Origin of the sequence: Pseudoxanthomonas fibrivorans, from assembly GCF_041464125.1 — a bacterium.
GTDB lineage: Bacteria > Pseudomonadota > Gammaproteobacteria > Xanthomonadales > Xanthomonadaceae > Pseudoxanthomonas.
Genome location: NZ_JBGNUG010000001.1, coordinates 2,399,338 through 2,512,291 on the forward strand (window position 1 = coordinate 2,399,338; position 112,954 = coordinate 2,512,291).

Sequence of the window (112,954 nt, forward strand, 5' to 3'; positions counted from 1 at the left end):
CGGATCGGTCGATGCGGGGCGGCTTCCGGTCCACCAGGACACGGCCAGCGCCACGGCGAGCTGGGCCAGCAGCCCGGGCAACAGGCCGGCCGGCCCGCCGAGGCCGGCCAGCACACCGAGCACGATGCCGACGGCGCCCGCCGCCAGCGCGAACCGGCGCGAACGGGCCAGCGCCTCACCCATCGTCGCGCACCGCCGCCGGGACGCCCGGCGGGAACTGCACGTGGAAGCCCTGCGCGGCCAGGTTCGCGCGGACCACGTCCGGATCGGACTGGGCCAGGCGGCGCTCCGGGGTCAGGGCGACCTCCAGCACGAAGGCGAGCTCGCCCAGCTGTGCGCGCACCGGACCGGGCACCCGCGCGAAATCGTCGCGGGCGGCGAGGAACACGTAGGTGTCGGCTTTGCGTCGGCTCTTGTAGACGTAGGCTTGCATGCGCGCGCGCCGCGCCCTGCCAGTGTGTGGGGAACCGGGGGATTGTGTCGGAAATGGGGCAGGCGCGGAAGCGCGAAGCCCCGCCGCGCGGCCGCGCGACGTTCATGTTCCTCGACACCGGGCGCACGCGGGGCTGTGGCTATACTCGCCGGCCATCCCGCCTGCGCGTCCCGTTTGCACCACGCCCCGCCACCGCCACGCGCCACGCCGCTCGCCGTCACCGCCCATACCGCGACCACCGCGCTCGGCGCCGGCCTGCATGCGCAGCGCCAGGCCCTGCGTGAAGGACGCAGCGGCCTGCGGCGCAACGACTTCGGCCCGGCACCGCGGCTGGACTGCTGGATCGGCCGGATCGACGGGCTCGAGCAGTCGCCGTTGCCGGCATCGCTCGGCGACTGGGAATCGCGCAACCACCGGCTGGCGTGGCGCGCCCTCCACCAGGACGGGTTCCTCGACGCCGCCACCGGCGCGGTCGCGCGCCATGGCGCGGACCGGGTGGCGGTGCTGATGGGCACCTCGACCTCGAGCATCGGCGAGACCGAGGCGGCCTACGCGCAGCAACAGGATGGCCGCATCCCCGAGGCGCTGGCCCGGCTGCTGGTCCACACCCCGCACGCGCTCGGCGATTTCGTCGCGCTCGCCACCGGTGCGCGCGGCCCGTGCATGACCGTGGCCACCGCCTGCTCGTCCAGCGCCAAGGTCTTCGCCCTGGCCGCGCGCATGCTGCAGGCGGGGATCGCGGACGCGGCCATCGTCGGCGGCGTGGATACGCTGTGCGGCAGCGTGCTCTACGGCTTCAACTCGCTGCAGCTGGTCTCGCCGGAGCCGTGCCGGCCGTTCGACGCGGCCCGGCGCGGCCTGTCGCTCGGCGAGGCCGGCGGTTTCGCCCTGCTGGAGCGGGAGCCGGCGGACGCGCCGCGCGCGTGGCTGCAGGGGTATGGCGAATCGAGCGACGCGCACCACATGTCCGCGCCGCACCCGCAGGGCCTCGGTGCGCGAAGGGCGATGGCCGACGCACTGGCCCGGGCCGGGCTCGACGCGTCCGCGATCGGCTACCTGAACCTGCATGGCACCGCCACGCCGGCCAACGACACGGTCGAGGCGCAGGCGGTGGCGGCGATGTTCCCCGACACCCTGCATGCCAGTTCGACCAAGGGCTGGACCGGCCATACCCTCGGCGCGGCCGGGATCGTCGAGTCGGTGGTCGCGCTGCTCGCCCTGGAAGACGGGCTGCTTCCCGGCACGCTCAACAGCCATGCGCCCGACCCCGCCTGCGGGCCCCAGCTGCGCTTCGAGACGGTGCAGCGCCCGGTCCGGTACGCGATGAACAACGCGTTCGGCTTCGGCGGCAACAACTGCTCGCTGGTGTTCGGCCGCGCATGACCGCGCCCGCGCTCGCCGCGTCGATCGAAGGCGTCGGCCTGTGGACGCCGCATGCGCCGTCGTGGGAGGCCTATCGCGCACTGCTCGAGGGCCGCCCGGTCGACGCCGCGTCGCGGCCGGCACCGGCGCTGCTGCCGGCCAACGAACGCCGCCGCGCCCCGGACACGGTGCTGGTCGCGCTGGAAGCGGCGCAGGCCGCCTGCGCCGATGCCGGCCGCGACCCTTCCACGCTGCCGTCGGTCTTCGTCTCCACCTACGGCGACCTGGCGATCACCGAGAACCTGTGCCAGACCCTGGCCACCGCCCCGCTGGACCTGTCGCCCACGCGCTTCCACAACTCGGTGCACAACGCCGCCGCCGGCTACTGGACCATCGGCACCGGCGCGATGGCACCGGCCACCGCGATCAGCGCCGGCTTCGCGATGGGCCTGCTCGAGGCGATGGCCCAGCTCGCCTGCGGCGCGGGAGCGGTATTGCTGGTGGGCTACGACGGCAGTGCGCCGGGCCTGTTGCGCCAGGTGGCGCCGACCGAAGGACTGCTCGGCGGGGCGCTGGTGCTGGCGACGCCCATGCCCGGCCGTCCTCGGATGTCGCTCTCGCTGGTCGACGGCGATGCGCCGCCGGCGCCGCACGGGGTCGCCGCTGGCAATGCGATGGCGCCGATGCTCGCGCTGTTCGAGGCACTCGCCCGCGGCGGCGGCGTCGCGCAGCTGCCGGCCGGGCCCGGCCAGGTCCTGCGCGTGGAGCTGGGCCGTGGCTGAGCCGCAGATGCGCACCGGCGAGGTGGCGGTGGTCATCCCCGCCCTGAACGAGGCACTGCGGATTGCCGACGTGGTCCGGCAGACCCTGCGGCATTGCGCGTGGGTGATCGTCGTGGACGACGGCTCCGAGGACGGCACCGGCGAATGCCTGGCCGGCCTGCCGGTGACCGTGCTGCGGCACCCGCAGCGTCGCGGCAAGGGTGCGGCGTTGCGCACCGGCTTCGCCGAGGCGCTCGCGCGCGGCGCGCGCGGCGTGCTGACCATCGACGGCGACGGCCAGCACGACCCGGCCGACCTGCCGCGCCTGCTGGACGCCGCCGCGCGCCACCCGCGCAGCATCGTGATCGGCGCGCGCATGCGCCATCGCGCGGCGGCACCGCCGCACCGGCGCATGGCCAACGCGTTCGGCGACTGGGGCGTGGCCTGGGCCGCCGGCCACCGCATCGCCGACACCCAGAGCGGGCAACGCTACTATCCGGCCAGCGTGATCGCGCTGCAGGACGTGCCGGGCGAGGATTTCGTGTTCGAGGCGCAGCTGCTGATCTCGGCCGCGCGGCGCCTGGACGTGCGCTGCGTGTCGGTCCCGGTGGAGACGCGCTACCGCGGCTGCGACGGCGGGCCGTTGCGGCGCAGCCATTTCCGGCCGCTGCGCGACCTGTACCGGATCACCTCGCACGTGGTCGGCCAGGTGCTGGCGCACGGCGACGTGTGGAGCGAGTACCGGCGCGTGCGCGCCCAGGCGCCGCGGCTGGACCCCGGGACCGGCCCGGTCGACGCCGCGCGCTAGGCTGCTCCCACCACCGCATCCTGTCCCTGGGGAGGGACCCTCGCATGACCGGGCTGTTGCTGCTGCAGATCGCCGTGATCCTCGTCGCCGCGCGCCTGTGCGGCCTGCTGCTGGCGCGGCTGGGCCAGCCGCCGGTGATCGGCGAGATGGCCGCGGGCGTGCTGCTCGGCCCGATCGTGTTCGGCGCGGCCCTGCCCGGCGTGCACGCCGCGCTGTTCCCCGCCGGCTCGACCGCGCCGCTGGAAGGCCTGGCGACGATCGGGATCGTGCTCTTCATGTTCGTCATCGGCGCCGAGCTGCGCGCCCCGGACGGCGCGCGCGCGCAGGTGCTCGCGGCCACCCGCGTCGCCAGCCTGTCGGCACTGTTGCCGTTCGCCCTCGCCCTGCTGGTCGCGCCGCTGCTGCACGTTACGCTGGCCCCGGCCGGGGTCGGCTTCTGGCCGTTCGCGCTGTACCTGGCCGTGGCGCTGTCGGTGACCGCGTTCCCGGTGCTGGCGCGGATCCTCAAGGACCGCCACCTGCAGCAGACGCCGATCGGCCGCCTGGCGCTGTCGGCGGCCGCGCTGCTGGACGTGGCCGCCTGGATCGTCCTCGCGCTGCTGGTCGCGCTCACCGGCGACGGCGGCTGGACCACCCTGGTGCGCACCCTGTCCGGGCTGGCGCTGCTGCTGGTGCTGGTCTACGCCGGCCTGCGGCCGCTCTACGCCTGGCTGCTGCACCGCCACGCCAGCGACGGCAGGCCGTCGGGCACGGTACTGGCGATGCTGATGGTCGGCCTGTTCGCCTGCGCCGCCGCCACCGAATGGCTGCACCTGCACGCGGTGTTCGGCGCCTTCCTGTTCGGTACCTGCCTGCCGCGCGACGACCGCCTGGTCCACACCCTGGTCGAGCGCATCGAGCACATCGCGCTGGTGCTGCTGATGCCGGTGTTCTTCGCCCTGGCCGGCATGGGCACCACCGCCGACGCGTTCACCGCCGCCGGGCTCGGGGCGTTCCTGCTGATCCTGCTGGTGGCGGTGGCCGGCAAGCTGCTCGGCGGCGGCCTCGGCGCGAAGCTGTCCGGGTACGGCACCCGCGACAGCCTGGCGGTGGGCTCGCTGATGAACGCGCGCGGCATGATCGAGCTGATCGTGATGAAGGTCGGGCTCGATGCCGGCCTGATCGGGCCGCCGATGTTCACCCTGCTGCTGTTGCTGGCGATGGCCACCACGCTGATGACCGGGCCGCTGCTGGGCCTGTTCGGCCACCGGCTGCCGCGTCCGGCGCCGCAACGCGACCCCGGCGGCTGAGCCGGATCAGGCCATGCCGCCGTTGATCCCGATCACCTGGCCGTTGATGTAGCCGGCCGCGTCCGAGCAGAGGAAGGCGACCAGCGCGGCCACCTCTTCCGGCCGGCCGGCGCGTGCCGCCGGGACCAGCTGCTTCACCGCGTCGGGCGGGAACTGCGCGGCGGCCATCGCGCCCTCGATCACCCCGGGCGCGACCACGTTGACCGTGATGCCGCGGCTGGCCATCTCGCGGGCCAGCGATTTCGAGGCGCCATGCAGCCCGGCCTTGGCCGCGGCGTAGTTGGCCTGGCCGCGGTTGCCGAGCACCGCGGCGACCGATGACACGCTGACGATCCGGCCCCAGCGCGCGCGCGCCATCGGCAGCAGCAGCGGGCGGGTGACGTGGAAGAAGCCGTTGAGCGAGACGTCGATGACGCGCTGCCACTGCGCGTCGCCCATCCCGGCCATCGGCGCGTCGTCGTGCACGCCGGCGTTGTTGACCAGCACGTCGATGCGCCCGGCCTCGAGCAGCGATGCCAGCGCCGCGGCCACCGCCGCCGGATCGGCGACGTCGAAGGCCACGGCCGACGCGCGCCCGCCCCGCGCCCTGACCGCGGCGGCGAGCGCTTCGGCGCGCTCGCGGTTGCCGTGCGCATGCACGACCACGTCCATGCCGGCGTCCGCCAGGGCGTGGCAGATCGCGCCACCGATGTCGCCGCTGCCGCCGGTGACCAGGGCGCGGCGGGAAGTCGTCTGCGAGGGATCCATCGCGCGATTGTGCCAGTCAGCCGGGCAGCTCGGCGCCGAGCACCGCGGCCGCGCGGCCGCGGGCCAGCAGGCGGCCGCCGTGGTGGATGCGGAACGCGTACTGCTGGCTGGCGGCGGACGCGGCGACCAGTTCGGCCTCGCCTTCCAGCGCGCCATCGAGGTCGTCGATGCGCGCGACCGCCAGCTCGACGTCGCGCAAGGCCACCAGCACGCCCGCCGGGGCACGCCCCCCCTGCCCGGCCGCGAGCAGGCCGCCGTGCACCGCCATCGCCTGCGCGCCGTATTCGCAGAGCGCGAGCGCATGCAGGCGCCCGCGTGCGCGCAGCGGGTGCGCGGGATCGCCCTGGTTGCCGGCGCGCAGGCGGATGCGCTGGTCGTCCCAGGCGACGACCTGGTCCCACAGGCACATCGCGCCCTGGTGCGGCACCAGGGCGAGGATGCCGGCGCGATCGAGCACCGGGGCGCTCATCGCGCGTGCTCCACGGCCGGGGCACGCGCGACCAGCAGGGCCAGCGCGAAGTTGAACAGCACGCCGAGCGCCACGGTGCCGCCGATCGCGCGCAGCACCGGGATCGAGGACAGCGCGAGCAGGCTGAACACCAGCAGCGTGGTCAGGCTGCACACGATCACCGCGTGCAGGGTGCGCAGCTGTTCGTCGCGGTCGTCGCCGGCGTGGTCGAAGAACAGCGCGTAGTCCAGGCCCAGGCCGGCGGCCAGGATCAGCGACACCAGGTGGAACAGGTTCAGTTCGACCCCCAGCCCCCGCAGCACGGCCAGGATCAGCAGGGTCGACAGCGCCATCGGCGCCAGCACGCGCAGCACCCGGCGCGGCGCGCGCAGGGCGATCCAGACCGTCCCGGCCAGCAGCAGCGCGGCCACGCCCAGCGCGGCCAGCAGGCGCACCCGCCACTGCGCGACCAGCGATTCGGAGGCCTGCTTCAGGTCGAGCAGCCGCGCACCGGTGGGCGCAACGGCGGCGGCCAGCGCTTCCGGATCGTGCAGTCCGCCCAGCGACACCAGCGCGGTCGCGTGTCCATCGCCCTGCAGCAGCAGGCCCGACACCGCCAGTTCCAGCGGCGTGCCGGCGAGATCGCCGGGCTGCAGCGGCGCGGCGGTGCGCGCGCTGGCCACGTCCGCGACGAACGGCGCGAACGCGTCGGCGCGGAACGGCAGGTCCTCGAGCGCCGCGTCCAGAGCGGCCTGCAGCTCCGGCGCGTCGGGCAGCGCGGCCTGGCGCGCGCGCTGGGTGGCGGCGCTGGGCAGGTAGCGCGCCGCGAGGTCGTACCCGTCGAGCACGCCGCGGGCGCGCGCCTGTTCGAGCACCGGGGCCAGCCGCTCCGAGGCCTCCAGCGCGCCCTGCGCGTCGCCGGCCTGCAGGGCCAGCATGTAGCGCACGTCGGGCGCGCCGAGTTCGGCGCGCAACTGCGCGTCGCGCTGCAGGTCGGCCGGTGGCACCGGGGTCAGGCGCGAAAGGTCGTTCTGCCAGAACGCCCCGGGGGCGAACGCCACGACCGCCGCCGCCAGCACCGCCACCGCGCCCAGCGCCACGCGCGGGCGCGGCAGCCGCGCCACGCCGCGCCACAACCGCGCCAGCCGCGGCGAGCGCGCCGGGTCGCGGCGCGCCGGCGTCACCAGCCGCGGCAGCAGCCAGCGCGTGGAGGCCGCGGCCACGCCGAGCCCGGCGATGGTGAACACCGCCAGCTGCTTGAGCCCCTCCACCCCGGAGAACAGGAACGTCGCATAGGCGATACAGGTCGAGGCGACCCCGGTCACCAGGGTCGGCCACAGCGCGCGCACGCTGGCGCGCGGCGACTCGCCCGGGCGCAGGTGGCTGAAGAAGTGGATCGGATAGTCCTGGGCCACGCCAATCAGGGTGAAGCCGAAGGCGATCGTGATCCCGTGCACGCCGTCGAACAGCAGCGCGACCGCGCCCAGTCCGGCCAGCCCGCCGCTGGCCAGCGGCAACGCGCCCAGCAGCGGCATGCTCCAGCGCCGGTACGCCAGCCCGAGCAGCAGCAGCAGGCCGATCGTGTCGGCGGTGCCGATCCAGCGCATCTCCGCTTCGGTACGGTCGCGGATCGCGACGGCGAAGGCGCCGGGGCCGGAGATTTCCAGGCGCGCGGCGACGCTGTCCGGCGCCTGCTCCGTAGTGGCCGCGAACGCGGAGCGGATCGCCGCGACCGCCGCCTGCTGGCCGGCACTGTCGAATCCGGGCGCATGGGTCTGCACCAGCAGCAGCGCCTGCGCGCCGGCGCGGTCGAACCACGCGCCGTGCAGGCGCTGCGGCGCCTCGGCCGGCTGCCAGCGCTCGACCAGACGCAGCGTCTCCAGGGTGGGATCGGACGGCAGCAGCGGCTCGACCAGGTCGGCCGCCGGCGATCCGAGGTCCTGCACGCGCTGTTCGAGCTCTCCGCGCAGGAACTCCGCATCCAGCGGCTGCGAGTCGAGCGTCGGCGACAGCAGGTAGCGGTACGGGCGCAGGTGCGCGGGGACCGCGTCGATCCCGCCGCTGTCGCCGTTGGACGCCAGGGCGATCTCCGGCCGCACCGCCAGCGCCGCGCGCAACGCCTGCGAGCGCGAAGCCAGTGCCTGCGGTTCGGCCCCCGACAGGGCCAGCAGCAGCACCCGCGAGCCGGGCCCTTCACCGAGTTCGTCGACCAGCAGCACCTGCGCCGGCGTGCGCGGGGTGGGCAGGAACCGGCGCAGGTCCTCCTCCACGCGCAGGCCGCGCCCCAGCAGCCAGCCGGCCACGGCCAGCACCGCCAGCCAGGCCAGCAGCAGGGCGATGCGCGCGCCTGCGCGCAGCGCGTCGTTCATCGGGCCGGGCCGCCGTCGCCGTGGCACAGCGCCGCCAGCGCCGCTGGATCGTCGATGCCCGCGGCCGCGGCCGCGGCGCCGGCCATCAGCGTGCGCTGCGGCGCGCCCTTGGCCGGGTGGCTCTCGACGCAGCGCAGCTCGACGCCACGTCCGTGCAGGTCGATGCGCTGCAGGCCGGCGGCCAGCCGCGGGTCGCGCGGGACCAGCTGCAGCCGCCACTGTTCGCGCGCGCCGCTGGCCTCGACCCGGTAGGTCCTGCGCAGCAGCTCGCGGTCGCCGGCCAGCAGCGCGCCGAAACCGGCCTGGATCGCGGCCAGCTCCGGCACCTGCTGCAGCGCGATCCGGCGTGGCGCGCGACCGGCGCGCTCGACCACCGCCTCGCCCGCCTTCAGGGTGGTGGTCTCGGCATAGGGCGCCACCACCTGCCGCACCAGGCGGCCATCGACCTCGCGCCGGTACTCGCCCTGCAGCCGCAGCGGCTGTTTCAGCATCGGCGAATCGCGCAGTTCGACGAACACCGTGCGGCTCGGCGCCGGGCGCGCCACCGCCTGCAGCACCCAGTCCGCGTCGAAGGCGGCGGGTTCAGGCGCCGCGGCGCAGGGCAGCGCGGCCGCGCACAGCAGGATGGCCAGGCGCGGGATCCGGGGAAACTTCATCGACGCTGTCGCTCCAGAAATCGTAGAAATTGAACCAGTTGAACGGTGCGCGGCGGGCGTGGTGCTCGAGCCGCACTGCATAGTCCGCCACCCGCTCCTGCAGCCAGCGCACGCGCGCGCCGCGCGGCGGCGGCGGCGCGGCCGCCGGATCCAGGAACGGCTCGAAATGCAGGTCGTAGCGGTTGCCGCCGGCGTACAGGCCGAAGCACAGCAGCACCGGCGCGTGCAGCGCGGCCGCCAGCCGCCACGGGGTCAGCGGGAAGCGCGCCGGCTGGCCGAGGAACGGCACCGAGGCGGTGTCCTCGTGCAGCTGGGCGCGGTCGACCAGCAGGGCGACCAGCGCACCTGATTCGAGCGCATGCTGGATCTCCAGGGCGATCGCCGCACCCGGCTGGCTGCCGTCGATCACGCCCTGCGCCAGCGTGGGGTCCAGCGCGTCGAACAGTTCGGTGAGGACCGGGTTCTGGGTGCGGTCGAGCACGATCCGCACCTGCAGGCCCGGCCGTTGCCGCGACAGCACGCGCAGCGCGTCGAAGCTGCCCAGGTGCGAGCCGAACAGCAGCGCGCCCTGGCCGCGTTCGACCAGCGCCGCAAGCGGCGCGAGCCCGTGCACGCGGATGTCGAAACGCCAGGTTTCCCCGCCCAGCAGGAACAGCCGGTCGAGGATGGTCGAGGCGAAGCGGTGGATGTGGCGCGCGGCGGACCACGGCCCGGCGGGCCGCCCGCGCACCCGCTCCAGCCACGCCTGCGAGGCGCGGCGCTCCGGCCCGCGCATGCACAGGAAATAGAGCGTGATCGGGTACAGGCACAGCCGCGCCAGCCAGCGTCCTCCATGGCGGGCGATGGCGACGATCAGCGCGATCGATCCGCGCGTGCCGCCTTCGGGCCGGTGCTTCCAGGCGGCCGGCGCCGGCTGCTCAGCCATCGGCCACCACCTCGCCGCGGGCCAACACGCCGGCGTCGCCATGCACCTCGAAGCGCCAGCGCGGCGCGGCGCCTTCGAACACCACGCGCGCCGGCTGCTCCGGCAGCAGCGGTCGCAGGAACTTCACCTGCGGCACCCGCAGCGCGCGGGCGGGGCCGTGGACGGCTTCGATCGCCTCCAGCACCCGCTCCAGCAGGACCACGCCGGGCACCAGCGGGCGGCCCGGGAAGTGCCCGGCCAGGCAGGGATGGTCGCGTGGGATCGAAAACCGCATCGGGCAAGGATATCGGGACGGCCGCCGCGATGGCGTCACCGGCGCCTGGTCAGCCCAGCAGGTCGCGCCAGAACGCCGGACCCAGCGCGGCCATGCGGCGCGCGAAATCCACGCCGTTGCGGTAGGGCCGCTGCGGGAAATGGCGTTTGCGGTACTGGAACTCGGCCAGCATGAAGCCGCCGACCAGGCCGTAGTTGAGCAGGTTGGCGAACCAGGACCAGGCCGCGTGCGACACCGCCACCGGCGGCGCGACGCCGAAGGCGTGCAGCACCCCGCCCGGCACCGCGCACAGCGCCAGGGCCGCGTTGGCCAGCGCCAGGAACAGCAGCAGCCCGGCCCAGGCCGCGGTCAGCCGGCGGGCGTAGGCCAGCAGCGCCGGCGGGGTCGACCAGCCGGCCTGCGCGTACAGCGCCGCCACGATCCGGGTCACCAGCGGCACGCGGCCGCCGAGCAGGCTGCGCGCGAACCACCAGGCCAGCCATGCCGTGAACAGCACCGGCGGCAGCAGCAGCAGCAGGTCCAGCCAGGTCGAGCCGACCCACCACGACAGCGGCGCCAGCAGCAGCACCAGCAGCCCCAGCGCCCACCAGCGCCGGCGCAGCAGCGGCCCGGCCAGCATCAGCAGCACCAGGTCGGCCAGGGCCAGCGCGGACCAGGCACCGCCGCGGGTGCCGGCCATGTGCGCCAGGAAGGGATAAGCCACGCCCAGGGCCAGCTGGACCGGCAGGGTCGCCGCGTCGGCCAGGCCGTGCCGCGGCGGGGCGGGCCCGGCCGGGGCGGGTCCGGCCGGGCCGGATCCGGCCATCGGCTCAGCCCGCGCGGTGCGACTGCACGTGCGCCGACAGCGCGCGCAGCGAGGCGAAGATGCGGCGGTTGTCCTCGCCTTCCGAACGCAGCTGCACGCCGTAGCGCTTGCCCACCGCCAGCGACAGCTCGAGCGCGTCGATCGAGTCCAGGCCCAGGCCCTCGTTGAACAGCGGCGCGTCCGGGTCGATCGCGTGCGGATCCACGCCCTCCAGGTTCAGGCTCTCCACCAGGAGTTCGGCCAGTTCGCGTTCGGCGTCGGTCTGCTGCGACATCATTCGGTTCCGGGACTGCGCAAGGCCGGCCACGATCCGGCATCGGCCGGCCCGGCGCAAGTCCGCGGCGCCGTGAACCCGGCCGCGGCGGCCCGGGCTATCATTCCTGACCCGTCCGCCCTTCCCGGCCAGCTCCCGCATGACACGCACCGATCCGCCGAATCCCGCGCACGCGCCCGACGCGCAGCAGGAGGCGGACATGGCGGGCGGAACGGCCGGGGCCCCCGTCCCGGTGGACGTACTGGTGATCGGCGGCGGACCCGCCGGCACCACCGCCGCGACCTTCCTGGCCCGCCGCGGCTGGCAGGTCACCCTGCTGGAAAAGGACGTCCATCCGCGCTTCCACATCGGCGAGTCGCTGCTGCCGATGAACCTGCCGATCCTCGAGCGGCTCGGCGTGCTCGAGCAGGTCAAGGCGATCGGCGTGCACAAGCCCGGCGCCGACTTCCCGATGCGCGGCGACCGCGACAGCATCAACGTGTTCCGCTTCGACCGGGCGCTGGACCCCAAGTTCGGCTACGCCTACCAGGTGAAGCGCGCCGAGTTCGACCAGCTGCTGTTCGACAACGCGCTGGCCAACGGCGTGGACGCGCGCCAGCAGGTCAAGGTCGAGCGCGTGGAGTTCGGGACGGATGGCCGGCCCGGCCTGGTGCATGCACGCGACGCCGGCGGCCAGGCGCTGGCCTTCCGGCCGCGCTACCTGGTCGACGCCAGCGGCCGCGACACCTTCCTCGGCAGCAAGCTCAAGCTCAAGCGGAAGAACCCGGCGCACCAGTCGGCGGCGATCTTCAGCCACTTCCGCGGCGTGACCCGCCGCCCGGGCGAGGAGGCGGGCAACATCACCGTCGAGCGCTTCGCCCACGGCTGGATGTGGCTGATCCCGCTGACCGGGGACGTGATGAGCGTCGGCGCGGTGTGCTTCCCCGAGTACCTCAAGACCCGCGCCGGCGACAACGAGTCGTTCCTGATGCAGACCCTGCGCGACACCCCGTCGGTGTGGGCGCGCATGGGCAACGCCGAGCGGATCGCGCCGGTGCACGCCACCGGCAACTACTCCTACACCTGCACGCGCATGCACGGCCCGGGCTGGGTGATGGCCGGCGACGCGTTCGCCTTCATCGACCCGGTGTTCTCCTCCGGCGTGTACCTGGGCATGAACGGCGGCGAGCAGGCCGCCAAGACCGTCGACGCGATCCTGCGCGACCCCTCGCGCGAGGCCGCCGAGCAGCGGGCGATGGACCGGCGCCTGCGCCGCGGGCTGCGCTACTTCTCCTGGTTCATCTACCGCTTCACCACGCCGGTGATGGAGGCGCTGTTCGCCGGGCCGCGCAACGTGCTGCAGCTCGAGCAGGCGGTGATCTCGATGCTGGCCGGCGACGTGTTCGACAACAAGGCCGTGCGCTGGCGGCTGCGGGTGTTCCGGCTGGTGTACGCGATGACCGCGCTGCAGCTGGCGCCGCAGGCGCTGCGTGGCTGGCTGCGGCGCAGGCGCCAGGTCGGCGAGCGCTTCAGCGGCGACACGCTGCAGGGCGGCAACCCGTGAGCCGGCCGCAGCCGTTCCCGGCGCGCACCGGACCGGCGGCCGCGCCGGGCCTGGCGTTCGCCTACGCCCCGGCCGAGACCCTGGCCCGCCAGCTGGCCGACGACCGCGTGCTCGCGGCCTTCGGCTTCGGCGACGCGGCGCCGGCCAGCGACGACCCGCGCTGGCTGCGCGTGCCGCTGGCGCCGCTGGGCGACGGCCCGCCACTGATCGAGGTGTGGCGCGGCGAGGGACGGGTCGAGCGCGGCCGCGACGGCGACGTGGCGTGGGCCAGCGATGGCCAGCTGCTGTTCGCGGCGCTCGAGGTGGACGAAGCCGCGTCCGGGATCGAGGCCGCCGCCGAACGCGCCTACGCGCGCATGGCCGCCTTCATGGCCGGCTGCGACACGCCGCACCTGCTGCGCATCTGGAACTACATGGATGCGATCACCCTCGGCGAGGGCGACGAGGAACGCTACCGGCGCTTCTGCGTCGGCCGCGTGGCCGGCATGGGCGGCCTGGAGGCCACCCGCCTGCCGGCGGCCACCGCGATCGGCAGCACCGACGGCCGCCGCCGGCTGCAGGTGTACTGGCTGGCTTCGCGCGAGCCGGGCACGCCGGTGGAGAACCCGCGCCAGGTCAGCGCCTACCGCTACCCGCGCCAGTACGGGCCGCAGGCACCGAGCTTCGCCCGGGCGATGCTGCCGCCGGCCGCCGGCGCGATGCCGCTGCTGCTGTCGGGCACCGCCGCGATCGTCGGCCACGCGTCGCAGCACTCCGATTCGGTGCATGCGCAGCTGGACGAGACGCTGGCCAACATCGACAGCGTGATCGCGACCGCCCGCCGCCATGCGCCGCAGCTGCCGGCCTCGCCGGGCGCCGGCAGCCTGCTCAAGGTCTACGTGCGCGACCGCGGCGATGCGCCGGCCGTCGCCGCGCACCTGTCCGAACGCCTCGATCCCGCGGTGCCGCGCCTGCTGCTGCACGCGCAGGTCTGCCGCCGCGAACTGCGGGTGGAGATCGACGGCGTGCACGGCCCCGCTGCCGGCTGATTCCGCGACCACCGGATGCGCGCCCAAGCGGCGCATCGTGTCGCCGGCAACGGTTGCGCCGCCGCTCCCGCGCCCTGCCATACTGCCGCGCCGCCGGCAGCCCGCGCCGCGCCGTCCGCCATCCGGATACGAGGGGTTCCGATGCAGTGCCTGCGCCTCGCCTTGCTGCTGTCCGTCGCCGTTGCCGGCGTGCCCGCACCGGCACGCGCGGCCGCCTCTCCCGACCCGACCGACCGTGCGGCCGGCGTCGCCCGGATCGACCGCGCGCGCATCGACCAGGCGCTGCGCGGCTTCGTCGAGTCCGGCCAGGTGGTCGGGGTGTCCGCGCTGGTCTACCAGGACGGACGCGAAGCCTACGCCGGCGCGTTCGGCCTGGCCGACCGCGAAGCCGGCCGGCCGATGGCGCGCGACACGCTGGCACGGATCTACTCGATGACCAAGCCGGTCACCGGCGTGGCCCTCATGCAGCTGTACGAGCGGGGGAAATTCCAGCTCGACGATCCGGTCTCCCGCTACCTGCCCGAGTTCGCCGGCGTGCGTGTGTACGCCGGCACGGACGCGCACGGCCAGCCGCTGCTGAAGGCGCCGGCGCGCCCGATCAGCATCCGTGACCTGATGCGCCACACCGCCGGCCTCGTCGACGGCGATGCCGCGGCCGGGCCGGTCGGCGCGCTCTACCGCCAGGCCGATCCCGAGGATTACGACAACACCCTGGCCGAGCAGTCGCGGCGCATCGCCAGCGTGCCGCTGCTCTACCAGCCCGGCACGCGCTGGGTGTATTCGCCGGCGGTGGAGATCCAGGCGCGGCTGGTCGAAGTGCTGTCCGGGAAATCCTTCGAGGACTACCTGGCCCAGCACGTGCTCGGCCCGCTGAAGATGCGCGACACGCGCTACCGGGTGGCCGACGGCGAGCGCGACCGCGTGGCCGCGCTGTACCGGCGCAGCGACGACGGGGTGATGACCCGCGACGACCACGAGGCCTGGAAGCTCAACGGCCGCGCCGCGGCGATGACCCCGGGCAGCTGGGGCCTGGTGTCCAGCCTGGACGACTACATGCGCTTCGCGCGGATGCTGCTCGAGGGCGGGGAACTGGAGGGCGTGCGCATCCTGCAGCCGGCCACCATCCGGCTGATGGCCAGCGACGCGCTGCCCGCGGACACCACCGACCGCTCGTGGCTGCCGGGCAAGGGCCAGGTCGGCTTCGGCATCGACTTCGCGGTGCGCACCGCGCCGCCGTCGCGCCGCGACGAGGCCTCCGGCGAAGTCGGCGAGTTCTTCTGGGACGGCGCGGCCAACACCCTGTTCTGGGTCGACCCGACCAACCGGATCGCGGCGGTGCTGTTCGCGCAGTGGCTGCCGTTCGGCAAGGTGCCGCTGCACAAGGCCTTCCGCGACGCGGTCTACCACGACGACACCAGCGCGGCCGCGCCGCGCGACTGAGCGGTCAGTTCGACGCGGCGCAGCCGGGGTCCTTGCGCCGCAGCGGGTTCCAGCGCGACCCCTCGTCCTTGCAGGCCGGCTTCGGCGCCGGCGCCAGCGCGGCCTCGCGCCTGGCGGCCGCCGCGCGCGCCTCGGCCAGCCGCTGCGCCTGCAGTTTCTGCACCGCCGCGCGGATCTGCGGCAGCACGGCCAGCGCGGCTTTCTCGCCCTCCAGGATCGCCTGGTTGCGGCGGGTGAAGTCGGCCGAGCCGTACTCGAGCACGTCCGGGCGGATGACCACGTCGGCCCGCGCCAGCTCCTGCTCGCCCAGGCGCTGGCCCATGATCGCGATCGACTGGTTGACAATGCCGAGCATGCCGTCCGGGCGCCGGCCGCTGGCCTTGCTGGAAATGTCCACGGCGATGACGAAGTCGGCGCCGAGCTGGCGCGCCGCATCCACCGGCACCGGGCTGACCACGCCGCCGTCCACGTACTGGTAGCTGCCGATGGTCACCGGCTCGAACACGCCCGGCACGCTGCTCGACGCGCGCACCGCCTGGCCGGTGTTGCCGCGCACGAACACGGTCCGCTCGCCGGTTTCCAGCCGGGTGGCGACCGCGGCGAACGGCTTGCGCATGCGTTCGATCGGCTTGTTGTCCACGCTCTGGTTGACGTAGTCCTGCAGCTTCAGGCCCTGCACCAGCCCGCCGGAGAACAGACGCACGTCGCGGATGCTGGCCTCGTCCAGCGCCACCGCGCGCTCCTGCAGCTTGAACGGGTCCATGCCGCTGGCGTAGAGCGCGCCGACCACGCTGCCGGCGCTGGTGCCGGCGACCACGTCGGGCCTGAAACCGTTGGCTTCCAGCATCTTGATCACGCCGATGTGGGCGAAGCCCTTGGCCGCGCCGCCGCCCAGGGCCAGGCCGATGCGTACCGGCGGGACGACCGGATCCACCCGCGCCGGCGGCGGGACCACCGGCGCCGGCGGCGGCGCCTCGGAGCGGGTTCCGCCGCAGGCGGCGAGCAGGCCGGCGACGGCCAGGCCCACCAGGGCCGGAACGGCGCGACGCGGAAACGGGGCGGGACGGGGTCGGGTATCCAAGGTGCGCTGCGGGCGGGACGCCGCTGCGTGCGGCGGCGTGATTCTAGGCGGGCCCGCCGCCGGCTTCCGGCATGGCGCATGAATGCGGCGGTCCGTCGCTGTCCAGCAGGGCGAGCAGCAGGTCCCGGCGCAGCTTGCCGGTTTCGTTGCGTGGCAGTTGCGCCAGCAGGCGGACCCGCCTCGGCAGGAACACCGGGTCCACGCAGCCGCGCAGCGCGGTGACTACCGCCTCCGGCGAGAGGCCGGGCGCGACCGCCAGCGCGGCGATCCGGCCGACGCCGCCGGCGCGCTCGGGTTCCAGCTGCACGACCACCGCGTCCTCCACCCCGGGCACCGCCAGCAGTCGCCGGGTCAGGTCGCCGAGCGAGGCGCGCTTGCCGGCGATCTCCAGCAGGTCGGCCTGGCGCCCGCACAGGCGGAAGCGCCCGTCGGCATCGAGTTCGACCAGGTCGGCGAGCGCGACCGGCGCCGGCAGGTGCGGGGCGTGGACCAGGGTGCCGTCCGGCTGGGGGGCCAGGCGCACGCCGGGCAACAGCGTCCACGATGCCTCGCGCGCGGTGCGGCGGCGCGCGAACACGCAGGTCTCGGTGGAACCGAACACTTCGCGCACCTCGGTGCCGAAACGGTCCTCGGCCTCGGCCGCCAGCGCCTGCGGCAGCGGCGCGGTGGCCGAAACGATGCCGGCCAGCGGCGGCAGCGCGACGCCCGACTGCAGCAGCGCGCGCAGGTGGACCGGGGTGGTCACCAGCACGCGCGCGCCGGACGCCTGTTCCAGCGCGCGCGCCACGTCGGCCGGCAGCAGCGGCCGGCCGGCATGCACCGCGGCACCGCCGAGCAGCGGCAGCAGCACCGACAGCTCCATGCCATACATGTGCTGCGGCGGCACCGTCGCCACGACCTGCGGCTGCGAGGCACCCCACAGGTCGCGCAGGGCGGCCAGGTTCTGCGCCGTGCTAGTGGCGAACGACGCCCAGGTCTTGGCGTGGGCCTGCGGCCGGCCGGTGCTTCCGGAGGTGTAGCCGATCGCGGCCAGGTCGGCTGCGGCCACGCCTGCCTCGGCGAGCTCCGATGCGACGGGGTGGAACCGCGCGAGGTCGCCGGACAGTTCGAGCCGGTAGGCGCCGCCGGAACCATGGGCCTGGAGGATCTCGGCGACCGTCCCCGGCGCGCCGGAGGGCGGCAGCAGCGCGACTTGCCCGCGCAGGGCGGCCGCGCAGAATCCGAGCAGGAAGCGGTGGCGGTCCTCGGCCAGGTGGACCACGTGCCGGGCCTGCGGCAGGGCCGCCGCCAGGCGGCGCGCCTGCCCGAGGAACTCGCCCAGGGTCACCGCCCCGTCGTCGCCACCGAACACCAGCAGGCGGTCGGGATCGCCGACAGCCAGCGGCATCCGCCCCGGTGCCGCGGGATGGGTGTGTACGACGGCCGACATCCGGTGCTGTCCGCTCCTGCGGCAAGCCCCGTGCCTGCCCTGCAATGCGGGCAGCATGGCGGCCGCGGCGCGGGCAGGCAAGCCGGCGCGCGCCCGGGTGCGCCATGACCTTCCACAGTGGCCGCCCCGGACCGGGCTGCTACCCTCACCGGCTTCGCACTCCGCCTCCGCCAGACATGACCCGATCGCTGCTGCGCGCCCTGCCCCTGCTCCTGCTGCCCCTGCCCTTGCTGGCCGCCGCCCAGGCGCCCTCGCCCGCCGCGGCTGCGGCGATGACCCTCGAACAGGCGATGGCCGATCCGGACTGGATCGGGCCGCCGGTCGAGCGCGCGTGGTGGAGCTGGGACAGCCGCGAGGCGCAGCTGCTGCTGCGGCGCGAGGGGTCCAGCATCCGCGACACCTGGCGCCAGCCGGTGGCCGGCGGGGCCCTGCACAAGGTCGGCGACGGCGAGCGCGGCGGCCTGGACGCGCCCAACCCGGCGTACGACGCGCAGCGGCGGCGGATGGCGTTCATCCGCAACGGCGACGTGTTCCTGCGCGACCTCTCCAGCGGCGCGCTGACGCAACTGACCCGCAGCGCCGCCGCCGAGTCGCAGCCGCGCTTCGCCGCCGACGGCGGCGTGACCTGGCGCGACGGCAACGACTGGTTCAAGTGGAACGCCGGTACCGGCACCATCCAGGTGGCCTCGCTCAAGGCGGAGAAGGATCCGGCCGCGCCGCCCAAGGCCGATGCGCTGCGCGAGCAGCAGCTGCGCACCCTCGACACGCTGCGCCAGGACAAGGAACGGCGCGACGCGCAGCGCGCGCAGGAGGACGCCTGGCGCAAGGCCGACCCGACCCGCGCACCGGCGCCGGCCTTCCTCGGCGACGAGGTCGAGATCGTCGACAGCAGCCTGTCGCCCGATGCGCGGCACCTGCTGGTGGTGACCCGGAAGAAGGGCGCCGACGCCGGCCGCGAAGGCAAGATGCCGACCTACGTCACCGAGTCCGGCTACGAGGAATTCGAGGACGTGCGCACCCGCGTCGGCCGCAACGATCCTCTGCCGCACGCGCTGTGGCTGGTCGATGCGCGCGACGGCAGCGTGCGCGGGCTCGCGCTCGACGCCCTGCCCGGCATCGCCACCGACCCGCTGGCGGCGATGCGGCGCGCGGCCGGCAAGGAGCCGCTGAAGGGCCACCGCGGCGTGCAGGTGACCACCAGCGGCGACAACGGCGACGGGCCGCGGATCCAGTGGAGCGGCGACGGCCGCAACGCCGCGGTGATGCTGCGCGCGATCGACAACAAGGACCGTTGGATCGCCAGCGTCGACCTCGACGGCGCGCGGCTGCAGCCGCGCCACCGGCTCACCGATCCGGCCTGGATCAACTGGAACTTCAACGACTTCGGCTGGCTGCCCGACAACCGCACGCTGTGGCTGCTGTCGGAGGAGTCGGGTTACTCGCACCTCTACACCCAGGCCGGCGACGAACGCCCGCGCCAGCGCACCTCCGGTGCGTGGGAAGCATCCTCGCCCGTGCCCACCCCCGATGGCTTCCTGTTCGTCTGCAACCGCCAGCGCCCGGGCGACTACGAGGTCTGCGCGCTGGACCTGGCCAGTGGCGCGGTGAAGGAGATCACCGCACTCGACGGCATCGAGGATTTCAGCCTGTCGCCCGACGGCCGCCAGGTGCTGGTGCGCTATTCGGGCAGCTACCTGCCGCCGCAGCTGGCGGTGGTGCCGTCAGCCGGCGGCGAGGCGCGCGTGCTGACCGACACCCGCAGCGCCGCGTTCAAGGCGCGCACCTGGATCCAGCCGCAGTACGTGCAGGTGCCGTCGAAGCACGGCGCCGGCGTGGTCTGGGGCAAGTTCTACGGACCGGAGGCCTACGAGCCGGGCCGCAAGTACCCGGTGGTGATGTTCGTGCACGGCGCCGGCTACCTGCAGAACGTCTCGGCGCGCTACCCGAACTACTTCCGCGAACAGATGTTCCACCAGCTGCTGGTCGAACGCGGCTACGTCGTGCTGGACCTGGATTACCGCGGCAGCGAGGGCTACGGCCGCGACTGGCGCACCGCGATCTACCGGCAGATGGGCCATCCGGAGCTGGAGGACTACCTGGACGGCCTGGACTGGGTCGTGGCCCACCACCAGGGCGACCGCGACCGCGCCGGCATCTACGGCGGCAGCTACGGCGGCTTCATGACCTTCATGGCGCTGTTCCGCTCGCCGGGCACGTTCAAGGCCGGCGCCGCGCTGCGCCCGGTGGTGGACTGGACCCAGTACAACCACGAGTACACCTCCAACATCCTCAACACGCCCGAGCTGGACCCGGAGGCGTACAGGAAGTCGTCGCCGATCGAATACGCGCAGGGCCTGCAGGACGAGCTGCTGATCGCCCACGGCATGATCGACGACAACGTGTTCTTCCGCGATTCGGTGGTGCTGACCCAGCGCCTGATCGAACTGCGCAAGGACGACTGGGAGATCGCGCCGTACCCGCTGGAGCGCCACGGCTTCACCCGCGCCGACTCCTGGCTGGACGAGTACAAGCGCATCCTCAAGCTGTTCGAGCGCACCCTCAGGTGAGCGCGCCCCTCGGCGACGGCGGCGACGCGGCCGGGCCCATCCGCACCGTCGCCGCGGTGATCGCCGGCGGCGACGGCCGCGTGCTGCTGGTGCGCAAGCGCGGGTCGTCCACCTTCATCCAGCCCGGCGGCAAGCGCGAGCCGGGCGAGGACGCGCTGGCCACGCTGGCGCGCGAGCTGGACGAGGAGCTGGGCGTGCGCCTGCTCCCCGGCAGCGCGCGGCGGCTGGGCGAGTTCGAGGATGCGGCGGTCAACGAACCCGGTCGCCGGGTCCGCGCCGAGGCCTTCGTGGTCGAGGTGGAGGGCGAGCCGCGGCCGGGCGCGGAGATCGCCGAGACGGCCTGGGTGGTCCCGCGCCCCCCCTACCCGGTCCCGGTCGCTCCGCTCAGCGCCGGCCATATCCTGCCGGCCCTCATGGCCGTGGCTGGCCACTCCGGGGCCGGTTCACTGCCGGTACTGGCCCCCGCACAATGGCCGCCCATCCCGCCGGGCCGCGCATGAACACCCCTCCCGCCCTTCCCGCGACAGGCTTCGTCACCGTGCTGGCACGGATCTCGCTCGTGCTGGCCGCGATCGGCCTGGCCTGGGCGCTGGCACAGATGGCCGGCGCCCTGCTGCTCTCCGACGATGCCGTCGCCTACCTCGCCGCCCGGCCGGAGGTACCGGCGTCCGTGCTCTGGCTGCTGGAGCACCGCCACGCCCTGTCCCTCGCCGTGCTGGTGCTCTCGGCGCTGTTCCTGGCGGTGTCGTGGGGACTGCTGCGGCGCCGGGAGTGGGCCCGGGTGGCGTTCGTGGCCCTGCTGCTGGCCAGTGCGGCCGCCAATTTCGGCGGCGTCGCGCTGGTCGGGCCGTTCTTCGACGGCCTCGTCGGCATGTATCCGCCCGAATTCCTCGACACCCCCGAAGGCCGCCAGTTCGCGGCGCAGATGCGCTTCAACCGCCTTTCGATGCTGGTCACCAGCGTGGCCGGGGCGGTGGTGTTCGCCGGGTTGCACGGCTGGCTGGCATGGAAGCTCGGCACCGCAGCGGTGCGCGCGGAATTCGGCGCCCGTCGCGGCGCGGGTTGATCGCGATCAAGGGCGGCCCGGGCACGCCGGCTAGAATGCCGGCATGGACCCGAACTTCGATGCCGTACGGCACTACCTGACCGACCTGCAGGACCGCATCTGCGCCGCGATCGAGGGCGTCGACGGCCAGGCCCGCTTCATCGAAGACGCCTGGGTCCGCGCACCGGAGACCGATGGCGCCCATTCAGGCGGCGGGCGCACCCGGGTGCTGCGCGAGGGCGCGGTGTTCGAGCAGGCCGGCATCGGCTTCTCCGATGTCTCCGGCAGCCGCCTGCCGCCTTCCGCCAGCGCCGCCCGGCCGGAGCTGGCCGGCGCATCCTGGCGCGCGACCGGCGTATCGCTGGTGTTCCACCCGCGCAATCCCTACCTGCCCACCACCCATGCCAACGTCCGCCACTTCCGCGCCGAGCGCGATGGCGAAACGGTGGCCTGGTGGTTCGGCGGCGGCTTCGACCTCACCCCGTTCTACCCGTTCGACGAAGACGTCATCCATTGGCACCGCACCGCCCGCGCGCTGTGCGAGCCCTACGGCGCCGACCGCTACGCCGCCCACAAGCGCTGGTGCGACGAATACTTCTTCCTGCGCCACCGCAACGAGACCCGCGGCGTCGGGGGACTGTTCTTCGACGACCTGCATGGCGACTTCACCCGCGACTTCGGCTACCTGCGCGCGGTCGGCGACGGTTTCCTCGCCGCCTACCTGCCGATCGTGGAACGGCGCAAGGACACGCCGTACGGCGAACGCGAGCGCGAGTTCCAGCAGTACCGCCGGGGCCGCTACGTCGAGTTCAACCTGGTCTACGACCGCGGCACCCTGTTCGGCCTGCAGAGCGGCGGCCGCACCGAATCCATCCTGATGAGCCTGCCGCCGCGGGTGCGCTGGGAGTACGGCTGGCAACCCGAACCCGGCAGCGCCGAGGCGCGCCTGCAGGACTACCTGGTTCCGCGCGACTGGCTGGCCTGACCCGGCCGGCGACGCCCTCGCCCTTGTAACGCCGGCCCCGCATTCAGCAAGTGGGCGCGGGCGCTTCGCCCGATGGCACCCGGCCAAATAAAAAGCCCCGCCGACCAGGGGGAGGTCGACGGGGCTGGGAACGGAGACTTGGGGAGGAGCCCCGTTCCGGGTAGATCTGCTCCAGGGGAAGGGAGAGATCCGCGACAGGCGTTGCACCTGTCGAGGGCTATAACACCATCCCGTACATTGATGGTTCGTGAAGAATCCGGTTAAGAAAATGCTGGATTTAGGACGGATTCATTCCGTTCGCATGGAACGCGATGTAACAAAGCGCACGACGGCGCGCGACCCGGCGGAAGTTGCTGATTCCAGACGTTTCCGGATCAGTGCGCCTCGTCCCAGTTGCCACCGGTTCCGCTGTCGACCACCAATGGGACGCTCAGTTGCGCCGCCGATGCCATCAGGCGGCCGGCTTCCTCCACCAGGGTGGGCACGAAGGCCTCGTCGGCCTCGAACACCAGTTCGTCGTGCACCTGCAGGATCATCATCGCCGGGCTTTCGCCGGTAGCGGTGCGCAACCCGGACAGCCAGCCGTCCACGGCGATCATCGCGCGCTTGATGATGTCCGCCGCCGTGCCCTGCATCGGCGCGTTGATCGCCGCGCGCTCGGCGCCGGCACGCTGGGCCTGGTTGCCGGCGTGGATGTACTCCAGATAGAGGCGCCGGCCGAACACCGTCTCGACGAAGCCCTGGCCGCGGGCCTGTTCGCGGGTGCGCTCCATGTAGTCGCGCACGCCCGGGTAGCGGCTGAAGTAGAGCGCGATGTAGTCCTGGGCCTCGCCGCGACCGATGCCGAGCTGGCGGGCCAGGCCGAACGCGCTCATCCCGTACATCAGGCCGAAGTTGATCGCCTTGGCGGCGCGACGCTCGTTGGCGGTGACTTCGTCGAGCGGACGGCCGAACACCTCGGCCGCCGTCGCGCGGTGCACGTCGGCGCCTGATTCGAACGCGCGCACCAGGCCCGGGTCCTGCGACAGGTGGGCCATGATCCGCAGTTCGATCTGCGAGTAGTCGCATGCCACCAGCCTGCGCCCGGGCGGCGCGACGAAGGCGCGGCGGATGCGGCGGCCGTCCTCCGTGCGGATCGGGATGTTCTGCAGGTTCGGGTCGGAGGACGACAGCCGCCCGGTGGCGGCGCCGGCCTGGTGGTAGCTGGTATGCACCCGGCCGGTGTCCGGGTTGACCATCTCCGGCAGCTTGTCGGTGTAGGTGCTGCGCAGCTTGGCCAGGCCGCGGTAGTCGAGGATCACCCGCGGCAGCTCGTGCTGGTCGGCGATCGCCTCCAGCGCCTCCTCGTTGGTGGACGGCTGGCCCTTGGGCGTCTTCACCAGCGCCGGCAGCTTGAGCTCCTCGAACAGCAACGCGCACAGCTGCTTGGGCGAGTCCAGGTTGAACGGCCGGCCGGCCAGCTCGGTCGCGCGCTGCTGCGCGGCCAGCATGCGCCGCGACAGGTCCGCGCTCTGCCGGCGCAGTTCGTCCACGTCGACCCTGACGCCGTTGGCCTCGATCCGTTCGAGCACCTGCACCAGCGGCATTTCGATGTCGCGGTACACGCGATCCAGCGCGGGCTCGGCGGCCAGGCGCGGCGACAGGACGCGGTGCAGGCGCAAGGTGATGTCCGCATCCTCGGCCGCATAGCGGGTGGCGTCCTCGAGCGAGCACTGCGAGAACGGGATCTGCTTGGCGCCCTTGCCGCACACGTCCTCGTACTTGACCGTCTCGTACCCGAGGTGGCGCCGCGCCTGGCTGTCCATGTCGTGGCGCGCGTTGCCCGAATCGAGCACGAAGCTCTCCAGCAGGGTGTCGTCGGCGTATCCCGCCAGTTCCACTCCATGCCGGCGCAGCACGTGCAGGTCGTACTTGCCGTGCTGGCCGAGCTTGCGCACGGCCGGGTCCGCCAGCAGCGGACGCAGCAGGTCCAGCGCGACCGTGCGGTCGAGCTGTTCGGGAACCCCCGGGTAGGCGTGGCCCAGCGGCACGTAGGCGGCCTGCCCGGGCACCGCGGCGAAACTCACGCCGACCAGGCTGGCGCGCATCGGATCGAGGCTGTCGGTCTCGGTGTCGAAGGCGAACTGGCCGGCCTGGCGCAGGTCGGCGATCCAGGCCTGCAGGCGTTCGATGGTCGTCACCGTCTCGTAGGTGCCGGGCGCCGCCAGTGCCGGGTCCAGGCCCGCGGCGGCAGTGGCCGCCGGCGCGGCGAAGCCGCCGTTGCGGGCGCGGCCGGGTTCCTTCTCGGCGACGGGCAGCGACGGGCCGCCGCCGATGGCGCCGCCTTCCAGCTCCTTCAACGCCTGGTTGAAGCCGTAACGCGCGTACAGCGCCCGCAGCGCGTCGACCTGCGGCTCGCGCAGGCGCAGCGACGCCGGGGCCTGTTCGAGCGCCACGTCGGTGCGGATCGTGACCAGTTCGCGGTTCAGCGGCAGCCGCCCGAGCGCGGCACGCAGGTTGTCGCCGATCTTGCCCTTGACCTGCGCCGCGTTGGCGATGACGCCATCGAGGCTGCCGTATTCGGCCAGCCACTTGGCCGCGGTCTTCGGGCCGCACTTCTCCACGCCCGGCACGTTGTCGATGGCGTCGCCCATCAGCGCCAGCAGGTCGACGATCTGGCCGGCGTGGACCCCGAACTTGTCCATCACCGCCACGTCCGAATCCATCCGGCTGCCGCTCATCGTGTTGACCAGCGCGATCGAACCGGCGCCCGGCCCGGGCGCGCGCACCAGCTGGGCGAAGTCCTTGTCGCCGGTGGAGATGGTGACCTCCATGCCGTCGCCGGCGCCCTGCACGGCCAGCGTGCCGATCACGTCGTCGGCTTCCACGCCGTCGATGCGCAGGATGTCGATGCCCAGCGCGTGCACGATCTCGCACATCGGCTGCACCTGCGCGCGCAGGTCGTCGGGCATCGGCGGGCGGTTGGCCTTGTAGGCCGGATACAGGTCGTCGCGGAAGGTCTTGCCCGGCGCGTCGACGACGAAGGCGATGTAGTCGGGACGTTCCTTCAGCGTCGCGCGCAGCATGTTGACCACGCCGAACATCGCGCCGGTCGGCTCGCCCGCGGTGTTCGTCAGCGGCGGCAGCGCATGGAAGGCGCGATAGAGGTAGCTGGATCCGTCGATCAGGACTAGGCGTGTCATGCGGCCATTCTACTGGCCGGCCGGCGCACCCGCCGGCCGGCCGGCGGGGCGGCGCACGCGCCGCCTGCACGCGGGGCTGACGCATAATGCGTGCCTGCCCCGAGGAGACGCCGCCATGCGCAAGCCGCCTGTCACCGCCCCGCTGCTGGCCTCGCTGCTCGTCGCCGCCGGCCTCTCCGGCTGCGCCAGCGGCGGGGCGCCGGTCGACGTCAGCGGCGCCGACGTCGCCGTCCGCGACCTCGGCAACGGCGATACGCTCGAGGAGTACCGCGTGGCCGGCCAGCTGCGCATGGTCAAGATCACGCCCGCGCGCGGCGCGCCCTACTACCTGTACGACCGCGACGGCGACGGCGCGCTCGACCGCGACCAGGCCGACGACCTCCCGCAGACCTACTGGAAGCTGTTCTCGTGGTGAGTGCGGCCCCCGTCGACATCCGCCCGGCGGTCGACGCGGCGGCGCTGCGGGCGGCGTGGCCGGTGGTATCGCAGCTGCGCCCGCACCTGGACGCGGATGCGTTCGTGGCCCAGGCGCTGCGCCAGCAGGCCGAGGGCTGGCACGCGACCGTGCTCCATGCCGGGGGCGTCCCGCGCGCCTTCGCCGGCTGGCGACTGCAGGAAATGCTCGCCCACGGACGGTTCATGTACGTGGACGACCTGGTCACCGACGCGGCGGCGCGCAGCGGCGGCCATGGGCGGATGCTGCTGGACTGGCTGAAGGACGAGGCGCGACGCCAGGGCTGCACTAGCCTGCAACTCGACTCGGGCACCCAGCGCATCGACGCACACGCGTTCTACCTGCGCGAGCGGCTGCGGATCGTGTCGTTCCACTTCACGGCCGACCTCGGCGCCTGAACCGCTGAATCCCGCCGGCGTGCGTGCCGGCGCGGCGTGATTGCACGACAATGGCCCACCGCACGGATGCCGGTCCGTGCCATGGACAGGATTTCCACGATGTTGCGCTGGTTCGAAACCCGGCTGGACCCGTATCCGGCCGCCCCCGCCACCCAACCGCCGCGCTCGCTGTACGCGTTCTGCCGCCACTACACCCGCGGCACCGAACCCTGGCTGGTGCTGATGGCGCTGCTGACCACGGCCATCGCGGTGACCGAGGTGGCGCTGTACGCGTTCACAGGCTCGATCGTCGACCGGCTCTCCAGCCACACCCCGGCCACCTTCCTGCAGGAAGAGGGCTGGAACTTCGTGCTGATGGGCCTGGTGGTGCTGGTGGTGATGCCGGCGCTGAACCTGCTCAGCGCGATGGTCATCCACCAGACCCTGCTCGGCAACTTCCCGATGCGGATCCGCTGGCGGGTGCACCGCTACCTGCTGCGGCAGTCGATGGGCTACTTCCAGGACGAGTTCGCCGGGCGCATCGCCACCAAGCTGATGCAGACCTCGCTGGCGGTGCGCGAGACGGTGATCAAGCTGCTGGACGTGGGCAACTACGTCATCGTCTATTTCGGCGGCGCGCTGATCGTGGCGGCCTCGGCCGACTGGCGGCTGATGCTGCCGTTCGCGGCGTGGCTGGTGGCCTACGCCATCCTGCTGCGCTATGCCATCCCGCGCCTGAACAAGGTCGCCCAGGAACAGGCCGACGCGCGCTCGACCATGACCGGGCGGATCGTCGACAGCTACACCAACATCGCCACGGTCAAGCTGTTCTCGCATTCGCACCGCGAGGAGGACTACGCGCGCGAGTCGATGGGCGAGTTCCTCGGCACCGTGCACCGGCAGATGCGCCTGGCCACGATCGTCAACGTCAGCAACGACACCCTGAACATGCTGCTGCTGTTCGCGGTGGCGGCCACCGGCATCACCCTGTGGATGGACGACGCGGTGAGCGTCGGCGCGATCGCGGTGGCGATCGCCTTCGTGCTGCGGCTGATGGGCATGTCGCAGTGGATCATGTGGGAGATGTCGGCGCTGTTCGAGAACATCGGCACGGTGCAGGACGGGATCAACTCGATCGCACTGCCGGCCACCGTCGACGACGCGCCGGACGCGAAGGACATCGGCGTGGTCCGCGGGGACATCCGGTTCGACCACGTGACCTTCCACTACGGCAAGCAGGGCGGCGTGATCGAGGGCCTGGACCTGCACGTGCGCCCCGGCGAGAAGGTCGGCCTGGTCGGCCGCTCCGGCGCCGGCAAGTCCACCCTGGTCAACCTGCTGCTGCGCTTCTACGACCGCGAGGGCGGTGCGATCCGGATCGACGGCACCGATATCGCCACGGTCACCCAGGATTCGCTGCGCGCCTCGATCGGCGTGGTCACCCAGGACACCTCGCTGCTGCACCGCTCCGTCCGCGACAACATCCTGTACGGACGGCCCGACGCCAGCGAGGCCGAACTGGTCGACGCTGCGCGCCAGGCCAATGCCGACGGCTTCATCCAGGAGCTGGTCGACGCCAAGGGCCGGCGCGGCTACGACGCCCAGGTCGGCGAGCGCGGGGTGAAGCTGTCCGGCGGCCAGCGCCAGCGCATCGCCATCGCCCGCGTGCTGCTGAAGAACGCGCCGATCCTGGTGCTGGACGAGGCCACCTCGGCGCTGGACTCGGAAGTGGAAGCGGTGATCCAGGAGAACCTGTACCGGCTGATGCAGGGCAAGACGGTGATCGCGATCGCCCACCGCCTGTCCACCATCGCGGCGATGGACCGGCTCGTGGTGATGGACCAGGGCCGGATCGTCGAGCAGGGCACGCACGAGCAGCTGCTTGCCCATGGCGGCCTGTATGCGCAGCTGTGGCAACGCCAGTCCGGCGGCTTCCTGGAGCTGGAGGCGGAGGCCGAGGCCTCCGACTGAGCCGGCTCATCGCGGCGACGGCAGCTCCCGTCGCCGCTGCGCGCGCCCCAGCGCCAGCCCGGTGCCCGCCCAGGCCAGCGCGATGCCCGCACCGATGAACATCGCCAGCGACGGGTGTTCGCCCAGCAGGTCGAGCAGCCGCTTGACCCATCCGCTGAGCGCATCGCCACCGCGGTAGACCACGGTGTCGATGAAGTTCTTGGCCTTGTACTTCTGTTCGGCCGGCACGACGGTGTAGAGCATCTCGCGGCCCGGGCGCACGAAGGCGTACTCGCCGGCGCGGCGCGCGACCATCACCACGACGAACACCGCGAACACCGGCGCCAGCGCCAGCCACAGGAAGCCGGCCGCCATCACCAGCGGCACGCCGACCAGCAGCACGCCCACGCCCAGCCTCTGCGCGATGCGGCCGGTGACGAACAGCTGGGTGAGGATCGCCAGCGCCTGGACCACGGTGTCGATCAGGCCGAAGACCTGGGTCTGCCGTTCGCGGTCGGGGAACAGTTCGGCGACGAAGCGCGCCTGTTCGAAGTAGAGGAACGTGGTCACGGTGGCCAGCAACACCACGAACAGGGCGATGCCGAGCAGGAACGGCGAGCGGAACACGGCGGTGGCACCGGCGAACGGATTGCCGCCAAGCGGCTGCCGGCGCTGCACCGGCGCCTGGTCGCCCTCGAACGGATGCCGGTCGCGCCAGCGATGCAGCCACAGCGCCATCGCCGAGCTGGCGGCGATGAACAGCGACGAGAGCACGAGCAGGCCGCCGTGGCCCAGCGCCACCACCAGCAGCGTCGCCAGCAACGGCCCGAGCAGGCCGCCGGCGCTGGCACCGGCGGCGATCAGCGCGAACAGGCGCCGGGCCTCGGCGCTGGCGAACACGTCGGCCAGCACGCTCCAGGCCAGCGAGATCAGCAGCAGGTTGATCACCGAGACCCAGATGTAGAACGCCCGCCCCGCCCAGACGTTTTCCGGTTGCACGGCCAGGCTCGCGGCGAAGCCGAGCAGGCTGGCCACCACCAGCCCGAACACCCAGGGCACGATCGTCCGGCGCGGCACCTTCGAGGCGATCCAGCCGTACAGCGGCAGCACCGCCAGGGTCACGACGAAGGTACCGGTGAACAGCCATTGCAGGTTGTCCACGCCGCCGGCCACGCCCATGGTCTCGCGCACCGGCCGCAGCATGAAGTAGCCCGTGAACAGCAGGAAGAACATCGCCAGGCCGGCGGCGACCGCCGGCGCTTCGTGCGGGCGCACGCCGAACAGGCGCGACAGCCACGGCGTGGCGGGGGGCGTTGTGCTCATCCGGCGGGCCTCAGGCGGTGAACTTCGCCACCAGTTCCTGCTGCCGGGCCTGGCTCAGCAGCGGCCCGCGGCCGGCCTTGAGCTGGTCGAGCTGGCGCTCGGGCTTGCCGGTCGCCGGGATCACCACCGTCACCGCCGGGTGGCTGATCGCGAACTTCAGGAACATCTGCGCCCACGACGTCACCCCGGCCTCGGCCGCCCATGCGGGCAACGGCACGTCCTTGACCCTGGCGAACAGCTTGCCGTCGTCGAACGCGCGGTTGACGATCACCGCCACGCCCCTGTCCTGCGCCAGCGGCAGCACCGTCTTCGCCGCGCCGGTCGAGTTGACCGAGTAGTGGATCTGGATGAAGTCCAGCTTCTCGCCGCGCAGGATGCGCTCGAGTTCCGGCAGGCCGGCATCGGTGTAGTGGGTGACGCCCACGTACTTCGTCCTGCCCTGCGCCTTGAGCTCGCGCGCATAGGCCAGCTGGCGCTGCCAGTCGCGCAGGTTGTGGACCTGCAGCAGCTCGACCTTGTCGGTGCGCAGCCGGCGCAACGAGTCGGCCCATTGCGCCTCGGCGGCCTCGCGGCTGTCGGCGGCGATCTTGGTGGCGATGAACGCCTGCTTGCGCCAGCCGCCGTCGGCGAGCAGGCGGCCGACGACCTCGTCGGAACGGCCGTAGTTGGGCGACGTGTCGATCAGCCGGCCGCCGCCCTCGAAGAAGGCCTTCACCACCTGCTGCAGCTGCGCGTACTCGGGCGAGTCGAGGGCGACGTCGTAGCTGCCGGAGGTGCCGGCGCCGATCACCGGCAGCTTCTCGCCGCTCGAGGGAATCACCCGGGTCAGCATCGGGCCGGCCGCGGGCGTGGCGGCGAACAGGCGGGCCGGGCCGGCCATCGCGGCGAAGCCGGCGACGGCGGACGTGGCGAGCGCGGAATCGAGGAAACGGCGGCGCGAAGGCGAGTGCATGGCGTGACTCCCTGGCTGGCGGCGTGGTGTGGCCGGAAGCCCGATCCTAGCGCCCCGCCGCCTGCCCGCATGTGCACATCGGCACGGGCCGGGCGGCGGGCCCTCGCCGGCGGCGGCGACGGCCGGCCTGGGCGCGCGTGGTATCCTGCGCATCCCTCCTTGGGGAGTAGCCTGCTCGCGCTTCCTGCGCGCAGCGCCCTCGTCAACATACTCGGCCCGTTGCGGCCGTGGCGTGGGCAACCCGTGGTCCGGACGCGTCGCCGTCCGCGCCACCGGACTGGCGAGACCAACGGCCTGCCGGCGCGTCCGTGGTTGGACGCCGGCCGGCCGTGTCCGCCTTCCAGCCCGGGATGTTCCATGAACCTGCTTTCGATGCTGCTGATCGGCGTGGCGATGTCGACCGACGCCTTCGCCGCCGCGGTCGGCAAGGGCGCGGCGATGCAGCGCCCGCGTTTCCCCCAGGCGCTGCGCGCCGGCCTGATCTTCGGCGCGATCGAGGCCGTCACCCCCGTCATCGGCTGGCTGCTCGGCCACGCGGCCTCGCGCTACATCAGCGCATGGGACCACTGGATCGCGTTCGGCCTGCTCGGGCTGCTCGGCCTGCACATGATCTGGAACGGGCTCAAGCCGGAGGACGGCGATGCGGACGCGAGCCGCCACCACGGCTTCTGGAGCCTGGCCGCCACCGGGCTGGGCACCAGCATCGACGCGATGGCGGTCGGGGTGAGCCTGGCCTTCCTGGACGCGCCGATCGCGCTGGTCGCCGCGGTGATCGGCCTGTGCACCCTGGCCATGGTCACCACCGGCATCATGCTGGGTCGCGTGCTCGGCGCCCTGGCCGGCAAGCGCGCGGAGATCGTCGGCGGCGTGATCATGATCGTGATCGGCAGCGTGATCCTGCACGAGCACCTGATCGGCGCGGCCTGACCGCGGGCGTTCAGCGCACGACCAGCACCGGCACGCCGCAGTTCGCCAACACCGCCTGGGCCTGGCTGCCGAGCAGCACCCGCCCCAGGCCGCGGCGGCCATGCGAGGCCATCACCACCAGGCCCGCGCCGTGCTCGGCCGCGGCCTTCACGATCGCATCGGAGGGGAAGCCGTCGGGCACGTGCACGGTGCGGCAGGCGACGCCGAGGTCCGCTGCCCGCGCCGCCGCGTCCGCGAGGATCCGCTGTGCCGAGTCGGCGCAGCCCTCACGGTAGTCGCGATGCATGTCCGGGTCCGCGGACAGCGCCAGCGCGTCGTCGAACGCCGGCATCCACGGCTCGGTCACCGTGACCACGACCGCGGGAACCTGCAGCGCTGCGGCCAGCTCGAGCCCGTGCCGCAAGCCCTTGCCCGCGAGCTCCGAGCCGTCGGTGGCGATGAGGATGCTCGTGTACATGCGCGGCTCCGGCCATGGGACACCCGCATTGCACACCCGCCGCCGCCCGCAGGCAACCTGGATCGCCGCGGGCGGCCGCTTTCCGGCCCATGCGGGCCGTCGTCAGAGCGGCTGCAGGTTGGCGAAGGCCAACACCAGCCATTTGCTGCCGGCGTCGTCGAAGTTGACCTGCACGCGCGCATGCGCGCCACTGCCCTCGTAGTCGGTGACCACGCCGCGGCCGAAGCTGGCATGCATCACGCCCTGGCCGAGCTTGAGCGACGGCGTCTCCAGCACCGGATGGGCGACGCGCGGCGCGGCGGCCATCGGCCGGGCCACCTGGACGCGCGGACGGACCTCGTTGAGCAGGTGCCCGGGGATCTCGCGCAGGAAGCGCGAGGGCATGCCGTACATGTCCATGCCGTGGATGCGCCGGCTCTCGGCGTAGGTCATCACCAGCTTCTGCCGCGCGCGGGTGATGCCGACGTAGGCCAGCCGCCGCTCCTCCTCCAGCCGCCCGCTTTCCTCCAGCGACTTGCTGCTCGGGAACACGCCCTCCTCCACGCCGGCCAGGAACACCAGCGGAAACTCCAGGCCCTTGGCCGAGTGCAGCGTCATCAACTGGACGCCGTCCTCGTCGGCCTGGGCCTGGCCTTCGCCGGCCTCCAGCGCCGCATAGGACAGGAACGCGACCAGCTCGCTCATGCTCTCCTGGTCGTCGTCGAGCTCGGCGCGCGAGAAGCGCGAGGCGACCGAGACCAGTTCGTCCAGGTTCTCCAGCCGGGACTCGGCATCGAGCTGGCCGCGCGCCTCGCTGGCCCAGTGCTCGCGCAGGCCCGACCGCCCCAGCACGTGGTCCACGCGGTCCTTCAGCGCCAGGTCGGTGGTCTCCGCGTCCAGCGCCTCGACCAGGTTGAGGAACCCGGCCACGGCATTGCGCGCGCGCGCGGCCAGCGCATTCTCGGACACCAGCGCGGTGGCCGCCTGCCACAGCGAGACCGCCGAGTCGCGCGCGCGGCGGCGCACTTCGTCCAGGGTGCGGTCGCCGATCCCGCGTGCCGGCGTGTTCACGGTGCGCTCGAACGCGGCGTCGTCGGCCCGGTTGGCGACCAGGCGCAGGTAGGCCAGGGTGTCCTTGATCTCGGCGCGCTCGAAGAAACGCATGCCGCCGTACACGCGGTACGGCACCTGCTCGGCCAGCAGCACCTCTTCCAGCGCGCGCGATTGCGCGTTGCTGCGGTAGAGCACGGCCGCCTCGCGCCAGCTGCCACCATCGCGCACCCACTGGCGGATGCGCTCGACCACGAAGCGGGCCTCGTCCATCTCGTTGTAGGCCGCGTACACGTCCACCGGCTCGCCCTCGCCGCTGTCGGTCCACAGCTGCTTGCCGATGCGGTCGGGGTTGTGCGAGATCACCGCGTTGGCGGCGTTGAGGATGTTGGCGCTGGAGCGGTAGTTCTGCTCCAGGCGGATGGTCTTCGCCCCGGGGAAGTCGCGCAGGAACTGCTGCACGTTCTCGACCTTGGCCCCGCGCCAGCCGTAGATGGCCTGGTCGTCGTCGCCGACCACGAACACCCGCCCCGAGTCGCCGGCCAGCACGCGCACGAACGCGTACTGGATCGCGTTGGTGTCCTGGAACTCGTCGATCAGCAGGTCGCGGAAGCGGGCGCGGTAGTGGCCGAGCAGCGCCGGGTTGTCGCGCAGCAGCTCGTGGGCACGCAGCAGCAGCTCGGCGAAGTCGACCAGGCCGGCGCGGTCGCAGCGCTCCTGGTAGAGCTCGTAGGCGCGGCGCATCGATTCGGCCCACGGGTCGTTCACCGCCTGGATGTGCTGCGGGCGCCGGCCCTCGTCCTTCTGCGCGTTGATCCACCAGGCGATCTGCCGTGGCGGGAAACGGCCCTCGTCCAGTTCCAGCTGCTGGACCACGCGCTTGACCAGGCGCAGCTGGTCGTCGCTGTCCAGCACCTGGAAGGACTCGGGCAGGCGCGCCTCGCTCCAGTGCAGGCGCAGCAGGCGGTGGGCGATGCCGTGGAAGGTGCCGATCCACATGCCGCGCGCGCCATGCCGCAGCTGCGCGTCGGCGCGCGCGCGCATCTCCCCGGCGGCCTTGTTGGTGAAGGTGACCGCGAGGATCCCGTGCGCCGGCACGCCCTGGACCTCGTTGAGCCAGGCGATGCGGTGGGTCAGGACCCGGGTCTTGCCCGACCCGGCGCCGGCCAGGACCAGGTAATGGCCCGGCGGGGCGGAGACGGCTTCGCGCTGGGCGGGATTGAGGTCGTCGAGCAGGTGGGAGACATCCATCCCGCCATTTTACGCGGTGGCGCGGGCGCTTCCCTGAAGCCGACGACCCCATGGGGCGTCCGACCCGGCCGGGCGCGGCTCCGCGGGCGCTTCCCTGCGGAGCCGATCCGGGATCAGTGGTGCGCTTCGTGCTCGCGCTTGGCGCTGACGTTGGCCATCAGCTTGTCGGTCCAGGCAATACCGATAGCCGAGAGGATGAACACGCAGTGGATGATGGTCTGCCAGAGCACGCCGTCGGTGGTCAGCGTGCTGCAGCGGGTCGCGCCGATGTTGGCCGCAGCGGATGCCAGCAACTCCGGCGGGCAGAAGGGCAGGCCGTTCAGGGTGCCCGCGGCAATGAAGGTCTTGAGCAGGTGGATCGAGGAGATGCCGATGATCGCCATTGCCAGCTTGACCTTGAGTACCGAGGCGTTCACGTGGCTCAACCACTCGGGCTGGTCCGGATGGCCTTCCAGGCGCAGGCGCGAGACGAAGGTTTCATAGCCGCCGACGATCACCATGACCAGCAGGTTGGAGATCATCACCACGTCGATCAGCCCCAGTACGATCAGCATGATCTGCTGCTCGCCCAGTCCCACGGCCTCGTGGATCAGGTGCCACAGCTCCTTGCCGAACAGGAACACGTACACGCCCTGGGCCAGGATGAGGCCCAGGTACAGCGGCAGCTGCAGCCAGCGCGAGGCGAAGATCAGAGTGGACAGCGGGCTCAGGCGCGGCGCGCCGGTGGTCGGCTGGGTCATGGAATGGTGCGTTGCAGGAGGGAGGCCGCAGCGTAGCGGCCGCGGCCACGGCTGCCAAGCGCGGCCGGCTTACACTCGCAGGCCCGCCTGAAGGATGCGCGTCATGATCGACCTGTACTACTGGCCGACCCCGAACGGCCACAAGATCACCCTGTTCCTCGAGGAATCCGGGCTGCCCTACACGATCAAGCCGGTGAACATCGGCAAGGGCGACCAGTTCCAGCCGGACTTCCTGGCGTTCTCGCCGAACAACAAGATGCCGGCGATCATCGACCATGCCCCCAACGACCTGGGCGAGCCGATCAGCGTGTTCGAGTCCGGCGCGATCCTGGTCTACCTGGCCAACAAGACCGGCCGCTTCTTCGGCGGAGACGTGCGGCAGAAGGTCGAGGTCAACCAGTGGCTGATGTGGCAGATGGCCGGACTGGGGCCGATGACCGGACAGTACGGGCACTTCAACGTCTACGCGCCGGAAAAGATCGACTATGCGATCGACCGCTACACGCGCGAGGTGCAGCGCCTGCTCGGCGTGCTCGACCGCCGCCTGGCCGGCCGCGCGTTCATCGCCGGCGACGAGTACACCATCGCGGACATGGCCGCCTATCCGTGGATCAACCCCTACGCCAAGGCGCCGCTGGACCTGGAGCCCTACCCGGAACTGCGCCGCTGGCAGGCCGCCATCGCCGCGCGGCCGGCCACGCAGCGTGCCTATGCGCTGACCGCCCAGGTCAATCCGGACGCGGGCAAGCCGTTGACGGACGAGGAACGCAAGCAGCTGTTCGGTCGCTGACGGCGATCCGTCCCACGACCCGGGAGGCCGGGCTGCGGGGCGTGGGCGCCAACGAAAGCACCGGCCGCATGGCCGGTGCCCTTGAACCGGCGATGGCGTGCCGGTTCATGCGCCACGCGAAGCGCGCGGCGGCGGCGCGGCTCACACCGCCTGCAGCACAGCCTCGGGTACCGGTGCGGGCGCGTAGCTGCGCATGTAGTCCATGTGCATCGGCATCTGTCGCACCGTGTCGAGCACGTTGCCGCGGACATCGCCCAGGAACCGGGTCAGGTCCTCGCGGCTCATCACGTCGGCGGTCGGGTGGTAGCGCTTCGGCTGGATGCCCTGCCCCAGCATCACCTGGACCCAGGAGTTCACGCCGAACAGTTCGCCCGGCACGTGGTAGACCTCGCCGGTCTCGCGGAACAGCTCGATCCGGTGCCGCAGCGTATCGGGGATCTTCATCTCCGCGATCTCCTGCCAGTACGGCGAATCGCGCCGGTCGCTGACGTGGTAGTGCATCACCACGAAGTCGCGCACGTGCTGCAGCTCCTCGTTCAGGCGCGCGTTGTACTCGTCGACCGCCGGCTGGGTGATCACCTGCGGGAACGTCTGCAGCAGGCGAACGATGCCGCGCTGGATCAGGTGGATCGTGGTCGATTCCAGCGGCTCGATGAAGCTGCCGGCCAGGCCCAACGCCACGCAGTTCTTCGCCCAGCACTGCGCGCGCTGGCCCGGCCTGAAGCGCACCGGCCAGGGCTGCTTGATCACCTCGCCCTCGATGCTGCCCAGGAACTCCGCGCGGGCTTCGTCATCGCTCATGTGCCGGCTGGAATAGACGATGCCGTTGCCGACGCGGTGCTGCAGCGGGATCCGCCACTGCCAGCCGGACTTGCCGGCGATGGCGCGCGTGTAGGGCACCGCGTCGCGCACGGCCGTGGTCTGGGTGGCCAGCGCGCTGTCGTTGAACAGCCAGTGCGACCAGTCGGTGAAGCCCACCCCCAGGGCCTTGCCGATCAGCAGCGCGCGGAAGCCGGTGCAGTCGATGAACAGGTCGCCCTCGATCACCTCGCCGCGTTCGAGCTTGAGCGAGGCGATGCAGCCGTCGGCATCGGTGGCGACGTCCACGATCTTGCCTTCGACCCGCTTGCAGCCATGCCGCTCGCTGAAGCCGCGCAGGTAGCGCGCGTACAACGCCGCGTCCATGTGGTAGGCGTAGTTGACGTGGTAGCGCGGCAGGTGCGAGAAACGGTCCTGAAGCGCGGCCTGCAGCTCGATGCAATAGTCGCTGTACCCGCTGGCGATGCCTTCCTTGCGCCCGCGCAGCCAGAAGTTCTGGAAGCCCGCCGACCAGTGGTCCTTGCCGCTGATGCCGAAGGAATGGATGTAGCGGTGGTTCACGTCCTTCCAGTTCTCGAAGGAGATGCCCAGCTTGACCGTGCCCTGCACCGCGGCCATGTACTCCTGCTCCTTGATGTCGAGCAGGCGGTGGAAGGTGACCAGGGTCGGGATCGTCGCCTCGCCGACGCCGACGGTGCCGATCTCCTCCGATTCCACCAAGGTGATGTCGAGCGTCTTGCCGAGGACCTTGGACAGGGCGGCGGCGGCCATCCAGCCGGCGGTGCCGCCGCCGGCGATGACGACGCGCTTGACGGGACGGGGCGTGATCACGGATTCGGAATCGGTCATGTCGTGGATACTCAACGGTCCAGGCGCCTGAGCAGCAGCGCCCTGAGGTGGCGCACGCGGGCCTCGTCCATCGGGGCGAGCGCCCGGCGCGCGGGTTCGGGAATGTGGCCGGCGGCCTCGGCCTCGTCGTAATCGAACACGTAGTGCGCGAACACGTCCTTCCAGATCGCGCGCTCGACCGGCGGCAGGTCGCGCACGCTCATGATCGCCAGCATCAGCGCGTTCATCGGCGTGTCCATCCACGCCGGGGACTGCCGCCACCAGTAGTTGACCAGTACGTTGAAGGCTTCCAGCCCCTCCATGTGGTGCCACCACATGCTCGGGATCAGCACGGCATCGCCCGGCTCGAGCACCGCGCCGCGCGCATGGCGCAGGGCTTCGGCGAACTTCGGGAAACGGGCGTGGTCCGGCGCGTGGAAGTCGACCAGGCTGACCGCCTGCCCGGCGGGCGTATGGTCGAGCGGCCCGATGTAGAGGTTCTCCAGCTGCGACGGCGGGAACAGCGTCACCCGCCGGCGTCCGGCGACCACGCACGCCAGGTTGTCCGGCACGTCCTGGTGGGCGGGGATGCGGCTGCGGTTGCCGATCCAGATGCTGGCCAGCGGATCTCGGCCACCCAGGTCGATGGCGTTCTCGCCGCGGAAGCCCGGCAGGAACGTGTCGACCGTGGTCGAGGCAACGTAGATCGATGGCGGCGCCGGATCGTCCAGGTACTTGCGCAACGTGTCCAGCGCGACCGCCAAGGGGATCTTCTCGCGGCGGAAGTTGAAGCCGTCGATGTCCTCGTCGTAGAACACGCGGCCGGCCGCCTCCGGCGGGGCCACGGTGGCCACGACCGGCATGCCGCCGTGGTCGAAACGCTTCAGGTAGGCGATCGCGGCCGGCACGGACCGACGCGCGGCCTGGACCATCGGCCATCGTCCGACCAGGTCCCGCAGCACCAGCGGCTCGGGCGAGCGCAGCACTTCGTCCGGCAGCGCATCCGGCGCCAGGCCGGCGATCTCGCGGATGGGCTCAGCGACCGGCAGCACGGCGGCGGTTCATGCGCTCGATCAGGTCGCGGAAGCGCGACAGCGAGGCCAGCACCATGAAGATGGGCAGCAGGTGGCCTTCTCGGGACAACTGTTCGAGCGCGGCGCCGTCCAGGGCCTGGAGCCGTCGTTCGTCGATGGTGTGGAAGCCGGCCAGGCGGTTGTCGGAACCGTCGTCCAGGCGGATGTCCAGGACGAACGATTCGAGCAGCTGGTGCGACTGCAGCGCCTCGACGAACGCAGGGGTCGCGAGGACGCCGTCGTGCAGGGCGAGCAGCACCGAACGGATGCGCTCGAGGTACCCGGTGCCGCCGCCATGGTCGTGGAACAGCGCTTCGCCACGTCCGCTGCGGACGCGCGGATGGTCCAGGTCGATGTGGACGAGGCGTTCTTCGCCCGAGACGCCTATCAGGAAGGGCTGCCGCTGGACCGAAAGGGGCACGTAGCCGGCGTCCCAGCGGTCGCCCTGCAGGAACAGGTTCTCGTCCTGCCGCAGGCCGAGCAGGGCCAGCGGCTGGAAGCCGCCCGCGGCATCTCGGTGGAACACGATCGGGTAGTGCGCCTGCAGGTCGCGGAACTCCGCCGGGAACGTGAGGGCGACCATGACGTCGTCGCCGAGCGCCGCGCCATGCCCGGCCTCGACGTGCAGGCCGCGGTGGTCGGCATTGTTCAACAGGACGTGCTGGCTCATCGGCTCACGTGTCGTCGGGACGCAGGGCGCCGCGTCCTGCGGCATCGTGCCCGATCCATGGGCCCGAAGAAAGCCGGGCCCGTGTGTGCGGGCCCGTGGAATGGAGGGCTGCCGGCGGCAGCCCTCCCGACCGCGCGACCTGGGAGGCATCGCGCGGCCCTGACGCCGGAGAGGAGGCGTCAGAAGCGGTAGCGCACGCCGAACATGTAGCGCGGACCGGTCTGGGTGGCGAAGCGCACCATGTTCTCGTGGCGGGCGTGGATGCGCTGGGTCTCGTCGGTGAGGTTGATGCCTTCCAGGCTCAGCGTCAGGTTCTCCATGACCTCGTAGCTGACGATCGCATCGACCTGCCCATAGGCTTCCGTCCAGTTCGGGTTCGGCGGAGTGCCGCCGCCGCCGATGCCGTTGAGGAACTCGTCGCGCCAGTTGTACGCCACGCGCACCTGCCAGGCGTTCTTGTCGTAGAACGCCACCAGGTTGGCCGAGTCGCTCAGGCCGACCATCGGGTACTGCGTGCCGAGGTCGCTGTTGTCGAAGGTCAGGCCGGAGTCCACCTTGGTGTAGTTCGCGGCCAGGCCGAAGCCGGACTCGCCGAACACGTGCTGGACGTTGACCTCGAAGCCGTCGAGGTGGTCGGACCGCTGGTTGGCCGGGGTGGTGATGTCGAACCCGGCGATCGGGTCGCCCGGCTGGCCGACGATCGTGCCGGTCCGCTCGCCGGCCGCGTTGGTCCCGGTCATGGTGACGCCCGGCTGGCCGTTGAAGGTGTCGAAGATGTAGTTGCGGATGCAGACCATGTCGCCCGCCGAGCAGCCGGCGCCGGTGGGGCCGCCGTTGGCGAGCGCGGCGTTCCAGTACGCGCCGCCCACCGGCGTGTGCAGGTCGAATGGCGTCTCGCGCACGATCGTGTCGCTGATGAAGTTCTTGATGTTCTTGCGGAAGTAGCCGATCGAGGCATAGCTCGATTCGCCGTAGTACCACTCCAGCGACAGGTCGAAGTTGCGCGAGAGCAGCGGCTCCAGCGCCGGATTGCCGCTGCTGCCGTCGCCGCCGTCGACGCGGACGATGTTGGCCAGCCGCTGCCCGCCCTGGATCTGCTGCCAGCCCGGGCGGCCGATGGTCTCGCTGTAACTGGCGCGGGCCACCACCTCGTCGGTCACGTGCAGCGCCAGGTCCAGGTTCGGAAGGAAGTAGTCGTACTCGCCCTCCAGTTCGGTGAAGCCCTGGCCCGGCTCGTACGTCACGTACATCTCGTTGGCCGAGTCCCAGGAGATGCCATTGGCGATGCGCACCAGCGCCGACGAATCGACGTCGGTCTGCTCGTAGCGCACGCCGGCCGCCACGTCCAGCGGCATCGACCAGTCGAAGCTGGTCGTCCACTGCACGTACGCACTCTTGGACTTCTCGGTGGTGCGCAGGTCGTCGGTGAACTGGGTCGGCATCTCATAGCAGCTGGCGCAGCCGGAAGCCGCGATGGCCGCCTGGCGCAGGCGCTCGAAGTCGAACACCAGGAAGCCGTCGGTCCAGTCGATGTTGCCCGGCTTGCCGAAGCTGTCGAAGTAGCGCGACATGTTGTCCGGGGTGAAGATGCTGTCGTCGTAGTCGGCCGGCGTGCCCACGCCACCCCACGTATCGCGCTGCATCACCGCCGCGGCGGTGCGGTTGTTGACCTCGGTGGCGGCGATGCCGAAATCCAGCCCGGAGTAGTCGCCGAACTTGAAGCGTCCGTCGGCCTGGAACTGCTCCACTTCGGACTTGTTGTAGCTGTTCTGGAAGACCGAGCCGGTGACCAGCGCGGCGGAGGCCGGCGGCGACGCCATGCCCGGCGGCAGGACCACGTTGATGATCGGGATCTCGCCGCTGTAGTCGACGGTGGTGTTGCCGCGCACGTAGGCGGCCATGCCCAGCACGCCGGCCGAGCCGAGGTGGCTGTCGGGACGCGATTCGGCGCTGGAGTTGTGGTAATCGAAGGACAGGCTGAGCGCGTCGTTGACCTCCCACTCGACGTTGAAGCCGAGCGAGTCGCCGCTGTTCTTGGTCGCCAGCTGCATGCCGCCCATCGACAGGTCGGCGTTGTTGTATTCCTCTTCGTAGATGATCGGCGCGGCGACCGGGCCGTCGGTCCAGGAGCTGTCGCCGGCGGTCTGGCTGAACCACACCGACAGTTCGCTGCGCTGCTGCTGGACCTTGTTCTCCATGTACGCGTAGTCCAGCGTCGCGGTGACGCTGTCGTTCGGCGCCCACTGCATGGTCAGCTGGCCGTTGGTGCGCTGCCGTTGCACGCCGTTGACGCTGTAGGCGGTGTTCTGCGGACGGGCATAGACGTCGTCCGGGCCGGGACGGTTGGTGATCCGGTCCGAGTAGCCCTGGCCCGGCTGCGGCAGTGCGTTCCAGCTGTTGGAGTCACCGGGGAAGGTGATCCAGCCGTCCGCGACGCTGGCCTGGCTGTAGCCGGACTCGCGCTCCTGGTAGCTGCCGCTGAGCATGATGCCGAAGGTGCCGTCGGCGTAGGTGTTGCTGAAGATGCCCGACACTTCCGGCGTGACGATCGCACCCGGGTAGCTCTGCGGCAGGTTGCGGGCCGAGGTGTCGTGGACCGCCTTGAAGCCGACGCTGGCCAGCGGCTCGCTCAACTCGAGCGGACGCACGGTCTTGACGTTCAGCGTCGCGCCGATGCCGCCGGTCGGCAGCTCGGCGCGGCCGGTCTTGTGCACTTCGATCGCGGAGATCGCCTCGGCGGCGATGTTGGCGAAGTCGAAGGAACGCGAGTTGGAGGTGCCGCCGCCGCCCGGGCCGAGGTTGGACGCCGGCATCTGGCGGCCGTTGAGCAGCACCAGGTTGAAGTCCGGGCCTACGCCGCGGACAGTGACCTTGGAGCCTTCACCGCTGGACGTGCGGTCGATCGACACGCCGGAGATGCGCTGCAGCGCCTCGGCCAGGTTGGTGTCGGGGAACTTGCCGATGTCCTCGGCGACGATGCCGTCGACGATGCCCTGCGCGTCGCGCTTGAGGTTCATCGACGAGGTGAGGCTGGCGCGGATGCCGGTCACCACCACCGTATCCAGCTCGGTGGGGTCGGCGCTGGCGCCAGGCGTGGCGGTGGCGGCCTGCGTGGCCTGCTCCTGCGCGGCGACGTGGGCCGCCGGCGCCAGGGCCAGCAACAGTGCCGATGCGAGCAGCCGCTTCTTGGGCATGGCTTGCACGTGCTTCATGGATCTTCCCTCCCGGAATCACACGAATAGATATGAGTTGTGGCCCGCGACTGTCCCCGGACAGTGCGCCGACGCGGCGGATTAGAGGCCCCGTCTGACAGCGTTGTCAAACTTCGGCGTGGCCACCCCGCCGGATTCCCCAAAAAGCGCAAAAACTCCCGCATCCTGATGTTGCGTGGCAACAAAGAACAGCGCTGTCATGCGCAAAAACGGCAGGGAGGTATGCCGGTATGGTAGCGCTAACCATTTGATTTGGCTAGCAGCCCTGTCTGGGTCGCCCGTCAATGTCAAGAACTTCGGACCTGGGCAGGGCCGCCGCCAGAGAGCGCCAATGGGGCTCGAAGGCAGACCGATGCGCGTCGGACCGTCACTTCGGTTCTTGTAAACATTTATGCTGTTTTGGACGATGTTCAATGGAGATGCCGCCATATTCCCCACGGGCCATGATGCTATGTCGACAACGCTGTCATGCAGCAGGACAGGGGATGCTGTCCATCGGACATCGGGAGGACAGCGGACAGGACGCTGCGGACAGGGGGAGTCCTGCGGGCACCCGTGACGCCCCTACTACAATCCGCATCAATGGAATCGCTCCGGACCCACGCATGCGCCCCGCCCTGTCGGTATTGCTGATGACCCTGCTCGCCACCGCTCCGCTCCACGCCGCGAAACTGACCCTGGAGGCCATCACCGGACCGGCGCCGCTGTCCGGGCCGACCCTGATGAAGCCCCAGGTTTCGCCGGACGGCGCACGGGTGACCTTCCTGCGGGGCAAGGACGGCGACCGCAACCGACTGGACCTGTGGGAATACGACACCGCCAGCGGCCACACCCGCCTGCTGGTGGATTCGAGCGTGGTGCTGCCCGGCAACGAGACGCTCAGCGACGAAGAGAAGGCGCGGCGCGAGCGCCAGCGCATCGCCGCCTACTCCGGCATCGTCGACTACCAGTGGGCGCCGGGCGGGCGGGCGCTGCTGTTCCCGCTCGGCGGCGAGCTCTACTACTACGATCTCGACAGGACCGGCAGCGCCGCGGTGCGCAAGCTGACCCGCGGCGCGGGCTTCGCCACCGATCCACGGATCTCGCCGCGCGGCGGCTTCGCCAGCTTCGTGCGTGGACGCAACCTCTGGGTGATCGACCTGGCCACCGGCAGGGAGATCCAGCTCACCCGCGACGGCGGTGACGCGGTCGGCAACGGCGTGGCCGAGTTCGTGGCCGACGAGGAGATGGACCGCCACACCGGCTACTGGTGGGCGCCCGACGACAGCGCCATCGCGTTCGCGCGCATCGACGAATCGCCGGTGCCGGTGCAGAAGCGCTACGAGGTCTATGCCGACCGCACCGACGTGGTCGAGCAGCGCTATCCGGCCGCGGGCGACGCCAACGTGGCGGTCCGGCTCGGCGTGATCGCCCCGAAGGCCGGCGCGAAGCCGGCCTGGGTGGACCTCGGCGAGGAGCAGGACATCTACCTGGCGCGGGTCGACTGGCGCGATCCGCAGCGCCTCACCTTCCAGCGGCAGTCACGCGACCAGAAGCGGCTCGACCTGGTCGAAGCGAGCTTGGCCACCGGCAGGCAGCGCATCTTGGCGACCGAGCGCTCGGACACCTGGGTGCCGTTGCACAACAGCCTGCGCTTCCTGCCCGACGGGCGCTTCCTGTGGTCGTCCGAACGCAGCGGCTTCCAGCACCTGTACCTGGTCTCGGAGGACGGCGCGGCATCGACGCCGCTCACGTCCGGCGAGTGGGTGGTCGACGAAGTGCTCGCGATCGATCCGAAGGCGGAATACGTGTGGTTCGCCGGTACGCGCGATTCGCCGCTCGAGAAGCACGTCTACCGCGTGCCGCTGGCCGGCGGCGCGGTGGAGCGCCTGTCGCGGGAACCGGGCATGCACGCGGCCAGCTTCGCGCGCAACGCCAGTGTCTACGTCGACAGCTGGTCGGCCCCCGGCACGCCACCGCAGATCGAGCTGTTCGGCAGCGACGGTACCCGCCTGGCCACCCTGCTGCGCAACGACCTGGAAGATCCGGCGCATCCCTACGCGAAGTACCGCGACGCGCAGCGCCCGGTGGAATTCGGCACGCTCACCGCTGCCGACGGCCGCACGCCGCTGCACTACAGCCTGATCAGGCCGGACGGTTTCGATCCGGGGAAGAAGTACCCGGTGGTGGTGTTCGTGTACGGCGGCCCGGCCGCGCAGACCGTGACCCGGGCCTGGCCGGCGCGCAGCGACGCACTGTTCAACCAGTACCTGGCCCAGCGCGGTTACGTGGTGTTCTCGCTGGACAACCGCGGAACACCCCGCCGCGGGCGCGACTTCGGCGGCGCGCTGCATGGCAGGCAAGGCACGGTCGAAGTGGACGACCAGCTGCGCGGCGTCGAATGGCTGAAGTCCCAGGCCTGGGTGGATCCGGCACGGATCGGCGTGCACGGATGGTCCAACGGCGGCTACATGACGCTGATGCTGCTGGCGCGCACGGACGCCTACGCCTGCGGCGTAGCCGGCGCGCCGGTCAGCGACTGGGGGCTCTACGACACCCACTACACCGAGCGTTACATGGGCCTGCCCGCGTCCAACCCGGACGGCTACCGCGAGGCGCGCGTGCTCGCCCACATCGACGGCCTGGTCGGCGAGGGCGCGCCCAGGCTGTTGCTGGTGCACGGCATGGCCGACGACAACGTGCTGTTCACCAATTCGACCGCGGTGATGTCCGCGCTGCAGCAGCGCGGGCAGCCGTTCGAGATGATGGCCTACCCGGGCGCCAAGCACGGCCTCTCCGGCAAGGACGCATTGCACCGCTATCGGCTGGCGGAGGACTTCTTCGCCCGCTGCCTGCAGCCGTAGCCATCGGCGTCCGGCGCCGGCCTGGGCCGGACGCCGCGCTTCGTCAGCGCGGCCGGGTCGGCGTGGCGGGCGCGGGCAGGGCGTCGGTCGCGGGCGCCGCGGCCGGACCCGACTCGGGCATCGTCGGCACCGCGCCCGGCGGTACCCAGATCGCCATGCCGACCGCCTTGCGCTGCTGGGTGGGAATGCCGATGCCGACGCCGCCGTAGGAACTGCTGCCCCAGCTGCCGCCGCCCACCGACACGCCGCCACCGGACGAGCCGGACGAACCGACGCCCATCAGCACCACGCCGTTGGCGCCCAGCGCCGCGGCCTCGGCCTTGAGCCGGGTCACCGCCGAATCGGTCTGCCCCTGGGTGCCGAAGCCGATCGCGCTGCTGGCCTCGATCTGGGCGATTTCCTGCGACCCGACCGGGACCACGGTATAGAGGCGGACCTGCGCGGGATCGATGGCGGGGCGGGCCTGGCCGACCATGACCTTGGATGCCCCGGCGCAGCCGGACAAGGCCAGGACGACGGCGACGGTGGCGATCAGTCGGTGCATGGCAATCCCCCTGGAGTCGGTGGAGCGGCCATGTTCGGACGCCCCGGGTGAATCGGCCGCGAACCCGCGGCGACGCTTCCTGAATCGTTGAATCCCCGCTGCGCCCGGCGTCGGCGCGGTCCCGTCGGGCGGTACCGCCGGCAACCGTCGCCGATCGCGCGCGCAACGGCTATCGTGCGCGGCCTTCCGCCGCCCCGCAACTCGCCCTCCGATGATCGTCCGACCCCGTCCCCGCAGCTGGCAACTGCTCTACATCATGCGCGGCTCCATCGTTCCGGCGATCGCGCCGAAAGTGGCCGTGATCTTCCTGCTCGGCCTGGCCTTGTCGCTGCTGGCCGAGCGCGTGCCGCTGCCCGGCATCGACCGCCTCGGGGTGGCGCCGTTCACCCTGCTCGGCCTGGCCCTGTCGATCTTCCTCAGCTTCCGCAACAACGCCTGCCACGAGCGCTGGTGGGAAGGCCGCAAGCTGTGGGGCCAGCTGGTCTACGAAAGCCGCAGCCTGGCCCGCGAGTGCAATGCGCTGCTGGCCGACGACCCGCGGCTGCGCGCTCGCGTGCTTCGCCTGGCCACCGGCTTCGCCCACGCGCTGGCCGCGCGCCTGCGCGATGGCGACAGCCGCGCCGCGGCAGCGCCCTGGGTGGATCCGGAGTTCGAGGCGGACCTGGCGGCGCGCGACAACGTGCCGGACGCCCTGCTCGCGCTGGCCGCGCGGGAGCTGGCCGCTCCGCTCCGCGATGGCCGCCTGCCACCCTACCTGTACGCCGTGTTCGAGGCGCGGCTGACCGCGATGTCCTCCATCCAGGCCGGCTGCGAGCGGATCCTGACCACGCCATTGCCGTTCGCCTACACCCTGCTGCTGCACCGCTTCGCCTGGCTGTTCTGCGTGCTGCTGCCGCTCGGGCTGGTCGGCGCGCTCGGCTGGGCGACGCCGTTCGTGTCGGCGCTGCTGGCCTACGCGTTCTTCGGCCTGGACCGGCTCGGCGACGAGCTGGAGGACCCGTTCGGGCTGGAGCCCAACGACCTGCCGCTGGACGCGCTGGCACGCACGATCGAGATCGACCTGTTCGACGCGCTCGGCGAGCGCCCGCTGCCGGCACCGCTGGAGCCACGGGGGTACGTGCTGCGCTGAGCGGCCGGGGCGTGCCGGAACCGGGGGCGTATCATGGACGCCTGTTTTCCGCGGAGTCGCCGATGAGCTTCCCCCACGTCCGCCTGCGGCGCATGCGCCGCGACGACTTCTCGCGCCGGCTGATGCGCGAGCACGTGCTGACCAGCAACGACCTGATCTACCCGGTGTTCGTGCACGAGCAGACCGGCCGCGCGCCGGTGCCCTCGATGCCGGGGGTGGAACGGCTGTCGATCGACGAACTGCTGCGGGTGGGCGAGCAGGCGCTGGAACTGGGCGTGCCGGTCCTGGACCTGTTCGGCGTGCCGGACGCGGCGGCCAAGACCGCCGACGGCCGCATCGCCTGGGACGAGGACGGGATCATCCCGCGCGCGATCCACGCGCTGAAGTCGCGCTTCCCCGAGCTGGGCGTGATGACCGACCAGGCCCTGGACCCGTACACCACGCACGGCCAGGACGGGCTGATCGACGAATCCGGCTACATCCTCAACGACGCCACCATCGAAGCGCTGGTGAAGCAGTCGCTGGTGCATGCCGCCGCCGGCGCAGACATCCTCTCGCCGTCGGACATGATGGACGGGCGCATCGGCGCGATCCGCGGGGCGCTGGAATCGGCCGGTTTCATCAATACCCGGATCATGTCGTACGCGGCGAAGTACGCGTCGGCGTTCTACGGCCCGTTCCGCAGCGCGGTCGGCAGCGCGGGCAACCTCGGCAAGGGCAACAAGTTCACCTACCAGATGGACCCGGCCAATTCCGACGAGGCGCTGCGCGAGGTCGAGCTCGACATCGCCGAGGGCGCGGACATGGTCATGGTCAAGCCGGGCCTGCCCTACCTGGACGTGATCCGGCGGGTGAAGGACGCGTTCGGCGTGCCGACCTTCGCCTACCAGGTCAGCGGCGAGTACGCGATGCTCAAGGCCGCCTCGGCCAACGGCTGGATCGACGAGAAGGCCTGCGCGATGGAAGCGCTGCTGGCGTTCAGGCGCGCCGGCGCCGACGGCGTGCTGACCTACTACGCGCTCGACGCCGCGCGCTGGCTGCGCGAGGGCTGAGCGCTCAGCCGCCGGATGCGGGCTGGCATCCGTCCTGGCCGCGCACGGTCGGCAGCACGATCCGGTAGATGTCGGTCTTCCCGGCCTTCGGCGAACGCGCCGTGCCGGTGACCGTGCCTTCGCCCGGCCGCGAGGGATCGGCCACCGGCGCACGCGTGTAGCCGCCGTCGGTGTTGAACGACAGCGTCCACGGCTCGGCCCCGGCGTACTTCTTCCCATCGCAGGCCGACACGTACAGCCGTGCGGTGCCAGCCGCTTCGTCGCCGCGCGAGAACAGCAGCGCCCGCCCGCCGTCCAGCCAGGCCGCGTCGATCTCGTCGGCGGCAGTGTTGGCGCCCGCGATCGGCACCGCCGCGGCATCGCCCTCCAGCGGCGCCCGGTAGAGGTCGTAGCCGCCCTCGCCACCCCGCCGGTCGCTGGCGAATACCAGGCCGCGCCCGTCGGCGGAGGGGGTCGGCGAGCGCTCCTGGCCACGGCTGTTGATGCCGTCACTCAGCCGCTCCGGGCTGCCGAACCCGCCATCGGCCCGGACCGCCACCCGGTACAGGTCGCGGCCGCCGGCGCCGCCGGGCCGGTCGGAGACGAAGTACAGCCAGCGCCCGTCGGCGCTGAACATCGGTTCGGCTTCCAGGGCCGGGGTGTTGAACGGCAGCGGTTGCGGGTCCAGCCAGCGTTTGTCCTCGTTGCGCGCCTGCCACAGGTCGCCGCCGCCCGGCCCGCCGGCGCGGTCGCTGCCCCACACCATGCGCCGGCCATCCGGGGACACCGTGCCGCGCAGTTCGGCGTCGCGGGTGGACACCGTCCAGATGCCCTCGATGCCGTACTCGGCCAGCTGCGCCAGCGCGGGGCCCGGGAGTAGACTGATGGCGACGGCGACGCCCAGTGCACGCTTCATGGTGTTCGCTCCCGGCAGGCTTTCCTCATTCCGCGGATTCTTACCACGCCATGTCCATCGCCCGATACGCCGTCTTCGGCCATCCGATCAGCCATTCGCTTTCGCCCCGCATCCACGCCACCTTCGCCCGCCAGCTCGGCATCGCCCTGGAATACGCCGCCATCGACGCGGCCCCGGTCGAGTTCGCCGCCACGCTCGAGCGCTTCGCCGGCGAGGGCGGGCGCGGAGCCAACGTGACCCTGCCGCTGAAGGAGGCTGCCTTCGCCCTGTGCGCGCGCACCACCGACCGCGCCCGTCGAGCCGGTGCGGTCAACACGCTGACCCGCAACGACGGCCACTGGCACGGCGACAACACCGACGGCGCCGGCCTGGTGCGCGACCTGACCGGCCGCCAGGGCCTGGACCTGCGCGCGCGCCGCGTGCTGCTGCTGGGGGCCGGGGGTGCCGCCCGCGGGGTAGCGCCGGCGCTGCTCGATGCCGGCATCGGCGAACTGGTGGTGGTCAACCGCACGCCCGAACGCGCCGATGCCCTGGCCGATGCGCTCGGCGAGCCGGCGCGCGCCCACTCGCGCTACTGGCAGGACCTGCGCGAGCTCGGCGATTTCGAGCTGATCGTCAACGCCACCTCCGCCGGGCGCGGCGAAGGCGCCGGCTTCAGCGCCCCACTCTCGCTGGTCAACAGCCGCACCCTGGCGGTGGACGTGAACTACGGCGAGGCGGCGATCGACTTCCTGGCCTGGGCCCGCGCAGCCGGCTGCCACGACGTGGTCGACGGTCTGGGCATGCTGGTCGAGCAGGCGGCCGAGGCCTTCGAGCAGTGGCACGGCGTGCGGCCGCAGACCGATGCGGTCTACGCGGCCCTGCGCGAGCGCGACCCGGTGCTGGTGACGGCGGACTAGCCGTCCGTGCCCGGACGCTGAACCGAAGCCCAGCGACAAGGCGGTTCTTCGACTCCGTTCACGGCGCCGCGGGGCGGCGACGGGTATCTAGCGCATACCCGCGGCGTCGAGCGCCGCCCACGTCCGTCAGGAAACCGACCATGAAACGTGCCATCGCCCTTTCTTCCCTGATCATGGCCGGCCTGCTGGCCGTACCCGCACTCGCCGCGCCGCCGGAGGGCAAAGGCCACGGCAAGGGCCACGGCAACGGCAAGCCGACCCATGAACATTCCAGCCCGTCCGGCGTGCGCGTGGACGCCGATGTCGGCGGCCTGGTCTCGGTCAGCATCGGCACGGGCGACGCCCGCCGCATCGCCGAGCGCCACGGCTACGTCGGCTACGCCCCGCTGCCGCCGGGCATCCGCAAGAACCTGGCCCGCGGCAAGCCGCTGCCGCCGGGCATCGCCAAGAAGATGGTGCCGGGCCCGATGCTGCGCGACCTGCCGGTCTATGCCGGCCACGAATGGCGCGTGGCCGGCGACGACCTGATCCTGGTGTCGCTGGGCAGCGGCCTGGTCGTCGAAGTGATGGGCGACATCTTCCGCTGACCGCGGCTCCCGCCATGCCGTCCGGCGAGCATGCCGCCGGACGTGCGCGGGCGGCCGCAGCGGCTAGCATGGCCGCATGAGAATCCCGCCGACCCCGCTCCTCCTGACCTGCCTCGTCGCCGGCCTCGTCGCTGGCCTCCCGGCCGGCGCGCTCGCCGCCGATGCCGCCGCGCGCCCGCGGGCGCGCGAGGTCGGCATCGCCATCGGCACGCTGCCGCCGGGTCCGCGCAACGCGATCACGGACGTCGAGGGCGTCGGCGTCGGCCATGCCACTTTCGCGCAGGGCACGCGCTTCAACACCGGCGTCACCGCGATCGTCCCGCACCGCGGCAACCTGTTCCGCGAACGGGTCCCGGCGGCGATCGTGGTCGGCAACGGCTTCGGCAAGCTGCTCGGGGTGACCCAGGTGCAGGAGCTGGGCGAACTGGAAACGCCCGTCCTGCTGACCGGCACGCTCGGTGTCTGGAAGGTGGCCGACGCGATGGCTTCGCACCTGCTCGCGCAGCCGGGCATGGAGCAGGTGCGCTCGATCAACCCCGTGGTCGGCGAGACCAACGATGGCTGGCTCAGCGACATCCGCGCGCGCCCGGTCGGCGCCCACCAGGTGGAGCAGGCGCTGTCGCGGCTCTCGTACGCCGAGGTCGAGGAGGGCGCGGTGGGCGCGGGTGCCGGCACGGTCGCGTTCGGCTGGAAAGGCGGCATCGGCACCAGTTCGCGCCGGCTCGGGGCCGCCCAGGGCGGCCATACCGTCGGCGTGCTGGTGCAGAGCAACTTCGGCGGGCACCTCACCGTCGCCGGCGTGCCGGTGTGGAAGGCGCTGCCCGACCCGGCCGCCGTCGCCCGCACGGTGCAGCCGCCGCCGTCCACCGGCGACGGCAGCATCATGATCGTGGTCGCCACCGATGCGCCGCTCGACCCCGCCGCGCTGCGCCGTCTGGCCACGCGCGCGCTCACCGGCCTGGCCCGCACCGGTTCGGACATGTCCAACGGTTCGGGCGACTACGTCATCGCCTTCTCCACCGCCGCGCAGAACCGCCGTCGCGGCGGCGCGCCGGTGCAGCCGGCGGCCAGCGTCGCCAACGACGCGATGACCCCGCTGTTCCAGGCCGCCGCGGAGGCCACCGAGGAAGCGATCCTCAATTCGATGCTGCGCGCCGGGACCGTGCATGGCCACCAGGGCACGGCAGCGGCACTGCCGCTCCAGCCGCTGCTGCAGGCGCTGGATGCGGCCGGCGCACGGACAACGCCCTGAGCACGGGCGCCGTGGCCGCGCCGGTCCCGAGGCGGTGCGCGCGCCCGCGACGCGCCGGCATAGGCGCGGGCGCAAACGGAATAGGTCGATCGCTCCATCGTCCGCGGCGCGCGGCTAGGATCAGCCGATGAAACGCCTGCTGATCGCCTGCCTGCTGATCGCCGCCACGTTCGCGGTCCCGGCCCTCGCCGAAGGCCAGTTCAAGGTCCTGGTCGTGGCCATCCCCAACCGCTACCACCACGACTACGCGGTGGTGGCGAAGCCGCGGTTCGAGCAGATGGCGCAGCGGCACGCCTTCGAGATGGACTGGAGCTGGAACCCGTCGCCGTTCGACGGCGACCTGTCGAAGTACGCGGCCATCGTCCTGCTCAACACCCCGGGCGACGAACTGCAGGGCGCGCAGCGCGGCGCGCTGGAAGCCTACGTGCGCGGCGGCGGCGGCGTGGTCGCCGTGCATCGCGCGCTGATCTCCAACCCGCCCGGCGGATGGCCGTGGTTCGAGCGGATGGTCGGCCGCACGTTCCGGATCCACCCGATGGTGCAGACGGCGACCGTGCGGGTCGAGGACGCCTCGTTCCCCGCCGCCTTCGGCCTGCCGTCGCGCTGGATCTGGACGGACGAGTGGTACGAGTTCAACCCGCCGCTGGTCCGCGGACTCAGGACCGTGCTGTCGGTGGACGAGCGCAGCTACGACCCGACCCGCATCTGGCCCGGCCAGAGCGCCCGCGGCATGGGCGCCGTGCATCCGGTCGCTTGGTACCACGCCTACGACGGCGGCCGCGTGTTCGTCACCGCGCTGGGCCATACCCCAGCGCTGTACGACGACCCGCTGTACCTGGAGCACCTCTACGGCGGGCTGTGGTGGGCCGCCACCGGCAAGGGCATCGAACCGGCGGCGCCCGCCGGAGGCTGACGACTGCGATCAGCTGGCCGAAGGCCGGTACAGCGCAGCATTGATGCAGGCGAACACGCTGACCACGAACCAGCCGAACGGCAGCAGCGAGAGCGTCAACAGCCAGGTCACGGCGAACGCGACGCAGGCCACCACGAACCACAGGATCGCCGAGAGCACCCGGCCCTGGATCAGCTGGCCCAGGCCGGGAACGAAGAAGCTGCACAGCGCGGCAATCACGTTGCCGGTCGAACCCTGTCCCATCGTCCGTTCCTTCCCTGCGTGGATGTCGGCCACAGGCTACAGCAGTCCGTCGCGCTTGACCGCCAGGTAGCGCTCGACCAGCGCGGCGGGGAGGTCGGCCGGCGTCACGTCGAGGGTCAGAACCCCGTGCTGACGCAGCGTGTCGTGCGCGGCGGCGCGCTGCCGCAGGTAGTGCGCGGTCGCGCCGAGGGTGACGGCCGCGTCCAGGTCGGCGACCTCGCGGACGTCCAGGGTGGCGTCCAGCACCTGTTCCCGCAGGCTGGCCACGCAGACCAGGTGGCGGCGCTGCAGCAGCCGCACGGCAGCAAGCAGTTCCTCGCTGTCCTCGTCGCGCACGTTGGTCACCAGCATCACCAGCGCGCGCCGCGGCTGGCGCCGCGCCAGCTCGCCGGCCAGCGCCAGGTAGTCGGTCGCCACCGCCTCGGGCTGCAGGTCGTAGCTGGCGCGCAGCAGGGCGTCCAGCGCACCCGTGCCGCGCCGGGGCGGCACCCAGCGCGACGCGCCGCCGCCGGCCATCAGGCCGACGGCGTCGCCCTGGCGCAGGCCCAGCCACGACACCACCAGCGCCGCGTTGAGCGCGTGGTCGAAATGCGACAGCCCGCCCTCGCTGGCCAGCATGCGCCGCCCGGTGTCGACCACCAGCAGCACCTGCTGGTTGCGTTCCTCCTGGTATTCGCGCGACACCAGCTTGCGCGCGCGCGCGGTGGCCTTCCAGTCGATCCGGCGCAGGCTGTCGCCGACCCGGTACTCGCGCATCTGCTGGAAATCGGTGCCCTCGCCGCGGCGCCGGCGCACGTGCGCGCCGACCACGCGGGAGGCCTGCTCGGCGCTGAGCAGCGCCAGCCGCGCCAGCGGCGCGAAATCCGGATACACCCGCACGTGCCTCGGGCTGCCCACCACGCGCGACTGGGTCCACAGCCGCAGCGGCGACGCCATCCTCAGCTGGGTGCCGGCGAACTCCGCCAGCCCGCGCGCGGCGGCGTCGATCCGGTAGCGCAGCACCGCGGCCTGCCCGGGGACCAGTCGCACCCGCCGCGGCAGGCCCTCGGCCGGCCAGCCGGCCGGATGCAGGTCGAACACGTCGAGTCGTTGCCGCCGCGGCGAGGCGAGCTGCAATTCGACCTCGCGGCCGTGCCCGACCGGCAGCGCCTCGGGCAACCTGCGCTCGACGGTGGGCGTCGGCTGCAGCCGCAACAGCACGGCATCGAGCCCGGCCAGCGCCGCCAGCCCCGCCGCCGTCCACCACCACGCGGCCATGGGCGCGACACCGGCGAGCGCCAGCGCGCCGACCGCCGCCCAGGCGACGAGCAGCAGCATCGATGCCGGCGTCGGCCTCACCGCCCGCCCCGCCCCGCCGGCCAGCACGCGCCGCGCATGCTCACTGGCGCGGCGCCTCGACCCGCGCCAGCAGGCCGGTCAGCACGTCGTCCACCGACTGGCCGTCGATCTGCAGTTCCGGGGCCAGCGTGATCCGGTGGCGCAGCGCCGGCAACGCGATCGAGCGCACGTCGTCGGGCGTGGCGAAGTCGCGCCCGCCGAGCACCGCCTGCGCGCGCGCCGCACGGACCAGGGCGATGCTGCCGCGCGGACCGGCGCCCAGCGCGATCCCCGGCGAGGTGCGGGTCGCCGCCACGATCCGCACCGCATAGTCCAGCACCGCCGGGTCGACCGCGACCCGGGCGGTGCCCGCCTGCATCGCGCGCACGTCCCCGGCACCGAGCACGCGGCGGACCTGCGACAGCTCGAAGTCGCCCGCGCTGCCGCCGCCGGTGGTCGCCTCGACCAGCCGCTTCTCGTCCTCGAGTTTCGGATAGCCGATCAGCACCTTGAGCAGGAAGCGGTCCAGCTGCGCCTCGGGAAGCGGGTACGTGCCCTCCTGTTCGACCGGATTCTGCGTGGCCAGGGCCATGAATGGCGGCGCCAGCGAGAACGAGCGGCCTTCGATCGTGACCTGCCCTTCCTGCATCACCTCGAGCAGCGCCGACTGGGTCTTGGCCGGGGCGCGGTTGATCTCGTCGGCCAGCAGCAGGTGGGTGAACACCGGACCGCGGCGGATCTTGAAGCTCTCGGTCTTCGGGTCGTAGACCGCGTGGCCGCTGACGTCGCTGGGCATCAGGTCCGGGGTGAACTGCACGCGCGCCCAGTCCAGCTCCAGCGCCTGGCCCAGCGCGCGCACCAGCAGGGTCTTGCCCAGGCCGGGCACGCCCTCGATCAGCACGTGGCCACCCGCGAGCAACGCGACCAGCACTTGGTCGAGGGCCTCGTCCTGGCCGATGAACGCCCTGGCCACCTCGTTGCGCACCGCCTCCACGCGCTCGCCGAGGGCGGTGCCGGTGATCGGCAGGGTGTCGTCGGATGCGACGGTCTCGTTCATAGGCGGCTCCTCATCTGGACCAGGGCGCGCACGCGCGCGAAATAGGTGTGGCGGTCTTCGGTGCCGGTGCGGCTGAGCGCATCGCGGACCATGGCATGCGGGTACTGCAGGTGCTCGGCGAGCGCGTGCACGCGCGCTTCGCCGGACAGCGCGGCGATCGCCGGTTGGCGCCGCCGCAGCCGGGCCAGGAACGCCTCGCGCACGGCCTCGTGGAGCAGCGATGCCTGGCCCCGGCGCAGCAGCAGCGCGCCGCTGGCGCGGAGGTGCTCGTGCAGCGAGCGGCGCGGCACCGCGGGCGACGGCAGCCACGGGCCGAAGCGCTGGCTCCGGCGCCAGAGCCAGCCGGCCAGCACCAGGGCCAGCGGCAACCACAGCGGCCAGCCGTCGCGGGCCAGCCGCCACCACAGCGAATCGCGCCGGGTGTCGTGGACCAGGTGCACGGTGCCGCGCCCGTAGTTGGGTCCCAGCAGCTGGCGTGCCATGGCCTGGTGGGTGGGCTCGTCCAGCGCGTCGTTGCCGAGGACGTCGAAGTCGGCGAGGACGTCGACATGGCCCCGGCCATGCGCCAGCCTCGCGTAGGCGTAGCCGCCGTCGGCATCGCCCCAGGCCAGCCGTGGCGGCCGCTGGTCGCCATCGAGCAGGAACCGCCAGCCTCCGCACAGCTCCACATGCGGCTCTTCCCCGGCCACCTGCAGTGCGGCGCATCCCGGCGCGCGCAGGCGGTCGACGCCCAGCGCCCTGAGCAGCGCCGGAGGCGCCGGCGGGTCGTCACCGGCGACGGGGTCCGGCGGCGGCGTACGTACCAGCAGGTGGCCACCTCGCTCCACCCAGGCCAACAGCGCCGCGACCTGGCGGCGATCGGACAGGACCGAGGCATCGCCGTGGAGCAGCACGGTGTCGGCCGGGGCGCCGGCGAAGCGCTCCGGTTGCAGGCGCTGGCGCGTTTCCGCGACCACGCCATCCGCACGCAGGGTCTCGCGCAGGGCGTACAGCGGGTTCCATGCCGCTTCGCCACGCGGCGGCAGCGGCTCGCGGTGCTCGACCCGCTCGTGGGTGTGCCGGAACCACGCCACCGCGGCGGCGACCACGGCGATCGCGGCCAGCGAAAGCGCCGTGCCCAGCAGCCAGGTCTGGGTACGCGTCACCGGCGCCACTCCCATTGCAGGCTGGCGGCCTCGAGCAGCGATTCGAATTCCTGCCGCGCGGGAAAGCGCCCGGCGTAGGCGGCGTATTCCCACGCCCGCACCACGCGGCCGAACAGTTCGCGCGCGGCGGCCACCGGCAGCTGCCGCGAGGCGCGCAGGCACTGGGCTTCGGTCGCTCCGGGCGGGAGTTCGATCCGCGCCTGCCGCGCCAGGGCGTCGACGCTCCCGCGATAGACCAGGGCCAGCGCATCACGCATCCGGTCTTCGTTCCACAGCCTAAGCGCGACGGCGGGAATGTCGTCGGGCAGGGCTTCGGGCACGGCGGCCAGCGCCACCGCCTGCGCCGGTGCCGGTGCCGGCGATGCAGGCGTGCGCGCGCCGGACCCGCGCAGCCAGGGCCACCAGCGCGGAGCGGTCAGCGCCACCAGCAACAACAGCAGGCCGGCGAGGATCCACAGCCCCCACTCGCCGATGAGCGACAGGACCGCCAGCGGGCCGGAGAAGTCGAGGCCGTCGCGCTGTTCGGGCGCCGGTTCCGCCTTCTTCTTCGGCCGCCATTGCACGACCGTGCGTTCCCCGCCCAGGGGCGGAGCGGCGTACACGCGACCGGCCGCTTCGCGGAAACGCGCGTCGTCCACGCGCTCCGGCCCGAATACCTGCTCGAGCGTGGCAGGCGCCTGCTTCCCGGCCTGCTGGGCGAGGACCGGCACGGGCGCCAGCAGGACCGCCAGCACCACCGCGGCGCCGGCCGACGCCGCCTGCGCGACCAGCCGCTCGCGCAGACGGCGGAACGCGAGCTCGACGTCCCAGGCTTCGGTTTCGGTGCGGCGGTTGAGGTAAAGCCCGAAGCCGGCCGCGACATGGAACGGCGCGACCACCGACATCGCCAGCCAGGCGGCCAGGTTCAGGCCGACCTGCATCCAGCCGGGCATTCCGGCCGACAGCACCGGGCCCAGCGACCGGAACGACGCAGGCAGCAGTTCGGCGGGGATGGCCATGAACACCGACGCGATCGCGCCGAGCGCCAGCGCCAGCTCGAACAGCCAGCAGGTGCAGGCCAGCAGCGCCGCCTGGCCGTAGGCGGGGCCGCCGACCACGCGGCGGCGTGCGCGCCGCTGCGCGGCGGTGGTGCCCTCGAGCATGTCCACCGGCATCAGCAGCGCGCGCGCCGGCGAGAACCGCCGCCACAGCAGGTAGGCCGGCATCGCGGCCATGCCGAACGACCGCTGCGCGCGCAGCGTCTCGGCCGTGCCCGGCGAGTGGCCGAACACGCCACGCGACAGCACGTACAACGGAATGCGTTCGAACAGCGGCTTGAGCCACCACACCAGCACCAGCGCCAGCCATGGCCGGTCGAGCCACCAGGCTGCGGCATTGACCGCGACCAGCACCGGCACCGTCGCCAGCAGCCACGGGCGCCAGACGGCGCCCGCGTGACGGCGCAGCAGCGCGGTGCCCAGCTCCATCGCTTCCCACGACGAGCGCGGGCGCAGGGCGACGTCCAGGTCCTCAGGGCGCATCGGCACCGTCCTCCACCACGCCGTGCCCGCCGCGCCACAGCCAGCCCAGCACCAGCGTCCACAACAGGGCCGATACCGAATACTTGATCCACGCCGGGATCGACTGGGTCGAGGACCAGAACGCCTCGACGAACGCGGCCAGCAGCAGCATCACCGCCACGCCCAGGCACAGCCGCGCGCCGATGCGTCCGGCGCGGACCAGCGCGTCGCGGCGCCGGCGGCGGCCCGGCGCGACCAGGTCCACGCCCAGACGCAGGCCGGCACCGCCCGCGATCACCAGCGCGGTCAGCTCCAGCGGGGCGTGGCCGGCGACGAAGCGCCAGAACGGATCGCCGTGGCCGATCGCCTGCAGGTGGCCCGCGACGGCGCCGATGCCCACGCCGTTGGCGAGCAGCACCAGGATCGTGCCGACGCCGGCGAGCAGGCCGCCGGCGAACGTGCGCAGGCCGATGCTGATGTTGTTCATCACGTAATGGCCGAACATCTGCCAGTCGCTGCCGCTGTCGCGGCCCAGGGCGTGGCGCGGGTCGGCCGGGTCGAACATCGCCTCGACCTCGGCGATCCGGCGCGGATCGAGCAGCTCGTGCACCAGCTCCGGCCGGAACTGCAGCAGCACGAACAGGCCCACCAGCGGCCCCGCGAACAGTGCCAGCGAGGCCCACATGCAACCGGCCTGGCTGCGTACCAGCTGCGGGAACCCGGCGACCAGGAATTCGGCGGCGCGATGCCAGCGCGGCGCCGGCGCGCGGTACAGGACCGCATGGCCGCGCTGCATGAGCGCCTGCAGCCGTTCCAGCAGGGGCGTGCTGTAGCCACGCCGGCGCGCCAGCGCCAGCTGCTGGCACAACCGGCGGTAGCGCGCCGGCACCTCGCCATCGTCCACGCCGACCGGGACCGGCGGGGGCCCGCCCCGCCGGCGGGCGCGTTCGCCATGCGCCTGCAGCCACTGCTCCAGCGCGTCCCACTCGGCCTGGTGGCGGGCCACGAACTGTTCCTGCTTCATCGGCCGGCCCCGGCGCGCCACGGGTGCATCAGCGCCGCCCCAGCAGCCAGGCGGCGATCCCGTGGAGCCTGCGCACACCCTCGTCCCCGGCGCTTCCGGTCAGCGGATACAGCAGCGCCGCCAGCTCGGCCTGGCGTCCGGCCGACAGGTGCGAGGCGCGTTCGCCGAACGCGACCAGGGCCGCCTGCTCGTCCGGCAGCAGGCGGCGGGCGGGCGCCCGCGGCACGGTAGGAGACAGCTGCACCCCGGCCGGACGCGGCAGCACGTGGACCACCACGGTGTCGGCGACCAGGTCGCCAAGCCGGCGTCCATCGCGGTCGCACAGGCAGGCGACCAGGCCGGTGGCGTAGCCGAACGGCAGCATGTCCACCGTCCGCATCAGGTTGCGCACCACGGCCGGCAACCAGCCGACGGGCGCGCCATCGCCGGCGACCACGCGCAGGCCCAGCGCGCGCTTGCCCGGCGTCTGCCCGTTCCAGGCCGCCTCCAGCACGATCGGATAGGCCCAGGACACGAGGAACAGGCCGACCAGGTACAGGCCTTCGCCCAGCCCGCCGAGCACGCCCAGGACCATCGCCAGCGCCAGCACGATGGCGGCGCGCACGGCCAGGTCGACGAGCCAGGCCAGCGCGCGCGGTACCGGCCCGGCCGCGGGCAGGTGCAGCGACACGCCCTCGGGCGTGAGCACCTCGCGGTAGGTGTCGAGCATGGGCACCGCGCCGCGGCGGGCGGCCGCCCCGTGCCCGGCAGCTTCCTGTGCCGGCATGCATTCCCTCGTGGTTCTCCCCGCCGCGACTGTAGCCGGCGGCCACCGGCTTGCCCAGCACGCCTAGACTGTCGCGATGGACACCCTGTTCGCCTGCCGCGGCGGTTGCGCCGCCTGCTGCACGGCGCCTTCCATCACCTCTCCGATCCCCGGCATGCCGCAGGGCAAGCCCGCCGGCGTGCCCTGCGTGCAGCTGGACGCCGCGCTGCGATGCCGCCTGTTCGGCTCGCCGGAGCGCCCGGCGTTCTGCGCCTCGCTGCGGCCGGGGCCGGAGATGTGCGGCGGCAGCCGCGCCGAGGCGATGGCGATCCTGGCCGCGCTGGAGGCCGCCACCCGGCCCTGACTGCTGTCGCGCCTGCCGGGGGGGCGGCTATGATCGGCCCGCTTCGTGGGGACGAAGCCACAACAGGGGGAACGACCATGATCATCTGGGGATCCGGCGGCGACGTCGTGCGGCTCGGCGCGGCCGGCACGCAGCATTGCGCCACGTGCGAGGCATCGCGCGAGTTCCAGAACGTCCTGAACTACCGCTACGCGCACCTGTGGTACGTGTTCTCGTGGGTGACGGAAAAGGCCTACTTCACCGCGTGCTCGGTCTGCGGCCGCGGTACGCGCCACGACAGCAAGGCCTTCGAGGCGCAGCTGGGACGCACGCCCATCCCGCACTACCGCCGCTTCGGCGGGCTGGTGCTGCTCGGCCTGGTCGCATCGGTCGTGGTCGTGGCGATGGTGGCCGGCCAGCGTTCGAACGTGCGCGAGGATGCGCTGCTGCGGGACCCGCACGTGGGCGATGTCTACGAGGTCGACCTCCAGGCGCTTGCCCCGGGCGGGTTCGACGGGCACGCGTGGGGCCTGATGCGGGTGGTGGCGGTCGAGGGCGACAAGGTTTCGCTGGAAGTGCCCAACACCGGCTACAGCAAGGCCTCGGCCGTGTACCGCGACCTGGACCGGGCCCGCGACGACAGCTACTACTCCGGGGACGTGCTCTCCTATCCGAAGCAGGAACTGGTGCGGCTGCACGACCACAACGACATCAGCGACGTGCACCGCCTCTAGGTGGCCGCAGGGGGTGCCGCCCGGCCCGCCGGGCGGTGCCGCCGGTCACCGGGCGGCCAGGTACCGGTCCTTCAGCCGCACGTAGTGGGCGGCCGAGTAGTGCAGGCTCTCGATCTCGCGGTCGTCGAGCCGGCGGGCGAAGCGCGCCGGATTGCCCAGCCACAGCTCGGCCTCGCCGACCACCTTGCCCGGACCGATCACCGCGCCGGCGCCGACGAAGCCGTGCCTGCGCACCGTCGCCCCGTCGAGGATGCACGCGCCCATCCCGACCAGCACCAGGTCCTCGATCGTGCAGGCATGGATGATCGCGCCGTGGCCGACGGTCACGTCCGCGCCGATCAGGGTCGGATGGCCGGCCCGGTTGTACGGGCTGTGGTGGCTGACGTGGACGATCGTGCCGTCCTGGATGTTGCTGCGCGCGCCGACCCGGATGAAGTTGACGTCGCCGCGGAGCACGCAGCCCGGCCACACCGATGCGTCGTCGGCCAGCTCCACGTCGCCGATCACGGTGGCCGCCGGATCGACGTAGACCCGCTCGCCCAGGCGCGGGCGATGGTCGAGGTAAGGGCGCAGCGAGGGGGGAAATCCGGTCATGGCCCATTGTATTGAATTCCCCTCCAGGCCTGGCCGTAGACTGCGACGATGACGACGCCCGCCACCCTCGCGGCTACTGCCGCCGCCACTGCCGCGAACGCGACCATCACCGCCGCCAATGCCGCGATCGCCGGCGCACGCCGGGGTGGCGCGGGTCCGCGCGGCGAAGATCCGGCAAGCTTGGTCACCACCGTCGCCGCGCTCGAACCGGCCCTGCGCCAGCTGCGCCAGGCCTGGCAGGCGGGCCGTCCGGACTACGCACAGCGGCGCGACGACCTGCAACGCCTGCGCGCGGCGCTGAAGCGTCGCCTGCCGGACATGGCGGACAGCATCGCCGCCGACTTCGGGCACCGCTCGCGCGACGAGAGCCTGCTGGCCGACGGCATGACCGTGCTGGCCGGCATCGACCACCTGCTGCGCCACCTGCGCGGCTGGATGAAGCCGCGCCGGGTGGGTCCGGGCTGGCGCCTGTGGCCGGCACGCGCGCAGGTGCGGCACGTGCCGCTGGGCGTGGTCGGCGTCATCGCCCCGTGGAACTACCCGGTCAACCTCGCGCTGATCCCGCTGGCCACGGCGATCGCCGCCGGCAACCACGTCTTCCTCAAGCCGTCCGAACACACGCCGCGGACCACGCGCTTCCTGCAGGAGCTGCTGGCGGAGGTGTTCCCCGCCTCGCGCGTGGCCGTGGCCGATGGCGGCACCGACCTGGCCGGCGCCTTCGCCGCGCTGCCGTTCGACCACCTGGTGTTCACCGGCTCGACCGCGGTCGGGCGCAAGGTCATGGCCGCCGCCGCCGCCAACCTCACCCCGCTGACCCTGGAGCTGGGCGGCAAGTCGCCGCTGGTCCTGTGCGCGGACTACCCGATCGAACGCGCGGCCGCGCGCCTGGCCACCGGCAAGTGGTTCAACGCCGGCCAGACCTGCATCGCCCCGGACTACGTGCTGGTGGTGGGCCGCGGGCGGCGCGAGGCGCTGGTGCAGGCGCTGCGCGCGCAGGTCGCCGCCCGCTACGGCGGACTGGGCGGCGAGGCGCCGGACTACAGCCGGATCGTCAACGACGCCCAGTTCGACCGGCTGCAGGGCTGGCTCGACGAGGCGCGCGCGCGCGGCTGCGAGGTGCTGCCGCTGGCCGCCGGGCACGACCGCGCCCGGCGGCTGTTCGCCCCGGCGCTGGTGCTCGACCCGCCGGAGGACCTGGCGCTGATGCGCGAGGAGATCTTCGGGCCGATCCTGCCGGTGCTCTCCGTGGATTCGCTGCAGCAGGCGATCGACTTCGTCAACGCGCGGCCGCGGCCGCTGGCGCTGTATCCCTTCAGCCATGACCGCGGCCAGGTCGAGGCGATCCTGCGCTCCACCGTCGCCGGCGGGGTCACCGTCAACGACGCCCTGCTGCACTTCGCCGCGGAGAACCTGCCGTTCGGCGGCGTCGGCGCCAGCGGCATGGGCGCCTACCACGGCCGCGCCGGCTTCGACGCGATGACCAAGGCGCTGCCGGTGCTGTGGCAGGCGCGACGCAGCGCCAGCGACCTGCTGCGTCCGCCGTACCCGCGCATCCGCCGGATGATCGACCTGCTGGTGCGGTGACCGCCGCGGGCGTGCGCGGGTGCCGCCCGGCATGCCACGATGTCGGCCCCACGAGGGCCGCCGCATGAAGATCGCCAGCTGGAACGTCAACTCGCTCAACGTGCGCCTGCCGCACCTGGAACAGTGGCTGCGTGCATTCGCGCCGGACGTGGTCGGGCTGCAGGAAACCAAGCTGGAAGACCACAAGTTCCCGGACACCGCACTGGCCGGTCTCGGCTACCGCAGCGTGTTCTCCGGGCAGAAGACCTACAACGGCGTGGCGATCCTGGCGCGTGGGGAGCCGCGCGACGTGGTCGTCGGCGTGCCGGGATTCGAGCACGAGCACAGGCGCGCGATCAGCGCCACGGTCGGCGACGTCCGCATCGTCAACCTGTACGTGGTCAACGGCCAGGACGTGGGCACCGAAAAATACGAATTCAAGCTGCAATGGCTGGGTGCGGTGCGCAACTGGCTGGAGGAGGAAGCGCGGCGCCATCCGCGGCTGGTGGTGCTCGGCGACTTCAATATCGCCCCGGACGAACGCGACGTGCATGACCCGGCCGTGTGGAGCGACACCCACATCCTGACGTCGGCGCCCGAGCGCGCCGCGCTGGCCGACCTGCTGGCCACCGGCCTGCACGACGGCTACCGACTGCAGCACGCCGAAGGCGGCGTGTTCAGCTGGTGGGATTACCGGCAGGCCGCGTTCCGCCGCAACCTCGGCCTGCGCATCGACCTGACCCTGGTGTCGGAAGCGCTGCGGGGCCAGGTGGCCGCCGCCGGCATCGACCGCGAACCGCGGACCTGGGAACGCCCCAGCGACCACGCGCCGGCCTGGATCGAACTGGCGCGGTGAGCCGGCCCCGGAAAACGGAAGCCCGGCTTGCGCCGGGCCTCCGCCCCCTCGTCGCTGGCCGCGGGCCGTGCGCTCAGCGCACCCGGCCGCGGGTGAAGAGGTTCACGATCGCCAGCAGGATCACCGCGCCGATGATCGAGAACAGGAACGTGCGGATGGTGATGGCCTCGTTGATGCCACCGCCGAAGATCCAGCCCGCGAGCACCGCGCCGACGATGCCCACCACGATGTTGAGCAGGATGCCCTGCTGCGCGTCGCGGCGCATGATCAGGCTGGCCAGCCAGCCGACGATGCCACCCACGATCAACCAGATGATGATGCCCATGCTGTCCGTCTCCTCGAGTCCAGGTTGGTCACCCCGTGCGGGGCTGGCGGGGCCATCAGACGCGCGGCGGCGTGAAGCGGCCGTATATCCCGCGGGGAGCGCCGGTTGAACGCGGGCGCGGCCGGACAGCACTGGCAGTTCGGCCCGGTGCGCGTGCAGGCGCTGCCGCACGTGCCCGGCCTGCGCGGCGAGCCGCAGGTGCGCGGACTGCTGGCCGAGTGGCTCGGCGATCCCGCCGCGACGCCGCCGCTGGCGCGCGACCCCTCCGGCCGGCCGCGCCTGCAGGCACCGCACGCCGACCACGACGCGGGCTGGAGCCACAGCGGCGAGCGCCTGCTGCTGGCCATGGGCCGCGACGTCATCCTCGGCGTGGACCTCGAGCGGGTGCGCCCGCGACCGCGGGCACTGGAGCTTGCGGGACGGTTCTTCGCCCCCGGCGAGACCGCGCGCCTGCATGCGCTGGAGCCGGCACGGCGCGAACGGGCCTTCCTCCGGCTGTGGTGCGCCAAGGAGGCGGTGCTCAAGGCCCACGGACGCGGCCTTGCCTTCGGCCTGCACCGGCTGGAGTTCGCCAGCGACGGCGACGGCGAGGACGCGCCGCTGCGCCTGCGCGACAGCGATCCGGCACTGGGCGATCCCGCCGCCTGGCACCTGCACGAGTGGATGCCGGGCGAGGGCTATCTGGCCGCCCTGGCCTGGCGCCACCGCACCTAGCGCGGCGCGCCGGCAGGTGCCGCACGGTCGCCCGCCCGGCCGCCGCGCACCGCGCTGCGTGCCATCCGCCCGGCGCCGGCCTGCCCGGTGGACGCCGGGCCCCGCCGGCGGATCGGCGATACTTTGCCGATGGACACCCCTTTTTCTCCCGCCCTGCGCGCGCGCCTGGACGAGGGCCTGGCGGCGCTCGGCCTCGACCGTGCGCTGGCCGCACCCCTGCTCGACTACCTGGCCCTGCTGCTGCGCTGGAACCGCACCTACAACCTCACCGCGATCCGCGACCCGGACGAGATGGTGACCCGCCACCTGCTCGATTCGCTGGCCATGCATCCCTACGTCCAGCCCGGCGCGCTGGCCGACCTGGGCACCGGCCCGGGGCTGCCGGGCATCCCGCTGGCGATCGTGCGCCCGGACCTGCAGGTCACCCTGGTGGAGAGCAACGGCAAGAAGGCGCGTTTCCTGCGCGAGGCGGTGCGGCAGCTGAAGCTGGGCAACGCCCGGGTCGCCGAAGCCCGCGCCGAAGCGGTCGCCGAACCCGGTACCTATGCCCAGATCACCGCCCGTGCGCTGGACACCCTGGCCGGCATCCTCGAGGTCGGCGGCCACCTGCTGGCCCCGCACGGGCGCCTGCTGGCGATGAAGGGCGTGAACCCGGTCGAGGAAATCGCCGCCCTGCCGCCGGGCTGGAGGGCGCTTGCGGTCCACCCGCTGGCCGTGCCCGGGCTGGGCGCGGAACGCCACCTGGTCGAGGTGGGCCGGGCGGCTTGAAATACGCATAATGGCCCGTTCCGGACCCTCGGCGTCCCGCAACCAAGGCAGCTCCCGCATGGCCCGCATCATCGCCATCGCCAACCAGAAGGGTGGCGTGGGCAAGACCACCACGGCGGTCAACCTGGCCGCCGCGCTGGCGCGCGCGCCCAAGCGGGTGCTGCTGGTGGACCTGGATGCGCAGGGCAACGCGACCATGGGCAGCGGGGTGGACAAGCGCGAGCTGGAAGCCTCCACCTGCGACGTGCTGCTGGGCGAACGCGACGCGCGCTCGATCCTGGTCGCGGCCGCCGAAGGCTTCGACCTGCTGCCGGGCAACATCGACCTGACCGCCGCCGAGATCCAGCTGATGGAGATCGACGGCCGCGAGCAGAAGCTCAAGCTGGCGCTCGAGCCGCTGCGGGGCGACTACGACTTCATCGTCATCGACTGCCCGCCGGCGCTGTCGCTGCTGACCCTCAACGCGCTGACCGCCGCCGACTCGGTGATCGTGCCGATGCAGTGCGAGTACTACGCCCTGGAAGGCCTCAGCGCGCTGATGGAAACCATCGAGGCGCTGCGCCAGCGGCTCAACCCCGGACTGGAGATCGAAGGCGTGCTGCGGACCATGTTCGACGTGCGCAACAACCTGGCCAATGCGGTGTCGGCCGAACTGACCGAGCACTTCGGCGACCGCGTGTTCCGCACCATCGTGCCGCGCAACGTGCGCCTGGCCGAGGCGCCGAGCCACGGCCAGAGCATCGTCGGCTACGACGCGGCCTCGCGCGGCGGCGTCGCCTACCTGGGCCTGGCCGGCGAGGTGATCCGCCGCCAGACCGAACGCGAACGCGCGACCCGACCGCGCCCGGCGGAGGTCGCCTGATGAGCACGGCGAAGAAGCGCGGCCTCGGCCGCGGACTGGACGCGCTGCTCGGGCCCAAGGGCGCCGCGGCCGCAACCCCCGCCCAGGTGGAGCAGCCGCAGCCGGGCGACGTGCTGCGCACCCTGCCGGTGACCCAGCTGCAGCCCGGCAAGTACCAGCCGCGACGCGACATGGACCCGGCCAAGCTCGAGGAGCTGTCGGCCTCGATCCAGGCGCAGGGCGTGATCCAGCCGATCGTCGTGCGCGAGCTGGCGCCGGGCCAGTACGAGATCGTCGCCGGCGAGCGCCGCTGGCGCGCCTCGCAGCTGGCCGGGCTGAGCGAAGTGCCGGTGGTCCTGCGCGAGCTGGACGACCGCACGGTCATCGCCATGGCGCTGATCGAGAACATCCAGCGCGAGGACCTCAACCCGCTCGAGGAAGCGCAGGCGCTGCAGCGCCTGATCGACGAGTTCTCGCTGACCCATGCCGAGGCCGCGGCCGCGGTGGGCCGTTCGCGCGCGGCAGTGTCCAACCTGCTGCGCCTGCTCGACCTGCCGCCAGCGATCCGCGCACTGGTCGAGGCGCGCCGGCTGGAGATGGGACATGCCCGCGCCCTGCTGACCCTGTCGCCCGAACTGGCAAGCAAGCTGGCCTACGAGGCCGCCGAGAACGGCTGGTCGGTACGCGAGGTCGAGCACCGCGCCCAGCAGTTCGCCGCCGGCAAGGTGCCGGTGACCGGCAGTGCGTCGCGCAAGGCGGCCGCCGCGCGCGCGCAGCAGCCGGACATCGTCTCGCTGGAGACCGAGCTGTCCGAGTCGCTCGGGACCCGGGTGGCCATCGCCCACGGCAAGGGCGGCAAGGGCAAGCTGGTGATCCACTACACCGACCTGGACACGCTCGACGGCGTGCTGGAGCGGCTGCGCACCCGCCAGGGCTGACGCCGCGTCGCCGGCGCGGTCCGGGCGATTCCCTGTTCATCCGGCGCTTGCGACAATGCCGCGCAGCTGACCCGGGCTTCCCCATGACCGTCCTCGTCACCGGCGCCGCCGGCTTCATCGGCGCCTACACCTGCCAGGCCCTGGCCGCCCGCGGCGAACGCGTCGTCGGCCTCGATAACTACAACGACTACTACGACCCGCGGCTCAAGCGCGACCGGGTCGCGGCGCTGTGCGCCGGCATCGACATCCGCGCCCTGGACCTGGTCGACCGCGACGGCCTGGCCGCGCTGTTCGACGAGGTGCGCCCGGACCGCGTGGTACACCTGGCCGCCCAGGCCGGCGTGCGCTACTCGCTGCAGAACCCGCACGCCTACGTCGCCAGCAACCTGGACGGCTTCGTCAACATCCTCGAGCTGTGCCGGCACCGCGGCGTCGCCCACCTGGTCTACGCCTCGAGCAGTTCGGTGTACGGCGATTCGGCGACCCCGCCGTTCTCCGAGGACCAGCGCATCGACCGGCCGCGCTCGCTGTACGCCGCGACCAAGGCCGCCAACGAGCTCATGGCCTACACCTACGCGCAGCTGTACGGACTGCGCGCGACCGGACTGCGCTTCTTCACCGTCTACGGCCCGTGGGGCCGGCCGGACATGGCGCCGCTGCTGTTCTCGCGGGCGGTGCTGGCCGGGCGGCCGATCGAGGTGTTCAACCACGGCCGCATGCGCCGCGACTTCACACATGTTTCCGACATCGTCGCCGGCATCCTCGGCGCGCTCGACCGGGCCACCGGCACCGACGCGTCGGTGCCGCACGGCGTGTTCAACCTCGGCAACCACACCCCGGTGGAGCTCGAGCGCTTCATCGCGGTGATCGAGCAGGCGGCCGGGCGCGCGGCGGTGAAGGAGTACCGGCCGATGCAGCCGGGCGACATGGTCGAGACCATGGCCGACACGTCGCGCGCGCGGGCGGCGTTCGGCTTCGATCCACGCACGCCGGTCGAAGACGGCCTGCCGCCGGTCGTGCACTGGTGCCGCGGCTATTTCGGCGCCTCGGCCTGAGCGTCCCATCCCCCTCCCCTGCGAACGGCGCCATGACCCCACCCGAACTCTCCGTCGTCGTCCCGGTCTTCAACGAACGCGACAACATCCCCCCGCTGGTCGGCGAGATCGTCGCCGCGCTGCGCGGCCGCGTGGCCTTCGAGATCGTCTACGTCGACGACCGCTCCACCGACGACTCGCTGGCCGTGCTGCAGTCGCTCAAGGCGCAGGTGCCGGAACTGCGCGTCCTGCACCACGTCCACCAGGGCGGCCAGAGCACGGCGGTGCGCAATGGCGTCAAGGCCGCGCGCGGCGCCTGGATCGCCACCCTCGATGGCGACGGCCAGAACGACCCCGCCGACATCCCGAAGCTGCTGGCCGCGCGGGACACGGCCGCGCCCGACGTGAAGCTGTTCGCCGGCTGGCGCGTGGACCGGCAGGATTCGGGCTCCAAGCGCTGGGCCAGCCGCTGGGCCAACGCGATCCGCGCGCGGATGCTGCGCGACGACACCCCCGACACCGGCTGCGGGATCAAGCTGTTCGAACGCGCGGTGTTCCTCGACCTGCCCTACTTCGACCACATGCACCGCTACCTGCCGGCGCTGGTCCAGCGCGCGGGCTGGAAGACGGTCAGCGTGCCGGTCAACCACCGCCACCGCACCGCCGGCGTGTCCAAGTACAACAACCTCAACCGCGCGCTGGTGGGCATCCGCGACCTGCGCGGCGTGGCCTGGCTGATCGCCCGCAGCCGCCGCACGGCGGTGGAGGAAATCTGAGATGGGCGCCGAACTGCACTGGCTCGACCAGCCGCTGACCTGGCTGTACTGGACCGGCCTGCACGTCACCGGCTGGAAACTGATCGGCTACACCGGGGCGCTGATGTTCGGCGGGCGCTGGCTGGTCCAGTTCGTGGCCACCCGGCGCGCCGGCAAGCCGGTGATCCCGCGCCTGTTCTGGTACATGAGCGTGCTCGGCAGCCTGATGACCCTGAGCTACTTCCTGTTCTCGGCCAAGCAGGACTCGGTGGGCGTCCTCCAGAACCTGTTCCCGACCTTCGTGGCGTTCTACAACCTGGTCCTCGACGTCCGCCATCGCGGCTGGCGGCGGGACCGGCAGCCCGGGTAGCCCGCAGGCCAGGCCCCCCTTCCACCGGCGGCGGCGCTGGATCCCATAATCCGGTTGCAATCAGCCACTTGCCCCGGCATAATGCGCGGCTCGCTGCGTCCGGCCCGTCCGGATCGGTGGCCCGGGAGCGCGATCCGGGGCCGCCCCAGGCAGTCGAATTCCCTTCCCGCATCGCGTACGGCCAGGCCTGACAGGGCCGGGCCGCGGGGCCGCCGTCTCCCGGGCTATGGGCGACACCAGACCTTTCGAGGTGCGTATGTCCCGCGTTTGCCAAGTTACCGGCAAGGGCGTGCAGACCGGCAACAACGTCTCGCACGCAAACAACAAGACCCGCCGCCGTTTCCTCCCCAACCTGCACGAGCGCCGCTTCTGGGTGGCCTCCGAGAACCGTTGGGTGAAGCTGCGCGTTTCCACCGCTGCCCTGCGCACCATCGACAAGAACGGCATCGATGCCGTCCTGGCCGAGCTGCGCGCGCGCGGCGAGAAGATCTGAGGAGTAACCGACCATGGCTTCCAAGCGCGACAAGATCCGCCTGATCTCCTCGGCCGGCACCGGCCACTTCTACACCACCGACAAGAACAAGAAGAACACGCCCGCCAAGATGGAGATCAAGAAGTACGATCCCACCATCCGCAAGCACGTGATCTACAAGGAAGGCAAGATCAAGTAAGCCTTCCGCGCCCGGGGCCCGCCCCGGACGGACGTTCCGCAGAGCCCGCCTCCTGGCGGGCTTTTGCGTTGTGGCGCCCCCGCCCAGCAGAATCGGGCCATCCCCCCGGGAACGGGTTGCGCCGATGAGCTACTGGACGCTGGGCACGCTGCTGCTGGCCCTGGACTGGACCATACGCCTGGCGGCGCTGTGGTGGATTCCCAGCCGCTCGGTCCCGGCCGCCGCGCGCAGCTGGCTGCTGCTGGTGTTCTTCCTGCCGTTGCTGGGCCTGCCGCTGTACCTGCTGCTCGGGCAACCGTGGATCTCGGGGCAGCGCCGGCTGCGCCAGGGGCAGGCGTCGGCCGCGATCCGGGAGGGCCAGCGCCCGCAGAGCGCCCTGCGCTGGCAGCCGCCGCCCACCGGGCCGGCGGCGGAGACGGTACCGCTGGTGGAACGGATGGGCGATTTCATGCCGGTGCGCGGCAATGCGGTCGAACTGCTGGACGACTACGCCGGTTCGATCGACCGGCTCATCGCCGACATCGACGCGGCCCGCGAACGCGTCCACCTGCTCTACTACCTGATGTTCGACGACGCGGTCGGCGAGGCGGTCGCGCGCGCGCTCGTGCGCGCGGCCGGGCGCGGCGTGCGCTGCCGGCTGCTGCTGGACGCGGTCGGCGCCAAGCGCGGCTACCGCCGTTTCGCGGGCACGCTGCGCGCGGCCGGCGTGGAGGTGCACCGGATGATGCCCGGCGGCCTGCGCTGGCGCCGCAGCAGCCGCATGGACCTGCGCAACCACCGCAAGATCGCGGTGATCGACGACCACGTCGGCTACGTCGGGTCGCAGAACCTCGCCGACGCGGTGTTCGTGCCGGGGCATCCGAACCGCGAACTGGTCGCGCGCGCGCGCGGACCGATCGTCTCGCACATGGAAGCGGTATTCGCCAGCGACTGGTACCTGGAGACCGGGCAGATGCTCGAGGTCTCGCCGGTGCGCCCGGTGCATGCGCAGGACGTGGCCGCCCAGCTGCTGCCCAGCGGCCCGGCCTATCCGTTCGGCAACGCCGGCGAAACGGTCAACTCGCTGATCCACCTGGCCCAGCACCGGCTGGTGCTGACCACGCCCTATTTCGTCCCCGACGACGCGACCATGAGCGCGCTGCGCATCGCCGCGCTGTCGGGGGTGGATGTGCAGCTGGTGCTGTCGGCGACCAACAACAAGCGCGTGCTGCTGCTGGCGCAGCAGTCCTACTACGAGGAGCTGCTGCAGGCCGGGGTGAGGATCGCGCTGTACCAGCCGCACTTCATGCACGCCAAGCACCTGAGCGTGGACGACTCGGTGGCGCTGGTCAGCTCGATCAACCTGGACATCCGCTCGTTCGCGCTCAACGCCGAGATCGGCCTGCTCTGCTACGACCCGCAGGTGGTGGCCCGCATGCACGAGATCGAGGCCGACTACCTCGCCCACTCGGAGATGGTGACCCTGGAGCAGTGGCAGCGGCGGCCGGCCTGGAAGCGCAGCCTCGAAGGCCTCTCGCGGCTGGCCGATTCGTTCATGTGAGAACGGGCCGGCGGCGCCATCGGGGTAGAATCGGCCCCATGCAGCTGCGCTTCGATATCGCGATCATCGGCGGCGGCGCGGCCGGCACGCTGGCGGCGCTGCAATGCCTGCGCCGGGCCGATCGCGCCATGCGGATCGCGCTGTTCGAGCCGGCACCGCGGCTGGGCGAGGGCGTGGCCTACGCGACCGACCGGCCCGAGCACCTGCTCAACGTCCCGACCGGGCGGATGAGCGCATGGCCCGATCGTCCGCACGACTTCCTCGACTGGATCGCCAGCCACGCGGGCCATCCCGGGGTGGCCCGCGAGGCACTCGCGCACGCCTATGCGCCCCGGCGCGAATACGCGCGCTACCTGCGCGAGCGGCTGCAGCAGGCCCGCGAGGCCAGCCCCGCCACGCTCGAACCGGTGCGCGCGCGCGTTGATGCCCTGCACCGCGAGTCCGATGGCTGGACGCTGCGATGGGCGGGCGGCGAGGCGCATGCACGGCAGGTGCTGGTGGCGGTGGGCAACGCCGCCCGCCCGTTGCCCGCGCGCGGAGCGAGGTCGCTTCCCGCCCCGCGCCTGGTCGATGCCTGGGATTACGCCGGGGTCGCCGCGATCGCCCCCGATGCGGAGGTCTGCATCGTCGGCACCGGCCTGAGCATGGTCGACGCCGTGCTGACCCTGGCGGCCAGCGGCCATCGCGCCCGCATCCACCTGCTGTCGCGGCACGGGCTGCTTCCGCTGGCGCACGACACCGGCCACCAGGTGGACGAGGCATTCGATCCCGATGCGCTCCACCCGCTGGGCACCCGCGCGCGCCTGCGCCGGCTGCGTCGCCAGGTGCGCGAAGCCGCCGCCCGCGGCCTGCCCTGGCAGGCAGTGATGGAACGGCTGCGCCCGCACGTGCAGGCCCTGTGGCGCTCCCTGCCGGCCCGCGAGCAGCGCCGGTTCCTGCGCCATGCGGTGCGGCACTGGGACATCCATCGCCATCGCATCGCGCCGTCGGTGCAGGCGGTGCTCGAGGACCTGGCCGCCAGCGGCCGGCTGCGCGTCCACCGCGCGCGGCTGGACATGGCGGTGAGCGGGCAACGTTGCGTGCAGCTGACCGCGCATGGCCGCGATCGCCGCAGCCTGGCGCTCGACGTCGACCACGTGGTCAACGCCACCGGCGTGGAAATGCGCGTGCAGGCGATGCGCAACCCGCTGCTGGAACAGCTGCTGGGCGACGGCCACGCCGCGCCCGGCGCCCACGGCATCGGCCTGGCCAGCGACGCGGACGGACGCCTGCTCGACGCGCGGGGCCGCGCGCAGGACGACCTGCGGGTGATCGGAAGCCTGCGCATCGGCGAAGCCTGGGAAAGCATCGCCGTGCCGGAACTCCGGGTGCAGGCCGAGGTGGTCGCGCGCGCCTGGCTCGGCCGGGGCGGCTGAGCCGGCGCCGGTCCGGCGCGCTAGGCGTCGTCGCCGAGCAGCCGGAGCGCGTGCGCCAGCTGCGTATCGGGCGCCAGCCCGACCGCGATCGCGTCCACGTCCGGTTCGCCCGTCGGGTCCTCCAGCGCGGCGAACTGGCTGTCCAGCAGCGACACCGGCATGTAGTGGCCGCTGCGCGCACGCATGCGCCCGTCGATGGTGGCGGCATCGCCACTCAGGAAGAGGAAGCGCAGCGGCAGCCCCGTGGCCCTCAGCAGGTCGCGATGACGCCGGCGCAGGCCCGAGAACGCCAGCGTGACCCGTTCGCCCGCCGCCACCCGGTGCTGCAGGTCCAGCGCGATGCGTTCGACCCAGGGCTGGCGCATCGCATCGGTCAGCGGCTGGCCGCTGGCCATGTGCGCCCTCGCCTGCGCGCTGTGGAAATCGTCGGCGTCCAGGAAGGTCGCCGCCCATGCGCCGGCCAGCGCGCGGGCGAGCGTGGTCTTGCCGCTGCCCGATACGCCCATCACCACCGCCACGCGCGGCCCGCCACTCACGCCGGCAACTCCACGCGGACCTGGTAGCGCCGTCCGGCTTCGACCGGCGCGATCCTGTCGCCGGCCAGCGTCGTGCCATCCACCAGGATCCGGCATTGCCGCAGGTCCGGCACGCGCTCGATGTCCACTTCGAACTCCGCGCCGCGGAACCGCCGCAGCGCCCGCGCACGCGGCCAGTGCGCGGGCAGCTGCGGGGCGATGCGCAGGCCGTCGCCGTCGCCGCGAAGGCCGAACAGGGATTCGACCAGGCAGCGGTACATCCAGGCGGCCGTGCCGGTGTTGAACAGCTGGCTGGAGCGCCCGGCGGTGCGCGGATGCAGGCGCCAGGCGCCGCGGTAGTAGTTCGGCACGAACACCGGCAGCTGCCCGCGCTGCAGGGCTTCCCCGGGCTCCGGACCGGTCAGCATCGCGCGCAGCACCCGCCAGGCGCGATCGGCCTCGCCGGCCACGTACAGGCTGTGCAGGTAGAAGGCCGCGGCATGGTTGTAGACCGCGCCGTTCTCGGCCGAGCCCGGGAACTTCTGGGTCAGGCGGCCGACGTCCTCGCGCATGCCGGTGTAGGGCGGATCGAGCATGGCCACGCCATGCGGCGAGACCAGCTGGGCGTCGACCGCGGCGAGCAGGCGCTCGCGCCGCTCGTGGTCGGCCGCGCCGCTGAGCATCGACCAGCTCTGCGGATTGAGGTAGATGCGGCCCTCGGCATCCGCGCCCACGCCGAACACCACGCCCTCGTCGGTGATGCCGCGCCCGTACCAGTCGCCGTCCCACAGGTGCTCGTTGACCGCGGCGTTGAACGCGGCCGCACCGGCGGTGAAGGCCTCGGCCTGCGCCGCCCGCCCCGCCCGCGCGCAGATGCCGGCCCACAGCGACAGCGCATGCGCGCTGGCCAGCGACAGCCAGCCGGAGACGCCCCGGCCCTTCCAGCCGACCATGTTCATCGGATCGCACCAGTCGCCCTGGGCGATGTAGCTCAGGCCGCGGGCGTCGCGCTGGGCGAGCAGCCATTCCATGGCCCGGTCGATGCGCTCGGCTACGCTGGCGCTGCGTCCTTCGCGGTCGGCGACCTGCACCTGGAGCAGGGCATCGTCGCCGGTCTCGTCGAGGTAGGCCTGCAGGCATACCGGCAACCACACGCAATGGTCGGTGTGCGGCACCTGGTTGATGTACTTCAGCTCGGCGCCTTCGACCAGCAGGATGCCGTCGGGCATCGCCCCGCTGGCTTCCTGCTGGGACAGCGCGTGCAGGAACGCCGCGCGCGCCGTCTGTGGCCGCAGGTAGGCCATGCCCATGTGGTCCTGCAGGTAGTTGCGCGTCTGCGGATCGGTGGTCAGCCGGTTGGAATCGCCGTGGTAGTAGACCTGCCGCGGCAGCCAGTGGTTGGCGAAGTCGTCCAGCCAGGGATCGGGCGTCTCGATCCGCACGCAGCCGCGGCCGCCGTCGAGGTACGCCGCGGTTTCGGCCTCGGCGATGGCGAAGCCCTCGGCGGACAGGTGCCGCGCACGCAGCGCGGCGACCTCCGCGTCGTCGCGTGCCGGCCCGAACAGGAAGCGGTAGTCCTCCACGCCGTCGACCGGCAGCTCGAGCCGGTACTGCAGCACCGCCACCGGCGTTTCGTAGAGTGCATCGCCGCAGGCCAGGCGCCCGCCGCCGGTGATGGCATCGGGCGCATGCAGCCCGCCCTGGCCTTCGAACGCGGCCTGGTTGGCTTCCCACGCGTCCGGCGTACGCTCGGCCAGCAGCACGGTGCGGTCCTTGAACTCGCGGTTGCGGAACCAGTCGGCGACCTTCTGGTACGGAGTCACGCTGCTGCAGACGATCCCGCCCAGGTCCGCACGCCAGGCGCCGGACTGGTTCATCCACGACATGTAGCCGACCGGGAAGTACGGATACAGGCTGATCCGGCGCGCGCGTCCCGAGCGGTTGCGCACGCGCAGCGTCCAAAGTTCGGCCACGTCGGTGCCTGCCAGGCGCACCGACATTTCCAGTTCGATGCCGTCGCACTGGACGGTCCAGGCCACGTCGCCCTGGCCGACGTCGAACGCGAAGGCGTCGGGCCGGCGGTTCACCGGTGCATGCGGCGCGGAGAACAGGCGTCCGTCCTCCTCGTCGCGCACGTAGCAGAAGCGCCCGGGATGGTGCGCGTAGTAGGGCTGCTCCGGCTGCATGAAGGTCTTCGCCTCCAGCGTCGGCGCATGCGCGTACTTGGCCGGCTCCGGCTGCATGAACTGCGCGGTGGCGTAGCCGCGGCAGTTGAGCTGGAGCAGCATCGCCCGGTTCCACAGGAACGTGGAGGCCTGTGGCATCGCGGTCGGGCTGCGCAGGACGAAGCGGCGGCCCTGCTCCTCGAACCCGTACGGCAGCGCGCTCATGCCTGCGCCTCCCGGCGCTGCTGGAGGTCGGCCTGGACCCGGGCCAGCGACGCGTCGTCCAGCGGATAGAAGCGCATGACCCAGGCCGCCAGCAGCGCGACCACGCCGGGGATCACCGTCAGCGACAGCACGATGCCCAGCCGCGAGGCGTCGCTCTGCGCCTGGTTGGCGACGTAGCCCATCGCCGCCAGCATCCAGGCGATCGCCGCCGAGGCCAGCGCGCCGCCGAACTTCTGCGAGAACGTGGCCGCGGCGAAGGTCAGCGCGGTCGCCCGGCGCCCGGTCTTCCATTCGGTGTAGTCGGCGCAGTCGGCGTACATCGAGAACGCCAGCGGCGACTTCGGTCCCAGCGCCAGGCCGATCAGGGTGTTGATCGCGAACAGGCTCCAGATCGCATCGGCGGGGACCAGGTACATCGCGCAGCTGAGCACCCCGACCAGCGCCATCAGCCAGGCCAGCAGGCGCTTCTTGTCGAGGTAGCGGGTCAGCAGCGGGGTCGACGCCGCGCCCACCGCCAGGGCCACCGAGTAGCTGCCGAGGAACAGGCCGGTCAGGTCCGGTCGCACCACATGGTACTTGAGGAAGTACACCAGCGAGCCGCTGCGCATCACGATGGTGACCATGATGATCAGCGCCAGCGCGAACAGCACCAGCCACGGCCGGTTCTGCAGCAGGTCGGCCACGTCCTGGCGCATCGAGCCCTGGTGCTGCAGCTGCGGCTGGATCCGCTCGCGCGTGGTCAGGAACACGGCGAGGAAGCACGCCACCGCGACGATGCCGTACAGCCCCAGGGTGAGCTGCCAGCCCAGCGCTTCGTCGCCGCGGCCGAGCCACTGCACCAGGTCCAGGGTCATCCAGTTGACCACCGTGGTGCCGGCGAAGGCGGCGATGAAGCGGAAGCTGATCAGGGTGGTGCGCTGCTGGCTGTCGGCGGTCATGACGCCCGACAGCGCCGAGTACGGCATGCTCAGCACGGTGTAGGCCAGCATCATCAGGGTGAAGCTGGCATACGCCCACAGCAGACGGCCATTGCCGTCCAGCCCCTCGGGCACGGTCCAGGTGAGCACGCCGGTCACCGCCAGCGGCACCGCGCCCCACACCATCCACGGGCGGAACCGGCCCCAGCGGCTGCGGGTGCGGTCGGCGATCGCACCCATGAACGGGTCGGCGACCGCATCGGCCAGCTTGGTGACCAGCATCATCGTGCCGACCGCACCGGCGGCCAGGCCCATGACGTCGGTATAGAAGATCAGCAGGAAGGCCGAGATGTTGGCCCAGTACAGATTGAAGCCGAAATCGCCGATGCCGTAGCCGACCTTCTCGCGCAACGGCAGGCGCGTGGTCGCGGCGGCAACGTGCGGTGGTGCGGCCTGTGGGTTCCCGTGCTGCATGCGTCCCTCGCCATGTAGTGGCGCAGGCCGGCGCGGCCAGCGGGCCCCACCCGGCCCGCGCCTGGTTGACAGCGTTGTCGAGCTTGCCGGCAGCGGGCGGCGCAGGCAAGCGCCGGCGGCGCATGCCGACCATGCGCCGCAGTACACTCGACGGCTCATGGTGAGGAGGACCGCTTGGTCCCGAGCTGGATCCTGCTGCTGGTGTCGGTCGGCTACGCCGCGCTGCTGTTCGCGGTGGCGTGGTTCGGCGACCGCCGCCCGATGTATCCGGACCGGCCGTGGCTGCGGCCGGCGGTGTACAGCCTGGCGCTCGCCGTCTACTGCTCCTCGTGGACCTTCTACGGCGCGGTCGGCAGCGCGGTGCGCAACGGCATCGGCTACCTGCCGATCTACCTGGGACCGCTGCTGCTGTTCCTGTTCGGCTGGCGGATCATCGAGCGGCTGGCGCTGATCGCGCGCAGCCAGAACACCGTCTCCATCGCCGACTTCATTTCCGCGCGCTACGGCCGTTCGCGCCGGCTGGCCGCGCTGGTCACGGTGATCGCGCTGGTCGGCGTGGTGCCGTACGTCGCGCTGCAGTACAAGGCCGTGGCGATGAGCCTGACCGTGCTTTCCGGCCAGGATGCCGAGGCCGTGGGCGTGGCCGCCGACCCCGCGCTGTACGTGGCGCTGTTGATGGCGCTGTTCGCCGCGCTGTTCGGCACCCGCCAGGTCGATGCCACCGAGCACCACCACGGCATGATGCTGGCCATCGCGCTGGAATCGCTGATCAAGCTGGTGGCGATGGTCGCGGTCGGCGTGTTCGCCTGGGCATGGCTGGGCGGGCACCAGCTGCGCATCGAGGATTCGGCGCGTACCCTGTTCCAGCAGGCGCCGCCGGTCGGGTTCGTGGCCCAGACCCTGCTCGGCTTCCTCGCCATCGTCTGCCTGCCGCGGCAGTTCCAGGTCGCGGTGGTCGAATGCGGCGACGTGGCCGACATCCGCAAGGCGCGCTGGCTGTTCGGCGGCTACCTGCTGGTGATCTCGGTGATGGTGGTGCCGATCGCCGCCGCCGGCGTGGCCCTGTTCGGCAGCAACGGCGCGGTGGCCAGCGACACCTTCGTGCTGGCGCTGCCGCTGGCCGAGGGCCGCGACGCGCTGGCGCTGGCCGCCTACATCGGCGGCTTCTCCGCGGCCACCGGCATGGTGATCGTGGCCAGCATCGCGCTGGCCACCATGGTCAGCAACGACCTGGTGATGCCGGTGCTGCTGCGCCGCGGCTGGGGCGAGCGCCACGCCGCCGCGGACGTCGCCTCGCTGGTGCTGTGGGTGCGGCGCCTGTCGATCCTGCTGCTGGCGTTGGCGTCCTACGCCTATTACCGCTGGATCGGCGGCGACACCACCCTGGCCGCCTACGGCCTGATGGCCTTCGCCGCGGTCGCGCAGTTCGCGCCGGGCCTGATCGGCGGGCTGTACTGGCGCGGCGCCAGCCGCCGCGGGGTGGAGTTCGGCCTGCTCGCCGGTTTCGTCACCTGGATCTACACGCTGCTGCTGCCCGCGCTTTCGAGCTCCGGCCACTTCGAGCCGGGCTGGATGCACGACGGTCCGTTCGGGGTGCAGTGGCTGCGCCCGCAGCAGCTGTTCGGGCTCAGCGGCTGGGATCCGCTGACCCACGGCACGTTCTGGTCGCTGCTGGCCAACGGCGCGGTGATGATGCTGGTGTCCGCGCGCTGGCGCCCCGGCGTGGACGAACGCCTGCGCATCGCCCCGTTCCTGGACCCCTACGCGGAGCGCCAGGCGCCTGGCCACGGCGACTGGCCGGGCAACGTCAGCATCGGCGACCTGCAGGCGCTGGCGGTGCGCATCGTCGGCGAACGGCATGCGCGCCGCGCATTCTCCGAGCAGGCGATCTCGCTGGGCCGCGAACTGCACCCGGCCGCCGCCGCGGACCGCGCCTGGATCCAGTTCACCGAGCGCCTGCTCGCCGCATCGATCGGCGCGGCCTCCGCGCGCCTGGTGCTGACCAGCGTGCTGCGCGGCTCGGGCATGCACCTGAGCGAGGTGATGGCGCTGCTCGACGAGGCCGGCCAGGAGCTGCGCTTCAACCGCGGCATCCTCTCGACCACGCTCGAGAACATCAGCGCCGGCGTCAGCGTGGTCGACCCGGACATGCGCCTGGTGGCGTGGAACCGCCGCTACCAGCAGATGTTCGGCTACCCCGCCGGCATGCTCTACGTAGGCCGCCCGGTCGCCGACCTGATCCGCTACAACGCCGAGCGCGGCGAACTGGGCGAGGGCGACGTCGGCGAACAGGTGAACAAGCGCATCGAGCACATGCGCGCGGGCACGCCGCACGTGTTCGAGCGCGTGCGCGCCGACGGCAGCGTGATCGAGATGCGCGGCCAGGCCCTGCCCGGCGGCGGCTACGTCACCAGCTACAACGACATCACCGCCTACAAGCACGCCGAGCAGGCGCTGCGCGAGGCCAACGAAACCCTCGAGCAACGCGTGGCCGAGCGCACCCGCGAGGCCGAGGACGCGCAGCAGTCGCGTACCCGGTTCCTGGCCGCGATCAGCCACGACGTGCTGCAGCCGCTCAACGCCGCGCGGCTGTTCGCCTCGGCGCTGCGCGACAGCGGCCAGCCGCAGGAACAGCAGCACCTGGCCGAACGGGTGGATGCCTCGCTGCGCGCGGCCGAGGAACTGCTCGACGGCCTGCTCGACGTCTCCCGCCTCGACACCGGCGCGCTGCAGGCCGACGTGCGCGTGTTCGACGCCGGAGAGCTGCTGCGCGAACTGGCTTCCCAGTACGCGCCGGTCGCCGCCGGGCGCGGACTGGACCTGCGCGTGCACGCGCGGCCCTGCCCGATCCGCAGCGACCGGCGCCTGCTGCGGCGGGTGCTGCAGAACTTCCTGGCCAATGCGCTGCGCTACACGCGGCAGGGCCGGATCGTGCTCGGCATGCGCGTGCGCGGCGAGGGAGTCGAGCTGGAGGTCTGGGACACGGGCCCGGGCATTCCCGCCCAGCACATGCGCCAGATCTACGACGAGTTCCACCGCTACCAGCAGCCGTTCGACTGGGGCGAGCGCGGGCTCGGCCTGGGCCTGTCGATCTGCCAGCGCATCTCGCGCCTGCTGGGACATGGCCTGGACGCACGCAGCGACGTCGGCCGCGGCAGCATGTTCTCGATCACCGTGCCGCGGGCGGCGGCGTTGCCGGTGGCCGCCCCGCGCGCAGCCACGCTGCCCGACTCGGGCTCGCTGGCCGGGCTGCGCGTGCTGTGCGTGGACAACGACCAGGAGATCCTCGACGGAATGCGGGTGCTGCTGACCCGATGGCAGGCCACCGCGATCACGGCCAGCACGGTCGACGACGCGCTCGCGCGGATGGCCGACAGCGCGCCGCAGGCGATGCTGGTGGACTACCACCTGCACGACCGCCTGGACGGTCTGGACACGCTGGACGCGCTGCGCGCCGCCGGCAGCCGGATTCCCGGCGCGCTGCTGACCGCCGACGGCCGCGACGAGCTGAAGCGGCTGGCGCGACAGCGCGGCTACCGGCTGCTGACCAAGCCGGTGAAGCCGGCCTCGCTGCGCGCCTGGCTGGCCGCCCAGGCGCCGTCGGCCGAACGGGTCGAAGCGCCTTCACCCTGACGACCCATTGACCCTGCAGTCGCTCCAGGGTGTGCAATGCCCGCGTTCATCGCCCGTGCGTTGAACGCGCGACCCGCGTGGCTTACCGTGGCACCCGCTCCAGGATCCTGCCCATGCCTCCGCTCCACCGTCTCCCGTCGTGCCTGCTGATGCTGGTCCTCGTGGCCGGCATGCTGCTGCAGGCGCGAACGGCGGCGGCGATGCCGGAGATGCCGCAGCCGACGTCGGGCGAAGTCGCGTCCCTTTCCGCCGCAGGCTGCCACGAGGCCGTGGCACCGCCGCGCGCCGAACCGGCCCCTGCGACGCATGCCGGACATGGCGAGTCGACCGGCGCGGCGGCCGACTGCTGCGACGACGCGTCGCCGGACGCCTGCGGCAGCGCATGCCCGTGTCCCGGCGCGCCGGCGGCCCTGGCGCCCGCGTGCCCGGCACCGCCTGCCGCCACGCGTGATCCGCAGCCGCAAGCGGCCGGCCTGCACGGGCGGGACCGGGTCGCCGAAGGTCCACCCAGGCGGCCGCCGATCGTCTGACCCATCGACGATCCCCAGACGCGCGCGTCGAGCGCGTGCGCCCGCCCATTCCCGCGCGCCCCGGCGCCGGGTCGTACGCTGGAACCGACATGACCGGCCGTATCCGCTTTCCTTCCCCGGCCGGCGCGCCTTCGCTGCCGCGCCGCCGTTTCGTCCAAGGCCTCGCCTTCGCCGGGCTGGCCGGCGGTGCCGGCCTGCTCCGGTTGCCGGCGCACGCCGCCAGCGCCGCCGCGCCGCAGGTCCTCGCCGGCACCGACTTCGACCTGGCCATCGGCGCCAGCGAGGTGAACATCACCGGGCGCGCGCGCCAGGCGATCACCGTCAACGGCCGCCTGCCGGCCCCGATCCTGCGCTGGCGCGAAGGCGACACCGTCGCCCTGCGCGTGGCCAACCGGCTCGCCGACGCGCCGACCTCGATCCACTGGCACGGCATTCTGCTGCCGGCCAACATGGACGGCGTGCCCGGCATGAGCTTCGACGGCATCGCGCCGGGTGAAAGCTGGCTGTACCGCTTCACGCTGCGGCAGTCGGGGACCTACTGGTACCACAGCCACTCGATGTTCCAGGAGCAGGCCGGGCTGTACGGCGCGATCATCGTCGACCCGCTGCAGCCGCCCCCGTACCGCCATGACCGCGAGCACGTGCTGCTGCTGTCCGACTGGACCGACCTGGCCCCGGCGTCGCTGTTCCGCCGGCTGAAGAAGGCGCCGTCCTACGACAACCACTACAAGCGCACGGTGGGCGACTTCGTCCGCGACGTCGGCGAGGACGGCCTGCGCGCGACGCTCGCCGACCGCGGCATGTGGGGGCGGATGCGGATGACCCCCAGCGACCTGTCCGACGTCAATGGCCACACCTACACCTACCTGCTCAACGGCCTGCCCCCGGCCGGCAACTGGACCGGCCTGTTCCGGCCCGGCGAGAAGGTGCTGCTGCGGCTGGTCAACGCCGGCGCCATGACCTACTTCGACGTCCGCATCCCGGGACTGAAGATGACGGTGGTCGCGGCCGACGGGCAGTACGTGCATCCGGTCACCGTGGACGAACTGCGCATCGGCGCGGCGGAGACCTACGACGTGATCGTGGAGCCCTCAGGCCAGGACGCCTACACGATCTTCGCGCAGGACATGGGCCGCACCGGATTCGCCCGCGGCACGCTGGCCGTGCGCCATGGCCTGTCGGCACCGGTCCCGACGAACGATCCCCGTCCGCTGCTGACCATGGAAGACATGGGCCATGGCGCGCATGGCGACCGCGCGACGGCGAGCGAGGGTGGCTGCGGCAGTGCGATGAAGCATGGCGCCGAAGGTAGCTGCGGCGGCACGATGAGGCACGGCGCCGAAGGCGGCTGCGGCGCCTCGATGAAACCGGCGATGGAGGGCGGCTGTGGCGCGGCGATGCATGGCGGGCACCAAGGATCCGCCACGGCGGCGGTCGTCCACCCCGACAGCGAGCGCGGCAACCCGCTGGTGGACATGCAGTCCTCGCCGACCGGGCCGCGCCTGGACGACCCCGGCATCGGCCTGCGCGACAACGGACGCCGGGTGCTCGCCTACGCCGACCTGCGCAGCCTGTTCGACGATCCCGACGGGCGCGAGCCCGGGCGCGAAGTGCAGCTGCACCTGACCGGGCACATGGAGAAGTTCGCCTGGTCGTTCGACGGCATCCCGTTCTCCAGCGCCGAGCCGCTGCGGCTCAACTACGGCGAGCGGCTGCGCATCGTGCTGGTCAACGACACGATGATGCAGCACCCGATCCACCTGCACGGCCTGTGGAGCGACCTGGAGGACGCCGGTGGCGCCTTCCAGGTCCGCAAGCACACCATCGACATGCCGCCGGGCACGCGCCGCAGCTATCGCGTGCGGGCAGATGCGCTCGGCCGCTGGGCGTACCACTGCCACCTGCTGTACCACATGGAAGCGGGGATGATGCGCGAGGTGCGCGTGGAGGAACGCGCATGACGTCCCGATCCGTCCTTGCCATCCACCTTCTCCTGCTCGCCGGCGGCGCAGGCGCGCAGACGCACGTTCATCGCACCAGCGACGGCCACGACCACGCGGCCGCCAGCGGCAGCGGCCAGGCGGTGTTCGACGCAGCGGTGACACGGGCGCCGCACGTCGCGCACGGCACCGGCATCCCGGACGACGCGCCATCGCAGTCGTCCGTGCCGCACGGTGCGCATGACCACGCCGGCGGTACCTTCCATGGTGCAAGCCGGGAGTCCACGCAGCAGGGCCATCCGTCCGCGATGCCCGGGGCGCACCCCGCAGGCGCACCCATGGGCGTCGCCGATACCGGCACGCCCCCCGCCGAACCGGTCCCGGTACCGTCGGCCGCCGACCGCGCGGCCGCCTTCCCGACGCTGCACGGCGACCACCATGCCCACGGGAACGCGATCAACAGCCTCGTGCGCTTCAACCGCTTCGAGGCCTGGGACGCGGAACCGGGCACCGGCCAGGCCTGGGAGGGCAGCGCCTGGGTCGGCGGTGACACGCAGCGCCTCTGGCTTCGCAGCGAAGGCGAACGCGAGCACGGGCGCACCGCCGCCGCAGACCTGGAGGTGCTGTACGGCCGTGGCATCAGTGCCTGGTGGGAGCTGCTGGCGGGCGTGCGCCACGATTTCGCGCCGGGTCCGTCGCGGGATTGGGCGGCCATCGGCATGCAGGGCCTGGCGCCGTACAAGTTCGAGGTTTCCGCCACCGCCTATCTCGGCAGCCACGGCGATACCGCCTTCGTCGCCGAAGCCGAGTACGAGCTGCTGCTGACCAACCGCCTCATCCTGCAACCGCTGCTCGAGGTCGAACTGCGTGGCCAGGACGATCCGGCGCGCGGCGTCGGCTCCGGCCTGTCGACGGCCGAAGCAGGACTGCGTTTGCGCTACGAAGTCAGCCGCCGTTTCGCGCCGTATGTGGGCCTGGTGCACGAGCGCAGCTTCGAACGCACCGCGGACCATCGCCGCGCCGAAGGCGAAGCCATCCGGGAGACGCGGTGGGTCGCCGGCGTGCGCTGGTGGTTCTGAGGCAGATGCGCGCGAACCGGGAGGCGGACGACGGCGACCCACCGGGATCGCCGCTCCGTCACCACGGCATTGCGGTCCCGGGTGCTCAGCGGGCGACGCGCGTGGTGGTGCCGTCGTTGGTGACGCGCACCCGGTCGCCGACGCGGTAATCGCTGGCCGATCCCGGCTGCACGACCACGATCGGCCTCCCCGATTCCAGCCTCACGGTGAACTCGACGCCGGCGGTGCTGCGGGCCAGCGTGCGGCTGGCCTCGATCGTCACCGGACGCAATGCCTCGATCGTGCCCCACTCCACGCTCTGCACCTGCCCTGCGCCACCGGGCGCGAACGTGCTGCTGTCCCGCGGGGAACTGGAACAGCCTGCGAGGAGTGCGGCCGGGATGACGAGCGACATCAGTACTGCCTTGCGCAACTGGCGGTTCATGATTCGACTCCTGGTGGTGGAAGCCGGCATCGCCCACCTTGCCGCAGGTGCACGCACGCGCCGTGCACGCGAAAGCAGAAGGCGGACTGCCTGCCGGGCCACCTTACTCGCTTCATGTGGCGATGCAACGTCGTTGCGAGGCCGGCGGAAGGCAGGACGGCGGCGATTCTCGCGCCGCGCGCGGTGACCGCGGACGCCGCGCAGCGGATGCGTGCAAACGGCCGGTCGGGCCGCGTCGGCGGGAACCTGACGCGTGGTGGGCCCACCAGGATTCGAACCTGGAACCAAGGGATTATGAGTCCCCTGCTCTAACCGTTGAGCTATAGGCCCGCCTGGTCGGGCAGTGTAGTGGAGCGGCGGAGCGCGCCGCCACAGGCGTCCGCCGGAAAAGGCAAGGGCCCCGCATGCGGGGCCCTCGCGGTGACGCGGGTGGAACCGCGCGCGGGTCAGTCGATGTCGAGGAAGCTGCGCAGCTGTTCCGAACGCGACGGGTGGCGCAGCTTGCGCAGCGCCTTCGCCTCGATCTGGCGAATGCGCTCGCGGGTGACGTCGAACTGCTTGCCGACTTCCTCGAGGGTGTGGTCGGTGTTCATGTCGATGCCGAAACGCATGCGCAGGACCTTGGCCTCGCGCGGGGTCAGGCCGGCCAGCACGTCGCGGACGGTTTCCGACAGGTTGATGTTGGTGGTGTTCTCGATCGGGGACTCCACGTTGGTGTCCTCGATGAAGTCGCCCAGGTGCGAGTCCTCGTCGTCGCCGATCGGCGTTTCCATGGAGATCGGCTCCTTGGCGATCTTCATGACCTTGCGGATCTTGTCCTCGGGCATGTCCATTTCCTTGGCCAGCTCCTCCGGCGTGGCCTCGCGGCCGTACTGCTGGAGCATCTGGCGGGAAATGCGGTTGAGCTTGTTGATCGTCTCGATCATGTGCACCGGGATGCGGATGGTGCGCGCCTGGTCGGCGATCGAGCGGGTGATCGCCTGGCGGATCCACCAGGTGGCGTAGGTCGAGAACTTGTAGCCGCGGCGGTACTCGAACTTGTCGACCGCCTTCATCAGGCCGATGTTGCCCTCCTGGATCAGGTCCAGGAACTGCAGGCCGCGGTTGGTGTACTTCTTGGCGATGGAGATCACCAGGCGCAGGTTGGCCTCGACCATCTCCTTCTTGGCCTTGCGCGCCTTGGCTTCGCCATAGGCCATCTGCCGGCCGATCTCGCGGATGTCGGCCAGGTCCAGGCACATGGCCTGCTCGATCGCGATGGTCGCCTGCTGCTCGGACACGATCTGGTCCTTGACGTCGCGCAGCGCCGAGGACCACTTCTGCTTGCGCTTGAGGACCTCGTCCACCCATTCCAGGTTGACCTGGTTGCCTTCCCACGCGCGGATGAAATCCTTGCGCGGCATGTGCGCGACGACCGTCGCCAGGTGCAGCACGCGGCGCTCGTGGTCCTTGATCTCGCCCATCACCTCGCGCAGCTTGCGGACGAGGGTGTCGGTCAGGGCCAGCGGCAGCTTGAAGGTGACGAACTGCTCGGCCATCTCGCCGCGCATCTTGATCACGTTCTTGGCCTGCGGACCGGCCTTGGCGTTGGCCTTCTTGAACTTGGCGTACTCGGCGGCCAGCACTTCCATGCGGCGCGCGACTTCGGCCGGGTCCGGACCGGTCGGGCCGGCCTCGGCCTCCTCGTCCTCGCCCACGTCCTCGTCTTCGTCCTCGTCGGCCTCGGCATCGCCATCGACCTCGGCCGCGATGGCCGCCGGTTCCGGCGTCTCCTCGACCAGGTCGTTGAAGCCGACCACCACTTCGGCCAGGCGCTTCTTGCCGGCCTTGTGCAGTTCGTATTCCTCGAGCAGCAGCTCGATCGACCACGGGAAGCTGCCCAGCGCGGCCTGGACCTGGCCCAGGCCTTCCTCGATGCGCTTGGCGATGGCGATCTCGCCCTCGCGGGTCAGCAGCTCGACCGTGCCCATCTCGCGCATGTACATGCGCACCGGGTCGGTGGTGCGGCCGCCTTCCGAATCCAGGGCGGTCAGCGCGGCGGCGGCTTCTTCGGCGGCTGTGTCGTCGATCTCGCGGTTGCCGGTATTGCCGTCGTTGAGCAGCAGGGTCTCGGCATCGGGGGCGACTTCATGGACATCGATGCCCATGCCGTTGATCATGCCGATGATGTCTTCGATCTGCTCGGCGTCGACGATGTCGTCGGGCAGGTGGTCGTTGACCTCGGCGTAGGTCAGGTAGCCCTGCTCCAGGCCCTTGCTGATGAGCTGCTTGATTTCGGATTGCTGGGCTGGACGTTCGTTGGCCATGTGCGGCGCCACCGGGGTCAGGTTGGTGAAGTGAACCTAGCATTATAACAGGGCACCGGCCGGAAGGCCGCTGGACCCTTGTGCGTCAATGACTTGCAGCCTGCCGGCGTTCAGCGCGGATCAGGCCCGCAACAGGAAAGTGACCGGGCCGTCATTGACCAGGCTGACCACCATATGGGCACCGAAGCGCCCGGTTTCCACCCCGCCGGCATGCGCCGCCCTGCACGCCTCGACCAGCAGGTTGAAGGCCCGTTCAGCCTCTGCGGGCGGGGCGGCGGTACTGAAGCTCGGGCGCATCCCGGCCGCGGTATCGGCGGCCAGGGTGAACTGGCTCACCAGCAGCAGGCCGCCCCCGGTATCCGCCACCGAACGATTCATCTTGCCGGCATCGTCCGGGAAAACACGGTAACCGAGCAGCTTGCGGGCCATGCGCGCGATCGTGGCCGAATCGTCGCCAGGCTGCACGCCGACCAGGGCAAGCAGGCCGGCATCGATCCTGCCCATGGTCGAACCGTCCACCTCGACCGAGGCCCGGGTGACACGCTGGATCAGGGCAAGCATGGAGGCACCGCCAGGACGAGGGGCCGCCAGCATCGGCGGACCGGACGGCGTTGTCATCCCACCCGTGCAGGAGCGGGAGCCGGCCCGGATAGACTTGGAACGATGTCCGCCAAACGCCAGGCCCGCCTCCTCCATGCCGCCAGCCGCCTGCTGGGCATCCTGCCGTGGCCGGTGCTCTACCGCCTAGGCGACGGGATCGCCGCGCTGTGGCGCGTCGGCGGCGCCCGCGAAAGCCGGGTCGCCCGACGCAACCTGGAGCTCGCCTTCCCCGGGATGGACGGGCCCGGGCGCGACGCGCTGCACCGCCGGATCCTGCGCACCACCGCGCGCCAGGCGCTGGAAACCCTGAAACTGTGGACCCGACCGCCGACGGCCAACCTCTCCCTGCTGCGCGAACGCCACGGGGAAGCCCTCTATGACGCGGCGCTGGCCGCCGGCCACGGCGTGATCGTCGCGGCCCCGCATTTCGGCAACTGGGAGCTGCTCAACCAGTGGCTGGCTTCGCGTGGACCGATCGCGATCGTGTACCGGCCGCCGGAAGCGGCAGTGGGCGACGAATTCCTGCAGCGGGTGCGCGGCGTGGACAACGTGCGCCAGGTGCGCGCCGAAGGCCCGGCCGTGCGCCAGCTCTGGAAGATGCTGAAGGAGGGCGGCGCGGTGGGCATCCTGCCCGACCAGCAGCCCAAGGCGGGCGACGGCGAGTTCGCGCCGTTCTTCGGGGTGCAGGCCCTCACCATGACCCTGCTTTCGCGGCTGGCCGAGCGCACCGGGGCGCCGGTGCTGCTGGCGTGGTGCGAGCGCATCGGCGACGGTCCCGGCTTCGCCCTGCACGTGGAGCCCGCGCCACCCGCGATCGCCGACCCCGATCCGGCCCGGGCGGTGGCCTGCCTCAACGCCGAGGTCGAGCGCATCGCGCGGCGTGATCCATCGCAGTACCAGTGGACCTACAAGCGCTACACGCTGCGCCCGCCCGGCAGCGGCGAGATCAATCCCTACGAGCAGCGGGAATGGGCCAAGCGCCCGGCGTGAGCCCGAAGGCGCCGGACGGTCGACCGTCGGCCGCCCGCAGCCGCGCGGCCGCGCATCCGGCCGCCTGACCGCTTACGATCCGGCATCCTTCCCTCGCGACGACAGCCGTGACCGAAACGACGTCCGCCACGCCACCCCCGCTGGACGCGGGCATCCCGGAGGCACTCGCCACCGCCGACTGGCAGCCGCTGCCACGGCGCGGGGCGCTGCTGCACGCGCTGGGTGCCGGCATCGGGCTGGCGATCCCCGTCGGTTTCGGCCTGGGGATGCTGTCGTCCGCGTTCCTGGACCTGCCGCGCGTGCTGGCGATTGCCATCGCCGCCGCGGGAGGGCTGGCGCTCGGCGCCGGCATCGGCCTGCTGCGTCACCGGCGGATCGGCTGGAAGCTGGACGCCGAAGGATTCGCCACCCGGCGTGGCGGGCTGTGGCGCACCGAGACGCTGGTGCCGGTCTCGCGCGTCCAGCACCTGGACCTCGAACGCGGGCCGCTGGAGCGCAAGCTGGGGCTGGCCACGCTGGTGGTGCACACCGCCGGCACGCGCATGGCCGCGGTCAAGCTGCCGCTGCTGGCACTGGAGGATGCCGAGGTGCTGCGCGCGCACCTGGCCCGCCAGGTCGAAGTCGACGACGCCCTGTGAGCACGCCCGCCGGCCCGGCCGCGAACGAGCAGCGACTGCACCGCTGGTCCTGGGTGTTCGTGCTGCTGCAACAGCTGCGGCAGTTCATCGTCCCGCTGGTGGTGCTGCTGGTCGCCGGCCGCCGCAGCGGCCCCGGCGGCGATTTCGCCGAGTGGGCGCCGCTGGTCGGCGTGGGCGCACTGGTGGTGGTGTCGATCCTGCAGTACTTCACCTACCGCTACCGGATCGGCAGCGACGGCATCACCATCCGCAGCGGGCTGCTGCAGCGGTCGCAGCGCGAGATCCCGTTCGCGCGGATCCACAACGTCGGACTGCACCAGTCGCTGCTGCACCGGGTGTTCAAGGTCGCCGAGGTGCGCCTGGAATCCGCGGGCGGCCAGAAGCCGGAAGCCCACATGCGGGTGCTGGGCATCGACGACGCGCTCGCCCTGGAACGGATCGTGCGGCACCAGGGCGCGGACACCGCCGCTGCGGGCGGCCCGGCCGATGGTGCGCCGGCGGAGGTCGCTTCCGGTGGCCGGACGCTGCTGGCGCTCCCCACCGCCGAGGTGGTGCGGCTCGGCCTGGTTTCCAACCGCGGGATGATCGTGTTCGCCGCCGGCTTCGGCCTGCTTTGGCAGCTGTTCCCCGACGAGCGGCTGATCGCGCGCTACGCCAGCGATTCGTTCGAGCAGGCCGCCGGCTACGCGGGCGACCTGCACCTGGGCTGGACCGGGATCGCCGGGGCCACCTTCGCCGCGATCGGGCTGTTCGTGTTCCTGCTGCGGCTGCTGTCGGTGGCGCTGGCCCTGAGCCAGTACCACGGCTTCCGCCTGAGCGAGACCCAGCGCCGCCTGACGGTCGAGCGCGGCCTGTTCGCGCGGATGCGCACCAGCGTCGCGCCGCGGCGCATCCAGGCCTGGCTCCTGCAGGAGACCCTGCTGCACCGCTGGTTCGGCCGGCGCAGCCTGCGCATCGACACCGCCACCGGCGGCCGCGAGGACGACCCGCGCAAACTGCGCGAGCTGGCGCCGATCGCCACGCCCGAGGCCTGCGATGCGCTGGCCATGCACCTGTTGCCGGGCGTCGCCTGGCCGCCCGCGCAATGGCGGCCGCTGCCACGGCAGGCGGGCTGGCGGCTGTTCCTCGGCGACGCGCCCTGGACCCTGCTGGCGGCCGCGGTGCTGGCCTGGAACGTGGGACCCTGGGGCCTGCTCGTGCTGGCGTGGCTGCCGTGGTCGGCCTACGCCTCCTGGCGCCAGGCCGGGCGGCTGGGGTACGCGGTGGATGCGCGCCTGGTCGCGGTGCGTGGCGGCTGGTGGTCGCGCTGGTGGCGGTTCGCCGAAGTGGACAAGCTGCAGGCGCTGCGCCTGCGGCGTTCGCCGGTCGACCGCTGGCTCGGCACCGCTTCGCTGTGGATGGACACCGCCGGGGCCGGCGGCATGTCGCCGCCGCTGCGGATCCGCTTCCTGCCCGAGGCGGAAGCGCGCGCCCTGTACGCGCAGCTCGGACGCACCCTGGCGTCGCGGCGACTGCGCTGGTGAGGTGGTCGCCGGCGCCGGCCGGCGGCCCCGGATGGATCAGACCTTGGCCGGTCCCCAGTAGCCGATGCGCTTGCGCAGCTTCAGCTTGCGCCATAGGTTGAGCGGCTTGGGCTTGCGGTTGCGGCCACCGGCGGCGACGAACGCGTCGATCGCATCGAGCACGCGCTCGCTCGAATGCCCGTCGCGGTACGGGTGCAGCTGGTCGGCGAATTCGCGCACCGCCGCCATCAGCTCGGGCGGCCGCGACAGCGCGCGCCGGATCGCCGGCTCGAACTGCGCGGGGTCGTCGATGTCGATCAGCTGCGGGCCGGGACGGCGGTTCTTGAAGGTCACCACCGGCTTGTAGGTCAGCAGGAACTCGTTGAGCGCGGAGGAAGTGTCCGAGCACATCATGTCCACCTGCGGGAACAGGTCGAGGATGTTGTCGTTCTCGGCGAAGACCAGGTGGTCGTTCTGCAGCGCCTTGTACTTCGCCACCATCTCCGGGTCCATCTTCGGATGGAACGTGACGATCCAGCGCCATTCGCCGCTGCGCGACAGGCGCGCGATCTCGTCATACAGCACCGGCGCCGCGCTCCACGACGGCGAGAACGTGGAGTGGTACAGGACCACCGGCGGCTGGCGCACCGGCTCGGGGGCGTCGCCCAGCTGCGCCATGAACGGATCGATCTTGGGGAAGCCGGTCTCGCTCACCGCGAAGTGGCCGAGCTCCTGCGACAGGGCGGTGAAGGCGGCGGTGTCGCGCGGCCCGGTCGTGCAGTAGAGGTCGAAGAAGCCGCGGATGTAGATATGGCGCGGCTTGCCCGCGTCGAACCCGTGGAAGGTCTCGACCTTCACCCCCGGGAAGAAGTGCGGCACCGCATTGGACGAGGTGATCACCGCGTACGGATCCCAGGCCCGCACCTCCGCGACGGTCAGCAGCTTCTCGTCGGCGGCCAGGTCCTCGGCGCCCGGTCCGTCGAAGAACCATGCGGTCTCGCCGCCGCGCGCGCGGATCGCCGCCTGGATCGGGCGCAGGATCGCCAGCGCGTATCGCTCGGAACCGTACAGCAGGTAGTGTTTGGGCACGTGGCACTCCCGGGGTGCGCGGGGACTGGCGCGATTATCGCACCGGCACGCGCACCGACGGACGGCCTGCTAGGCTTCCGCCACCTTCGTGCCCTCTCCCGCCGAATGCCCGCCCACCGCCATGCCGCCGCTCCGCCCGCCGACGGGCCCGCCGCCACGCCGGCCCGGGCGCCGCTGTCGGCGTGCGTCATCGCCTTCAACGAGGCCGACCGCATCGGCGACTGCCTGGCTTCGCTGGCGTTCTGCGACGAGGTCGTGGTGGTCGACTCCGGCTCGACCGACGGCACGCGCGAGGTCGCGCAGCGCGCGGGTGCGCGGGTACTGGTGCGACCGTTCGACGGTTTCCGCAGCCAGAAGCAGTTCGCGGTCGACCAGTGCGCCCACGAGTGGGTGCTGAGCCTGGACGCCGACGAGCGCGTCGACGCCCGCCTGCGGGCGGCGATCGAGGCCGAGCGCGCCGCCGGCTTCGCCCGGGCGGCCGGCTACCGCTTCGCGCGCATGTCGGAGTACTACGGCCGCTTCCTGCGCCATGGCACCGCCTACCCGGACCGGGTCCTGCGCCTGTTCGACCGCCGCCGCGGCGGCTGGCGCGGCGACCGCGAGATCCACGAGGCGGTCTCGGTCGACGGGCCGGTCGCGCTGCTGGCCGGCGACCTGCTGCACCATCCCTTCCGGTCGTTCATGCAGCTGCTCGACAAGAAGCAGCGCTACGCGCGGATGATGGCCGAGCACGATTTCGCCCGCGGCAAGCGCGCGACGCTGGGCAAGCTGGTACTGGCGCCGGCCTGGCGCTTCTTCCGCGGCTTCGTGCTCAAGGCGGGGTTCCTCGATGGCTGGCCGGGCCTGGTCGAATCGTTCGTCAGCGCCAACTACGTGCGGCAGAAGACGATCATGCTGTGGCTGCTGCAGAACGGGCAGCCGCTGGTGGATCCGCCACGCACGCGGGCCGACTGACCGGGCTACGCGGCGCGGCCAGGCCGCGTCGCGGCTTTCTCCGTCGCATCGACGGCATCAACGCCGGGGTGGGCCTGCGACGAACCTCGTACCTGCCCGGCACGCGGACGCTACTGCGGCGGCGCCGCCAGTTCGCGCGCGTCGAGGTAACCGTCCTTGTTGGCGTCCTGGCGGACGAAACGGTCGGCCAGGCGCTGGCGGTGGGTCTCCAGGCTGAGCGGCCTGCCCTTGCTGCCGGGCTGTTCCGAGGGCGCCAGCACGCCGTCGCCGTCCACGTCCATCCGCTCGAACGCGTAACCCATCCAGGCCACGTACTCGGCCTGCGAGACGCGGCCGTCGCCGTCGCTGTCCATGCGCGCCAGATAGTCGCCGGTGCGCTCGACCTGGGCCAGGGCATGGCCCGCGATCAGCAGGCCGGCGCAAAGCAGCAGGCCCGGGCGATGACGCCCGGGCCTGGGTCGGCGCCGCGCGGGAGCGAGGCGTGGCATCAGTGCGCCAGCGCGTAGCCCTTGAGCCGCATCGAATACTCCTGCAGCGCGCGGATGCCGCTGGCCTCGGCTTCCTGGCACCAGGCCTGCAACTGGCGCAGGCGCTCGGCGGCGTCGTTGCTGCGCGCCTCGAGCAGGGCCGACAGGCGCGCCCGGTGTTCGACCAGGGCCTGGATCCGCGGCCGCTGGGAAACCCACGAGCGCAACTGCTCGCGCGCGTCCGGCTTGAGCCAGCGCCCGTCGTCGACCAGCCCCCTGCGCATGCGCCGCGGCAGCAGTTCGCGCAGCTTGGCGCCGGCGGCAGCCGCTTCCTCGCGCAGGGCCGGCTTGAGCACGTTGCGCTGGTAGTCGGTCATCGCCTGGAAGCGGTGAGACAGCAGCGCGCGCAGGGTTTCGGTGTCCGGTGCGGCGATGTTCGGGCGGATGTCCAGGCTCGGCGCCACGCGCAGCACCTTGGCCAGGCCGACCTTCTCCAGGCCCTTGATCGCGGCCCAGCCGATGTCGAACTCCCAGCGCCGCATCGAGAAGCGCGCCGAGCTCGGGAAGGCATGGTGGTTGTTGTGCAGCTCCTCGCCGCCGATCCACACCCCCCACGGGGTGAGGTTGGTCGAGGTGTCGGCCGATTCGAAGTTGCGGTAGCCCCACCAGTGGCCCAGGCCGTTGACCACGCCGGCGGCCCAGAACGGGATCCAGGCCATCTGGATCGCCCACAGGGCCACGCCCATCGCCCCGAACAGGGCGAAGTTCAGGAACAGCAGCGCGGTCGGGCCGAGGTTGGCGTGGGGGGTGTAGAGGCGGCGCTCGATCCAGTCCTCCGGCGCGCCCTTGCCGTACTGCTCGATCGACGGGCGGTCGGCCCGCGCCTCGCGGTACAGCTCCACGCCCTCCCAGAACACCTTGCCGATGCCGCGGGTCTGCGGGCTGTGCGGGTCTTCCTCGGTCTCGACCTTGGCGTGGTGCTTGCGATGGATGGCCACCCACTCGCGGGTGATCATCGAGGTCGTCAGCCAGGTCCAGAAGCGGAAGAAATGGTTCAGGGCCGGGTGGAAATCGACGCCGCGATGGGCCTGGCTGCGGTGCAGGTACAGGGTCACCGAGAAGATCGTCAGCTGGGTGAAGACCAGCAGCACGACCAGCATGCCGAGCCAGCCCAGGCCGGCGAGGCCGGAGACGAGGAAATCGATCAGTACATCGGACATCGCAGGCAGGCCCCGGTAGCGTGAAGACGCGCGGGACACGCGCCCGCGTGGCGACATGATGGCGCCTGATCCGGCAAACTTCACCTGTCCGCCGCGTATGTTGTTCATCTGCGGCCTCCCGCGAAGAACGCCCGTCACAGATGCCGTCCCCCGCCCCCCTCTCCGCCGCGGACGCCGCCCGCCCGCCGCTGATCGAACTGGACCGCGCCAGCGTCATCCGCGGCCAGATCCGGGTCCTCCACGAGCTTTCGCTGCGGATCGACCAGGGCCAGCACACTGCGGTGCTGGGTGCCAACGGCTGCGGAAAGTCCACCCTGATCAAGCTGATCACCCGCGAGCTCTACCCGCTGGCCCGGGCCGGGGATACCCCGCCGGTACAGGTCCTCGGCCAGGCGCGCTGGCAGGTGGACCGGCTGCGCTCGCAGCTGGGCATCGTGACCGGCGATTTCGGCGCCAACCTGGCCGACATGCCCCAGCTCACCGCCGAGGACGCGGTGCTCAGCGGGCTGTTCGCCTCCTTCGTCGTGCCGCCGTTCCGCGAAATCACCGACGACATGCGCAGCCGCGCGGTCGAGGCGCTCGATCGCGCCCATGCGCTGCCGCTGCGCGGCCGGCTGTACGCCGAGCTGTCCACCGGCGAGGCCCGCCGCGTGCTGATCGCCCGGGCGCTGGTCAACCGCCCGCAGGCGCTGCTGCTCGACGAACCGGGCACCGGACTGGATCTGGTCGCGCGCGGCCACCTGCTGGCGATGCTGCGCTCGCTCGCCCGGCAGGGCGTGACCCTGGTCCTGGTCACCCACCACATCGAGGAGATCGTCCCGGAGATCGACCGGGTGGTGGTGCTGCAGCAGGGCCGGGTCCTCGCCGACGGGCCGCGCCATGCCACCCTCGACGGCGAACTGCTCGCCCGCGCCTTCGGCGGCCCGGTGCGGGTATGGCAGGAGGACGCCGGCGACGGCCAGCGCCACTACCTGGCCGCCGCGGGGAGCTGACCGTGCCCGAGCTGCCCGAGGTCGAAACCACCCGGCGCGGCCTCGCCCCGCACGTGGAAGGGCGGCGGATCACCGCCGTGGTGCTGCGCCGGCCGGACCTGCGCTGGCCGATTCCGGACGAGATCCGCGATCGCCTGCCCGGCCGCCGCATCGCCGCGGTCCGGCGGCGGGCCAAGTACCTGCTGATGGACACCGATGCCGGGGACAGCGCGCTGCTGCACCTGGGCATGTCGGGGATGCTGCGGGTCCTGCCCGGCGACACGCCCGTCGGTGCCCACGACCATGTCGACCTGGCGCTGGATTCCGGCCGGGTGCTGCGCTTCACCGATCCGCGCCGCTTCGGCAGCCTGCTCTGGCAACCGGCCGGGACCGAGCACGAACTGCTGCGCGGGCTCGGCCCGGAGCCGCTGTCCGACGGCTTCGACGGCGACTGGCTGTTCGCCCGCAGCCGCGGCCGCAGTGCGCCGGTGAAGGCCTTCCTGATGGACCAGCGGATCGTGGTCGGCGTCGGCAACATCTACGCCGCCGAGAGCCTGTTCCGCGCCGGCATCTCGCCCGCGCGCGCGGCCGGCAAGGTCTCGCGCGAACGCTACGCGGCCCTGGCCGGCGCGGTGCGCGGGATCCTCGCCTATGCGATCACCCGCGGCGGCACCACCCTGCGCGACTTCCTCAGCCCCGACGGCGCGCCGGGGTATTTCGAGCAGGAGCTTTCGGTCTATGGCCGCGGCGGCGAACCCTGCCACGCCTGCGGCACGCCGTTGCGCGAAGCCAGCATCGGCCAGCGCGCCAGCGTCTGGTGCCCGCGCTGCCAGCGCTGAGGGGGGCGGTGGCCGGTGGGGGGCGGCTTCGCCAGCGGCGCGCGCGGTGCCGGGCGTGGCCCCCGCAGGGTTCCCGCGGCGCCTTCCGGGCATGCTTCATGCCAACCCGCCGGTCCGCCCGCCACGCCAAAAGCCGCTATATTCGGCGCCTCGCCGATGTCGTGGAGACGACGATGGCCGGTCCTGACGAGAGTTCCCCCGAAATCACCGTGTGGCTGGATGCCGCGCGCGGCGGAGACCGCCAAGCGCTGGACCGCGTGCTCGGCACGCTCTACCAGGAACTGCACACGCTGGCGCGCCGACAGCTATCGGGCCAGCAGAACAACACCCTGGACCCGACGTCGCTGGTCCACGAGTCGTACCTGAAGCTGGTCGGCGCTTCCAATGGCGCCCGCTTCGAGGACCGCGCCCACTTCTTCGCCTACGCCGCCTCGGCCATGCGCAGCGTGGTGGTCGACTACGCCCGCAACCGCATGGCGCGCAAGCGCGGCGGCGACCTCAAGCGCGTGGCCGAGATCCCCGAGGAGGCCGAAAGCAGCCTGCGCCTCGACGAGAACCTGCTGGCGCTGGACACCGCGCTGGAACGGCTGGCCTCGGTCGACGCGAAACTGGCCAAGGTCGTCGAGCTGCGCTACTTCGCCGGGCTGTCCGAACAGGAGATCGCCGAGCTGCTGGACCGGTCCGAGCGCAGCGTCCGCCGGGACTGGCAGAAGGCGCGGATGTTCCTGCTCGCCGCCATGCGCGAGGACTGACGGCCGGAGCGGACGGCAGCCATGGACGCCGAGCGCTGGCAGCGCCTGTCGCCGCTGCTCGACGCCCTCCTCGACCTGCCTCCGGCCGGTCGCCTGGACGAGCTCGAGCGCCTGCGCGCCACCGAACCGGCGCTGGCCGCCGAGCTCAAGGCGCTGCTCGCCGCCGAGGACACCGACCCCGACTTCCTCCATGACCCGTTGCCGGGCACGCGCCCGGCCTCGCGCGAAGGCACGCGGCTGGGGCCCTACCAGCTCGAACGCCTGCTGGGCGAGGGCGGCATGGGCCAGGTCTGGCTCGCCGAGCGCGCCGACGGGCTGTACCGGCGCCAGCTGGCGCTGAAGCTGCTGCGCCCCGGCTATGCCGACCCCAACCTGCGCCTGCGCTTCTCCCGCGAACGCGAGATCCTGGCGCGGCTGCAGCATCCCAACATCGCGCGCCTGCTCGACGCGGGGATCGGCGAAGGCGACCAGCCCTACCTGGTGCTGGAGTACGTCGAAGGCGTGCCGCTGACCGACTACTGCCGCGACCACGCGCTGCCGGTGGAGGCGCGGCTGCGCCTGTTCCTGCAGGTGTGCGCGGCGGTCAGCCATGCCCACGCCAACCTGATCGTGCACCGCGACCTGAAGCCGTCGAACATGCTGGTCACGGCCGGACGGGACGTGCGCCTGCTCGATTTCGGCATCGCCAAGCTGCTCGACCGCGACGGGGTCGAGGCGACCCACGCCCGTACCGAGGTGCGCGCCTTCACCCTGCACTACGCCGCGCCCGAGCAGGTCCGCGGCGAACCGGTGAGCACGCTGACCGACGTGTATTCGCTGGGCGTGGTGCTGTACGAACTGCTGGCCGGCGACAAGCCCTACCGGCTGCGCCGGCAGAGCGACGCCGAGTGGGAGCGGGCGATCCTGGAGGTCTCGCCGCCGCGGCCGTCGGTGGCGGTGCAGCGCCTGGCCGAGGCCGGGCAGCTGGAGCCGGTGCAGGCACGGCGCCTGGCGCGCCGCCTGCGCGGGGACCTGGACAACATCGCGCTGAAGGCGCTCAACAAGGTCCCGGCCAAGCGCTACGGCTCGGTGGAGGCGCTGGCCCGCGACGTCGAGCGCCACCTCGAAGGCCGCCCGGTCGAGGCCCGGCCGCCGCGCATCGGCTACCAGCTGCAGAAGTACCTGCAACGCCACGCCTGGGGCGTGGCGTTCGGTTCGCTGGCGATGGTCGCGTTGCTGGCCACCCTGGGCCTGACCCTGTGGCATGCGCACGAGGCACGGCACGAAGCCGCCCGCGCGCAGGCGCTGCAGCGCTTCGTGCTCGGCCTGTTCGACCATGCCGGCGGCGCGCAGCGCAGCGAGGGCATGGCCATGCGCGAGCTGCTGTCGGCCGGTGCCCGCCGCGGCGAGAGCGAGCTGGAGGACCAGCCGCGCGCGCGCGCCGAACTGCTGGGGGTGATCGCGCGGCTGTACATCGGCCTCGGCGATTTCCGCGAGGCGCTGGCGCTGTCGGAACGGCAGCAGCGGCTGATCGAGGGCGACGAGGGCGCGGCCGACGGCCTGCGCCTGGATGCGGCCAGCCAGCACGGGCGGGTGCTGCGCCTGCTCAGCCGCTCGCAGGACTGCGTGGCGCGGATGCAGCCGCTCGCCGCCAGGGCGCAGGAACTCGAGGCGACCTCGCCGCAGCAGGCCGCGGACTTCTACATCCAGTTCGGCCGGTGCCGGCGCATGCTGGGCGAGGCGCTGGCGGCCCGGCAGTGGTACGAGCGCGCCATCGCCATCCGCCGCGACGTGCTGCGCGACGATGCCGGCGTGGCCGAAGGGATAATCGACCTGGCCGCACTGGAAAGCGACGCGGCGCGTACGGGCGCGGCCATCGAGCAGTTCCTGGCCGCGCAGCGCCAGCTGCGCGCGCGGCTGGGGGACCGCCATCCGCTGATGGTCGACATCCGCCGCAGCCTGGGCGTCCTCTACCTGGACCGCGGCCAGGCCGCCGAGGCCGAAGCCGCGCTGCGCCCCGGGCTGGCCCTGGCGATCGAACTGCATGGCCCCCACCATCCCTCGACCCTGGCCGTCCGCCGCCAGCTGGGCCTGGCCTACCTGCAGCTGGGCCGCCTGGCCGAAGCCTCGCAGGCGCTGCTCGCCCAGCACGGGCCCACCGAGGCGGCGCTGGGCGCCCGCCATCGCGAGACGGCGCTGAGCCTGGACGCGCTCGGCCGGCTGGCGCTGGAACGGGGCGACATCGCCGCCGCCCAGGCCGCCTTCGGCCGGGCCGTGGCGATCTGGCGCCAGCCCGACGGCCGCCATCTCCTGGACTACGGCCTGGCCGACATGGCGCTCGCCCTGCGGGCCGGCGGGGACGCCGCGGCCGCCGAGGCCACCCTTGCGGAGGCGCGGCGGGTGCGGGTCGCACGACTCGGGGCGAGCCACCCGGCGGTGGGCGACCTCGACCGGATGATGGGCGAACTGCTGCTCGGTCGCGGCGACGCGGACGCGGCCCGGCCCTGGCTCGAGCGCGCCGCCGAACTCACCCGCGTCGGTTATGGCGCCGACGACCTGAGGACGCTGCGGTCGCAGCTGGCCCTGGCGCGCCTGCCGTCGGCGGCCCCGGGCGCGGGCGACGACTCGGCCCTGCAGGGCTTCCTTTCCACCCTGCCCGACGGCCCGGCGTTCGCTCCCCTGCGCTGGGAAGCCCGGGCCTATGCCGCCGGTACCGGTTGCCATGCCGGCGCCAGCCACGGCGGCGAACCGGCGCTGCTCGCGCTCGAAGCCGAACTGCGGCGCGCACGCCCGGAGGGTGGAAGCCTGCAGCGGGAAGTCGAAGCGGTGGCGCTCGCATGCCACGCGCGGCTGAACGGGATCGCGTCGGCCGGGGCGACGCGCTGAGCGCTGTGCGTAAGATGGCGCGCCTCCCCACGCACGCCGCGCCATGCACCGACGCCAGTTCCTGACCCGTGCCTCCGCCGCGCTCGCCGCCATCGGGCTGCCGCTTCCGCTCATGGAGGCCATGGCCAGCCCGCTGCCGTTGGGCGACCGCCATCCGTTCGACTACGCCTGGCTCAAGGGCCATGCCCGCGCCTTGGCCGGCCGGCCGTTCGCCGCGCGCAGCGACGTGCTGCCGCCGCCGGTCGCGGCGCTCAACTGGGACCAGTACCAGTCCATCGGCTTCCGCCAGGACCATGCCTTGTGGGGCGATGTGCCCGGCTCGAAGTTCCAGGCCAAATTCTTCCACCTGGGCATCTACTTCAAGCGGCCGGTGCGGATGTTCGAGGTCGCCGGCGGCCAGGCCCAGGAACTGGCCTACGACCCGGCGATGTTCGACTTCGGCAGGAGCGGGCTGAAAGGCAAGGCGTTGCCTAAGGACCTGGGATTCGCCGGGTTCCGCCTCAACTCGCCCGACGACATCCGCCGCGACTGGGCGGCCTTCCTCGGCGCCAGCTATTTCCGCGCGGTCGGTTCGAGCATGCAGTACGGCCTGTCCGCGCGCGGCCTGGCGATCGACACCGGCATGCCGCGGCCGGAGGAGTTTCCCGACTTCACCGCGTTCTGGCTCGAGCGCCCGGCCCCGGGCTCGGAGACGGTGGTGGTCTACGCACTGCTGGATTCGCCGAGCGTGGCCGGCGCGTACCGCTTCGCCATCACCAAGGGCGAGCCGCTGGTGATGGACGTGGACGCGGCGCTGTACCCGCGCAGGGAGATCGAACGCATCGGCATCGCGCCGGCGACCAGCATGTACCAGGTCGGCGAGAACGACCGGCGCATGGACTGGGACTGGCGCGCGGAGATCCACGACAGCGACGGCCTGGCCATGCACAGCGGCAACGGCGAGTGGATCTGGCGCCCGCTCGGCAACCCGGCGCACCTGCGCTTCAACGCGTTCGCCGACGACAACCCGCGCGGCTTCGGCCTGCTGCAGCGCGACCGCGACTTCGACCATTACCAGGACGACGGCGTGTTCTACGAGAAGCGCCCGAGCCTGTGGGTCGAACCCAAGCAGGGCTGGGGCAGGGGCTCGGTGCAGCTGGTGGAGATCCCGACCATCGACGAGACCTTCGACAACATCGTCGCGTTCTGGAACCCGGAAAAGAAGCCGCAAGCCGGCGAGGAACTGCTGTACGGCTACCGCCTGTACTGGGGCGAGCAGCCACCGGTGCAGCCGCCGCTGGCCAGGACCGTCGCCACCCGCACCGGCCTGGGCGGGGTGATCGGCTTCAAGCGCGACCATTTCTCGCAGCGCTTCGCGGTGGATTTCGCCGGTGGCGAACTGGCCGCGCTGGCCGCGCGCAACGCCACGGTGGAGGCGGTGGTGGAAACCAGCCGTGGCCGCCTGGACACCGTCTCGGCGCGGCCGCTGCATGCGGTCGAGGGCTACCGGGCGATGTTCGACGTGTATCCGGAAGACGATTCCACCGCCCAGATCGACCTGCGCCTGTACCTGCGCCACGAAGGCCGCGCGCTCAGCGAGACCTGGCTGTACCAGTGGAACCCGCCGCCGCCAGCCGAGCGCCGGCTGTACTGACGCGCCCGGCCGGCAGGCGCCCTACAGCAGGGGCGCCTGCAGAGGCTCGATCGTGCCTTCGCCGCGCATGACCTTCTTGAACTCCGGGCGGCTGACCGAAACGTAGCGTTCGTTGCCGCCGATCTCCACCTGCGGGCCGTCGAGCACGGCCCGGCCCTGCGCATCGACGCGCACGTTCATGGTCGCCTTCTTGCCGCTGTGGCAGATCGTCTTGATCTCCTCCAGCTCGTCGGCCCAGGCCAGCAGGTACTGGCTGCCCTCGAACAGTTCGCCGCGGAAGTCGGTGCGCAGGCCGTAGCACAGCACCGGGATGCGGATCCGGTCGACCACTTCGCTGAGCTGCCAGACCTGGGCACGGCTGAGGAACTGCGCCTCGTCCACCAGCACGCAGCCCAGCGGCCCATGGGCCTGCAGGTCGGCCTCCACCAGCCGCTCCAGGTCGGTGTCGCGGTCGAAGGGCGTGCCTTCTGCGCGAAGGCCGATCCGCGAGGCCACCACCCCGCCCCGCCCGCCGCGGTCGTCCAGCCGCGGCGTCAGGATCAGCGTGCGCATGCCGCGCTCGCGGTAGTTGTACGCCGACTGCAGCAGGGTGGTGGTCTTCCCGGCGTTCATCGCCGAGTAGTAGAAATAGAGCTTGGCCACTGGCCTCCCGTTGCAACTTACTTCTGTTTCTTGCCGTCCACGACCTCCGGGTCGCCCACGTCCACGCGCTCGTTGATCGGCGCCTTCCAGATGGCGTCGTGCAGCTGCCAGTAGGCACGGGGCTCCCAGTACTTGTCGGCATAATACTGTTCGCCGCTCAAGGTCATGCCGGTACCGGCCAGCGGGCCGGTCATCGGGATGATGGTCAGCGGGCCGAGGTAGCCGGTGCGGCTGCCGGTCACCTTGCGCCGCTCCTGGACCAGCACCGCTTCCTGGCGCGGCTTGGCCACGTCGTCGCCGTACTGCGCGTAGAGCGCCTTGCCGCGGCTCACCGCCTGCTCGCGCTCGGCCTCGGTCAGCGCGTTCCAGTAGCGTTCGCGGAACACCACGAAGTCGTGGTAGAGGCGCTCGGCGGCCAGGTCCATCCACGCGTACGCCAGCGGCCGGTCCTGCGCCACGCCGATGCCATCCCAGTACATCCCCGCGACCAGCGCCTGCGCCGGCTTGTCGGCGAAGCTGGCCGCGCGGGTGAACGAGGACAGCGCGCGCCCGTAGTCCTTCTTCTCGTACGCGCGCAGGCCGTCGGCCCGCCAGCGCAGGTCCGGGTGCGCGGACAGGAAGCCCTCCGTCATCACGATCGCCGGATCGACCTTCGGCACGGTCCTCGCCTCCTCCGCGCCGGCCGGGCCGGCGAGCGCGGGCGGGGCCACCCCCAACAGGAACACGATGAGCACTGACCTGATCATGGGCGCTTCTCGCCAGGGCCGGGGGCCGGTGCGCATGTAATAGCGCCGTGTCCGGCGCCTGTGCAAGTAAGCCAAAGGGGCACATCCGGCGCGGCTCACCGGCCGACGCGGAAGGGGGGGGCGGGCGGCCATAGTAGACTTCGCCACCCCGGCGCACGTCCCCGCAGTCCGATGCTCAATCCCCCCCAACGCGCCGCCGTGCTGCACGACCAGGGCCCGCTGCTGGTCCTGGCGGGCGCCGGCAGCGGCAAGACCCGGGTCATCGTCGAGAAGATCGCCCACCTGGTCGGCACCGGCCGCTATCCGGCCCGGCGCATCGCCGCGATCACCTTCACCAACAAGTCGGCGAAGGAGATGCGCGAGCGCGTGGCCAAGCGGATCAGGGGCGACGCGGCCGAAGGGCTGACCATCTGCACCTTCCATGCGCTGGGGCTGAAGTTCCTGCAGATCGAGCACGCCGCGGCCGGGCTCAAGCGCGGCTTCTCGATCTTCGACGCCGACGACAGCGCCGCCCAGGTCAAGGACCTGATGCCGGGCGCCAAGCCCGATGCGGTCGAAGACGCGAAGAACCTGATCTCGCGCGCCAAGAACGCCGGCCTGTCGCCGGAGCAGGCGCTGGCCGCGGCGCGTTCCACCCGCGAGATGGAGGCGGCGAAGCTGTACGCGCGCTACCAGGCGCGGCTGGCCTCGTTCAACGCGGTCGACTTCGACGACCTGATCCGCCTGCCGGTGCAGATCCTCGAGGAGAACGCCGAGGTCGTGGCCGGCTGGCGCGAGCGGATCGGCTACCTGCTGGTCGACGAGTGCCAGGACACCAACGACGCCCAGTACCGCCTGCTCAAGGCGATCGCCGGGCCGAAGGGCAACTTCACCTGCGTGGGCGACGACGACCAGAGCATCTACGCCTGGCGCGGCGCCAACCCGGAGAACCTGCAGCAGATGGAGCGCGACTACCCGGCGCTGCAGGTGATCAAGCTCGAGCAGAACTACCGCTGCTCCAACCGCGTGCTGCGCGCGGCCAACGCGCTGATCGCGCGCAACCCGCACCAGCACCTGAAGACCCTGTGGAGCGAGCAGGCCGACGGCGAGCGCATCCGGGTCTGGGAGTGCCGCGACAACGAGCACGAGGCGGAGAAGGTCGCCGCCGAGATCGCGTTCCTGCACGAATCCAAGCAGGTGCCGTGGAACGAATGCTGCATCCTGTTCCGCGGCAACCACCAGTCCCGCGTGCTGGAGAAGGCGCTGCAGCTGCTGCGCGTGCCCTACCACCTCACCGGCGGCACCGCGTTCCTCGAGCGCCAGGAAGTGAAGGACGCGCTGTCCTGGCTGCGGGTGATCGCCAACCCGGAGGACGACGCCGCGTTCCTGCGCGCGGTGCAGTCGCCCAGGCGCGAAGTCGGCGCGACCTCGCTGGCCCGGCTGGCGGAGCTGGCCCAGAGCAAGCACATGCCGATGTCGCGCGCGGCCCAGTCGATGGGCGCGCTGCAGCAGCTGCCGCCCCGCGCGGCCAATGGCCTGGGCGCGTTCAACGACGCCGTCGCCGACCTGCGCGACCACGCCACGAGGCTCAGCGCCGCCGACCTGGTACGCCGGCTGGCGGAGAAGTCCGGCCTGTTGACCGAGCTGCGCGCGCAGTGCAAGGACGAGGCCTCGTTCCAGCGGCGCAAGGCCAACCTGGACGAACTGGCCGAATGGTTCGAAGGCGGCCCGCGCGGCGCGACCGCCGGCGACCTGGCCGCGCAGCTGGCGCTGCTGTCGCGCAACGACAAGGACGACGGCGGCAACCAGGTGCGGCTGATGAGCCTGCACGCGGCCAAGGGCCTGGAATTCGGCTACGTGTTCATCGTCGGCTGCGAGGACGGCACCCTGCCGCACGAGGCCGCGCTGGAGGAAGGCTCGGAGGAAGAGGAGCGCCGGCTGATGTACGTGGGCATCACCCGCGCCAAGACCCGGCTGTGGCTCAGCTACAGTCGCGAGACCCGCCGCTTCCGCGAGAAGGTGCGGCTCAAGCCGAGCCGTTTCCTGGACGAACTGCCGGCGGCCGAGCTGCAGCGCGACGGCGCCGATCCGGTCGCCGACGCGGAGCAGAAGAAGGAGCGGGCCAGCGCCGGCTTCGCCGCGATCCACGCGCTGCTGGGCGATTGACCATGGGCACCACCATCGCCACCACCGAGCGGCTGCGCCTGCGCGAAGTGGACGAAGGCGATGCCGGGTTCATCGTCGACCTGCTCAACCAGCCCGACTTCCTGCGCTTCATCGGCGACCGTGGCGTGCGCGACATCGGGCAGGCCCGGGCGTTCCTGCGCGACGGCCCGATGGCCAGCTACGCCCGCCACGGCCTGGGCATGTACGCGGTCGAGCCTCGCGAGGGCGGCCCCCCGATCGGCATGTGCGGGCTGGTGGTGCGCGAAGGCCTGCCGGATCCGGACATCGGCTTCGCGTTCCTGCCCAGCTTCTACGGGCAGGGGCTGGCCTTCGAAGCGGCCCGCGCGGTGCTCGGCCATGCGCGCGCCGCGCTGGCGCTGCCGCGCGTGCTGGCGATCGTCTCGCCGGGCAACACGCGCTCGATCGCGCTGCTGCGGCGCCTGGGCCTGCGCGACGCCGGTACGGTCACATTGCCGGCGAAGGACGAGGAACTGCTGCTGTTCGAAACCGCGGAGGACGCCTGATGCTCGACCACTTCGCACTGCTGGCCGGCTACAACCGCTGGATGAACGGCAACCTGCAGCGCGCGGCCGCCGCGTTGCCCGCCGATGCGCTGGAGGCGCCGAAGGGCGCGTTCTTCGGCTCGATCCTCGGCACCCTCGACCACCTGGTCGTCGCCGACACGATCTGGCTCAAGCGTTTCGCCGCCAACGACGCCAGTGGCCGATGGACCGCACTGCAGGCGCTGGACGGCATCCCCGCGCCCACGTCGCTCGACGCGCGACCGTGCGCCGACCTGGCGGCGTGGTGGAACCGCCGGCAGGCGCTGGACGACACCTTCGTGGCGTGGATCGGCCAGCTCCAGGCGTCCGACCTCGAAGCGACGATGGCGTACGGCAACCTGCGCGGCGAACCGATGCGGCGCCGCCTGTCGCACCTGCTGCTGCATGTCTTCAACCACCAGGCCCACCACCGCGGCCAGGCGACCACGCTCTTCAGCCAGTGCGGCGTGGACGTGGGCGTCACCGACCTGCATCCGCGGCTGCCCGTGGCCCCCTGAGCCCCGCGCGCCTGCCACCCCGGGCGCGCTGGAAACACGGGTGCCGCGGGCGAGCCGGTAGACTGGCGGCCCCTGCCGTCCGCGAGACCGCGTTCGATGCGACTTCCCCTGCTCTGCACCGCCCTGGCCGCCGGCCTGCTCGCCGCCTGCCAGCCGGTGCGCCCGCCGGCGCCCGACGAAACCACGGCGCCTGCACCGGCCGCCGTGCCGGCCGACGACAACCTCAATGCCGTGCTGTGGGTGCAGCGCTCGGCCGAGTACCGCGCCGCCGCGGCGCAGACCTACCGCGCCGCGACCGACCACCTCGATGCGGCGCTCCGGCAGGCCGACTGGGACGCGCTGGTGCCGGAGGAGCGCGGCAACGCGGCCCGCGGCCTCAAGCCGGCGGTGATCCTGGACATCGACGAGACCGTGCTCGACAACTCGCCCTACCAGGCACGGCTGGTCCGCGACGGCGCCGAGTACAGCGACCCGACCTGGGACGCGTGGGTCGAGGAGCGCAAGGCCAGGGCCGTGCCGGGCGTGGTCGAGTTCGCCCGCGCCGCCAATGCCCGGGGCGTCACCCTGGTCTACATCTCCAACCGCGCCGTGCACCTGAAGGACGCGACCCTGGCCAACCTGCGCGCCGAAGGCCTGCCGGTGGCGGACGAGAGCGTGTTCCTGGGCCTGGGCACGGTGGTGCCCGGGTGCGAGCAGGACGGTTCGGAGAAGGACTGCCGCCGCCAGCTGGCGGGGCGGACGTACCGCGTGCTGATGCAGTTCGGCGACCAGCTCGGCGACTTCGCCCGCATCCACGACAACAGCCCCGCCGGCCGCCAGGCGCTGCTGGACACGTACGACGGCTGGTTCGGCCAGCGCTGGTGGATGCTGCCCAACCCGACCTACGGCAGCTGGGAACCGGCGCTGTTCGACAACGACTGGCGCCAGCCGCGCGAGGCGCGCCGCGCCGCCAAGCGCGCCGCGCTCGAGGTCGCGCCGTGAGCCGCCCGCCGCTGGACCTGGCGCCGGAGGAGCGGCTGATCTTCGCCCTGGACGTGCCCGGCCGCGACCAGGCGCGTGAATGGATCGACCGCCTCGGCGACAGCGTGCGCTTCTACAAGATCGGCATGGAGCTGCTGGCGTCCGGCGAGTACTTCCAGGTGCTGGACGACCTGGCCGCGCGCGACAAGCGGGTGTTCGTCGACCTGAAGTTCTTCGACATCCCGGCCACGGTGGCCGGGGTGATCCGCGGGCTGGGCCGCTGGCCGGTCAGCTACTGCACGATCCATGGCTGGCATCCGGCGATGATGCAGGCCGCCGCCGAGGCCAACGCCAGCGCCGGGATGCGCCTGCTCGCGGTCACCGTGCTGACCTCGATGGACGGCGACGACCTGCGGTCGATGGGCATCGCCGGCGCGCCGGAGGACGTCGTGGTCGAGCGCGCCCGGGCCGCCCGGGCCGCCGGCATCGACGGCGTCATCTGCTCGGGCCTGGAAGCGGCCCCCATCCGTCGCGCCACCGGCACCGGCTTCTCGATCGTCTGCCCCGGCATCCGCCCCGGCGGTCCGGCCGGCGACGACCAGAAGCGCAGCGTCGGCGTGGCCCAGGCCTTCGCCGATGGCGCCGACGCCATCGTGGTCGGCCGCCCGATCCGCCAGGCCCCCGATCCGCGCGCCGCCGCGCGGGCGATCCAGGCGGAAATTCGGAATTCACTCTTTAAAAATCAATGATTTGATTCAAGCAATCTAAAGTGTTGCCTGAACTGGATCGCGGCGTTAGGATGGCCGCGTCCGGTCACTGGCCGGAACCGTGCCACAACACGATGTCCTCCGGCGCTGCCGGATTCAGGGAGGCCAGGCGCCTCCCTTTTTTCTGCCCGCCCGCCTTGCCGACCCGGCCGGGCTGCGGCCACACTCGGCGCCGACTTCCCGGATGCCGCCCATGCCCTCCACGCGTCGCTGCACCCGGCTGGCCCCGTGGCCGGCGGTCGCCCTGTTCGTGCTGGCGCTGGCTGGCTGCCGCCGCGACGCTCCGCCCGCGGAACTGCCCGGTGCCTCCAGCGAGCCGGCCGGAGCGGTGCGCCAGCTCGCCGACCACCTGCGCCGCAACGACCTGGCGGCGTTCGCCCGCGATGCCCTGCCCGCGGCCGAACGCGCACAGCTGGCGGAAGCCTGGACCGAGGGCCGCAGCCGCTGGCCGCTGACCGAACTGCCGCTCGACGCCCAGATCGGCCCCCTGCTGGCGGCCCTGTCCGCGCCGACGGCGAAACAGGACCTGCGGCGCTCGTTCGAGCGGCAGATGGCCGGACAGGACGCGGCATTGCGCGACGCGGCGCGTTCGCTGGCCCTGTTCGGCACCCAGTACGTGCGTACCCAGGACGGCTACAGCGAAGAAGAACGGAGCCATTACACGCAGGTCATCGCCGCGCTGGGCGCCTGGTCGGCCACCGCTCCGCTCGGCGACCGGCGGCGGGCCGATGCCGCCATCGACCGGCTCACCGCCGCCGCGCGCGCCACCGGGCTGGACGGCGACGCGGCGCTGGCCGCGGCCGGGATGGAGGAGAGCCTGCGGCGGCTGGGTCCGTTCGCGGCGGTCGCCAAGGCGGTCCTGGTCGAGTACGGGCTGGACCTGGACCGCAGCCTGTCCGACCTGCGCACCGGCCTGGTCGAAGAGGACGGCGACCGTGCCACCGTGCGTATCCACTACCCGCTCGGCGGCAGCGAGATCGACACCGTGGTCAGCCTGACCCGGCGCGACGGCCGCTGGTACCTGACCGACTACCTCGACCATGCGGCGGCCCTGCTCGCCGAGCCTCCGCCCGCACCGGCGACGGTGCTGCCCGCGTTGCCCGCCCCGCCGGCACCCCCGCCCCCGGCCGGGCCGGCCGCTGCGCGATAATCCCGCCATGCCTGAACAGAATTCCTTTCCGTTCCCGGAACCGCCGCCCGGCACCAAGCCCGGACCGGACGGCCGCGCTCCGGCTGCCACGCGCGAGCCGGCCACCCCGGGGCCCGACGCCGCGCCGCCGCCCGATGCGGTCCCTCCGGTCGATGCGGTGGTGCCGCAGCCGGTGGCCGTGCGCACGGCCACGGCGCCGCGACGCCCGTTGTGGGCCCGTTTCATGGGGTGGCTGGCCGACCCGTGGCTGGAGCTGAAGCTCGAGCCGGCCGACCTGGACATCCACGCCGACCCGCGCCCGGTCTGCTACGTGCTCGAGGACTACGGCCTGTCCAACGCGCTGATCCTGGACAAGGCCTGCCGCCAGGCCGGCCTGCCCTCGCCACTGGTGCCGCTGCCGCGCGACCCCACCGGGCGCAAGCGCGCCTACGTCGCCCTGTCGCGCCGCAACGCCGCGCCGCTGATCCCGGACCAGCGCCCGGCCAAGCGCACCCATTCCGATTCGCTGGCCCGGCTGCTGCAGGCCCACCGCGCCGACCCGGCGCTGGACGTGCGGCTGGTGCCGGTGTCGATCTTCGTCGGCCGCGCCCCGGACCGGCAGAGCGGCTGGTTCTCGGTGCTGTTCTCCGAGAACTGGGCGCTGGTCGGCCGCTTCCGCCGGCTGCTGGCGATCCTGCTCAACGGCCGCGACACCCTGGTCCGCTTCGCCGAACCGGTGTCGCTGCGCGAGACCGTCGAGGAAGGCCTGCCGCCCGAGCGCACCGTGCGCAAGCTGCAGCGCGTGCTGCGCGCGCATTTCCGCCGGATCCGCGCCGCGATCATCGGCCCGGACCTGTCGACCCGCCGCCTGCTGGTCGACCAGGTGCTGGCCGCCGACACCGTGCGCGAGGCCATCGCCGACCAGGCCCGGCGCGACGGCTCCAAGCCGGCCGAGGCCTGGAAGAAGGCCCACGCCTACGCCTGGGAGATCGCCGCCGACTACTCGCACCCGGTGGTGCGCTCGGCCAGCTTCATCCTCACCCCGGTGTGGAACAAGATCTACCGCGGCGTGCTCGTCCACCACCTGGACAAGCTCAAGGAGGTCGCGCCCGGCCACGAAGTGGTCTACGTGCCCTGCCACCGCAGCCACATGGACTACCTGCTGCTGTCGTACCTGCTGTACGAGCGCGGCATCGTGCCGCCGCATATCGCCGCGGGCATCAACCTCAACCTGCCGGTGGTCGGGACGATCCTGCGCAAGGGCGGCGCGTTCTTCATGCGCCGCAGCTTCCGCGGCAACCCGCTGTATTCGGCGGTCTTCACCGAGTACGTGGCGCAGCTGGTGTCCGGCGGCTATTCGCTGGAGTACTTCATCGAGGGCGGGCGTTCGCGCACCGGCCGGCTGCTGCAGCCCAAGGGCGGCATGATCGCCATGACCCTGCGCGCCTACCTGCGCCAGCCGACCCGGCCCGTCCTCTTCCAGCCCGTCTACATCGGCTACGAGAAGCTGATGGAGGGCAACAGCTACCTGGACGAGCTCTCCGGCAAGCCCAAGGAGAAGGAGTCGATCTGGTCGCTGCTGTGGGGCATCCCCAAGGTGCTGCGTTCCAACTACGGCCAGGTGGTGGTGAACTTCGGCGAGCCGATCGAGCTGGGCAAGGTGCTGGCCGAGCACGCGCCGGACTGGGACGGCAGGCCGGTCTCCGAGGACGAGAAGCCGTCGTGGCTGGCCGACACGGTCGACGTGCTGGCGCAGCAGATCCAGGTCAACGTCAACGGCGCGGCCGACGTCAACCCGATCAACCTGCTGGCGCTGGCGATCCTGTCCACGCCCAAGCACGCGATGGGCGAAGCCGACCTGCTCGCCCAGATCGCGCTGTCCAAGACCCTGCTGGCCGAGCTGCCGTATTCGGAGCGCTTCACCGTCACCCCGCACTCGCCGGAGGAGATCGTGGCCCACGGCGAGGAGATCGGCGTGCTCAACCGCGTGCCGCACCCGCTGGGCGACGTGCTCAACGTCGACGACGACAACGCGGTGCTGCTGTCGTACTTCCGCAACAACGTGGTGCACCTGTTCACCGCCTCGTCGTGGATCGCCTGCTGCTTCCAGCACAACCGGCGCATGAGCCGGCGCACGCTGGTGCGGCTGGGGCGCACGGTCTATCCGTTCCTGCAGGCCGAGCTGTTCCTGCCGTGGAACGAGGACGAGTTCGCCGAGCGGGTGGACAGGATCGTCGACGTGTTCGTGCGCGAAGGCCTGCTGCAGCAGATCAACGACGACGACGGCGGCATCCTGCAGCGCAACCAGGGCCAGAGCGACGAGGTGTTCCGCCTGCGCGCGATCGGCCACACCCTGCAGCAGGCGTTCGAGCGCTACTACATCGCCATCTCGGTGCTGGTGAAGAACGGCCCCGGCACGCTCGGCGCGGCCGAGCTGGAAAGCCTGTGCCACCTGTCGGCGCAGCGCCTGAGCCTGCTCTACGCCGAGTCGGCGCCGGAGTTCTTCGACAAGAGCCTGTTCCGCAGCTTCATCCAGAAGCTGCGCGAGCTGAAGCTGGTCTGGCCGGACCAGAACAGCAAGCTGCTGTTCGACGACCGCCTGGACGTATGGGCCAAGGACGCCAAGATGATCCTGGGCCGCGAACTGCGGCACACGATCGAGCGGGTCAGCCCCGAGGCGGCGCGACCGGAGGCGGCGACCCCGCCCGAGTGAGCCCTCGCGGCCGTGCCCCGCCGGGTGCGACCGCCTTCGCTCAGCCGCGCACGCCGATGCCCGTCGGCGGCTTCCGGTTTCGCGGGTGACAGGCCTCGTCGGCGGGGCCGCAGCGCACGGCCTCGCGGATGCGCTGGCCGGCCGCATCGATGCCGGCGTCGAGCAGCGACTCCTCGTCGTCGCCCGGCGCGCCGGCATCCCATCCCGGGTGGCACAGGTCGATGATCGTCGGATCGTCCACCGACTGCAGGGCGTATTGCCTGGCCCTCAGCCGCGCCTCGTCCTGCGAAGCCTGCTCGTGCACGACGAAGAACTCGATCCGCCCGTCCACGGCGGCGCAGGCCGCGGCGCCATGCCCGGCCTGGCTTGTGACGAGCAGCCGCTTCCACCCGCCCTTCCCCGCATACCTGCGCTCGATCGCGTCGGCCGCGGCGCTGTCCGGCTGCTTGAGCACCACGACCTTGCCGCTGGAGGAATTGCCGAGGATGAGCAGCATCGGTTGTCGCTTCGGCGCCGTGCCGAAATCCAGGACCTCGATCGACGGGCCCGACCCCGGCGGCGCCGGCGTGCCGGCCTTCAGGCCGGTCGCCAGCGGCGGGGACGCCTTGCCGGCCCGCGCCCATTCGACCGGTTCGAACCGCGCAGCGCCGCCGCACTCCAGGCAGGTCTCCACCGGCAGTTTGGCCTGCGCGGCCGCGACCTGCGCGGCCGACGGCTTCATGTTGCAGTAGCCCGCCACCGGCCCGGGGAGCCGACCCTGTTTCACCAGGTAGGCGACGAACTCCCCGCCGTAGCGCCTGCGTTCCTCCACCGGACCGATCGGCATCACCGGCGACACGTAGACCGTGTTCCTGGCCGGATCGGGCGCATAGCAGTAGAAGAACTGCAGCTCCTGCGACGACGCATGGCCGTGCAGGCCCAGCCACGCGCAGGCGATCCCGAGCCACGCCCACATGGTCCTGCGCATGCTCAGTCCGCCCCGTGGCTGTCGAGGTAGCCCTGCGCGACCTGCGCCGACTGCTGGTGGGCGGCGTAGGTGCGGTTGGCATCGGCTTCGCTGTAGCCCTGGGCGATGGCGCGCTTGTACATCGTGTAGTACTCGAAGGCCTGGCCGCACATGGCGTAGAGCTGCTGGTCGCCCCCGCCGGACACGGCC

103 protein-coding genes and 1 tRNA gene (2 of these 104 running past the window's edge) are annotated in these 112,954 nt (G+C 72.1%); 57 read left to right on the plus strand and 47 right to left on the minus strand.

Annotated features, from left to right (window positions below):
- Both ACA089_RS11105 and ACA089_RS11110 read right to left on the minus strand, forming a co-directional pair.
- A protein-coding gene (locus tag ACA089_RS11105; protein ID WP_372016767.1) for an ankyrin repeat domain-containing protein crosses the window boundary here: on the minus strand, positions 1-183 show its beginning. It extends 3,114 nt beyond the left edge of the window; the window shows 183 of its 3,297 coding nt (coding positions 1-183); it begins with the start codon at positions 181-183; the stop codon falls past the left edge of the window.
- Positions 176-433, minus strand: a complete 258-nt coding sequence (locus ACA089_RS11110; RefSeq protein WP_372016768.1) for a YcgL domain-containing protein — start codon at positions 431-433, stop codon at positions 176-178. The genes ACA089_RS11105 and ACA089_RS11110 overlap by 8 nt, the downstream gene beginning before the upstream one ends.
- A 174-nt stretch (positions 434-607) precedes the next feature.
- Between ACA089_RS11110 and ACA089_RS11115 the strand changes: the two genes are divergently transcribed.
- The 4 genes from ACA089_RS11115 to ACA089_RS11130 are packed head-to-tail and all read left to right on the plus strand — an operon-like array spanning position 608 to position 4,653.
- Entirely contained in the window at positions 608-1,816 is a 1,209-nt protein-coding gene (locus ACA089_RS11115; protein ID WP_372016769.1) for a beta-ketoacyl-[acyl-carrier-protein] synthase family protein, read from the plus strand.
- Positions 1,813-2,577 carry a beta-ketoacyl synthase chain length factor gene (locus ACA089_RS11120; RefSeq protein WP_372016771.1) on the plus strand — a complete coding sequence of 255 codons (765 nt, stop codon included), beginning with the start codon at positions 1,813-1,815 and terminating at the stop codon, positions 2,575-2,577. Before ACA089_RS11115 ends, ACA089_RS11120 begins: the two co-directional genes overlap by 4 nt.
- Entirely contained in the window at positions 2,570-3,364 is a 795-nt protein-coding gene (locus ACA089_RS11125; RefSeq protein ID WP_372016773.1) for a glycosyltransferase family 2 protein, read from the plus strand. The genes ACA089_RS11120 and ACA089_RS11125 overlap by 8 nt, the downstream gene beginning before the upstream one ends.
- A 44-nt stretch (positions 3,365-3,408) precedes the next feature.
- Positions 3,409-4,653: a cation:proton antiporter gene (locus ACA089_RS11130; RefSeq protein WP_372016774.1), complete on the plus strand. Its 1,245-nt coding sequence runs from the start codon at positions 3,409-3,411 to the stop codon at positions 4,651-4,653.
- A gap of 6 nt (positions 4,654-4,659) precedes the next feature.
- Here ACA089_RS11130 and fabG read toward each other — a convergent pair whose 3' ends face one another.
- Genes fabG through ACA089_RS11170 form a run of 8 tightly spaced genes read right to left on the minus strand, consistent with a single transcriptional unit; the run spans position 4,660 to position 11,151 of the window.
- Positions 4,660-5,400, minus strand: coding sequence for a 3-oxoacyl-ACP reductase FabG (gene fabG, locus ACA089_RS11135; protein ID WP_372016776.1), 741 nt, complete (start codon positions 5,398-5,400; stop codon positions 4,660-4,662).
- Positions 5,401-5,416: 16 nt separating this feature from the next.
- Positions 5,417-5,869: a phosphotransferase gene (locus ACA089_RS11140; RefSeq protein WP_372016778.1), complete on the minus strand. Its 453-nt coding sequence runs from the start codon at positions 5,867-5,869 to the stop codon at positions 5,417-5,419.
- Positions 5,866-8,217, minus strand: coding sequence for an MMPL family transporter (locus tag ACA089_RS11145; RefSeq protein ID WP_372016779.1), 2,352 nt, complete (start codon positions 8,215-8,217; stop codon positions 5,866-5,868). Before ACA089_RS11145 ends, ACA089_RS11140 begins: the two co-directional genes overlap by 4 nt.
- Positions 8,214-8,873 carry a LolA-related protein gene (locus ACA089_RS11150; RefSeq protein WP_372016781.1) on the minus strand — a complete coding sequence of 220 codons (660 nt, stop codon included), beginning with the start codon at positions 8,871-8,873 and terminating at the stop codon, positions 8,214-8,216. Before ACA089_RS11150 ends, ACA089_RS11145 begins: the two co-directional genes overlap by 4 nt.
- Positions 8,800-9,798, minus strand: a complete 999-nt coding sequence (locus tag ACA089_RS11155; RefSeq protein ID WP_372016782.1) for an LpxL/LpxP family acyltransferase — start codon at positions 9,796-9,798, stop codon at positions 8,800-8,802. The genes ACA089_RS11150 and ACA089_RS11155 overlap by 74 nt, the downstream gene beginning before the upstream one ends.
- Positions 9,791-10,072 carry a hypothetical protein gene (locus tag ACA089_RS11160; protein ID WP_372016784.1) on the minus strand — a complete coding sequence of 94 codons (282 nt, stop codon included), beginning with the start codon at positions 10,070-10,072 and terminating at the stop codon, positions 9,791-9,793. The genes ACA089_RS11155 and ACA089_RS11160 overlap by 8 nt, the downstream gene beginning before the upstream one ends.
- Before the next feature lie 49 nt (positions 10,073-10,121).
- The gene (locus ACA089_RS11165; protein ID WP_372016786.1) at positions 10,122-10,877 is read right to left on the minus strand and encodes a COG4648 family protein; all 756 of its coding nucleotides are present in this window, start codon (positions 10,875-10,877) and stop codon (positions 10,122-10,124) included.
- A gap of 4 nt (positions 10,878-10,881) precedes the next feature.
- Entirely contained in the window at positions 10,882-11,151 is a 270-nt protein-coding gene (locus ACA089_RS11170) for a phosphopantetheine-binding protein (protein ID WP_372016787.1), read from the minus strand.
- Positions 11,152-11,350: 199 nt separating this feature from the next.
- On the opposite strand from ACA089_RS11170, the gene ACA089_RS11175 reads away from it, so the two are divergent.
- The 3 genes from ACA089_RS11175 to ACA089_RS11185 all read left to right on the plus strand — a co-directional run bounded on the left by ACA089_RS11175 (position 11,351) and on the right by ACA089_RS11185 (position 15,162).
- Positions 11,351-12,694: an NAD(P)/FAD-dependent oxidoreductase gene (locus ACA089_RS11175; protein ID WP_372016789.1), complete on the plus strand. Its 1,344-nt coding sequence runs from the start codon at positions 11,351-11,353 to the stop codon at positions 12,692-12,694.
- Entirely contained in the window at positions 12,691-13,722 is a 1,032-nt protein-coding gene (locus ACA089_RS11180) for a chorismate transformation enzyme, FkbO/Hyg5 family (RefSeq protein WP_372016791.1), read from the plus strand. Before ACA089_RS11175 ends, ACA089_RS11180 begins: the two co-directional genes overlap by 4 nt.
- Before the next feature lie 141 nt (positions 13,723-13,863).
- Entirely contained in the window at positions 13,864-15,162 is a 1,299-nt protein-coding gene (locus tag ACA089_RS11185; RefSeq protein ID WP_372016793.1) for a serine hydrolase domain-containing protein, read from the plus strand.
- A gap of 4 nt (positions 15,163-15,166) precedes the next feature.
- Here ACA089_RS11185 and ACA089_RS11190 read toward each other — a convergent pair whose 3' ends face one another.
- Both ACA089_RS11190 and ACA089_RS11195 read right to left on the minus strand, forming a co-directional pair.
- On the minus strand, positions 15,167-16,189 hold the full coding sequence (locus tag ACA089_RS11190) for a patatin-like phospholipase family protein (protein WP_372016795.1): 1,023 nt from the start codon (positions 16,187-16,189) through the stop codon (positions 15,167-15,169).
- A gap of 97 nt (positions 16,190-16,286) precedes the next feature.
- Positions 16,287-17,672, minus strand: a complete 1,386-nt coding sequence (locus tag ACA089_RS11195) for an AMP-binding protein (RefSeq protein ID WP_372016797.1) — start codon at positions 17,670-17,672, stop codon at positions 16,287-16,289.
- A gap of 176 nt (positions 17,673-17,848) precedes the next feature.
- Here ACA089_RS11195 and ACA089_RS11200 point away from each other — a divergent pair, with 176 nt between their 5' ends.
- From ACA089_RS11200 to hemF, 4 genes are read left to right on the plus strand one after another with little or no spacing between them, the layout of a single operon-like run.
- The gene (locus ACA089_RS11200; protein WP_372016799.1) at positions 17,849-20,239 is read left to right on the plus strand and encodes a S9 family peptidase; all 2,391 of its coding nucleotides are present in this window, start codon (positions 17,849-17,851) and stop codon (positions 20,237-20,239) included.
- A complete protein-coding gene (locus tag ACA089_RS11205; protein WP_372016800.1) occupies positions 20,236-20,739 on the plus strand; it encodes an NUDIX hydrolase in 504 nt (167 codons plus the stop codon). The genes ACA089_RS11200 and ACA089_RS11205 overlap by 4 nt, the downstream gene beginning before the upstream one ends.
- Positions 20,736-21,305: a hypothetical protein gene (locus ACA089_RS11210; RefSeq protein ID WP_372016802.1), complete on the plus strand. Its 570-nt coding sequence runs from the start codon at positions 20,736-20,738 to the stop codon at positions 21,303-21,305. The genes ACA089_RS11205 and ACA089_RS11210 overlap by 4 nt, the downstream gene beginning before the upstream one ends.
- A 43-nt stretch (positions 21,306-21,348) precedes the next feature.
- Positions 21,349-22,269 (plus strand): oxygen-dependent coproporphyrinogen oxidase, encoded by a 921-nt coding sequence (gene hemF, locus ACA089_RS11215; RefSeq protein ID WP_372016804.1) that lies wholly within the window; start codon positions 21,349-21,351, stop codon positions 22,267-22,269.
- Positions 22,270-22,643: 374 nt separating this feature from the next.
- Here hemF and polA read toward each other — a convergent pair whose 3' ends face one another.
- Positions 22,644-25,451, minus strand: a complete 2,808-nt coding sequence (polA, locus tag ACA089_RS11220; RefSeq protein ID WP_372016806.1) for a DNA polymerase I — start codon at positions 25,449-25,451, stop codon at positions 22,644-22,646.
- A gap of 115 nt (positions 25,452-25,566) precedes the next feature.
- On the opposite strand from polA, the gene ACA089_RS11225 reads away from it, so the two are divergent.
- The 3 genes from ACA089_RS11225 (at position 25,567) to ACA089_RS11235 (ending at position 28,253) form a co-directional block, all read left to right on the plus strand.
- Positions 25,567-25,866, plus strand: a complete 300-nt coding sequence (locus ACA089_RS11225; protein ID WP_372016808.1) for a DUF2782 domain-containing protein — start codon at positions 25,567-25,569, stop codon at positions 25,864-25,866.
- Positions 25,863-26,303, plus strand: a complete 441-nt coding sequence (locus ACA089_RS11230) for a GNAT family N-acetyltransferase (RefSeq protein WP_372016810.1) — start codon at positions 25,863-25,865, stop codon at positions 26,301-26,303. The genes ACA089_RS11225 and ACA089_RS11230 overlap by 4 nt, the downstream gene beginning before the upstream one ends.
- Positions 26,304-26,402: 99 nt before the next feature.
- Positions 26,403-28,253 carry an ABC transporter ATP-binding protein gene (locus ACA089_RS11235; RefSeq protein ID WP_372016812.1) on the plus strand — a complete coding sequence of 617 codons (1,851 nt, stop codon included), beginning with the start codon at positions 26,403-26,405 and terminating at the stop codon, positions 28,251-28,253.
- Between the two features lie 6 nt (positions 28,254-28,259).
- Here the strand turns inward: ACA089_RS11235 and ACA089_RS11240 are convergent, their stop codons facing one another.
- Both ACA089_RS11240 and ACA089_RS11245 read right to left on the minus strand, forming a co-directional pair.
- Positions 28,260-29,555, minus strand: a complete 1,296-nt coding sequence (locus tag ACA089_RS11240; protein WP_372016813.1) for an NTP/NDP exchange transporter — start codon at positions 29,553-29,555, stop codon at positions 28,260-28,262.
- A gap of 10 nt (positions 29,556-29,565) precedes the next feature.
- Positions 29,566-30,507 (minus strand): aldo/keto reductase, encoded by a 942-nt coding sequence (locus ACA089_RS11245; protein ID WP_372016815.1) that lies wholly within the window; start codon positions 30,505-30,507, stop codon positions 29,566-29,568.
- A gap of 357 nt (positions 30,508-30,864) precedes the next feature.
- Between ACA089_RS11245 and ACA089_RS11250 the strand changes: the two genes are divergently transcribed.
- Positions 30,865-31,434, plus strand: a complete 570-nt coding sequence (locus ACA089_RS11250; RefSeq protein ID WP_372016817.1) for a manganese efflux pump MntP — start codon at positions 30,865-30,867, stop codon at positions 31,432-31,434.
- Between the two features lie 10 nt (positions 31,435-31,444).
- Here the strand turns inward: ACA089_RS11250 and ACA089_RS11255 are convergent, their stop codons facing one another.
- The 3 genes from ACA089_RS11255 to ACA089_RS11265 all read right to left on the minus strand — a co-directional run bounded on the left by ACA089_RS11255 (position 31,445) and on the right by ACA089_RS11265 (position 34,911).
- Entirely contained in the window at positions 31,445-31,891 is a 447-nt protein-coding gene (locus tag ACA089_RS11255) for a universal stress protein (RefSeq protein WP_372016819.1), read from the minus strand.
- Between the two features lie 102 nt (positions 31,892-31,993).
- Complete coding sequence (gene uvrD, locus ACA089_RS11260) at positions 31,994-34,171, minus strand: DNA helicase II (RefSeq protein WP_372016820.1); 2,178 nt, start codon at positions 34,169-34,171, stop codon at positions 31,994-31,996.
- A 113-nt stretch (positions 34,172-34,284) separates the two neighbouring features.
- Positions 34,285-34,911: a TIGR00645 family protein gene (locus tag ACA089_RS11265; protein WP_372016822.1), complete on the minus strand. Its 627-nt coding sequence runs from the start codon at positions 34,909-34,911 to the stop codon at positions 34,285-34,287.
- A 103-nt stretch (positions 34,912-35,014) separates the two neighbouring features.
- Here ACA089_RS11265 and ACA089_RS11270 point away from each other — a divergent pair, with 103 nt between their 5' ends.
- On the plus strand, positions 35,015-35,701 hold the full coding sequence (locus ACA089_RS11270) for a glutathione binding-like protein (protein WP_372016824.1): 687 nt from the start codon (positions 35,015-35,017) through the stop codon (positions 35,699-35,701).
- A 141-nt stretch (positions 35,702-35,842) separates the two neighbouring features.
- Here ACA089_RS11270 and ACA089_RS11275 read toward each other — a convergent pair whose 3' ends face one another.
- The 4 genes from ACA089_RS11275 to ACA089_RS11290 form a co-directional block, all read right to left on the minus strand.
- Complete coding sequence (locus tag ACA089_RS11275) at positions 35,843-37,369, minus strand: tryptophan halogenase family protein (RefSeq protein WP_372016826.1); 1,527 nt, start codon at positions 37,367-37,369, stop codon at positions 35,843-35,845.
- 11 nt (positions 37,370-37,380) lie between these two features.
- The gene (locus tag ACA089_RS11280; RefSeq protein WP_372017763.1) at positions 37,381-38,397 is read right to left on the minus strand and encodes a cupin-like domain-containing protein; all 1,017 of its coding nucleotides are present in this window, start codon (positions 38,395-38,397) and stop codon (positions 37,381-37,383) included.
- Positions 38,384-39,091 carry a SapC family protein gene (locus ACA089_RS11285; RefSeq protein ID WP_372016828.1) on the minus strand — a complete coding sequence of 236 codons (708 nt, stop codon included), beginning with the start codon at positions 39,089-39,091 and terminating at the stop codon, positions 38,384-38,386. Before ACA089_RS11285 ends, ACA089_RS11280 begins: the two co-directional genes overlap by 14 nt.
- 179 nt (positions 39,092-39,270) lie before the next feature.
- Positions 39,271-42,303: a TonB-dependent receptor gene (locus ACA089_RS11290; protein ID WP_372016830.1), complete on the minus strand. Its 3,033-nt coding sequence runs from the start codon at positions 42,301-42,303 to the stop codon at positions 39,271-39,273.
- 605 nt (positions 42,304-42,908) lie between these two features.
- On the opposite strand from ACA089_RS11290, the gene ACA089_RS11295 reads away from it, so the two are divergent.
- Positions 42,909-45,146, plus strand: a complete 2,238-nt coding sequence (locus ACA089_RS11295) for a S9 family peptidase (RefSeq protein WP_372016832.1) — start codon at positions 42,909-42,911, stop codon at positions 45,144-45,146.
- Positions 45,147-45,189: 43 nt separating this feature from the next.
- Here the strand turns inward: ACA089_RS11295 and ACA089_RS11300 are convergent, their stop codons facing one another.
- Complete coding sequence (locus tag ACA089_RS11300; protein ID WP_372016834.1) at positions 45,190-45,690, minus strand: hypothetical protein; 501 nt, start codon at positions 45,688-45,690, stop codon at positions 45,190-45,192.
- A 211-nt stretch (positions 45,691-45,901) separates the two neighbouring features.
- Between ACA089_RS11300 and ACA089_RS11305 the strand changes: the two genes are divergently transcribed.
- Both ACA089_RS11305 and hemB read left to right on the plus strand, forming a co-directional pair.
- Positions 45,902-46,819, plus strand: coding sequence for a bestrophin family protein (locus ACA089_RS11305; protein WP_372016835.1), 918 nt, complete (start codon positions 45,902-45,904; stop codon positions 46,817-46,819).
- A gap of 62 nt (positions 46,820-46,881) precedes the next feature.
- Positions 46,882-47,871: a porphobilinogen synthase gene (gene hemB, locus ACA089_RS11310; protein WP_372016837.1), complete on the plus strand. Its 990-nt coding sequence runs from the start codon at positions 46,882-46,884 to the stop codon at positions 47,869-47,871.
- 4 nt (positions 47,872-47,875) lie between these two features.
- Here hemB and ACA089_RS11315 read toward each other — a convergent pair whose 3' ends face one another.
- Entirely contained in the window at positions 47,876-48,766 is an 891-nt protein-coding gene (locus ACA089_RS11315) for a TolB family protein (RefSeq protein ID WP_372016839.1), read from the minus strand.
- A 50-nt stretch (positions 48,767-48,816) separates the two neighbouring features.
- Here ACA089_RS11315 and aroE point away from each other — a divergent pair, with 50 nt between their 5' ends.
- From aroE to ACA089_RS11335, 4 genes are all read left to right on the plus strand, one after another.
- A complete protein-coding gene (aroE, locus tag ACA089_RS11320) occupies positions 48,817-49,665 on the plus strand; it encodes a shikimate dehydrogenase (protein WP_372016841.1) in 849 nt (282 codons plus the stop codon).
- 140 nt (positions 49,666-49,805) lie between these two features.
- Complete coding sequence (locus tag ACA089_RS11325) at positions 49,806-50,252, plus strand: anti-virulence regulator CigR family protein (RefSeq protein ID WP_372016843.1); 447 nt, start codon at positions 49,806-49,808, stop codon at positions 50,250-50,252.
- A 76-nt stretch (positions 50,253-50,328) separates the two neighbouring features.
- Positions 50,329-51,504 (plus strand): P1 family peptidase, encoded by a 1,176-nt coding sequence (locus ACA089_RS11330; protein WP_372016845.1) that lies wholly within the window; start codon positions 50,329-50,331, stop codon positions 51,502-51,504.
- Positions 51,505-51,631: 127 nt separating this feature from the next.
- The gene (locus ACA089_RS11335) at positions 51,632-52,417 is read left to right on the plus strand and encodes a ThuA domain-containing protein (RefSeq protein ID WP_372016847.1); all 786 of its coding nucleotides are present in this window, start codon (positions 51,632-51,634) and stop codon (positions 52,415-52,417) included.
- Between the two features lie 9 nt (positions 52,418-52,426).
- Here the strand turns inward: ACA089_RS11335 and ACA089_RS11340 are convergent, their stop codons facing one another.
- From ACA089_RS11340 to ACA089_RS11370, 7 genes are read right to left on the minus strand one after another with little or no spacing between them, the layout of a single operon-like run.
- A complete protein-coding gene (locus ACA089_RS11340) occupies positions 52,427-52,660 on the minus strand; it encodes a hypothetical protein (protein ID WP_372016849.1) in 234 nt (77 codons plus the stop codon).
- 36 nt (positions 52,661-52,696) lie between these two features.
- On the minus strand, positions 52,697-53,998 hold the full coding sequence (locus tag ACA089_RS11345) for a DUF58 domain-containing protein (protein ID WP_372016851.1): 1,302 nt from the start codon (positions 53,996-53,998) through the stop codon (positions 52,697-52,699).
- A gap of 40 nt (positions 53,999-54,038) precedes the next feature.
- Positions 54,039-55,034, minus strand: coding sequence for an AAA family ATPase (locus tag ACA089_RS11350; protein WP_372016853.1), 996 nt, complete (start codon positions 55,032-55,034; stop codon positions 54,039-54,041).
- Positions 55,031-56,179, minus strand: coding sequence for a DUF4350 domain-containing protein (locus tag ACA089_RS11355; protein ID WP_372016855.1), 1,149 nt, complete (start codon positions 56,177-56,179; stop codon positions 55,031-55,033). The genes ACA089_RS11350 and ACA089_RS11355 overlap by 4 nt, the downstream gene beginning before the upstream one ends.
- Positions 56,176-57,699 (minus strand): DUF4129 domain-containing protein, encoded by a 1,524-nt coding sequence (locus ACA089_RS11360; RefSeq protein WP_372016857.1) that lies wholly within the window; start codon positions 57,697-57,699, stop codon positions 56,176-56,178. The genes ACA089_RS11355 and ACA089_RS11360 overlap by 4 nt, the downstream gene beginning before the upstream one ends.
- Positions 57,689-58,702, minus strand: a complete 1,014-nt coding sequence (locus ACA089_RS11365; protein ID WP_372016858.1) for a stage II sporulation protein M — start codon at positions 58,700-58,702, stop codon at positions 57,689-57,691. Before ACA089_RS11365 ends, ACA089_RS11360 begins: the two co-directional genes overlap by 11 nt.
- Before the next feature lie 28 nt (positions 58,703-58,730).
- Positions 58,731-59,468, minus strand: a complete 738-nt coding sequence (locus tag ACA089_RS11370; RefSeq protein WP_372016860.1) for an RDD family protein — start codon at positions 59,466-59,468, stop codon at positions 58,731-58,733.
- Between the two features lie 76 nt (positions 59,469-59,544).
- On the opposite strand from ACA089_RS11370, the gene ACA089_RS11375 reads away from it, so the two are divergent.
- On the plus strand, positions 59,545-59,811 hold the full coding sequence (locus ACA089_RS11375) for a YkgJ family cysteine cluster protein (RefSeq protein WP_372016862.1): 267 nt from the start codon (positions 59,545-59,547) through the stop codon (positions 59,809-59,811).
- Between the two features lie 77 nt (positions 59,812-59,888).
- On the plus strand, positions 59,889-60,524 hold the full coding sequence (locus ACA089_RS11380) for a hypothetical protein (RefSeq protein ID WP_372016864.1): 636 nt from the start codon (positions 59,889-59,891) through the stop codon (positions 60,522-60,524).
- A gap of 45 nt (positions 60,525-60,569) precedes the next feature.
- Here ACA089_RS11380 and ACA089_RS11385 read toward each other — a convergent pair whose 3' ends face one another.
- On the minus strand, positions 60,570-61,118 hold the full coding sequence (locus ACA089_RS11385; protein ID WP_372016865.1) for a gamma carbonic anhydrase family protein: 549 nt from the start codon (positions 61,116-61,118) through the stop codon (positions 60,570-60,572).
- 48 nt (positions 61,119-61,166) lie between these two features.
- Between ACA089_RS11385 and ACA089_RS11390 the strand changes: the two genes are divergently transcribed.
- Both ACA089_RS11390 and xth read left to right on the plus strand, forming a co-directional pair.
- The gene (locus tag ACA089_RS11390) at positions 61,167-62,702 is read left to right on the plus strand and encodes a coniferyl aldehyde dehydrogenase (protein ID WP_372016867.1); all 1,536 of its coding nucleotides are present in this window, start codon (positions 61,167-61,169) and stop codon (positions 62,700-62,702) included.
- A gap of 64 nt (positions 62,703-62,766) precedes the next feature.
- Positions 62,767-63,537: an exodeoxyribonuclease III gene (xth, locus tag ACA089_RS11395; RefSeq protein WP_372016868.1), complete on the plus strand. Its 771-nt coding sequence runs from the start codon at positions 62,767-62,769 to the stop codon at positions 63,535-63,537.
- 73 nt (positions 63,538-63,610) lie between these two features.
- On the opposite strand, the gene ACA089_RS11400 is transcribed toward xth, so the two are convergent.
- Positions 63,611-63,862 carry a GlsB/YeaQ/YmgE family stress response membrane protein gene (locus tag ACA089_RS11400; RefSeq protein ID WP_372016870.1) on the minus strand — a complete coding sequence of 84 codons (252 nt, stop codon included), beginning with the start codon at positions 63,860-63,862 and terminating at the stop codon, positions 63,611-63,613.
- Between the two features lie 105 nt (positions 63,863-63,967).
- On the opposite strand from ACA089_RS11400, the gene ACA089_RS11405 reads away from it, so the two are divergent.
- From ACA089_RS11405 to ACA089_RS11455, 11 genes are all read left to right on the plus strand, one after another.
- On the plus strand, positions 63,968-64,576 hold the full coding sequence (locus ACA089_RS11405) for a 4'-phosphopantetheinyl transferase family protein (protein ID WP_372016872.1): 609 nt from the start codon (positions 63,968-63,970) through the stop codon (positions 64,574-64,576).
- 129 nt (positions 64,577-64,705) lie between these two features.
- Positions 64,706-65,344: a 16S rRNA (guanine(527)-N(7))-methyltransferase RsmG gene (gene rsmG / locus ACA089_RS11410; RefSeq protein WP_372016874.1), complete on the plus strand. Its 639-nt coding sequence runs from the start codon at positions 64,706-64,708 to the stop codon at positions 65,342-65,344.
- Positions 65,345-65,402: 58 nt separating this feature from the next.
- Entirely contained in the window at positions 65,403-66,206 is an 804-nt protein-coding gene (locus tag ACA089_RS11415; protein WP_372016876.1) for a ParA family protein, read from the plus strand.
- Positions 66,206-67,123, plus strand: coding sequence for a ParB/RepB/Spo0J family partition protein (locus ACA089_RS11420; protein WP_372016877.1), 918 nt, complete (start codon positions 66,206-66,208; stop codon positions 67,121-67,123). Before ACA089_RS11415 ends, ACA089_RS11420 begins: the two co-directional genes overlap by 1 nt.
- An 83-nt stretch (positions 67,124-67,206) precedes the next feature.
- Complete coding sequence (locus ACA089_RS11425; protein ID WP_372016879.1) at positions 67,207-68,178, plus strand: NAD-dependent epimerase/dehydratase family protein; 972 nt, start codon at positions 67,207-67,209, stop codon at positions 68,176-68,178.
- A gap of 32 nt (positions 68,179-68,210) precedes the next feature.
- Positions 68,211-68,933 carry a glycosyltransferase family 2 protein gene (locus ACA089_RS11430; protein ID WP_372016881.1) on the plus strand — a complete coding sequence of 241 codons (723 nt, stop codon included), beginning with the start codon at positions 68,211-68,213 and terminating at the stop codon, positions 68,931-68,933.
- A 1-nt stretch (position 68,934) separates the two neighbouring features.
- Entirely contained in the window at positions 68,935-69,282 is a 348-nt protein-coding gene (locus ACA089_RS11435; protein WP_372016883.1) for a lipid-A-disaccharide synthase N-terminal domain-containing protein, read from the plus strand.
- 256 nt (positions 69,283-69,538) lie between these two features.
- On the plus strand, positions 69,539-69,775 hold the full coding sequence (gene rpmB / locus ACA089_RS11440; RefSeq protein WP_019398348.1) for a 50S ribosomal protein L28: 237 nt from the start codon (positions 69,539-69,541) through the stop codon (positions 69,773-69,775).
- Between the two features lie 13 nt (positions 69,776-69,788).
- A complete protein-coding gene (gene rpmG, locus ACA089_RS11445) occupies positions 69,789-69,953 on the plus strand; it encodes a 50S ribosomal protein L33 (protein WP_162410392.1) in 165 nt (54 codons plus the stop codon).
- Between the two features lie 124 nt (positions 69,954-70,077).
- On the plus strand, positions 70,078-71,493 hold the full coding sequence (gene cls, locus ACA089_RS11450; RefSeq protein WP_372016885.1) for a cardiolipin synthase: 1,416 nt from the start codon (positions 70,078-70,080) through the stop codon (positions 71,491-71,493).
- Between the two features lie 38 nt (positions 71,494-71,531).
- The gene (locus ACA089_RS11455) at positions 71,532-72,908 is read left to right on the plus strand and encodes an FAD/NAD(P)-binding protein (RefSeq protein ID WP_372016887.1); all 1,377 of its coding nucleotides are present in this window, start codon (positions 71,532-71,534) and stop codon (positions 72,906-72,908) included.
- Positions 72,909-72,928: 20 nt separating this feature from the next.
- On the opposite strand, the gene ACA089_RS11460 is transcribed toward ACA089_RS11455, so the two are convergent.
- From ACA089_RS11460 to ACA089_RS11470, 3 genes are read right to left on the minus strand one after another with little or no spacing between them, the layout of a single operon-like run.
- The gene (locus ACA089_RS11460) at positions 72,929-73,444 is read right to left on the minus strand and encodes a gluconokinase (RefSeq protein WP_372016888.1); all 516 of its coding nucleotides are present in this window, start codon (positions 73,442-73,444) and stop codon (positions 72,929-72,931) included.
- Entirely contained in the window at positions 73,441-75,813 is a 2,373-nt protein-coding gene (locus ACA089_RS11465) for a GH36-type glycosyl hydrolase domain-containing protein (RefSeq protein ID WP_372016890.1), read from the minus strand. The genes ACA089_RS11460 and ACA089_RS11465 overlap by 4 nt, the downstream gene beginning before the upstream one ends.
- Positions 75,810-77,204 (minus strand): MFS transporter, encoded by a 1,395-nt coding sequence (locus tag ACA089_RS11470; protein WP_372016892.1) that lies wholly within the window; start codon positions 77,202-77,204, stop codon positions 75,810-75,812. The genes ACA089_RS11465 and ACA089_RS11470 overlap by 4 nt, the downstream gene beginning before the upstream one ends.
- Before the next feature lie 174 nt (positions 77,205-77,378).
- Between ACA089_RS11470 and ACA089_RS11475 the strand changes: the two genes are divergently transcribed.
- The 3 genes from ACA089_RS11475 (at position 77,379) to ACA089_RS11485 (ending at position 84,386) form a co-directional block, all read left to right on the plus strand.
- A complete protein-coding gene (locus ACA089_RS11475) occupies positions 77,379-80,837 on the plus strand; it encodes a hybrid sensor histidine kinase/response regulator (protein ID WP_372016894.1) in 3,459 nt (1,152 codons plus the stop codon).
- Between the two features lie 619 nt (positions 80,838-81,456).
- Positions 81,457-83,328, plus strand: coding sequence for a copper resistance system multicopper oxidase (locus ACA089_RS11480; RefSeq protein ID WP_372016896.1), 1,872 nt, complete (start codon positions 81,457-81,459; stop codon positions 83,326-83,328).
- Positions 83,325-84,386 carry a copper resistance protein B gene (locus ACA089_RS11485; protein ID WP_372016898.1) on the plus strand — a complete coding sequence of 354 codons (1,062 nt, stop codon included), beginning with the start codon at positions 83,325-83,327 and terminating at the stop codon, positions 84,384-84,386. Before ACA089_RS11480 ends, ACA089_RS11485 begins: the two co-directional genes overlap by 4 nt.
- 85 nt (positions 84,387-84,471) lie before the next feature.
- Here ACA089_RS11485 and ACA089_RS11490 read toward each other — a convergent pair whose 3' ends face one another.
- The 4 genes from ACA089_RS11490 to dtd all read right to left on the minus strand — a co-directional run bounded on the left by ACA089_RS11490 (position 84,472) and on the right by dtd (position 87,677).
- A complete protein-coding gene (locus ACA089_RS11490; protein WP_372016900.1) occupies positions 84,472-84,810 on the minus strand; it encodes an outer membrane lipoprotein in 339 nt (112 codons plus the stop codon).
- A gap of 254 nt (positions 84,811-85,064) precedes the next feature.
- A tRNA-Ile gene (locus tag ACA089_RS11495) sits at positions 85,065-85,140 on the minus strand.
- A 116-nt stretch (positions 85,141-85,256) separates the two neighbouring features.
- The gene (gene rpoD, locus ACA089_RS11500; RefSeq protein WP_372016902.1) at positions 85,257-87,116 is read right to left on the minus strand and encodes an RNA polymerase sigma factor RpoD; all 1,860 of its coding nucleotides are present in this window, start codon (positions 87,114-87,116) and stop codon (positions 85,257-85,259) included.
- Positions 87,117-87,236: 120 nt separating this feature from the next.
- Positions 87,237-87,677, minus strand: a complete 441-nt coding sequence (gene dtd / locus ACA089_RS11505) for a D-aminoacyl-tRNA deacylase (protein ID WP_372016904.1) — start codon at positions 87,675-87,677, stop codon at positions 87,237-87,239.
- A 102-nt stretch (positions 87,678-87,779) separates the two neighbouring features.
- Here dtd and ACA089_RS11510 point away from each other — a divergent pair, with 102 nt between their 5' ends.
- The 3 genes from ACA089_RS11510 to ACA089_RS11520 all read left to right on the plus strand — a co-directional run bounded on the left by ACA089_RS11510 (position 87,780) and on the right by ACA089_RS11520 (position 90,867).
- On the plus strand, positions 87,780-88,706 hold the full coding sequence (locus tag ACA089_RS11510) for a lauroyl acyltransferase (RefSeq protein WP_372016906.1): 927 nt from the start codon (positions 87,780-87,782) through the stop codon (positions 88,704-88,706).
- 107 nt (positions 88,707-88,813) lie between these two features.
- Positions 88,814-89,344 (plus strand): PH domain-containing protein, encoded by a 531-nt coding sequence (locus ACA089_RS11515; RefSeq protein WP_372016908.1) that lies wholly within the window; start codon positions 88,814-88,816, stop codon positions 89,342-89,344.
- The gene (locus ACA089_RS11520; RefSeq protein ID WP_372016910.1) at positions 89,341-90,867 is read left to right on the plus strand and encodes a PH domain-containing protein; all 1,527 of its coding nucleotides are present in this window, start codon (positions 89,341-89,343) and stop codon (positions 90,865-90,867) included. Before ACA089_RS11515 ends, ACA089_RS11520 begins: the two co-directional genes overlap by 4 nt.
- Before the next feature lie 36 nt (positions 90,868-90,903).
- On the opposite strand, the gene ACA089_RS11525 is transcribed toward ACA089_RS11520, so the two are convergent.
- Positions 90,904-91,935 carry a CDP-glycerol glycerophosphotransferase family protein gene (locus tag ACA089_RS11525; protein WP_372016912.1) on the minus strand — a complete coding sequence of 344 codons (1,032 nt, stop codon included), beginning with the start codon at positions 91,933-91,935 and terminating at the stop codon, positions 90,904-90,906.
- Between the two features lie 105 nt (positions 91,936-92,040).
- Here ACA089_RS11525 and ACA089_RS11530 point away from each other — a divergent pair, with 105 nt between their 5' ends.
- A complete protein-coding gene (locus ACA089_RS11530; protein ID WP_372016914.1) occupies positions 92,041-92,889 on the plus strand; it encodes a glycosyltransferase family 2 protein in 849 nt (282 codons plus the stop codon).
- Between the two features lie 110 nt (positions 92,890-92,999).
- Here the strand turns inward: ACA089_RS11530 and ACA089_RS11535 are convergent, their stop codons facing one another.
- Positions 93,000-93,377 carry an EF-hand domain-containing protein gene (locus ACA089_RS11535; protein WP_372016915.1) on the minus strand — a complete coding sequence of 126 codons (378 nt, stop codon included), beginning with the start codon at positions 93,375-93,377 and terminating at the stop codon, positions 93,000-93,002.
- The gene (locus ACA089_RS11540) at positions 93,377-94,576 is read right to left on the minus strand and encodes a DesA family fatty acid desaturase (RefSeq protein ID WP_372016916.1); all 1,200 of its coding nucleotides are present in this window, start codon (positions 94,574-94,576) and stop codon (positions 93,377-93,379) included. Before ACA089_RS11540 ends, ACA089_RS11535 begins: the two co-directional genes overlap by 1 nt.
- A 140-nt stretch (positions 94,577-94,716) precedes the next feature.
- Here ACA089_RS11540 and ACA089_RS11545 point away from each other — a divergent pair, with 140 nt between their 5' ends.
- The 5 genes from ACA089_RS11545 (at position 94,717) to ACA089_RS11565 (ending at position 101,636) form a co-directional block, all read left to right on the plus strand.
- Positions 94,717-95,568 carry an ABC transporter ATP-binding protein gene (locus ACA089_RS11545; protein ID WP_372016918.1) on the plus strand — a complete coding sequence of 284 codons (852 nt, stop codon included), beginning with the start codon at positions 94,717-94,719 and terminating at the stop codon, positions 95,566-95,568.
- A gap of 2 nt (positions 95,569-95,570) precedes the next feature.
- Positions 95,571-96,386 (plus strand): bifunctional DNA-formamidopyrimidine glycosylase/DNA-(apurinic or apyrimidinic site) lyase, encoded by an 816-nt coding sequence (gene mutM / locus ACA089_RS11550; protein ID WP_372016920.1) that lies wholly within the window; start codon positions 95,571-95,573, stop codon positions 96,384-96,386.
- Between the two features lie 173 nt (positions 96,387-96,559).
- Positions 96,560-97,138 carry an ECF-type sigma factor gene (locus tag ACA089_RS11555; protein WP_372016922.1) on the plus strand — a complete coding sequence of 193 codons (579 nt, stop codon included), beginning with the start codon at positions 96,560-96,562 and terminating at the stop codon, positions 97,136-97,138.
- A gap of 21 nt (positions 97,139-97,159) precedes the next feature.
- Positions 97,160-100,003, plus strand: a complete 2,844-nt coding sequence (locus ACA089_RS11560; RefSeq protein ID WP_372016924.1) for a protein kinase domain-containing protein — start codon at positions 97,160-97,162, stop codon at positions 100,001-100,003.
- Positions 100,004-100,046: 43 nt separating this feature from the next.
- Positions 100,047-101,636: an OpgD/OpgG family glucan biosynthesis protein gene (locus tag ACA089_RS11565; RefSeq protein ID WP_372016926.1), complete on the plus strand. Its 1,590-nt coding sequence runs from the start codon at positions 100,047-100,049 to the stop codon at positions 101,634-101,636.
- Between the two features lie 21 nt (positions 101,637-101,657).
- Here ACA089_RS11565 and ACA089_RS11570 read toward each other — a convergent pair whose 3' ends face one another.
- Together ACA089_RS11570 and ACA089_RS11575 are read right to left on the minus strand one after the other, a co-directional pair.
- Entirely contained in the window at positions 101,658-102,278 is a 621-nt protein-coding gene (locus ACA089_RS11570; protein ID WP_372016928.1) for a thymidine kinase, read from the minus strand.
- 17 nt (positions 102,279-102,295) lie between these two features.
- Positions 102,296-103,024 (minus strand): SEL1-like repeat protein, encoded by a 729-nt coding sequence (locus tag ACA089_RS11575; protein WP_372016930.1) that lies wholly within the window; start codon positions 103,022-103,024, stop codon positions 102,296-102,298.
- A gap of 171 nt (positions 103,025-103,195) precedes the next feature.
- On the opposite strand from ACA089_RS11575, the gene ACA089_RS11580 reads away from it, so the two are divergent.
- From ACA089_RS11580 to plsB, 7 genes are all read left to right on the plus strand, one after another.
- Positions 103,196-105,169, plus strand: coding sequence for a UvrD-helicase domain-containing protein (locus ACA089_RS11580; protein ID WP_372016932.1), 1,974 nt, complete (start codon positions 103,196-103,198; stop codon positions 105,167-105,169).
- A gap of 2 nt (positions 105,170-105,171) precedes the next feature.
- Entirely contained in the window at positions 105,172-105,693 is a 522-nt protein-coding gene (locus ACA089_RS11585) for a GNAT family N-acetyltransferase (protein ID WP_372016934.1), read from the plus strand.
- On the plus strand, positions 105,693-106,229 hold the full coding sequence (locus ACA089_RS11590) for a DinB family protein (RefSeq protein WP_372016936.1): 537 nt from the start codon (positions 105,693-105,695) through the stop codon (positions 106,227-106,229). Before ACA089_RS11585 ends, ACA089_RS11590 begins: the two co-directional genes overlap by 1 nt.
- Positions 106,230-106,325: 96 nt before the next feature.
- On the plus strand, positions 106,326-107,210 hold the full coding sequence (locus ACA089_RS11595; protein ID WP_372016938.1) for a 5'-nucleotidase, lipoprotein e(P4) family: 885 nt from the start codon (positions 106,326-106,328) through the stop codon (positions 107,208-107,210).
- Complete coding sequence (gene pyrF, locus ACA089_RS11600; protein ID WP_372016940.1) at positions 107,207-107,938, plus strand: orotidine-5'-phosphate decarboxylase; 732 nt, start codon at positions 107,207-107,209, stop codon at positions 107,936-107,938. The genes ACA089_RS11595 and pyrF overlap by 4 nt, the downstream gene beginning before the upstream one ends.
- A 211-nt stretch (positions 107,939-108,149) precedes the next feature.
- Positions 108,150-109,106 (plus strand): hypothetical protein, encoded by a 957-nt coding sequence (locus ACA089_RS11605; protein ID WP_372016942.1) that lies wholly within the window; start codon positions 108,150-108,152, stop codon positions 109,104-109,106.
- Positions 109,107-109,113: 7 nt separating this feature from the next.
- Positions 109,114-111,798, plus strand: coding sequence for a glycerol-3-phosphate 1-O-acyltransferase PlsB (plsB, locus tag ACA089_RS11610; protein WP_372016944.1), 2,685 nt, complete (start codon positions 109,114-109,116; stop codon positions 111,796-111,798).
- Positions 111,799-111,838: 40 nt separating this feature from the next.
- Here plsB and ACA089_RS11615 read toward each other — a convergent pair whose 3' ends face one another.
- Together ACA089_RS11615 and ACA089_RS11620 are read right to left on the minus strand one after the other, a co-directional pair.
- Positions 111,839-112,765: a hypothetical protein gene (locus ACA089_RS11615; protein WP_372016946.1), complete on the minus strand. Its 927-nt coding sequence runs from the start codon at positions 112,763-112,765 to the stop codon at positions 111,839-111,841.
- Between the two features lie 2 nt (positions 112,766-112,767).
- On the minus strand, positions 112,768-112,954 hold the 3' portion of the coding sequence (locus tag ACA089_RS11620) for a hypothetical protein (RefSeq protein ID WP_372016948.1). The gene runs 1,979 nt beyond the window's last position; 187 of the gene's 2,166 nt are visible here — the last part of the coding sequence; the start codon falls outside the window, past its right edge; the stop codon is at positions 112,768-112,770.

Coding starts and splice junctions, on each gene's coding strand:
- ACA089_RS11110 (WP_372016768.1), bottom strand. CDS start 433: ATGCAAGCCTACGTCTACAAGAGCCGACGCAAAGCCGACACCTACGTG.
- ACA089_RS11120 (WP_372016771.1), top strand. CDS start 1,813: ATGACCGCGCCCGCGCTCGCCGCGTCGATCGAAGGCGTCGGCCTGTGG.
- ACA089_RS11130 (WP_372016774.1), top strand. CDS start 3,409: ATGACCGGGCTGTTGCTGCTGCAGATCGCCGTGATCCTCGTCGCCGCG.
- fabG (WP_372016776.1), bottom strand. CDS start 5,400: ATGGATCCCTCGCAGACGACTTCCCGCCGCGCCCTGGTCACCGGCGGC.
- ACA089_RS11140 (WP_372016778.1), bottom strand. CDS start 5,869: ATGAGCGCCCCGGTGCTCGATCGCGCCGGCATCCTCGCCCTGGTGCCG.
- ACA089_RS11145 (WP_372016779.1), bottom strand. CDS start 8,217: ATGAACGACGCGCTGCGCGCAGGCGCGCGCATCGCCCTGCTGCTGGCC.
- ACA089_RS11150 (WP_372016781.1), bottom strand. CDS start 8,873: ATGAAGTTTCCCCGGATCCCGCGCCTGGCCATCCTGCTGTGCGCGGCC.
- ACA089_RS11155 (WP_372016782.1), bottom strand. CDS start 9,798: ATGGCTGAGCAGCCGGCGCCGGCCGCCTGGAAGCACCGGCCCGAAGGC.
- ACA089_RS11160 (WP_372016784.1), bottom strand. CDS start 10,072: ATGCGGTTTTCGATCCCACGCGACCATCCCTGCCTGGCCGGGCACTTC.
- ACA089_RS11165 (WP_372016786.1), bottom strand. CDS start 10,877: ATGGCCGGATCCGGCCCGGCCGGACCCGCCCCGGCCGGGCCCGCCCCG.
- ACA089_RS11170 (WP_372016787.1), bottom strand. CDS start 11,151: ATGTCGCAGCAGACCGACGCCGAACGCGAACTGGCCGAACTCCTGGTG.
- ACA089_RS11175 (WP_372016789.1), top strand. CDS start 11,351: ATGGCGGGCGGAACGGCCGGGGCCCCCGTCCCGGTGGACGTACTGGTG.
- ACA089_RS11185 (WP_372016793.1), top strand. CDS start 13,864: ATGCAGTGCCTGCGCCTCGCCTTGCTGCTGTCCGTCGCCGTTGCCGGC.
- ACA089_RS11195 (WP_372016797.1), bottom strand. CDS start 17,672: ATGTCGGCCGTCGTACACACCCATCCCGCGGCACCGGGGCGGATGCCG.
- ACA089_RS11200 (WP_372016799.1), top strand. CDS start 17,849: ATGACCCGATCGCTGCTGCGCGCCCTGCCCCTGCTCCTGCTGCCCCTG.
- ACA089_RS11210 (WP_372016802.1), top strand. CDS start 20,736: ATGAACACCCCTCCCGCCCTTCCCGCGACAGGCTTCGTCACCGTGCTG.
- hemF (WP_372016804.1), top strand. CDS start 21,349: ATGGACCCGAACTTCGATGCCGTACGGCACTACCTGACCGACCTGCAG.
- polA (WP_372016806.1), bottom strand. CDS start 25,451: ATGACACGCCTAGTCCTGATCGACGGATCCAGCTACCTCTATCGCGCC.
- ACA089_RS11225 (WP_372016808.1), top strand. CDS start 25,567: ATGCGCAAGCCGCCTGTCACCGCCCCGCTGCTGGCCTCGCTGCTCGTC.
- ACA089_RS11235 (WP_372016812.1), top strand. CDS start 26,403: ATGTTGCGCTGGTTCGAAACCCGGCTGGACCCGTATCCGGCCGCCCCC.
- ACA089_RS11240 (WP_372016813.1), bottom strand. CDS start 29,555: ATGAGCACAACGCCCCCCGCCACGCCGTGGCTGTCGCGCCTGTTCGGC.
- ACA089_RS11245 (WP_372016815.1), bottom strand. CDS start 30,507: ATGCACTCGCCTTCGCGCCGCCGTTTCCTCGATTCCGCGCTCGCCACG.
- ACA089_RS11250 (WP_372016817.1), top strand. CDS start 30,865: ATGAACCTGCTTTCGATGCTGCTGATCGGCGTGGCGATGTCGACCGAC.
- ACA089_RS11255 (WP_372016819.1), bottom strand. CDS start 31,891: ATGTACACGAGCATCCTCATCGCCACCGACGGCTCGGAGCTCGCGGGC.
- uvrD (WP_372016820.1), bottom strand. CDS start 34,171: ATGGATGTCTCCCACCTGCTCGACGACCTCAATCCCGCCCAGCGCGAA.
- ACA089_RS11265 (WP_372016822.1), bottom strand. CDS start 34,911: ATGACCCAGCCGACCACCGGCGCGCCGCGCCTGAGCCCGCTGTCCACT.
- ACA089_RS11270 (WP_372016824.1), top strand. CDS start 35,015: ATGATCGACCTGTACTACTGGCCGACCCCGAACGGCCACAAGATCACC.
- ACA089_RS11275 (WP_372016826.1), bottom strand. CDS start 37,369: ATGACCGATTCCGAATCCGTGATCACGCCCCGTCCCGTCAAGCGCGTC.
- ACA089_RS11285 (WP_372016828.1), bottom strand. CDS start 39,091: ATGAGCCAGCACGTCCTGTTGAACAATGCCGACCACCGCGGCCTGCAC.
- ACA089_RS11290 (WP_372016830.1), bottom strand. CDS start 42,303: ATGAAGCACGTGCAAGCCATGCCCAAGAAGCGGCTGCTCGCATCGGCA.
- ACA089_RS11295 (WP_372016832.1), top strand. CDS start 42,909: ATGCGCCCCGCCCTGTCGGTATTGCTGATGACCCTGCTCGCCACCGCT.
- ACA089_RS11300 (WP_372016834.1), bottom strand. CDS start 45,690: ATGCACCGACTGATCGCCACCGTCGCCGTCGTCCTGGCCTTGTCCGGC.
- ACA089_RS11305 (WP_372016835.1), top strand. CDS start 45,902: ATGATCGTCCGACCCCGTCCCCGCAGCTGGCAACTGCTCTACATCATG.
- hemB (WP_372016837.1), top strand. CDS start 46,882: ATGAGCTTCCCCCACGTCCGCCTGCGGCGCATGCGCCGCGACGACTTC.
- ACA089_RS11315 (WP_372016839.1), bottom strand. CDS start 48,766: ATGAAGCGTGCACTGGGCGTCGCCGTCGCCATCAGTCTACTCCCGGGC.
- aroE (WP_372016841.1), top strand. CDS start 48,817: ATGTCCATCGCCCGATACGCCGTCTTCGGCCATCCGATCAGCCATTCG.
- ACA089_RS11325 (WP_372016843.1), top strand. CDS start 49,806: ATGAAACGTGCCATCGCCCTTTCTTCCCTGATCATGGCCGGCCTGCTG.
- ACA089_RS11330 (WP_372016845.1), top strand. CDS start 50,329: ATGAGAATCCCGCCGACCCCGCTCCTCCTGACCTGCCTCGTCGCCGGC.
- ACA089_RS11335 (WP_372016847.1), top strand. CDS start 51,632: ATGAAACGCCTGCTGATCGCCTGCCTGCTGATCGCCGCCACGTTCGCG.
- ACA089_RS11340 (WP_372016849.1), bottom strand. CDS start 52,660: ATGGGACAGGGTTCGACCGGCAACGTGATTGCCGCGCTGTGCAGCTTC.
- ACA089_RS11350 (WP_372016853.1), bottom strand. CDS start 55,034: ATGAACGAGACCGTCGCATCCGACGACACCCTGCCGATCACCGGCACC.
- ACA089_RS11360 (WP_372016857.1), bottom strand. CDS start 57,699: ATGCGCCCTGAGGACCTGGACGTCGCCCTGCGCCCGCGCTCGTCGTGG.
- ACA089_RS11365 (WP_372016858.1), bottom strand. CDS start 58,702: ATGAAGCAGGAACAGTTCGTGGCCCGCCACCAGGCCGAGTGGGACGCG.
- ACA089_RS11370 (WP_372016860.1), bottom strand. CDS start 59,468: ATGCCGGCACAGGAAGCTGCCGGGCACGGGGCGGCCGCCCGCCGCGGC.
- ACA089_RS11375 (WP_372016862.1), top strand. CDS start 59,545: ATGGACACCCTGTTCGCCTGCCGCGGCGGTTGCGCCGCCTGCTGCACG.
- ACA089_RS11380 (WP_372016864.1), top strand. CDS start 59,889: ATGATCATCTGGGGATCCGGCGGCGACGTCGTGCGGCTCGGCGCGGCC.
- ACA089_RS11385 (WP_372016865.1), bottom strand. CDS start 61,118: ATGACCGGATTTCCCCCCTCGCTGCGCCCTTACCTCGACCATCGCCCG.
- ACA089_RS11390 (WP_372016867.1), top strand. CDS start 61,167: ATGACGACGCCCGCCACCCTCGCGGCTACTGCCGCCGCCACTGCCGCG.
- xth (WP_372016868.1), top strand. CDS start 62,767: ATGAAGATCGCCAGCTGGAACGTCAACTCGCTCAACGTGCGCCTGCCG.
- ACA089_RS11400 (WP_372016870.1), bottom strand. CDS start 63,862: ATGGGCATCATCATCTGGTTGATCGTGGGTGGCATCGTCGGCTGGCTG.
- rsmG (WP_372016874.1), top strand. CDS start 64,706: ATGGACACCCCTTTTTCTCCCGCCCTGCGCGCGCGCCTGGACGAGGGC.
- ACA089_RS11415 (WP_372016876.1), top strand. CDS start 65,403: ATGGCCCGCATCATCGCCATCGCCAACCAGAAGGGTGGCGTGGGCAAG.
- ACA089_RS11420 (WP_372016877.1), top strand. CDS start 66,206: ATGAGCACGGCGAAGAAGCGCGGCCTCGGCCGCGGACTGGACGCGCTG.
- ACA089_RS11425 (WP_372016879.1), top strand. CDS start 67,207: ATGACCGTCCTCGTCACCGGCGCCGCCGGCTTCATCGGCGCCTACACC.
- ACA089_RS11430 (WP_372016881.1), top strand. CDS start 68,211: ATGACCCCACCCGAACTCTCCGTCGTCGTCCCGGTCTTCAACGAACGC.
- ACA089_RS11435 (WP_372016883.1), top strand. CDS start 68,935: ATGGGCGCCGAACTGCACTGGCTCGACCAGCCGCTGACCTGGCTGTAC.
- rpmB (WP_019398348.1), top strand. CDS start 69,539: ATGTCCCGCGTTTGCCAAGTTACCGGCAAGGGCGTGCAGACCGGCAAC.
- rpmG (WP_162410392.1), top strand. CDS start 69,789: ATGGCTTCCAAGCGCGACAAGATCCGCCTGATCTCCTCGGCCGGCACC.
- cls (WP_372016885.1), top strand. CDS start 70,078: ATGAGCTACTGGACGCTGGGCACGCTGCTGCTGGCCCTGGACTGGACC.
- ACA089_RS11455 (WP_372016887.1), top strand. CDS start 71,532: ATGCAGCTGCGCTTCGATATCGCGATCATCGGCGGCGGCGCGGCCGGC.
- ACA089_RS11465 (WP_372016890.1), bottom strand. CDS start 75,813: ATGAGCGCGCTGCCGTACGGGTTCGAGGAGCAGGGCCGCCGCTTCGTC.
- ACA089_RS11470 (WP_372016892.1), bottom strand. CDS start 77,204: ATGCAGCACGGGAACCCACAGGCCGCACCACCGCACGTTGCCGCCGCG.
- ACA089_RS11480 (WP_372016896.1), top strand. CDS start 81,457: ATGACCGGCCGTATCCGCTTTCCTTCCCCGGCCGGCGCGCCTTCGCTG.
- ACA089_RS11485 (WP_372016898.1), top strand. CDS start 83,325: ATGACGTCCCGATCCGTCCTTGCCATCCACCTTCTCCTGCTCGCCGGC.
- ACA089_RS11490 (WP_372016900.1), bottom strand. CDS start 84,810: ATGAACCGCCAGTTGCGCAAGGCAGTACTGATGTCGCTCGTCATCCCG.
- rpoD (WP_372016902.1), bottom strand. CDS start 87,116: ATGGCCAACGAACGTCCAGCCCAGCAATCCGAAATCAAGCAGCTCATC.
- dtd (WP_372016904.1), bottom strand. CDS start 87,677: ATGCTTGCCCTGATCCAGCGTGTCACCCGGGCCTCGGTCGAGGTGGAC.
- ACA089_RS11510 (WP_372016906.1), top strand. CDS start 87,780: ATGTCCGCCAAACGCCAGGCCCGCCTCCTCCATGCCGCCAGCCGCCTG.
- ACA089_RS11530 (WP_372016914.1), top strand. CDS start 92,041: ATGCCCGCCCACCGCCATGCCGCCGCTCCGCCCGCCGACGGGCCCGCC.
- ACA089_RS11535 (WP_372016915.1), bottom strand. CDS start 93,377: ATGCCACGCCTCGCTCCCGCGCGGCGCCGACCCAGGCCCGGGCGTCAT.
- ACA089_RS11540 (WP_372016916.1), bottom strand. CDS start 94,576: ATGTCCGATGTACTGATCGATTTCCTCGTCTCCGGCCTCGCCGGCCTG.
- ACA089_RS11545 (WP_372016918.1), top strand. CDS start 94,717: ATGCCGTCCCCCGCCCCCCTCTCCGCCGCGGACGCCGCCCGCCCGCCG.
- ACA089_RS11555 (WP_372016922.1), top strand. CDS start 96,560: ATGGCCGGTCCTGACGAGAGTTCCCCCGAAATCACCGTGTGGCTGGAT.
- ACA089_RS11560 (WP_372016924.1), top strand. CDS start 97,160: ATGGACGCCGAGCGCTGGCAGCGCCTGTCGCCGCTGCTCGACGCCCTC.
- ACA089_RS11565 (WP_372016926.1), top strand. CDS start 100,047: ATGCACCGACGCCAGTTCCTGACCCGTGCCTCCGCCGCGCTCGCCGCC.
- ACA089_RS11575 (WP_372016930.1), bottom strand. CDS start 103,024: ATGATCAGGTCAGTGCTCATCGTGTTCCTGTTGGGGGTGGCCCCGCCC.
- ACA089_RS11580 (WP_372016932.1), top strand. CDS start 103,196: ATGCTCAATCCCCCCCAACGCGCCGCCGTGCTGCACGACCAGGGCCCG.
- ACA089_RS11585 (WP_372016934.1), top strand. CDS start 105,172: ATGGGCACCACCATCGCCACCACCGAGCGGCTGCGCCTGCGCGAAGTG.
- ACA089_RS11590 (WP_372016936.1), top strand. CDS start 105,693: ATGCTCGACCACTTCGCACTGCTGGCCGGCTACAACCGCTGGATGAAC.
- ACA089_RS11595 (WP_372016938.1), top strand. CDS start 106,326: ATGCGACTTCCCCTGCTCTGCACCGCCCTGGCCGCCGGCCTGCTCGCC.
- ACA089_RS11605 (WP_372016942.1), top strand. CDS start 108,150: ATGCCCTCCACGCGTCGCTGCACCCGGCTGGCCCCGTGGCCGGCGGTC.
- plsB (WP_372016944.1), top strand. CDS start 109,114: ATGCCTGAACAGAATTCCTTTCCGTTCCCGGAACCGCCGCCCGGCACC.
- ACA089_RS11615 (WP_372016946.1), bottom strand. CDS start 112,765: ATGCGCAGGACCATGTGGGCGTGGCTCGGGATCGCCTGCGCGTGGCTG.